Below are 115049 nucleotides of genomic sequence, written 5' to 3'. Positions count from 1 at the left end.
ACGACGCCGAGGGCTGGATCTACCGTGCGCCGGTCTCGAGCGGCGTCAAGGGACGCGAGACGCCGGCCGGCGTCTTTGCGCTGATCGAGAAGGACAAGGACCACCACTCGACCCTGTATGACGATGCCTGGATGCCCAACATGCAGCGCATCACCTGGAACGGCATCGCGCTGCATGGCGGGCCGCTGCCGGGATATGCGGCCTCGCACGGCTGCGTCCGGATGCCCTACGATTTTGCCGAGAAGCTGTTCGACAAGACCCGGATCGGGATGCGGGTGATCATCGCGCCGAACGACCCGGCCCCGGTCGATTTCACCCATCCGGCACTGTTCGTGCCGAACGCGCAAGCCATTGCGGCAGCTCCGGCGCGCGCCGAGAAGCTCAGCCGCGAGGCCGCGGATGCCGCCAAGGCAGCCGACGAGGCGAAGAAGGCTTCGATAGCCGCGACCAAGGAGGCCGCACTGTTCACACCGGCGTCGCTGCGCAAATTGCAACAGATCAAGACCCGTGCCGATGCTGCGGTTGCGTTGGCCGACAAGACGCTCGCCGCGGCCAAGACCGACCAGGCCAAGGCGCGCGCCGAGGATCTGAAGCAGAAGGCGGTGGCCAAGGCCGCGGAAGCGACCACGCAGTTCGAGGCCGCCCAGGGCGACGCCAAGCCGAAGCTCGACGCCGCAGCCGCCGCCAAGGACGCCACCAAGGCGGCCGAGACCAGGAAAGCCGATACCCAGAAGGCGGCGACCGAGGCGAAGCTCGCGCTGGAGCCGGTGTCCGTCTACATCAGCCGCGCGACGCAGAAGCTTTACGTTCGGCGCAACACCCACAAGCCGTGGGCTGATGGCGGCGAAGTGTTCGACTCGAGCATCGAGGTTCCAGTCACGATTCGCGATCCGGACAAACCGATCGGCACGCACATCTACACGGCGATGGCACGCAACGACGCGGGCGGTCTGCGCTGGACCGAGGTGTCGATCGACGACGGCGACAGCGCCAGGAACGCGCTCGACCGCATCACCATCCCGCAGGATGTGCTGGATCGCATCGCGCCGACCGCCGTTGCGCGCTCTTCGATCATCATCTCGGACGAGCCATTGAGCGCCGAGACCAACTATCGCACCGAATTCGTCGCCGTTCTGAGCAACCAGCCTCAGGGCGGTTTCATCACGCGCAAGCCGACCCGGCCCATGATGACCGACGACATGGTTGCGAGCAGAGACGACGACGGTTTCGGCTTCTTCTATCAGCGCAGCTGGAATCCCCAATCGGGCACCCAATACGGTACTCCGTATGGCAGTCCCCAATACAGCAATCCTCAGTACGGCAATCCCCAGATTTACGGTAATCCGCAAGCGGCCAATCCGCGCCGGCGCGGCGGCCAGTACTTCTGGCAATCGCAACAGGACTGGTAGCGGGGCGTCGAGGACGCAGGCCACAACGAGCGGCCGGGGCGTGAGATCAGCATTGCAGCGTTGGGCGGCGGCGTGATGTCGCCGCCCAATCGCATTGTGCGGTTGCCCGTCTTACGGGCGAGCTTCCAGGATCAGGTTGAACGGCGTTTCCGCGGCGCGGCGGAACCGCGAGAAGCCGCCCTGGCGCGCCACCTCGCGCAGTCTTGCCTCTCCGGCCTGCGCGCCGAGCGCGAGCCCGACCTCCTGGTCCAGCGACGCCGGCGTGCAGATCATCGTCGAGGCGGCGTAGTAGACGCGCCCGATCGGATTGAGGTTGTCCTCCAGCCGGTCGTTGGCGAACGGCTCGATCAGCATGCAGGTGCCGTCGTCGGCGAGGGTGGAGCGGGTATGCTTGAGGGCGCCGACCGGATCGCCCATGTCGTGCAGGCAGTCGAAGAAGCACACCAGGTCATAGCCCTTGGCCGGGAATGTCTTGGCGGAATGCGTTTCGAAATGAACGCGGTCCGACAATCCCGCCTCCCGCGCGGACTTCCGCGCCGCCTCGATCGAGCCCTCGTGATAATCGAAGCCGTAGAAGGTTGATTTTGGAAACGCCTCCGCCATCAATCGCGTCGAGACGCCGTGCCCGCAGCCGACGTCGGCGACGACGGCGCCTTTCTTCAGCTTGTCGACGACGCCCTCGAGCGCCGGCAGCCATTCCTGCACCAGATAGTGCTTGTAGCTGGTGCGGAAGAAGCGGGCGGTGCCGCAGAACAGGCACTCGCTGCGCCTGTTCCAGCCGACGCCTTTGCCGGTCTTGAAGGCGTCGGTAATTTTTGGCTCATCGAGAAAGGTCGCGCCGACCAGGCTTCCGACGGCGCCGAGGAAGACCGGGCTGTCCTCGTCGGCCAGCGCGAGCGCCTGCTCGGGCAGCATCGAGAATTTTCCGGATGCCTTGTCGTACTCGATGTAGCCGGAGGCCGCCTGCGCCGACAGCCACTCCTGGATGTAGCGCTCGGCCGTTCCCGTTGCCTTGGCCAAGGCCGCGGCATTCATCGGCCCGCCCTGCGCGAGGGCCCTGTACAGCCCGAGCTTGTCGCCCAGCAGCATCAACGAGGCATTCATCGCCGCGCCGACATCGCCGATCATCTTTCCCATGAATGAATTGAGGCGCTCTTCGTTGACGTCCATGATGTTCCTCCATCGCAATCGCGTTTGGCCAAAAGTCATCATTCGCAATTTCACGCATGCGTCGTCGTCCAGCCGTGTGGCGACGTGATTGCCTGAAAGGTTCGGTGCAATGACCCGATTGTTACCGGGCCGGTGGGATCCCACAGCCGCCCGGCTTCACAAGCCCGCGAGGCGAGCCGCCTACGCCATCACGCGCGGCATGATCAGCCTTTTGTACAGCGCTCCGTAGCAGGCGGCCGACAGGTCCCAGCTGTAGGACTTGGCCATCGCGCTGGAGCGCATGGCGTTGAGCCGGTCCTTGGCGCGGTAGGCGTCGAAGGCGCGCCTGACGCCGCCGAGGAAGGATTCCGCCGACGGCTGCGCGAACAGGAAGCCGGTCTCGCCGTCGGCGATGGTTTCCGCAAGCCCGCCGGTCTGGTGGCCGATCGGCAGCGAGCCGAAGCGCTGCGCATACATCTGGCTGAGGCCGCAGGGCTCGAAGCGCGACGGCATCAGGGTGAAATCGCTGCCGGCGAAGATTCGGCGCGCCTGCCCATCGTTGAAGCCGATGATCACGCCGATCGCATCGGGCCGGCGGCGATGCGCGGCCACCAGCGCATCCTCGATGGCCGGCTCGCCGCTGCCGGTGACGACGATCTGTCCGCCGTCCCTGACGATCTCGTCGGCGGCCGACAGCACGAGGTCGACGCCTTTCTGATGCACGAGGCGGGCGACGAGGCCAAAGATCGGCCCGCGCGAGACCGCAAGGCCGAACTGGCGGCGGACATAGTCGGCGTTGGCCTGCTTGCCCTTCCAGTCGCCGGAGCCGAACGGCTGTGCGAGCTGCGCGCAATGGCGCGGATCCCAACTCTCGTCGATGCCGTTCAGGATGCCGGTCAGCTGGTCGGCGTCGGAGCGCACGCGGAGCAGGCCTTCCAGACCGCAGCCGAGCTCCGCGGTTGTGATCTCCCTGGCGTAGGTCGCGCTGACCGTAGTCAGATGCGAGGCGTAGACGAGGCCGCCCTTGAGGAAGGAGAGCTTGTCGTAGAACTCCAGCCCGTCGATGTGGAATGAGCTTTCCGGTGCGCCGATCCGCCGCAGCGAGTCCTTCGGAAACAGGCCCTGATAGGCGAGATTGTGGATGGTGAGGATCGACGGAATCCGCGCGTTGCGCCAGGCGAGGTAGGCCGGTGTGAGCGCCGCCTGCCAATCGTTGGCGTGTACGAGGTCCGCTGCCCAATTCTTGTCCAGCATCCCGGCTGCAAGTTCGGCAGCGGCGGAGGCAAAGCGGCCGAAGCGTATGTCGTTGTCGGGCCAGTCGCGGCCGGACTCATCGCCATAGGGATTGCCCGGCCTCTCGTAGAGTTGCGGGCACAGCAGCACATAGACCGGAAGTCCGTCCCTGGTCGACGCAAGCCCGAGCGTGCAGGCCGGCATCTCGGCGAGCGCTCGGCATTGCCCAACGATTTCAATATGCGTGAACTGTTCGACCACATCCCGGTAGCCGGGAAGCATGATCCTGACGTCGCTCCACGGGCGGAGCGCCCGTGGAAGGGCGGCGGAAACGGCGGCGAGCCCGCCCACGCGGACGAAATCGTCCATCTCCGTCGTGACGAATAAGACCTTCAACAAGCGCCCTCGTTCCAGCCCGTGACATGGCTATGCAAGATCGGGTCCAATCTGCCTTTGAGTAAAATGCAAGACGGCCCGCGCTCCCGGTCTGGACGAGACGCTTTCCTGCCAGGGCGGCTCACTTTAGGGTCACGCGACGCCGAACAACCAATGACGAAGGTGGAGGAAGCCTTGCCGACGACCATAGCCGCTGACGATGAGGGGAATTTGACACGGAGCTTCGACGGCCTTCGCGTGCTCGATTTTTCGACCACGATCGCCGGACCTCATTGCACGCGGATGCTCGCCGACATGGGCGCGGAGGTGATCAAGATCGAGCCCGCCGAGGGCGAGACGATGCGGACGCGGCCGCCGGTGCGCAACAATTGCTCGACGGCGTTCGGCCAGCTCAATATAGGCAAGAACAGCCTGGTGCTCGACCTGAAGTCGCCGGCCGGCGTCGAAGCCGTGCGCCGGCTGATCGCCACCGCCGACGTGCTGGTGGAGAATTTCCGTCCCGGCGTGATGCGGCGGCTGAAGCTCGACTATGCCTCTATCCGCGACATCAATCCGAAGCTGATCTTTTGCTCGATCTCCGGCTACGGCCAGACCGGCCCGTCGGCGGAATTGCCGGCCTATGCGCCGGTGATCCATGCCGCCTCGGGCTACGAGATGGCGCATCTCGCCTACCAACCGGGCCGCAGCCGGCCGGACTATTGCGGCATCTACCACGCCGATGTGCTGACCGGCGTCTACGCCTTCGGTGCGATCTCGGCGGCGCTCTACCAGCGCGCCGCCAGCGGCAAGGGCCAGCACATCGACGTCTCGATGCTGGAATCGATGCTGAGCCTGACCCTGAACGAGTTGCAATGGTCGCAATTCGAGGTGAAGCAAACCCAGCGCCCGATGTTCGGCCCGATCGAGACCACCGACGGCTACGTGATGGTGGCGATCGCCAGCGAGAAGACGTTCCAGAACCTGATGCAGGTGATCGGTCGTCCCGATTGGGTTTCCGATCCGCGCTTCGCCAAATATGCCGATCGGCGGGAGAACTGGGCGGGCCTGATGGAGGGCGTGGAGGCGTGGTCGCGCTCGGTCAGCACGCAGGCCTGCCTTGCCGCGCTCAACGAGTATGGCGTGCCGTCATCGGCCTATCGCACCGTGCGCGAGGCACTCGCCGATCCGCAAATCGCCCATCGCGGCGCGCTGGCCGAGGTTGCGGACGGCGGCGGCAGCTTCAAGGTGCTCAATCTGCCGTTCCGCATGTCTGGCGCTGCGGTCGGTGCGCGCAAGCGGATGTCGACGCTGGGCGAGCACACGCTGTCCTATCTGAAGGAGATCGGGCTCTCCGAGGATCAGATCGCAGGCTTCGCCGCGCAACCGGCAAAGACGGCGCGTCATTAAGCCTGCGGCTTTTCATCCGCATTACGGTCTTGTCGCGCGCGGCGATTCCGGACAATCTGCCGCCCAACAGACGACGATCCGGAACACCGGACGTCGCCCACCTGGGAGGGAGCATTGATGAAGCTGGTCGGGCGCGCGCACGCCGTTGCGCGCATATTTCTTGTGGCGGGATTCAGTGCCGCGGCATTCGCTGCATCGGCCAATGCGCAGAAGCTGGGCGGCACGCTCAACGTTGGCCAGGAACTCGACATTCCCGGCTTCGACCCGCTCAAGGTCGGCGTCTACGACACCTCAGCCAATACCGCGGCGGCCGCAATCTTCGACACGCTGACCACACTCGACGACAAGGGCGAGGTGAAGCCGAAGCTCGCGCTGTCATGGGAGCATTCGGAAGACTTCAAGACCTGGACCATCAAGCTGCGGCCAGGTGTCAAATTCCATGACGGCATGCCATTCAACGCGCAGGCGGTGAAGGAGAATTTCGACCGCCAGAAGGATCCCGCCAACAAATGCCGTTGCGCCTTCTACATCACGAACATCATCAGCGTGAACCCGGTCGACGACCTGACGGTGGTCTATAATTTCAGCGACCCGGCCGTGAACTTCCCGGCGACGCAGACCATTCAAAGCTCCAACAACGTCATGCAGTCGCCGACCGCATGGAAGACCAAGGGCGACGACTACAACCGCAACCCGGTCGGCACCGGTCCCTACATCCTGAAGTCCTGGACCGCCGGCGACCGCATGGTGCTCGAGAAGAACCCGGACTACTGGAACAAGGGCAAGCCGTATCTCGACCGCATCGTCCTGAAGCCCTTGCCGGATGCACAGTCGCGCTTTGCCTCGCTGCAATCGGGCGAGGCCGACATCATCTGGGACGACGAAGCCGATGCCGACAACATCATCAGGGCGCGCAAGGACACGAGCCTGACCGTGCATACCTATGAAGGCTCGGGGGCTGCAGTCGCTGCCTTCAACACCAAGGTCCCGCCGTTCGACGACGTGCGCGTGCGTCAGGCGCTGGTGATGGCGCTCGACCGCACGAAGATGTCGCAGGCGATTACCAATGGTCTGGCGCGACCGGCCAGCAATCCCTACGGCGACGGGTCCTGGGTGAAGTGCAAGGATGACGGCGCGCTGCCCTACGATGTCGAAAAGGCCAAGGCGTTGATCAAGGATTACGGCAAGCCGGTCGAATTCAAGATGCTGGTCACGGCGACGCCGCGCGGCCGCACCGGCGGCCAGGTGCTGCAGCAATTCTGGAAGCGCATCGGCGCCAACATGGAGATCGAGCAGGTCGATCAGGCAACCATTCCGCCGCGCGCCTTCATGCGCCAGTTCCAGCTCACGCCGTGGCGCATCGTCGATCTCGCCGATCCCGATCCGCAGATGTACGCCAATTTCCACACCGGCAGCCCGGTGGCGCTCGCGAACTACTCCAATCCAGAGCTGGACCGGTTGCTGGAGCATGCGCGGACCACGGCCGACGTCGCCCAGCGCACCGAGGACTATTGCGCGATCAGCCGCTTGATCAACAAGGAAGCAATCTGGTTCTGGACTTTCCAGAACACCTACTACGCAATCTCGAGCGCGAAGGTGAAGGGCGTGCCGAAGATGTTCAACGGGGTGCTCGACGTCTCCGACGCCTGGAAGGAATAGCCTTTCATGCTGTTCTTCGTCGCGCGCAGGCTCCTGTACCTGGTACCGGTGCTGATCGCGGTCTCGGTCCTGACTTTCGTGATCGCCTCGCTGTTGCCCGGCGATCTGGCCTATGTGATCCTCGGCGACCAGGCGACGCCGGAGAACGTCGCGGCCCTGCGTCACGATATGGGGCTCGATCAGCCGATCTGGCTGCGCTACCTCGGCTGGCTGTGGCACATCCTGCAGGGTGATTTCGGACGATCCTTCCGCACCGGGCAGACGGTGCTGCAGGCTGTCAGCGACCGCGTCCCGGTCTCGTTCGAGCTGATGATCCTGGCCGAGCTGATCGGGCTCGCGATCGGCGTGCCGCTGGCGATCGCCTGCGCGGCCAAGGCGGGCAGCGCGTTCGACCGCTTCATGACCGGCTCGGCCTTCGGCATGCTGTCGGTGCCGACCTTCCTGTCCGCGATCCTGCTGATCTATCTGTTTGCGGTCGAGCTGCGCCTGCTGCCGGCGACTGGCTACGTGCCGTTCACCGAGAACCCGGTCGCCAATCTGCGCTTCATGGTGCTGCCGGCGTTGACGCTCGGGCTTGCGGAATGGCCGGGCATCATGCGCGTGCTGCGCTCCGACATGATCGCGGCGCTGCAGGAGGACTACATCGCGCTCGCCAAGGCGAAGGGCCTCAAGCCGTCGCGCATCCTGTTCGTGCACGCACTGAAGCCGTCGTCGCTGACGCTCGTCACCATCACCGGCATCAATATCGGCCGCCTGATCGGTGGCGCCGTCATCGTCGAGTCGATCTTCGCCTTGCCGGGGATCGGCCGCCTCCTGGTCGGCGCGATCTATACCCGCGATCTGATCATCCTGCAGGGCGTGGTGCTGCTGGTTGCCGCGGGCTTCGTGATCATGAATTTCATCGTCGACATGCTCTACGCCCTTCTCGATCCGAGGATCCGCCATGGCCACGCTTGAGCTCAGCCTCGAGGAAGAGGCCGATGCGACGCCCGCCCGGCGCCGCCGCGGGCTCGGCATGCTGTTCTGGATCGCGATCGGCTGGATGACGCTGGTGTTCGCGGTCGCGATCTTTGCCGACCTGCTGCCGCTGCCGAGCCCGACCGACATGGACATGCTGGAGCGGCGGGCGCCGATCTCCGCCGAGCATTGGCTCGGCACCGACGGTCTCGGCCGTGACGAGTTGTCGCGGTTGATCTATGGCGCGCGCATCTCGCTGATCGTCGGCCTCTGCGCACCGATGATCGGTGTCACCATCGGCGGCGCGCTCGGCATGCTCGCGGGCTATTTCCGCGGCCGTTTCGAATCCTTCGTGGTCGGCAGCATGGACGTGCTGCTGGCGTTCCCGCCGCTGATCCTGGCGCTTGCGGTCACCGCCTATCTCGGCCAGTCGATCTTCAATCTGACCTGCATCCTCGGCGTGCTCGGCATTCCAGCCTTCATGCGGGTGGCGCGGGCGGCGACCTTGTCGCTGGCGCGGCGCGAATTCGTCATCGCGGCGCAGGCACTCGGCGCCACGCATGCGCGCATCCTGCTGCGCGAGCTGCTGCCCAATGTGATGCTGCCGCTGCTCGCCTTCTTCCTGCTCGGCGTCGCCGTCACCATCGTGGTCGAGGGCTCGCTGTCGTTCCTCGGCCTCGGCGTGCCGCCGCCGATCTCGAGCTGGGGCAGCATGATCGGGGAGGGGCGTGAGAGCCTCGAGGTGGCGCCGCGGCTCGCCTTCATTCCGGCGATCGCGATGTTCCTGACCGTGCTCTCGTTCAACCTGATCGGCGATACGATGCGTGCGCTGACCGATCCCAGGCAGGGGGCGCTATGAGCCGGACGCTACTTTCGGTCGAGAATGCGGTGGTCGACCTGCCGACGCCGCGCGGCAATCTGCGGGCGGTGGATCATGTCGATCTCGCCGTCGGCGCCGGCAGGACGCTCGGCATCGTCGGCGAGTCCGGGTGCGGCAAGACCATGCTGTCGCGCGCGATCCTGCAGCTGCTGCCCAAGAAGGCGAAACTGTCCGGCCGCGTGATGTTCGACGGGCAGGATCTGACGAAACTGCCGGCCGAGAAATTGCGCAAGCTGCGCGGCCGCTCGCTCGCGGTCGTGTTCCAGGACCCGATGACCTCGCTCAATCCGGTGCTGACCATCGGCACCCAGCTGATCGAGACCATTGTGGAACATCTCGAGCTCGATCTCGCCGAGGCCCGGCAGCGCAGCATCGAACTGTTGGCGGCGGTCGGCATTCCCGCGCCCGAGCAGCGCCTCGCGCAATATCCGCACCAGCTCTCCGGTGGCATGCGCCAGCGCGTCGCGATTGCGGTGGCACTGTCCTGCGAGCCACAGCTCCTGATCGCGGACGAGCCGACCACCGCGCTCGACGTCACGATCCAGGCGCAGATCCTCGATCTCCTGGCGCGCGAGCAGCAGCGCCGTCACATGGCGATGATCATCATCACGCATGACCTCGGCGTGGTCGCCGGCCGCACCGACGAGGTCGCGGTGATGTATGCCGGACGCGTCGTCGAACGCGCGCCGACGCCTGCCTTGTTCAAGCAGATGCGGATGCCCTACACCGAGGCGCTGCTCGCCGCGCTGCCGAAGCTCGACGTCGCGCCGCATACGCCGCTGCCGGCGATTTCGGGGCGGCCGCCCGATCCGACCCGGCCGCTCAAGGGCTGCTCGTTCTCGCCGCGCTGCCGCTATTCCGCGGAGCGCTGCGGCGCGGAGAAGCCGCAGCTCAGCCGGGCCGAAACGCCGGAGCATCTCTACGCCTGCTTCCATCCGATCACCGCGGGGGTCCGCGCATGATGCTGCAGGCAGCACCCGATCCGCTGATGAAGGTGGAAAACCTCGTCGTCGAATATTCGGTGGGAGGCAAGACCATCCATGCCGTCTCCGATGTCAGTCTCGAGATCGCGCGCGGCGAGACGCTGGGGCTGGTCGGCGAATCCGGCTGCGGCAAGTCCACCCTTGGCCGCGCGGTGCTGCAATTGCGCCAGGCCGTCTCCGGCAAGGTGCTGTTCGATGGGCACGATCTCACCACACTGAAGGGCGAGCCACTGCGCAAGATGCGCCGGCGCGTGCAGCTGATCTTCCAGGACCCGATTGCCTCGCTCAATCCGCGGCGGCGGATCGGCGACATCGTCGCCGAGCCGCTGGTGATCGCGGGCGTCAAGGATCCCGAGGAACGCCGGCGGCGCGTCAGTGACGTGCTGTCGGCGGTCGGCCTCGATCCGGCGCTGGTGAGCGGACGCCTGCCGCATGAATTCTCCGGCGGACAATGCCAGCGCATCTGCATCGCCCGCTCGCTGGTGCTCAATCCGGAATTCGTGATCTGCGACGAGCCGGTGTCCGCGCTCGATGTCTCGATCCGCGCCCAGATCCTCAATCTGCTGGAGGAGATGAAGGCGCGCTACGGCCTGACCCTGCTGTTCATCGCCCACGACCTCGCCGTGGTGAAGGCAGTCTCAGATCGCGTCGCGGTGATGTATCTCGGCCGGCTCTGCGAGGTCGGCCCGTCGGAGCAGTTGTTTGCACGGCCGGCGCATCCCTATACCGCGCTGCTGATCGAGGCGATCCCGGTGCCGGATCCGGATGTCCGCCCGACCCAGAGCGTGCCGGTCGGCGAGCCGCCGTCGCCGATCGCGCCGCCCTCCGGCTGCCGCTTCCGCACCCGTTGCCCGCGGGCCGACGCGCGCTGCGCCAGCGAAGTGCCGGAACTGCGCGTGGTTGCGCCCGGCCAGTTCGCGGCTTGCCATCATCCCCTGATCTAAATATCCGGAGGCCGACACCGCGTTTGTCCCGGACGGGCAGGCGTGGCAAGGTCCGCCGCAAGAACAAGCTACGGGAGAACAGCGATGAAGAGTTTCCAGGTCGTCGATTTCAACGCCCCCTTGAAGGAGGTCGATCAGCCGACGCCACAGCCGTCGGGCACGCAGGTGCTGATCAAGGTCAAGGCCGCCGGCGTCTGCCACAGCGACCTGCATATCTGGGAGGGCGGCTATGATCTCGGCCACGGCCGCAAGCCGCTGTCCCTGAAGGATCGCGGCGTCTCGCTGCCGCGCACGATGGGCCATGAGACGGTCGGCGAGATCGTGGCCTTCGGGCCCGACGTCAGGGACGCCGACAAGGGCGGCCTCAAGGTCGGCGATATCGCTCTGGCCTATCCCTGGCTCGGCTGCGGCAAATGCCCGACCTGCCTCGGCGGCGACGAGAACATGTGCGCGATCAAGCCGAATGCGCTCGGTGTCTATTGCGACGGCGGCTACGCCGACCACATGACGGTGCCGCATCCGAAGTATCTGCTCAACCTCAAGGGGCTCGATCCCGTCACGGCCGCGCCCTATGCCTGCTCCGGTGTCACGACCTACAGCGCGCTGAAGAAGGTCGAGAAGGATCTCGACACACCGATCGTGATCTTCGGCGCCGGCGGTCTCGGGCTGATGGCGCTCTCACTGTTGAAGGCGATGGGCGGCAAGGGTGCGATCGTGGTCGATATCGACGCCAGGAAGCGTGAGGCGGCCGAAGCCGCCGGCGCGCTCGCGACCGTCGACGGCAAGGCGCCCGACGCGCTGGAACAGCTTGTCAAGAAGGCCGGCCAGCCGATCCGTGCCGCGATCGATCTGGTCGGCAACGCCCAGACCTCGCAGCTCGGCTTCGACTGCCTGACCAAGGGCGGCAAGCTCGTGATCGTCGGCCTGTTCGGCGGCGGCGCGCCCTGGGCGCTGCCGCTGATCCCGATCAAGGCGGTCACCATCCAGGGCAGCTATGTCGGCAATCTGCGCGAGACCCAGGAGCTGCTCGACCTCGTGCGGACCAAGAAGATTCCGGCGATCCCGGTCACGCCGATGCCGCTGGCAAAGGCGAACGAGGCGCTGACCAACCTGCAGAAGGGCCAGCTGGTCGGCCGCGCGGTGCTGACGCCGTAGTCTCCCTTCCGTCATTCCGGGGCACGCGAAGCGTGAACCCGGAATCTCGAGATTCCGGGTTCGATGCTCCGCATCGCCCCGGAATGACGATCATCTTTCGGGAGTCCTCATGTCGGCCAACAACGCACTCCACATCGCCGTCCTCGGTGGCGATGGCATCGGCCCCGAGGTGATGGCGCCGGCGCTCGACGTGCTGCGCAAGATCGAGGCGTCGGCCGGTCTCAAATTTCGCTTCACCGAGGCGCCGGCCGGCGCGGGCCATTACAAGGAAACCGGCAAGTCGATGCCGGAGAGCACGATCCGGCTGTGCGAGGAGGCCGACGCGATCCTGCTCGGAGCCTGCGGCCTGCCGTCGGTGCGCTACCCCGACAACACCGAGATCGCGCCGCAGATCGAGTTGCGCATGATCTTCGATCTCTACGCCGGCGTGCGGCCCGCGCGGTTGATCCCCGGCGTATCGAGCACGATCGTCGGCGCCGACCAGCGGGGTATCGACCTCGTCGTGATCAGGGAATCGACCGAGGGCCTGTTCGCCTCGATGGGCAAGGGCGTCGTCACCGACAGCGAGGCGCGCGAGACGATGGTGATCACGCGCCACACCTCCGAGCGGCTGTTCGAGTTCTCGTTCCGGCTCGCCGAACGCCGCAAGGCGCGCGGCAAGGTCAATGGCGGGCTGACCTGCGTCGACAAGGCGAACGTGTTCAAGGCGTTCGCATTCTTCCGGAACATCTTCGACGAGACTGCGAGGCGTCATCCCGACGTCAGGGCTGACCACCTCTACATCGATGCGGCCGCGGCTGCGCTGGTGAAGCGTCCGTGGGACTTCGACGTCATGGTGACCGAGAACATGTTCGGCGACATCCTGTCCGATCTCACCGCCGGTCTGATCGGCGGCATGGGCATGGCGCCGTCAGCCGACATCGGCGACCGCTACGCGGTGTTTCAGCCGTGTCATGGCACGGCGCCCGACATCATGGGGCAGGGCATGGCCAATCCGACCGCGATGATCCTGTCGGCCGCGATGATGCTGGACTGGCTCGCCGACAAGCATGGACTCGAAAGCGCCGCCGAGGCCGGCGAGCGGATCGAGCGCGCGGTCGACAAGGTCTACGCCGACGGCATCAAGCCGTTTGAGTTCGGTGGCAGCAACGGCACGACCGATGTCGCGAAGGCGGTGCTGGCAGCGCTCTAGCGCGGAAGGGTGAGGGGGCCGAAGCCCCCTCGCTGATGATTAGCGATGGTGTCCGCCGTGATGTCCGCCGCCGTGATGGCCACCATGATGTCCGCCGTGATGAGGGCGGTGCCCGTAATGATGCGGGCGATGGTGGAATTGCGGACGATGATGCCATCCGTGATGGCGCGGTCCGTAGTAGCCGTATGCGCCCGGTCGCCAATAGCAGCGGCCCCAGCGATCGCAGACCTGGCGCACCTTGTCGACATTGGACGTTTCGCCCGCGATGTGACCGGCTTGCGGAAGCCCGTTGGGCATCGCGGATGCCGCGCCGGACATCAACGCTGCGCTTCCAAGCGCGGCGAGTCCAATAACGGCAAGCTTGATATTCATCGAGATCTCCTTGGTTGAAGCCTGAGAACGTCCATGCGGGCCACTTCGTTGCTGCGACAAAAAAGACAAGCTCGTGCACTTGGTTCTGGCGGCGCCGGTTCAACTGAGGAAATGCGGGAGTTATGAGGTCGCCTGATGTGCGGGCGACAATTGGCCGCGCGACAGAATAGCGACGCATTGCGCGCGCATGCGCTGCGCGAGATCGGCAGTCGAAGCGCGAGCTGAAAAGAGCGGCGCGCATGCGCGGCTACCTGCGCGAAGATCATGCTCACGTGGAGCGGCGGGATCATGACGCGATGCTCGTCGCCGCTTCATGACCGCGCATCCGGCGGGTACTGAAGCTATCCGCCTGGATCACAAAATCTTGAAAGACAGCCGCGCCTCAAGAAAAAGCGCTACCATCGGCGATGGCAGCGCTTCGACGTCTTCCTGGCCCGACCGGCGTGTGCAGCCGCAGCGGCCGGTGACCGGCCGTTGCGGTGTGGTGGGATCGCGTTCGCGGCGACGCGACCCGATCCGCGCTCAGTCTTCGTTGGCGGCGATCGATTCCATCAGCGACACCAGCTGACGTTGCACCGTCTGATCCTTGATCTTGCTGTAGGCGCGCAGCAACCGGAGGCTGAACGCGCTGTCGAGGAACAGCAGGCTCTCGACTTCGCGGGCCTTATTGTCGCCGTCGTAGAAGAAGGTGACCGGCACATCCAGCGCGGTCGCGATCTGTTGAAGGCGGGCAGCGCCGACACGGTTGACGCCCTTCTCGTACTTTTGAACCTGCTGGAAGCTGACGCCAAGCTTGTCGCCGAGTTCGGCCTGCGAGATCTTTTGCTCGACACGGCGCAGGCGAATCCGCTTGCCCAACTCAATGTCCGGCTTGCCGGCACTGCGCTGCTTCATCTTCTTTGCTGCTGATCTGTTCATTCTTGTGACCCGTCCTTCAAATCGAGAATCCCTGGCCCGGCTGGGTCAGGGACACGTTCATGATGTACCGCGTTAAGCTCGAGTGGATCGCCAGTTCGTCTGAACCACGAAATCCAGGAAGATCGCGGGATGGTATCCAAACGCAAACGCGCAAGGAAACACCCTAGTACCGACTCGGTCGACTACCTGAAGTCGACCGCGCCAAGGTGTCTGTCGACACCCCGCCCTCTACATTTGGCAAAATATTGACCAAACCACAACTAGCGCGAGTTTGATCGACACAGATTTTGCGCACATGCATAATAGGCGTCAATGCACAGCGCCCGTAGTTCTACGGGCCGCTATATTGTACGAGCGTCGTTGCACGGATGCAACCCCAGCTAGTGCAGCCTGAGGTCGAGAGGTGGCCGGCGAGTGCTTGACTGAATCATCCGATTTGCAAGAGTTTGACGTAAGTCCAAGTCAGGCTTTCGGAATGTTGCTGGACAATTGCCCAAAAGTTCTCAATCATCTGGAACAAATGTGTGCCTACGACAAGCCGGCGAACTCTGGCGGGAGGGGCCAATGAAGCGAAAGAGGGGAACGCCTCGACTCTACCTCGCGGCTTCGGGAGTTGAAGATATGGCGGTCGCAAACACGGAAGAACGGTTGCTGGCGCTGCTTGCAACGCTGGAGGAATGTCAGGCGTTCCTGACCGACCGGGCGAACACGGAGACGGCACGGCTGTTGTCTCTCGCCATCCTCGAGCTTCGGATGGAGCTCCACAAGGTGACGGATTCCGAGCTGAAGGCCCTCTGTGACATGATCGCTTCGGATGAGCCCGTGCTGGAACAATCGACGGCCCGGCAACTGCCGCCGTATTTGAGGCTGATCAAGTAAGTCAGCGCCCCGCGCCACGCGCGGGACGCCGCTCGGCTTGGGACGCGCGGCTCAGCCCGCGGTCACGTCAACCGCCTCGGCGCCTTCGAGCACGCGACGGGCCTTGTCGCGGTCGAGGTCGCCTTCCCATGCCGCGACCACGACGGTGGCGACGCAGTTGCCGATCAAATTGCCGACTGCGCGCGCCATGCCGATGAACCAGTCGACCGAGAGCACCAGCACGAGGCCAATCGCCGGGATGCTCGGCACGGCGTTGAGCGTCGCCGCCAGGATGACGATCGCCGAGCCGGGCACGCCGTGCGCACCTTTCGAGGTGATCAGCGACACGCCGAGCACCAGCATCAGGTCGCCGAACGACAGCGGCGTGTTGGTCGCCTGCGCGATGAACACGACCGCGAGCGTCAGGTAGATCGAGAAGGCATCGAGGTTGAAGGAATAGCCGGTCGGGATCACGAGGCCGACCACCGAATCCTTGACGCCGAAACGCTCCAGCTTGCGCATCACCTGCGGCAGCACCGCGTCGGACGATGCCGTGGCGACCACGATCATCAGCTCCTCGCGCAGGTAGCCGAGGAATTTGAGGATGTTGATGCCGGCGAGTGCCATCACGGCGCCGAGCACGCCGAGCACGAAGATCGCGACCGACACGTAGAACAGCGCGACCAGCGAGAGCAGCTGCTTCAGCGAGCCGACGCCGTATTTGCCGACCGTATAGGCGACGGCGCCGAGCACGCCGATCGGCGCGAAGCGCACGATCAGGCCCATGGCGCGGAACAGCACGGTCGAGACCGCGTCGATGAAGGAGGAGATTTTCTCGCCCTTCTCGCCGCCGACCAGCGCCAGGCTGACGCCGAAGATGATGGCGAAGAACAAAACCTGCAGCACGTCGTTGCGCGACAGCGCGTCGAACGAGGTGGTCGGAATGATGTTGAGCAGGAAGCTGCCGATGCCTTCGCCCTTCAGCTTCTGCGCGTTGTTGGCATAGTTGCCGAGCGCCTTGGCATCCAGCGTCGAGGTGTCGATGTTCATGCCGTGGCCGGGGCCGAACAGATAGGCGAGCAGCAGGCCGACCACGAGCGCAACCGTCGTCATCGCCTCGAAATAGACCAGCGCCTTGACGCCGACCCGGCCGACCTTCTTGAGGTCGCCGGCACCCGCAATGCCGTGCACGACGACGCAGAACACGATCGGCGCCACGATCATCGAGATCAGCTTCAGGAAGGCATCGCTGAAGATCTTCAACCCGATCGCGAAATCGGGCGCGGCCATGCCGATGACGATGCCGAGCAGCAGCGCGACGAGCACCTGCACGAACAGTGATGTGTAAAGCGGCTTGCGCGCAACTGTCGCTTCCGCTGCGATGGTCGACATGACTTCCCCCTGTTTCTGGCCGGCCGAACCCGCCAATCATAGCAACTTGCGTGCCAAGATGTCGCAGGATCGGCCACTCCTGTCGGGTCAGCCGTCGATTTCGAGAGTGCTGGTCACGGTGTAGACGACGCCGTGGGGCAGGAAATCCACGGTGGCCTCGCCACCTAGCTGGTCGCGGGCGCTGCGCTCGATCAGCCGGGAGCCGAAGCCACGCTGGACCGGCGCGGTGACCTGTGGGCCGCCGGTTTCGGTCCAGATCATGCGCAGCTTCGGTCCGGGGCTCTCGTTGAGGATTTCCCAGTCCAGCGTCACCGTGCCGGTGTCGTTGGACAGTGCGCCATATTTGGCGGCGTTGGTCGCCATCTCATGGAGGATCATTGACAGCACCAAGGCAAGCCGGGGCGACAGCGGCACGCGGGGGCCGAACATCCTGACCCGCTCGGACGTGTTCAAGAGGTAGGGCCGCAGCACGCGGCTGACGACGTCCTGGAAGTCGGAGCCCTGCCATTTGTCGGTGGAGAGCAGATTGTGCGCCTCCGCCAGCGCGCCGAGCCGCCCCTCGAACTTGTCGCGCTCGGTGCGGCTTGCGCTGCGGAAGGTCTGCGTGGCGATCGATTGCAGGATCGCCAGCGTGTTCTTGACGCGGTGGTTGAGCTCTTCGATCAGCAGGTCGTGCAGCATCTCGCCGCGCGCGATCGTGGTTGCCATCCGCACCGCAAAGCCGAGCCCGACCAGCAGCAGGATGCCGCCGATCACGCTGGTGATCGCCAGCGAGCGCCACAGCGGCGCCACCAGCGAGTTCTCGGCGATCCCCGCGGCGACGGTCCAGCCGGTGACGCGCGACCTGGTGAAACCGGTGATCAGCGCCACGCCCTCCAGCGACACGGTCGGCAGCGTCGCCTCGCCGCGGCGGAACATCTCGGCAAACAGCGATGGCGAGGCGCGCTGGCCGATGGTCGCCTGCGGATTTGGCACCCGCGCGAGGTTGACGCCGTCGCTGTCGAAGATCGAGATGGTCCAGTCCTGGTTGAGGCGCTGCTTCTCGATGATGGCCTGGAACACCTCGATCGGCGGGCTGAAGGAGATGTCGTAGAGCACCTCACCGTCGCGCATCACCGGTACCTCGACGGTGATGATCAGCCGCTGCTTCACCGCGCCGAAGAACAGGTTGGAGTATTGCGGCTGCCGCGTCGCGAACACCTTCTCGAGGATCTCGAGATTGTTGCGCGGCGGCAGGCTCGCGGTGTCCGGCGTCAGCGAGGAGAACACCTGGCGTCCGGCGCGGTCTGCCACCAGCACCACGCCTTCCTTGCCGTACTGGTCGATGAAACCGACCGCGACGCGGCGGAAGTTGTCGAAGTCGCTGTTGCGCAGCGAGTTGGTCAGGGCCAGCACCTGCAGCCCGCCGGTCATGCGCTGCATTTCCGCATCGAGCAGCAGACGGATGCTGCGCGCCGTCTCCAGCACGCGCTGCGTGGCCGCCTGACGATCCCGCTGATAATTGTGGAAGACGATCCCGACCGCGAAGATGATCAGCGGCAACATCGTTCCCGCGACCAGAAGCGCGAGACGGACTGGCAATGTCAGTTTCGGCACGAAGTCCCCGGGTCGGTGCCCATTCGCTGCGAGCTTAGGGGAGGCGGGAAAAATTCGCCAAAGGAAATAGTTTTATATCAGAAAGGTTCCGCGGCGCCCAAAGCAAGATCCGGAAAAGTGTGAAGCGGTTTTCCGAAAGGATCATGCTCGAACGAGGAGTGTGCGCCGCGCAATGACGTCGTGTCAGAGATTGCTCTCGGTGATCGCGGCGTAGACCATGGTGCGCAGCTCGCGCCGCAGCGGATAGGCGCTCGACGGCAGCACCTGGGTCATGAAGATCGTGATCAGCTCCTCGGCCGGGTCGATGAAGAACGACGTCGTCGCGGCGCCGCCCCAGTTGAATTCGCCTGGACTGCCGGCGATCAGCGTCTGCGACGGGTGCATGGTGACGGCGAAGCCGAGGCCGAAGCCGATGCCGTTATAGGCGGCTTCGGCGAACATCGAGCGCGACATCGCCGGCAGGTCGACGCCGCCGGGCAGATGGTTCGAGGTCATCAGCTTCAGCGTCTTCGGGCCGAGCAGCCTGACGCCGCCGAGCTCGCCGCCATTGAGCAGCGTCCGGCAGAAGGTCAGGTAGTCGGCCGCGGTCGAGCACAGTCCGCCGCCGCCCGAGATCAGCGAAGGCGGCGCCAGGAACGAGCTGGTGGTCGGATCGTCCTGCAGCGTCAGTGTGCCCTTGCGCTCGGCGGCGAGCGGGTTGAAGCCGCCCTGCGGATCGGCGGAATAGCAGGCGGCAAACCGATGCGCCTTGTCGGCCGGCACGAAGAAATCCGTGTCGTTCATGCCGAGCGGCTTGAAGATGCGCTCCTTCAGGAATTGCTCGAACGGCTGGCCGGAGATCTTGCCGACGAGATAACCGAGCACGTCGGTCGAGACCGAGTAGTTCCAGGCTTCGCCCGGCGAGAACTCCAGCGGGATCTTCGCCAGGTCCTCGATCATGCCGTCGAGCGTGCCGGCCTTGATGACCTCGCCGATCTTCTTCTCGCGATAGGCCGCGTCGACATTCGAGCGCTGCTGGAAGCCGTAAGTGAGGCCCGAGGTGTGGCGCAAGAGGTCGACGATCTGCATCGGCCGCGTCGGTGGGCGGGTCAGGAAGGCGGGCGCGGTGCCGGCGACGAATACGCCGAGGTTCTTCCATTCCGGAATATATTTCGCGACCGGCTCGTCGAGCGCGACCTTGCCTTCCTCGACCAGCATCATGAAGGCGACTGATGTGATCGGCTTGGTCATCGAATAGATGCGGAAGATGGTGTCGTCCTTGACCGGCGCCTTGCGCTCGAGATCGGCAAAGCCCTGGACCGTGGAATGCACGATCTTGCCGCGGCGATAGATCAGGACCTGCGTGCCGGGAAAACGGCCGGCATCGATGTAGCGGCTCTTCAGATGCGCTTCGAGGCGGTTGAGGGCAGTGGTCGACATTCCCGCGGATTCGGGCGAGGCAGGCGTGGGGGCTAGCATCAGGCGTTTCTCCGGCTTGCAAGGCAGCCTTGATAGCCGAAAAGTGTCTGCTGCACCAATCCGCTGCCGCTTACCGGCATTGAGCTGGTGGTGTACCGTCGCCCCTGCAATCGCGCCCCCGAAGGGGCCCAAAGTATCTGCCAAGGTATCCGTCAAGGGAAACGCCGAGATGACCCAGTTCAACGAAACCGAGCTCACCGCCGCCGTCATCCGCAGCTTCGACCAGACACCCGATCCACGGGCCAAGTTCCTGCTGCAGGAATTGGTGAAGTCGCTGCACGATTATGTGCGCAGGACCGATCTCACCTTCGAGGAATGGGACCAGGCGATCGGCTTCCTGACCCGCACCGGGCAGAAGTGCACCGACATTCGCCAGGAGTTCATCCTGTTGTCCGACGTGCTCGGCGTGTCGATGCTCGTCGATGCGGTCAACCATCGCGATCGCGATGGCGCGACCGAGACCACCGTGCTCGGCCCGTTCTATGTCGGCGAGCACAAGGTGACGCCGCACGGCACCGACATCTCGGCAAGCCTGCCGGGCGAGCGCATGTTCGTGCAGAGCCGCGTCACCGACCTCGGCGGCAAGCCGCTGGCCAATGTGCCGGTCGATATCTGGCACGCGGACGATGACGGATTCTATGATTCGCAGAAGCCGAGCTATGCCACCGAAGGTCCGTCGTCGCGGGCGCGCTTCATCACCGATGCCGACGGCCGCTTCTTCTTCCGCACTATCGTGCCGTGCAGCTATCCGATCCCGACCGACGGCCCGGTGGGGCAGATGATCACGCAGACCAACCGTCACCCGATGCGGCCGGCGCATGTGCACTTCCTGGTCAACGCCAAGGGCTACGAGCCGCTGATCACGCATGTCTTCGTCGAGGGCGACAAGTACATCGATTCCGACGTCGTGTTCGGCGTGAAGGATGAATTGATCGCCAAGGTCGAGCGCCGCACCGATCCTGTCATGCCCGATGGCCAGCGTTCGGATGGGCCGTGGAGCCTGATGACCTACGAATTCCATGTGAAGCCCGGCGGCGGAATGGCGCCCGCGCCGCTCGGCGCCAAGGTCACCGAAGACGCCTGATCGGTTTCCGAACGCTTCTGCCCAATTCTTGTGCGCCGCACAAGGATTGGGCGAATCGCAAGTTTTGGCAGCGCGCGGAAAATTCGCGCGGGCTGCGACATGTTGCGCAAGGCTTTGCATCAAAATCGATTTTTGCACTGCGGTAGATTGGCACAAGGCTTGAATCATCATTAGCCGACGCCATTGAAGCCGTCCCTCGAGGCTACCCCATCGGATTTCTGACGCCGCCAGACTGGGGCCTTCCCGGTGCACGCCCCTTTTGCGCCCTGCGCGCGTCGCCATCCGGAGGACGGCGCTCGACGCACTGACGCAACACCGCAACGCAACGACGCAAAGGACGACCGATGACCAAGCCCACCGACAAGCCGCCAAGCCGCGGCCTCAGCCGCCGTCAGCTCCTGAAGGCAACCAGCGGCGCCGCCGCGCTGCTCGCCGCGGCCAAGCTCAACTTTCCCGCAGGCGCGTTCGCGCAGGGCGCCGGTCCCGAGGTGAAGGGCGCCAAGCTCGGCTTCATTGCGCTGACCGATGCCTCGCCGCTGTTCGTCGCCAAGGAGAAGGGCATCTTCGCCAAATACGGCATGCCCGATGTCGAGGTGCAGAAGCAGGCCTCGTGGGGCACCACGCGCGACAACCTCGTGCTCGGCTCCGAGGGCAACGGTATCGACGGCGCGCATATCCTGACCCCGATGCCGTATCTGATCTCGGCCGGCAAGGTAACGCAGAACAATCAGCCGACGCCGATGTACATCATGGCGCGGCTCAATTTGAACGGCCAGTGCATCTCGGTCGCCAAGGAATATGCCGATCTCAAGGTCGGCATCGACACCGCGCCGTTCAAGGCGGCGCTGGAGAAGAAGAAGGCCTCCGGCAAGGCGGTGAAGGCCGCGATGACTTTCCCGGGCGGCACGCATGATCTGTGGATCCGCTACTGGCTCGCCGCTGGCGGCATCGATCCCGACAAGGACATCGAGACCATCGTGGTGCCGCCGCCGCAGATGGTGGCCAACATGAAGGTCGGCACGATGGACTGCTTCTGCGTCTGCGAGCCGTGGAATCTGCAACTGATACATCAGGAGATCGGCTATACCGCGATCACGACCGGCGAGCTCTGGGACAAGCATCCGGAGAAATCGTTCGGCCTGCGCGCCGCCTGGGTCGACAAGAACCCGAAGGCCGCGAAGGCGCTGCTGATGGCTGTCATGGAAGCCCAGCAGTGGTGCGAGAAGGCGGAGAACCGCGCGGAGACCGCGGCGATCTGCGCCAAGCGGCAGTGGATCAACTGCCCGGTCGAGGACATCACCGACCGCATGAAGGGCAAGTTCGACTACGGCACCGGCCGCGTGATCGAGAATTCGCCGCAGCAGATGCGGTTCTGGAGCGACAACGCCTCCTATCCCTATCAGAGCCACGACCTCTGGTTCCTCACGGAAGACATCCGTTGGGGCAAGTACGAGGCAGGCTTCGACACCAAGGCGCTGATCGCCAAGGTGAACCGCGAGGATCTCTGGAAAGAGGCCGCCAAGGAGCTTGGCGTGTCCGACATTCCGGCCTCGACCTCGCGCGGCAAGGAGACCTTCTTCGACGGCAAGGTGTTCGATCCCGCCGATCCCGCGGCCTATCTGAAGTCGTTGTCCATCAAGCGTGTTGACGTCTGATTTGAGCGAGCCGCGCGAGCAGTGCGGCTCTCCTTTTTTTGACCATGGAGATTTTCGTTCAATGTCGATGCCTGCCATGAAGACCGAAGTGTCGGCGGTCGCGATCCCGACGGCCGCTGCCGCCGCGCCGGTCGTGACCATGACGCCGAAGCGCGCGCCGCGCGCCGAGATCTACGCCAGGATGGCGAAGGAGACCGCGGCGCGCGTGGTCCCGCCGCTGATCGTGGTCGCGCTGCTGCTGGTGGTGTGGGAGCTGATCTGCCGGCGCGCCGGCTCCAGCCTGCCGCCGCCGTCGAAAGTGTTCAAAGATACCAAGGAGCTGATCCTCGATCCGTTCTTCGACAATGGCGGCATCGACAAGGGCCTGTTCTGGCATCTCTCCGCCAGCCTGCAGCGCGTCGCCTACGGCTATTCGCTGGCGGCGATTGCGGGCATCGCGCTCGGCACGCTGGTCGGACAGTCGGTCTGGGCGATGCGCGGGCTCGATCCGCTGTTCCAGGTGCTGCGTACCATCCCGCCGCTCGCTTGGCTGCCGCTGTCGCTGGCCGCATTCCGCGATGGCCAGCCCTCGGCGATCTTCGTGATCTTCATCACCTCGGTGTGGCCGATCATCATCAACACCGCGGTCGGCATCCGCAACATCCCGCAGGACTACCGCAACGTCGCGGCGGTCGTGCAGCTCAATCCGCTGGAGTTCTTCACCAAGATCATGATCCCGGCGGCCGCGCCCTACATGTTCACCGGCCTGCGCATCGGCATCGGCCTGTCCTGGCTCGCGATCGTCGCCGCGGAAATGCTGATCGGCGGCGTCGGCATCGGCTTCTTCATCTGGGATGCGTGGAATTCCTCGCATATCAGCGAAATCATCCTGGCGCTGTTCTATGTCGGCATCATCGGCTTCGTGCTCGACCGGCTCATTGCGGGCCTCGGCAAAGTGGTGACCCGCGGCACGGCGGCGAACTGAGGAGGAAGTCATGCAGGCCTATCTGAAGCTCGATCACATCGACAAGACCTTCACCCGCGGCAACGCCACCACGGAGGTGCTGAAGGACATCAACCTGACGATCGAGAAGGGCGAATACGTCTCGATCATCGGTCACTCCGGCTGCGGCAAGTCGACCCTGCTCAACATCGTCGCCGGCCTCACCGGCGCCACCAATGGCGGCGTGCTGCTGGAGAACCGCGAGGTCAATTCGCCGGGGCCGGATCGGGCCGTGGTGTTCCAGAACCACAGCCTGCTGCCGTGGCTCACCGTCTACGAGAACGTCAAGCTCGGCGTCGACAAGGTGTTTGCAAGGACCAAGAGCAAGGCCGAGCGCGACGCCTGGGTTATGCACAATCTCAGCCTGGTGCAAATGGCGCATGCCAAGGATAAGCGGCCGAGCGAGATCTCGGGCGGCATGAAGCAGCGCGTCGGCATCGCGCGTGCGCTCGCGATGGAGCCGAAGGTGCTGCTGCTGGACGAGCCGTTCGGCGCGCTCGACGCGCTGACCCGCGCGCATCTGCAGGATTCGGTGATGGCGCTGCACCAGAAGCTCGGCAACACCATCCTGATGATCACCCACGACGTCGACGAGGCGGTGCTGCTGTCGGACCGCATCGTGATGATGACCAACGGTCCGAGCGCGCGGATCGGCGAGGTGCTCGAGGTGCCGTTGGCGCGGCCGCGCAAGCGGCTCGAGCTCGCGACCAACCAGGGCTACTTGAAGTGCCGGCAGCGCGTGCTCGAATTCCTCTATGAGCGCCACAGCTTCGTCGAGGCGGCGTGATGATCACGTCGACGGCAAGCGTTTCCGCTTTGAACCGAAGCGCCGGCTTCGGTTACCAATGCTCGCGTTTTGAAAAATCGTTGCAGCACTCATTTCATGACCGAGGAGAATTGAGATGAATCCGGCTCAAATCAAGCTGGTTCAGGACAGCTTTGGCAAGGTCGCGCCGATCTCGGAGCAGGCCGCGGTCATTTTCTACGATCGCTTGTTCGAAGTCGCGCCCGCCGTGAAGGCGATGTTTCCGGTCGACATGAAGGAGCAGCGCAAGAAATTGATGACGACGCTTGCCGTCGTCGTGAATGGGCTGAGCAATCTCGACACGATCCTGCCGGCCGCGAGTGCGCTGGCCAAGCGGCATGTCAGCTACGGCGCCAAGCCCGAGCATTATCCGGTGGTCGGCGGCGCGTTGTTGTGGACGCTGGAGAAGGGGCTCGGCGAAGCCTGGACGCCTGACGTCGCCGCCGCGTGGACCGCGGCGTACGGCACGCTGTCCGGCTACATGATCTCGGAAGCCTATGGCCCGGCGCAGCCGGCCGAATAGGAAAACGTCGTAAGCACAGGACGGCTGTCCAACCGTCATTGCGAGGAACGAAGTGACGAAGCAATCCATCTTGCCACGCATGGAGGTATGGATTGCTTCGCTTCGCTCGCAATGACGTGGTGGGCTTTGGGGTATTCGACGGCGCCAGCAATCTTCTCTATGGTTAGCCCCGTTCCGCCAACGGGTGAACCAACAATGATGTTCCTGGAAACGCCGCCGAAACTGATCGCGACTGAAATCTTCTCCGTCGTGCCGGCGGAATTCCGCCGCAGGGTGGCGAGCGAATGGGCCGACGCCAACCGCCCGGGCGCGGTGACCGACTGCTTCATCGAGGGACCGTCGTTCGATGCCGACGGCAATCTCTACATCGTCGACATTCCGTTTGGCCGCATCTTCAGGATCGCGCCGGACAAGTCGTGGTCGCAGGTTGCCGAGTATGACGGCTGGCCGAACGGGCTGAAGATCGATGCGATGGGCCGCATCCTGATCGCCGATTATCGGCACGGCTTGATGGAGCTCGACGCCAGGTCCGGCGAGGTCACGCCGCTGCTGCGCTCGCGCAACTCGGAATCGTTCCGCGGCTGCAACGACCTGCACATCGCCTCGAACGGCGACATCTATTTCACCGATCAGGGCCAGACCGGGCTGCACGATCCGACCGGCCGCGTCTATCGGCTGCGGGTGAACGGAGCGCTCGACTGCCTGATCGACACCGGCATCAGCCCGAACGGCCTGGTGCTCGATCCGCACGAGGCGGTGCTGTTCGTCGCGATGACGCGCGACAATGCGGTCTGGCGCGCGCCGTTCATGAAGGACGGCAGCGTCTCCAAGGTCGGCCGCTTCTGCTCGCTATTCGGCCCGAGCGGACCCGACGGCATGACGATGGACGTCGCCGGTCGGCTGTTCGTCGCGCACGCCTCGCTCGGCCATGTCTTCGTGTTTGCGCCGAACGGCGAGTGCATCGCGCGGATCAAGTCCTGCGCCGGGCCGAGCTGCACCAATGTCGCCATCGGCGGCGCCGACCGCGACCGCCTCTACATCACGGAATCGGTGACTGGCTCGGTGCTGGTCGCCGACATCAGCGGGCTCGGCTAGCTATCTTCCTGACTGTCGACCATCGTTATCGCACTTGGCGCGAGTCCCGAAGGATCGATGGCCATCAGGTCGGCCGTTGCCGGGTCTGGCTGATCAGCGGTCGGAATGCAGCTTCTCGAGAAACTCCTTCACCCCGCTGACGGCGCCGGTGTTGGAGGCGACATAACCGGGAAGGGCCCCCACCGCCTTGTGGAACTCGCTGCTCTTCATGATGTCGAGCACGCGCTGCATCGGCTCGGTCTCGAGGAAGGCGCGCTTGCACACGAAGAAATAATCTTCCGTGAGCAGGCGGATGAAATCGAGCCCGAACTGCCGCGCCGCGGCCTCGACACCAAAACTCGCATCCGCCATGCCGCTCGCGACATAGGCGGCGACCGCCGCATGGGTGAATTCCATATGCTGGGCGCCGTTGATCCGCCCTTCCGGGATCTTATGCAGCCTCAGCAATTGATCGAATAGCAGCCGCGTGCCGGAATCGTGGTCGCGGTTGACGAAACGGGCCTTGCGCTCGACGAGGTCCTTCAGCGTCGTGATCTTCAGCGGGTTGCCGCGCTTGACCATCAGGCCCATCTCGCGGGTCACGAAATTGATGACGCGGTCCTCGCGCGGATCGAGCCATTCGCGGCAGGCCTTGATGCCCTGCGCGCGCAATTCGCCGCGCGGCAGGTGCACGCCGGAGAGATCGCAGGCGCCCTGCGCCAGCGAGACCAGCGAGTTCTGGTTGCTGACATAGCGCAGATCGACGCCGACGCCGCCCGCGCGATCAAGGAATTCGCGCAGCTTGGATACCGCAAAGCCGTGGCTGGCATGGACCCGGATCACCGACGGTCGCTGCTCGAGAAATGGCTTGATCTCGGTGACCAGTTCCTGCGCGAGGTTCTCGAGCTGCAGCCCGAGCCGCGCCTGCATGCGCTCGCCGGCCCACACCAGCTTCTCGCCGAATGGCGTCAGCTTCGAGCCCTTGCCGCGGTGGGTTTCAACCAGCGGCACGCCGAAGAACTCGGTCCATTGCTCGATCAGGTTCCAGACATGGCGATAGGACAGCTGCGCATCGCTGGCGGCGCTGGTGATCTTTCCGGTCTTCCGGATCTCGTTGAGGATGCCGAGCATCACGACCGCGGTCTGCGGGCTGTCCTCTTTCCGAAAGCGCCAGACGGTCTCGATCTCGATCTGCAGCATCGTGGTCACCACTTATGAAGTTGACTTCATATCCTTGGCATGCCAATCGGCACAAGATATCATATTTACTGCTGATCGAAGCCTCCTAGGTTGAGTGACAACACCAGGAGGAAATATGATGTCCGTTGCATATGACTATGAGCGTGACGCCCGCCGCGCCCCGACCATCAGGGACGAACTGCTGCTGATCGACGGCGCCCGCGTCCGTTCGTTGTCCGGAAATACCTTCAAGTCGCTCAATCCCGCCACCGAGCAGGTGATCGCTACGATTGCCGAAGGCAATGAGGCCGATGTCGATCGTGCCGTGGCGGCTGCCCGCCGCGCCTTCGAGGGGCCGTGGCGCACCATGCGCGCGGCTGAACGTGGCCACATTCTGCTCCGATGGGCTGAACTGCTGAAGCAGCATGCCGACGAGATTGTCGCGCTCGAAAGCCTCGATGCCGGCAAGCCGATTGCGGGTGTGCTGCGCCAGGATTTTCCGGCCGCCATCGACACGCTGACCTATTACGCCGGCTGGGCCGACAAGATCAGCGGCGATGTGGTCTCGGCGCGCGACGACGCGCTGACCTATACGGTGCGCGAGCCGGTCGGCGTGGTCGCCGCGATCGTGCCGTGGAATTTCCCGCTGATGATCGGCATGTGGAAGCTCGCGCCGGCGCTCGCCTGCGGCTGCACGGTGGTGATGAAGCCGGCCGAGCTGACCTCGTTGTCGGCGCTGCGCATCGGCGAGCTCGCGCTCGAGGCCGGTTTGCCGAAGGGCGTGCTCAACATCGTGACCGGGCCCGGTCGCGTCGTCGGCGACGCGCTGGTCAATCATCCCGATGTCGACAAGGTGACGTTCACCGGCTCGCCCGGCGTCGGCCGCGGCATCATGAAGGGCGCCGCCGGCAACTTCAAACGGGTCTCGCTCGAGCTCGGCGGCAAGTCCGCCAATGTGATCTTCGACGATGCCAATCTCGAAGCCGCTGCCAAGGCCGCGGCTGCCGGCATCTTCTTCAACGCCGGGCAGGTCTGCTCGGCCGGCTCGCGCGTGCTGGTGCAGGAGAATGCCTATGACGAGGTGGTCGAGCGTCTGGTCGCCCGCGCCGAGGCGTTGCGGATCGGCGATCCGGCCGATCGCGCCACCGCGCTCGGGCCCGTCATCTCCGAGAAGCAGATGCGCTCGATCCTCGATTATGTCGAGATCGGCAAACATGAGGGCGCGCTGCTGGCCACCGGCGGCGCGCGGGTCGGTGACCGCGGCTATTTCATCAGTCCCGCGGTGTTCGCCAACGTCGCGCACGAGATGCGTATCTCGCAGGAGGAGATCTTTGGCCCCGTCGTCAGCGTGATCAAGTTCAAGGACGAGGCCGATGCGCTGCGCATCGCCAACGGCACGGCGTACAGCCTCGCCGCCGGCGTCTGGAGTGCCGATATGGGCCGCGTGCAGCGCTTCGCCAAAAGGGCCCGCGCCGGCACGGTGTGGATCAATACCTATGGCTACACCGATGTGCGGTTGCCGTGGGGCGGCGAGCGTGACTCCGGCCTCGGCCGCGAGCACGGCACTGCCTCGCTGGACAATTTTACGGAACCGAAGGCGGTGTGGATGAACCTCAACGTTTGATGCGCGTCGAGAGACGCGAGGGCGCGCGTCACAATACAGCTGTCGTCCCGGCGAAGGCCGGGACCCATAACCACGAATATCTGTTGTGGCACACGGGTGGAAATGACGAGTCCCGCCAACAACGACTGCTGCGGAGTATGGGTCCCGGCCTTCGCCGGGACGACGATGTGGAGACATGGTCGTCCGTATGCTTTATCGTCCTGCGCGGAGCCACAAGGGAACACGCGAGACGAGGCGATCGTGCAGACAAAAAAATTCGGCAGAAACGGCCCGCAGGTCTCGGTGATCGGGCAGGGCACCTGGTATCTCGATCGCGGTGACCGCAAGGCGGCCGTCGCTGCGCTGAAGCGCGGCATCGATGCCGGTATGACGCATATCGACACCGCCGAGATGTATGGCGACGCCGAGTTTGTGATCGCGGATGCGACGTCAGGCCGGCGCGACGAGCTGTTCCTGGTCTCGAAAGTCTTGCCGAGCAATGCCTCGCGGCGCGGCACCATCACCGCCTGCGAGCGCTCGCTGAAGCGGCTGAAGACCGATCGCCTCGATTGCTATTTGTTGCACTGGCGCGGAACCACTCCGCTTGCCGAGACGGTCGCGGCGTTCGACGAATTGATCGCCGCGGGCAAGATCCGGTCTTGGGGCGTCAGCAATTTCGACACCGAGGATCTCGACGAACTGCTCGATGTCGCGGGCGAAGGCAAGATCGCGTGCAACCAGGTGCTCTACCATCTGCAGGAGCGCGCCATCGAGCACGCCGTGATTCCCTGGTGCGAGCAGCACGGCGTCGCCGTCGTCGCCTACTCGCCGTTCGGTCACAATGATTTTCCCTCGCCGTCGAGCAGGGCCGGCGCGGTGCTGCAATCGATCGCGCAGGCGCACAAGGCAACGCCGCGCCAGGTGGCGCTGAGCTTCCTCACGCGGCTGCCGTCGGTGCTCGCGATTCCGAAGGCGTCGAACGCGGAACACGCGGCGGAGAATGCGGCTGCGGGAACTCTGAAGCTGAGCGGCGATGAACTCGCCGCGCTCGATGCCGCGTTCTCGCGCGGGCCGAAGCCACGCTCGCTGCCGATGCTCTGAGCGCGTTCCGCTCCACACAGTTCTTAACAAACTGTTGCAGTTGCGGCGGCACACGGCCTGCGGCGGGCGGTCGCGCGCGCTGGCGCATATCGGAGTCCCGTTTTCGGGCATTGTTCTCGCGGCGGAATTGGCGTTTTGTACGAGGAGCAGATTCCCTTTATTTTGCCTTCGAGATTGCCGTGACACCGCCCCCCGCAGCCGTGGCCGCCAGGCTGGACAGCGTTCCCCTTTCATTGCCCGCAAAGACCGCGCCCGCAGCGACAAGCAAGGCGCCCGCCCGCACCGACCGGCCGTTCAAGGGCATCGCGCTGATCCTGCTGTCGACCGTGTTCCTGGGCACCTCCGACGTCACGGCAAAATATCTCTCCTCCACGCTGCCCTCGATCGAGATCGCCTGGATCCGCTTCCTGGTGTTTGCGATGATCATGACGCCGGCGATGCTGCCAGGCTCGCCGCTGTTCGCGCTGCGCAGCAGCCGTCCCGGCCTGCACGTGCTGCGCGGCGCCGCGCTGCTCGGCTCCTCGCTGATCTTCATCACGGGGCTCGGCTTCCTGCCGATCGCCGAAGCCTCCGCCACCAGCTTCGTCTCGCCGCTGTTCGTCACCGCGCTGTCGATCGCCTTCCTCGGTGAGAGGGTCGGCATGCGACGCTGGATCGCGACCGCGGTCGGCCTCGCCGGCGTGTTCATCATCCTGCGGCCGGGCACCAGTGCCTTCCATCCCGCCGCGATCTTTCCGATCGTCTCGGCGCTGGCGTGGGCGGCCACGTTGATCCTGACGCGCATGATGAGCGGCAGCGAGCGCCCGATCACCGTGATGACCTATTCGTCGATCGTCGGCGTCGCCATCGTCAGCGCGCTGGTGCCGTTCGTCTGGGTCACGCCGAGCTGGCACGACATCATGTTCGGCATCCTGATCGGCGTTGCGTCCACCGTCGGACAGTGGATCGTGGTGCTGGCGTTCCGCTATGGCGATGCCTCGGTGCTGGCGCCGTTCTCCTACACGCAGCTGCTGTGGGTCAGCATCCTCGGCTTCATGATCTTCGGCGAAGTGCCTGACCGTTGGACCATTCTCGGCGCCGGCTTCATCGTCGCCTCAGGCCTCTACACTGCGCACCGTGAGCGCGTCCGACGGTCGCAGCTGCTGACCGTGGCCAGCGAGCCGTCGCCGAACGCCTGAGCGTCCGGACGAAATCGTGCGTTGGTTGCGAAGCCGGCATCAAGTAGCGTTGCGCGGGTACAACAGTCGGGCCGGAATCTTTGATGTCGGGTCGCTGAATCACCGGATTTCGGAAACGATCGGCAACCTCACGGTTCGCCGCGTGCTAACCCTAGCCCCAAGAGCGCCGCAGAGCGTTTGGGGGTCGGGTACGTGCATTTTGGTTCGTTCTTTTTCCTGTCAGGCGATCGGTCGTCTCGCGCTGCGATGGCCTTGGCACTCTGCGCCCTGACCAGCGCAATCGCGTTGCCGACCGGTTCGGCACGAGCGCAGAGCTACACCTGGGGCGGCACGGGCAGCTCGACGAGCACCGATGTCTACGAACTCCCGACCAACTGGTCGACCACGTCGGCCGGCGCGCCGCCGATCCTCCCGAACCAGTCGGCCATTTTCGATTCATCGGGATCGGCGACGGTCACCATCGGGCCCGGCTTGATGCTGCCGGGGTCCTGGACCTTCACCGCCAATTCGCAATCCTACACGATCAATGGCAACCCGGTTGGCTTCAGCCTGTCCGGGCCGACCGGCGGGCTGATCAACCAGGCCAACAACGGCCAGACCATCACGATCAACGCCAACCTCACCGACGGCATTGGCGGTCCGGCGATGGTGCAGCAGCTCGGCAACAGCACGCTGGCGCTCGCGGGCACCAATGCCTATTCCGGCGGCACGCTGATCTCCGCCGGAACCGTGCAGGTGACGAATGCGGATTCGGTCGGCACCGGCACCATCACGCTCAATGGCGGCACGTTCCAGATGCAGTCGCCGACGGTCTCGAGCGTCGCCTTCGCCAACAACATCGCGGTCAATACGGCCGGCGGCACGGTCGATGCGAACGGCGCCCAGGTCAATCTCCAGGGCGTGATCGCCGACGGCGTCGGCGCCGGGGTTCTGCGCCTGATCGACGCGTCCGCGTCCGGATTCTCCAATGTGTAGCTCTCCGGCGCCAACACCTATTCCGGCGGCACGCTGGTGGTCGATACGACCGTTGTCGTCAGCAACAACAGTTCGGTCGGGTCAGGCACCGTCACGCTCGACAATGCCTCGTTTCAGGCCGACGGCCTCAGCAACCTGACCTTCGCCAACAACTTCAAGATCAATACGTCGGCCATCGGCAGCGCGATCGATGCCAATGGCGTCACGCTCACGATCGCCGGCAACATCGCCGACGGCAACGGCCCCGGCAAGCTGACCGTGCTGGATAATTCAGGCGGCCTCGGCCGCGTGGTGCTGCTCGGCACCAACACCTACACCGGCGGCACCACGATCTGCGATTGCGCGACATTGCAACTCGGCGACGCCAGCCACACCGCTTCGATCGTCGGCGAGGTCGCCGTCGACGGCAAGTTCGACGTCGTGAATGCCAACACCGCGGGCATCACCAAGATCGTCAACGACGGCTTCAACGGGATCGCCACCACGACGTTCTACAATTCCACCACGGCGTCGACGGCGACGATCGTCAACCAGAATTTCGGCATCACGGAGTTTCGCGACAGCAGCACCGCTGGCAATGCCACCGTGAGCAACACCAATGGTGCGCTCACAGTGTTCCGCGACACCAGTTCTGCCGGCAACGCCAGGTTCACCAACACCAACGGCGGCACTGTGGTGTTCGGCGACGCGTTTGGTCCTCCCGGCGGCTCCGACACCAGCACGGCCGCCAAGGCCGTGATCGACAACTCCAACGGCGGCGCCGCGGTGTTTCTGGGCCACACCAATGCAGGGCAGGCAACCATCACCAATGGCACCAATGGCGGCTCGACGCAGTTTTTCGAGTCCTCATCTGCGGCTTCGGCAACCATCGTTACGCTCGCGGGCGGTCAGGTCGCCTTTTTTCAGAACAGCACGGCGGCGAACGCCAGTTTCGACAACAGCGGCGTGCTCTATTTCGGATCTGTCGGTATCAACCCGGTAGAGGCGCCGACCGCGGCCAACGCGACGATCGTCAATCGGGCTGGCGGCGTTCTCCAGTTCGATGCCTATGCCACCGCGGGCAATGCGATTATCGACAACCAGGCCGGCAGCCAACACATCTTCACGGCGTTCGCTACCACGGGCGACGCCACCATTACCACTGAAGCCGGCAGTACCATTAAGTTCTTCAACAACGCGACCGGCGGCAACGCACAGTTCATCACCAACGGCACCGGACTGGTCGATTTCTCGCTCAGCACGGGGCTGAACGGCGACGGGCGCATCACCGCGGGTTCGATCGCAGGCTCCGGCTTCTATTATATCGGCTCAGGCAACACCCTCGCCGTTGGCAGCAATAATCTCTCGACGACGCTCAGCGGCGTGCTTGCCGACTTCGATCCGTTGAACCCATTCCATATCTGTGGCTGCTTCGGCGGCGGCCGCACCGGTCCCGCCAATTTCGAGAAGATCGGCAGCGGCACGCTGACCCTGTCGGGCACCAATACCTACACCGGCACCACCGTCGTCAACGGCGGCATTCTTCAGGTCGACGGCTCGATCGCCTCGTCGAGCCTCACCACGGTGAATGCCGGTGGCGCGCTGTCCGGCATCGGCACCGTCGGCAACACGACGATTGCAAGCGGCGGCATCCTGATGCCCGGCAACGCGACACTAGGCACATCCCTGAACGTGGCGGGCAACCTCGCCTTCCAGTCGGGGGCACTGTACCTCGTCGGGCTCAATTCGACGGCGTCCACCTTGGCCAAGGTGAGCGGCAGTGCGACGCTGGCCGGATCGGTCGGCGTCAGCGTCGCCGCCGGCAGTACGATCGCCAAGCAATACACCATCCTGTCGGCGGCCGGCGGCCGCAACGGCACGTTCGCCGGTATCGATTCAACCGGGCTGCCGTCGAACCTCGTCGCGACGCTCGGCTATGACGCGAGCAACGCCTATCTGAACTTCACGCTCGATTACGGCGCCAAGTCGAAGCTGAACGTCAATCAGCAGAACGTCGCCGCCACGGTGCAGAACTTCTTCAGCGCCAATGGCGGTATCAACGCGGTGTTCGCCGGGCTGTCGCCGAACGGCCTGACGCAGGTCTCGGGCGAGGGCGCGACCGGCTCGCAGCAGGCGACGTTCAACGCGATGGGCCTGTTCCTCGGTCTGCTGACCGATCCATTTGTTGTCGGGCGCGATGGTGGGTTTGGCGGCGGCGCGGGGGCGACGCCGTTCGCCGAGGAGAGCACCCCGCTCGCCTATGCGGCGCGCCAGACCGAACCGCGCGATGCGCTGGCCGCGATCTACACCAAGGCGCCGCCGCGGCTGGTCGATTTCGAGCAGCGCTGGAGCGTGTGGGCGACGGGCTATGGCGGCTCGCAGACCACCAGCGGCAATGCGGTGCTGGGCTCGAATAACACCAGCAGCAGCCTCTATGGCACCGCGGTTGGCGCCGACTACCGCTTCTCGCCGAACACCATCGCCGGCTTTGCGCTCGCCGGCGGCGCCACCAGCTTCAGCGTCAACGGTCTCGGCTGGGGTCGCTCCGATCTGTTCCAGGCCGGCGCATTCGTTCGCCACAGCGTCGGCGCCGCGTACTTGAGCGCGGCGCTCGCCTATGGCTGGCAGGATGTCACCACCGATCGCATCGTCACCGCGGCCGGCGCCGATCACCTGCGCGCCAGCTTCAATGCCAATGCCTGGTCGGGCCGGCTCGAGGGCGGCTATCGCACTGCCACGCCGTGGGTCGGGCTGACGCCTTACGCGGCGGCACAGTTCACGAGCTTCGAGCTGCCGGCCTATGCGGAGAGCGTCGTTTCCGGCGGCGGCACCTTCGCGCTGAATTATGCCGCGAAGAGCGTCACCGACGTCCGGAGCGAACTCGGTCTGCGCTCCGACAAATCGTTCGTTATTGACGGCGGCATCTTCACGCTGCGCGGCCGCGTTGCCTGGGCGCATGACTTCAATCCGGACCGCGCCGTTGGTGCGGTGTTCCAGACGCTGCCCGGCGCGGCCTTCGTGGTCAACGGCGCGGCGCAGGCCAGCGACTCGGCGCTGACCACGGCCTCCGCCGAGCTGAAGTGGCGCAACGGCTGGTCGGCCGCCGCGACCTTCGAGGGCGAATTCTCCAACGTGACACAGTCTTACGCCGGCAAGGGCGTTATGCGCTATACGTGGTGACCCTCCGTGCTATAGCCTCCTGCGGCGAAAGCTTGTCCCGGACTTGATCCGCGACAGCATTTCGCGAGACGAAATACGCATCAAAATGAGTGGGACAAAACCCACGCGGGAGGGAATATGCGCGCAGCGATCTTCAGGAACGGCGAGATTGTCGTCGACCGGGTGCCCGAGCCGAAGCCCGGCGCCGGCCAGGTGCTGGTCAAATCGCTCGCCTGCGGCATCTGCGGTTCCGATCTGCACGCACGCAAGCATGCCCACCGCATGGTGGAGCTGAGCAAGTTCCTGCCCGGTCGCACGCCGATGGATCTGTCGCGCGACGTCGTGTTCGGCCATGAGTTCTGCTGCGAGGTCCTCGACTACGGCCCGAACACGACGCGCAAGCTGAAGCCCGGGACGAAAGTGTGCTCGCTGCCGGCGCTGCTGACGCCGGAGGGCCCGAAGGGCATCGGCTATTCCAACGATTATCTCGGCGGCTATGCCGAGCAGATGCTGCTCAGCGAGCCGCTGCTGCTCGAAGTGCCGAACGGGCTTGCGGCCGAGCACGCCGCGCTCACCGAACCGCTTGCGGTCGGCGTGCATGCGGTGGCGATGGCCAACATCCAGGGCGGCGAGGTGCCGTTGGTGATCGGCTGCGGACCGGTCGGGCTGGCGGTGATCGCGGCGCTGAAGATCAGGGGGCTCGGACCGATCGTTGCTGCGGATTATTCGCCGGCGCGGCGCCTGCTCGCCGAGAAGATGGGCGCCGATGTGGTGGTCGATCCCGCCAGGACGCAGCCCTATGCGAGCTGGGCCGAGCACGCCCAGATGACCGATGCGGAGAAGGCGGCGCGTCCGCCGATGCAGGCGCTGCTGCCGCCGCTGAAGCCTGCGCTGATCTTCGAATGCGTCGGCGTGCCCGGCGTGCTGCAGCAGGTGTTCGAGGGCGCCCCGCGCAGCGCCCGTGTCGTCGTGGTCGGCGTCTGCATGGAGACCGACAAGTCCGAGCCGATGCTCGGCATCATCAAGGAGCTCAACGTCCAATATGTGCTCGGCTACACGCCCGAGGAATTCGCCTATTCGCTGCGCCTGATCGCGGAAGGCCAGGTCGATGCCGCATCGCTGGTCACTGGCCGCGTCGGCATCGACGGCGTCGCGCAGGCGTTTGCCGATCTCGCCAATCCCGAGGCGCACACCAAGATCCTGGTCGAGCCGTGGCGCTGATTTGGCGTTGAACCTGGCGCTAAACTGATGGCCAGGGGCGCGGTTTGCATTTCGTGACGCCGAATCTATAGTTCGCTGTCTCGTATCGCACTGACAGCACGTACCTCATGCGAATTTCGATCATCACGGGAGGCGGCTCCGGCATCGGCGCCGCAGTCGCGCGCCGGCTCGCCGGCCCCGCTCAATCCCTGATGCTGCACGGACAGGGCGTCGAGGCCGCTGGCCTCGCGCGGCTGAATTCGGTCGCGGAGGAATGCCGCAGCAAGGGCGCGAAGGTCGAGGTGAGCACCGGCGATCTCGCCAAGGCCGGCGCCGGCACCGCGCTGGTCGCGGCAACGCGGGCCGCGTTCGGGCCGATCGACAGCATCGTGCACGCCGCGGGCTTTGCCGACCGGCGCGAATTCTTAAGCCTGCCGCGCGAGGCGCTGGAGCGCGCCTTCGCGGTGATGGCTGCGGCCTTCCATGAAATCGCGGCGGCGGCGCTGTCCGACCTCACGCGCAGCGCGCAAGGCCGCGTCGTCGCGGTGTCGAGCTTCGGGCCGCATCGCTTCGTGCCCGGCGCCACCTATCCGGGATCGGCCGCCGCGAAGGCCGCGCTCGAGGTGCTGGTGAAGTCGCTCGCGATCGAGCTCGCCGCGTCAGGCGCCACCGCCAACGCCGTGATGCCGGGCTACACCCGCAAGGATCCCGGTCTGTTCGGCGCGCTTGATACCGCGACCTGGGAGAGCGTCGCAAAGGCCAATCCGATGCAGCGGCTGGCCGAGGCCGACGAGGTCGCGGCCGTCGTCGCCTTCCTGCTGTCGCCGGAAGCATGCCACGTCACTGGCGCGACGCTGCCGGTCGATGGCGGGCTGACCTTGATGTGACGCCATGAGCGAGGGCGAACCAACAGAGCAGGTCGATGTTGCGGTGCTCGGTGCCGGTATGGTCGGCGTCTCGGCGGCCCTCGCCGCGCAACAGCGCGGGCTCTCCGTCGTCGTCGTCGATCGCCGCGAGCCCGGCAGCGAAACCTCCTACGGCAATGCCGGCATCATCTCCTCGGGCTCGATCCTGCCGCTCAATACGCCGTCGCTGCTGAAGAACCTGCCGAAATATCTGACCAACGCGCATCCGGCGTTGCGCTGGAACATTGCGTGGGCGCTCGCCAATGCCGGCTGGGTGATGCGCTTCCTCGCGGCGGCAACGCCGTGGCAGACCAAACCGCGCGCCGCCGCGCTGCACGGCCTGATCGGGACCTCGCTGAAGCTGCATCGCGACTGGATCGTGCAGGCCGGCGCCAGCCATCGCATCCGCGAGACCGGCTGGCTCAAGGCCTGGCGCAGCGACGGGCTCGCCGCCGCCCAGGCCGAGCAGGCAGCGCTCGCCGAGTTCGGCATCAGGAGCGAGGTGCTTGATCGCCAGGCGATCTCCGCGCTCGAGCCCAACATCATTCCTGCCTATAGCGTCGGCCTGCTGCACACGCAGACGGCATCGGTCGATTCACCCGGCGCAGTGGTCAAGGCCTACGCGCAGATGTTCGCCGCTGGCGGGGGCACGATCAGGCAATCCGGAATCCGGCGGATCGAGCCGCACGGCGACGGCTGGCGCGTGCAGCTCGCCGACGGCGAGATCGCCGCGCGCCATGTCGTGGTCGCGCTCGGGCCGTGGTCGGCCGAGCTGCTGCAGCCGCTCGGCTATCGCGTGCCGCTGGCGTTCGAGCGCGGCTATCATCAGCATTTCGTGCCGAACCCGGCACGCAAATTGCTGCGGCCGATCCATGATGCGGAGGGCGGCTTTCTGATGACGCCGATGGAGCAGGGCGTTCGCGTCACCAGCGGCGTCGAGCTCACCGCGCGCGACGCGCCGTCGAATTTTTCGCAGCTCGAGGCGGTGGTGCCGATGGCGCGCAGCGTGGTTGAATTTGGCGATGCGCTCGGCGAGCGCTGGCGCGGCGCGCGGCCGACGCTGCCCGACAGCCTGCCGATGATCGGCGAGGCGCCGCGACATCGCGGGCTCTGGCTCGCCTTCGGCAACCAGCATATCGGCTTCACCACTGGCCCCGGAACGGGCGCCGCAATTGCGGCGATGATCGCGGGCGATGCGCCGCCGTTCGAGGTGCGGGCATTTTCGCCCGCCCGGTATATCGCGTGACTCGCGCGAGACCGCCTGCAATGCTTGGCGATCAAGCGCGCGGCAACCGAGGGGCAGGATGAACTACGTCTGGGATTTCGGCATCCTTGCCAAGTACAGCCATCTGTTCTGGCTCGGGCTCGGCTGGACCATCGCCTACACGATCGGCACCATCATCCTCGGGACCCTGATCGGCCTGATCGTCGGCATGCTGCGGCTGCGGCGCATTCCCGTGATCGACTGGCTCCTGATCGCCTATATCGAATTGTTCCGCTGCACGCCGCTGCTGGTGCAGATCATCTGGTTCTACTACGCGTTTCCGGTCGTGATCGGCGTCAACATCCCGGCGCATGTCGCCGCCGTCAGCGTGCTGTCGCTCTATGGCGGCGCATTCTACGCCGAGATCGTGCGCGGCTCGATCGAGAGCGTGCCGGTCGGGCAGTGGGACGCGGCGAAGGCGCTCGGCTTCCGCGGCTGGCGCCTGATGCGGCTCGTGATCCTGCCGCAGGCGCTGAAGCCGATGATGGCGCCCTATGTCAACCAGTCGGTCACGCAGCTCAAGAACACCTCGCTGGTCTCGATCATCGCGGTACCCGATCTCGTCTACAACGCGACCTTGATCAACGCCGACACCTACCGGCCGCTCGAGGTCTACACCATCGTGGCGCTGATCTATTTTGCGATCCTGTTGCCGTCGACGCTGGTGGCGAGGCGGTTGGAGCGCGGGCTGACCTACGACAAGGTGTGAGTTGCCTGACCTCTCCCGCTTGCGGGGGAGGTCGGATCGCATCGTTAGGTGCGATCCGGGTGGGGGCTCTCTCCATACATAGGGTGTCGCTTGTGGCGACACCCCCACCCCGGCCCTCCCCGCAAGCGGGAGAGGGGGATCACTGCCGTCTCGGCAATCGCCTCAGATACTCAACTCCACCGGTACATCCTCGGGCTTGACGCCGGCAAGGCCGAGGCCCTTGACGAACCATTCGCGCATCTGGCCGATGCCGCGGTTGTAGTCGATCCACACCGAGAGAAAATCGCGCCAGCGCTTGTCGGCTTCGCGCCGTACCGCCGTGCCGCTCGCGATCGTCACCGATGGCGAGGCCAGGATCTTGTAGGTGCCGAGGTTCGGGTTCTTGGCGATCGCGGTCAGCCCGAGCACCAGCGCGTTGACCACGCAATCGACGCGACCCGACGACATTTCCAGCATCACCTCGTCGCGCGACTTCAGCGACTTGATGGTGGCGTTCGGCGCAAAGCGGCGCGCCACCGCCTCGTTGGCCGAGCCGACGTCGACCGCGATCTTGACCTCGGGCTTGTTGATGTCGGCCCAGGTCTTGGCTTCCAGCCCCTTCCTCAGCATCGCGCCGAACGGATGCGGGAACACCAGATTGGTGAAATCGACCACCAGCGCGCGCTGCGGCGTCGGGTTGAGCGCGAAGCCGAGGTCGATCTTGTTGGCCTGCAGATCAAGGATTGAATTGCCGTAGGTCGACTCGACATATTCCAGCTTGACGTCGAGCAGTTTGACCAGGTCGTTGGCCATCTCGATCGAGAAGCCGGACCAGGTGCCCGAGGCGAGGTCCTTGTTGAAATAGGGCAGCTCGCCCGGCAGCACCGCGATCCGCAGCACCTTGTTGGCCCGGATGCGATCCAGCGTGTTGTCGGCTGGCGTCTGCGCCGAGGCCGGCGTTGCCATCGCGGCCGCGAGCGCCGCGCCGCTGCCGATCCCGAGCGCATAGCGCAGCGCGTCGCGGCGATCTTCGGAGATTTTGATGTCGTCGGATTGAGTCAAGCGGGCCTCCCTGCACCAGATCGGGGGAAGCCTAGCGTCGGTATCCGGTGCCAGCAAGTGCGCGCGCCTGCACCATTGGTAGGCAAGGCGAGGGCGCGGTCGCCTACGTGCCGGACTTCACCTCTCCCGCTTGTGGGGGAGGTCGAATAAGCCGCGAACCGCGCCCCTAGGGGTTAGCAACGATAGGTCATGTTCGCCCCTGTGACCGAAGAAAAGAAAACGGCGGGGAAGCTCAGTTCGGCTACCCAATCGAGCACTTGGTTGTCTGTCTGGGTTTCTGGACTTGAAAGGTGTGGAAACTGAAAAAGCACCGTCCCGTGAATGTCCAAAAGAACGAGACGATCGATAACCCAAACATCACCGTCGTCGGTCGAGAAAAATTTTGCCAGCAATTCTGCTGTTCCGTCAGAACGAAGCCTGAGAGTGGGGCCGTTGTTCAGGGTGCCGTTCAAGAAGCCGGACAGCTTGCAATCGCCGTAACGAATAGGCGCGCTCCAACTGAGGTCAAGGGTTTGGATGGCATGTGTCGCAACACCCTTATAGCTTTCTGGCTGGTCGGTCGCCGAGCTTTTGCTTTCAAGATGTTCTTTCAACATAGCGTACGCCTCCTTCTAGCCCGCGAATTGCGAGCAACCTCTGGTTTAAAGGGAGGGCGCAAAAGGACCAGTGAGCTGCCTCACAATCTACAATCGCGATTTAGTGATCCTCCCCCGTAAGCGGCTAGTGCATCTACACGTTTGTCGGGCCATTTGCGAGGATTTGGAAGCGGGCCATTCCGGTGTGGAAGGTGATTGGTCCAGGTGGACGGTGGGAGGCGTAGCCGGTCCATCCGCCGAGTTTTGCGATGATCCATGCCGCCCAAGCAAGAGTGTTGGGGCGATGGTGGTTTTTCTGAAGCTCGGTGCGACCTTTCATGGTTTTGTTGATGGCCCTGAGCGTCTCGATCTCTTCTGCGGTGAAGACAAATTCAGCCGGCAATTCTTCGCCACTGTTGCGGGCCTGAACGAGTTGAATGACGATACATGCCGCTCTGGTGGCGACCGCCACGAGCTTGATCAGGCCTTCGGCGCTCTCGATCTGACTATCCTCGATGCGCAAACCCTGGCTCTTCAGCGAGCGAAAGAGTTGCTCAATGATCCAGCGCTGGCGGTACCAGGAGACGATCTGCCAGGCGTCTTTAACGGTGGCGACCGGATGAGTGGTCAGGAGCAGCCAGCGAATGGGCTCCGCACCTCTCGGCGGATGCAACTCGACCACTTCTACGAAGCTGAGTTTGATGCCCTCCGCCAAGTCGGTGACGCCGGGCCTCTGCGGCCGCTTGAGCACGACGGTTCCGAAGCGCATCGAGAGATGGGCCTGCCGGCCGCGCCGATCCATTCGCTGCGGCAGATCGATCACCGCGTTGTCGCAGAAGCGGCTCCGCTCGACCGCCTGATAAAGTGTGTCGCCATCGACCAGCGCATGGTCGTGCATGGCACGCGACAGAAGATGGACATTCTCAGCTGGCGTCAGCGCCCAGTGAGCAAAGAAATCCCCCTCGCGGTCGTTGACGACGGTGATCATGCGGGCATCTGCCAGGACGTCGCGGCCTTGCTCGGCGGCCGTCACCCAGCGCGCCGACTCCTTGTCGGCCAAGGCGCGCCGCTCATGCGGGATTTTTACCTTGCCTTTGCGCGTCCAAACGTTGCCGCCAGTAAGGCCAAGACAGACCCCGCTGTCGGCATCCACCGCCATCATCGCATGCAACAGCACGCCGCGAGCATTGCCCTTGCCGACTTTGCCCAGCCCGCGCCGCCGTCCCGCCTGGGTCTGGAACTTGACCTCGCTCGTATCCTGGATCGCCAGCACATGACGCCCGCTGACCGCAGTCCGCGTCTGCGTGCTCCAGCCCTCAATCAATTTATCGATCGTGACTTGGGGGTTGTTCACAAACCGCCAGAACGCCATATTGGCAGCCCAATCGCCCCGGGCCATCTGGCGCAAGCAGACGCTGCGCGTGCAAAGCATAGCCCGGAGAAGCGTCGCCCCCTTTTGTCGAGACGAACGTCCCCGAACTCACCCAAAGACAAATCCGGCTGCATCGCTGGCGCTCCTTCGAATCAAAGCGCCAGTGAGAGAATCATACAACATGCTGCAGAGACGCCACTTCTTGCTGCACCGAGTCAATCTGTCGCGCCCCAAAACCGTGTAGACACGCTAGCCGTAAGCGGGGGAGGACAGAGCGTGCTCGTGCCCAGAATCAATATCGTCCCGGCACGTACATCTCCTGCGGGATCGGGCCGCGGTGATAGTCCGGGTTGCGCACCCGCGGCGGCAGCACCACCGGCTGGTGGGTGACCGCCTGATAGGGGATCAGGCTCAAGAGATGCGAGATGCAGTTGAGCCGGGCGCGCTTCTTGTCGACTGCATCGACGATCCACCACGGCGAGTCCTGCAGGTGCGTGCGTTCCAGCATCGTTTCCTTCGCCTTGGTGTAGAGCTCCCAGCGGGTCCGCGCCTCGACGTCCATCGGGCTCAGCTTCCACTGCTTCAGCGGATCCTGGATCCGCATCGAGAAGCGGAACGCCTGTTCCTCGTCGGTGATCGAGAACCAGTATTTCAGGAGGACGGTGCCGGAGCGGATCAGCATGCGCTCGAATTCCGGCACCGAGTTGAAGAATTCCTCATACTGCTCGTCGCTGCAGAACCCCATCACCTTCTCGACGCCGGCGCGGTTGTACCAGCTGCGGTCGAACAGCACGATCTCGCCGCCGGCCGGCAGATGCGAGACATAGCGCTGGAAGTACCATTGCGTGCGCTCGCGCTCGTTCGGCGCCGGCAGCGCCGCGATACGGCAGACCCGCGGGTTGAGCCGCTGGGTGATGCGCTTGATCACGCCGCCCTTGCCGGCGGAATCGCGGCCCTCGAACAGCACGACGACCTTCTTCTTCTCGTGCTGCACCCAGTCCTGCAGCTTGACCAACTCGCCCTGCAGCCGCAGCAATTCGCGGAAATAGAACTTGCGGTCGATCGACAGCCTGCCGGCGGCGCCGTCATGGTCGAGCTCGTCGAGCCTCACGTCGTCGAGCTCGAGCTCGAGTTCCTCGTCGAGGCTGTCGGCCATCTCCTGATGGATGCGGGCGCGCAAGGCTTCATCCCGGGAGGCTTCGTCGGTGAGGGCGGAGGTCGTCATGAAGGTCCGTCTTTCAGTGTGTTAGATGGATCGGACGGGCAGCATTGACGGGCGATGTTACCCCTCTATGACAATGCCGTGACCGCTGTTTCACGCCGCCGGGCGGACTGTGCTAACAAGCCGACAAAACCAAAAAGGGAGATGTGCCGATGATTTCGCTCACGCCAAAAGACGTCCTGCCGGAGGACGGCACCGCCGGCACGCTGGTCGGGCGGGTCTGGTTGCCGCAGGCCGGCGGGCCGGCCGTCGTCGCGGTGCGGGCAGACGGTGTGTTCGATGTCACGGCGCGGTTCCCGACGGTGAGCGCGCTCTGCGAGGAAAGCGATCCCGCGGCCGCGCTGCGCGCCACGGGCGGCGAGCGGATCGGCGATTTCGAGGCGATCCTCGCCAACACCCCGCCCGACAGCCGCGACAAGGCCAGGCCGCACCTGCTGGCGCCGGTCGATCTCCAGGTGCTGAAGGCCGCCGGCGTCACCTTCGCGATCTCGATGCTGGAGCGCGTGATCGAGGAGCGGGCGCGCGGCAATCCGTCCTCGGCGGACGCGATCCGCAAGGAAGTGGTGCGCCTGGTCGGCGACGATCTCTCCAAGCTGAAGCCCGGCTCCGAGCAGGCGATGAAACTGAAGCAGGTGCTGATCGATCAGAATGCCTGGAGCCAGTATCTCGAGGTCGGCATCGGTCCCGACGCCGAAGTGTTCACCAAGGCGCCGACGCTGTCCTCGGTCGGATCAGGCATGGATGCCGGGCTGCATCCGAAGTCGACCTGGAATAATCCGGAGCCGGAGGTCGTGCTTGTTGTCTCCGCCGCCGGCAAGATCGTCGGCGCCGCGCTGGGCAACGACGTCAATCTGCGCGACTTCGAGGGGCGCTCGGCGCTGTTGCTGTCGAAGGCCAAGGACAACAACGCTTCCTGCGCGATCGGCCCGCTGCTCCGGCTGTTCGACCAGACCTTCTCGCTCGACGATGTCAGGAAGATGGATGTCGGCCTGACCGTGACTGGCGCAGACGGCTTCGTGCTCGAGGGCCATTCCTCGATCAGCAAGATCAGCCGCGACCCGACCGATCTGGTCGCCCAGACCATCGGCCCCGTGCATCAATATCCTGATGGATTTGCGCTGTTCCTCGGCACGATGTTCGCGCCGGTCAAGGATCGCGATGCCAAGGGTGAGGGTTTTACCCACAAGCGCGACGACATCGTGACCATCGCCGCACCACAGCTCGGCAAGCTGGTCAACCGGATGCGCAATAGCGACGAATGCGAGCCCTGGACCTTCGGCGTCGGTGCGCTGATGAAGAACCTCGCACAGCGCAAGGTGCTGTGAGGATCGGGACGGGACGGCGACTCCACTACCTCGGCTGCTTCGTCGGCCGTGTGCGGCCTGTCGCGTGCGCGGCAGGTCGGCGCCGGGTTGCGCCGACAATCCGGTGACGTTCAGCCGCCTCTCGCAGCGCGTTGAACGACGACGATGGTGACTGTGCCGAAGCGGCGGCGTTGTCGAACATGTTCAGAAACCTGCGCGGCAGATCGACCGTGTGGCGCAACTTGAGCGCGTTAAAACACGCGGAATTTGCCGCTTTTTCCTAGCTTTATGTGAACCAGTTCATCCTCGTTCGCGCCGGTCCGCTCCAGCATATCGGCTCGACGCGAACAGAAGGAGTCGCGGACATGAGCGAGCAGCCATCAAACGGAATGCCCGATTGGCTCACCACCGATATGCTGGTCATTGCCGTATCACTGGCCATCATCGTGATTGGGATATGGATCGCGCCGTAGCCTGGTTGTCGCGGCGAGGCCGTCCAGCCGGGCAGGGCGCCAGCGCCAATCACTGAGTTGCCCGACGGCGCAAGCCTCTTTTGCAAAAAGGGAACGAGATGCAAAGCTCGGACGATTCACACACTCAGTGCCGTCCCTGCGAAAGCAGGGACCCATAACCCCAAATGCAAATTGTTAAGCGATGCTGCAACGGCGAGTCCCTCTCACAACAACTGCTGCGGCGTATGGGTCCCGGCCTTCGCCGGGACCACACTGTGGGGTTGGCGTCATTCGAGTGACCAACCAACGCCCTCACACCGGCAACGCCGTCGAATACTTCACCTGGCTCAGCGCAAAGCTCGACTCGATCGAGGCGATGCCGTCGAGCCGGGTCAGCTTGTTCTTCAGGAATGCCTCATAGGAGGAAAGGTCGGCGGCGACGACGCGCAGCAGATAGTCGCGGTTGCCGGTCATCAGATAGCATTCGAGCACCTCGTCCCATTTCGAGATCGCGCGCGCGAAGCGGTTGAGGTCTTCCTCCTTCTGCCGCGCCAGCTTGATCGAGATGAAGACGGAGACGTGCAGCCCGATCGACTTCTGGTCGACGGTTGCGATGTAGCGAGAGATCACGCCGCGCTCCTCGAGCAGCTTGACCCTGCGGTGGCAAGGCGACACCGACAGCCCGACCTTGTCGGCGAGTTCCTGCATGGTCATGCGGCTGTCGGTCTGGAGCAGACTCAGGATCTTGCGGTCGATGGCATCGAGGGCAGGCATTGGGATGAACTCGTCAGTTGAAGTGGGATCGTGGGAATTTATCCCAATTTTTCCTGTGCTGTCGCGTGGAATTGAGATTTTCGCCGCCGCCTGCGGCAGTAACATTCCGGCATATCGCCCGGAGCATTGCCATGGAAATCGCGCCTGAACGCCTCGACATGCTGTCCGCCCTGGCCCGCAAGGTGCTGTGGCTGTCGTCGTGGACCATCCATCACGCCAACCATGTGCGGCCCTCTACCGACGGGTTGAAGGTCGGCGGCCACCAGGCCTCGTCGGCCTCGCTCGCCAACATCATGTCGGCGCTTTATTTCTCGGTGTTGCGCCCGCAGGACCGCGTCGCGGTGAAGCCGCATGCGAGCCCGGTGTTCCACGCCATCCAGTATCTGTTCGGCCACCAGACCCGCGACAAGCTGGAGAATTTTCGCGGCTACAAGGGCGCGCAGTCCTACCCCTCGCGCACCAAGGACAGCGACGACGTCGACTTCTCGACCGGCTCGGTCGGCCTCGGCGTCGCGCAGACGCTGTTCGCCTCGCTGGTGCAGGATTACGTCAAGGCGCACGGCTGGCTGCAGGACCGGCCGGAGGGCCGCATGATCGCGCTGGTCGGCGACGCCGAGATGGACGAGGGCAACATCTTCGAGGCGCTGCTCGAAGGCTGGAAGCACGGCCTGCGCAACACATGGTGGGTGGTCGACTACAACAGGCAGTCGCTCGACGCCGTGGTGCGCGAGGGATTGTGGGCCAAGTTCGAGACCATGTTCCGCAACTTCGGCTGGGACGTGGTGATCGTGAAGTACGGCAAGCTGATGCTCGAGGCGTTCGCCGAGCCCGGCGGCGAAGCGCTGCGGCGCTGGATCGACAACTGCCCGAACCAGATGTACGCCGCGCTCTGCTTCCAGGGCGGCGCCGCGTTCCGCAAGCATCTGCGCGACGACATCGGCGACCAGGGCGAGGTGTCGGCGCTGATCGAGCGCCGCAGCGACGACGAGTTGCTGGCGCTGATGTCGAATCTCGGCGGCCACGACATGGCGAGCATGATCGAGGCCTTCGAGGCGATCGACCATGATCGGCCGGTCTGCTTCATCGCCTATACCATCAAGGGTGTCGGCCTGCCGATGCAGGGCCACAAGGACAACCACGCCGGCCTGATGACGGTCGCCCAGATGGAGAAATGGCGCGCCGCGCAGAATATCCGCCCCGGCCACGAGTGGGACAAGTTCGAGGGCCTTTCGCAGGAGCCTGCGAAGCTCGAGGCCTTCCTGGCCGAGGCGCCGTTCAACCGCGAGGGGCGCCGCCGCCTGTCGGCGCCAGAAATCGACGTGCCGGAACGGCTGGCCTTCAAGGCCTCGGCGCAGATGTCGACGCAACAGGGTTTTGGTCTCGTGCTGCACGAGCTGGCGCGCGGCGATAGCGAACTCGCCTCGCGCATCGTCACCGCATCGCCCGATGTCACCGTGTCGACCAACCTCGGCGCCTGGGTCAACCGCCGCGGCCTGTTCGCGAAGGCGGAGAACCACGACCTGTTCCGGCAGGAGAAGATCCCGTCGGCCTACACCTGGGAATATTCGCCGAAGGGACAGCATCTCGAGCTCGGCATCGCCGAGATGAATCTGTTCATCATGCTGTCGGCGCTCGGCCTGTCGCACCAGATCAACGGCGCGCGGCTCTTGCCGGTCGGCACGCTGTACGATCCCTTCATCGAACGCGGCCTCGATGCGCTGAACTATGCCTGTTACCAGGATGCCCGCTTCATGGTGGCGGCGACGCCGTCGGGCATCTCGCTGGCGCCGGAAGGCGGCGCGCATCAGTCGATCAAGACGCCCTTGATCGGGATCGGGCAGGACGGGCTCGCCTCGTTCGATCCGGCCTTCGTCGATGAACTTGCCGTGATCATGGGCTGGGGCTTTGGCCACATGCAGCGCGAGGGTGCCGAGGGTGGTTCGGTTTACTTGCGACTCTCGACCCGTACGCTGGAGCAGCCGCAACGGATCATGACCCCGGACCTGCAGCGCGACATCACCGACGGCGCCTATTGGATCCGCAAGCCGGGCCCGAACTGCGACATCGTCATTGCGTATACCGGCACCGTCGCGCCGGAGGCGATCGAGGCGGTCGGCCTGATCGGCGAGAGCCACCGCGACGTCGGTCTGCTGGCGGTCACCTCCGCCGACCGGCTCTATGCGGGTTGGTCCGCCGCGCGGAATTTGCGCCGTGACCGCCGCGGCGCGCAGCATTTGAGTCATATCGAGCGCATGCTGGCGCCGCTCGGCCGCGACTGCGGCATTGTGACCGTGATCGACGGCCATCCGGCAACGCTCGGCTGGCTCGGCAGCGTGCGCGGCCACCGCGTCGAGGCGCTCGGTGTCGAGCATTTCGGCCAGACCGGCACGATCGGCGACCTCTTCCGCCACTACGGCATCGACGCCAATGCCATCATCGACGCGGCGGAGAGCGTCTCGGTCGGCGCCCCGGTGCGGCATCGCAAGATGGCGGTGTGAGCCATTGCAGGCTCCACATCGTCGTCCCGGCGAAGGCCGGGACCCATTTCCACAACTGGCAGCAAGTAAACGCGACTCGTTCTAACAGCACCCTTTACCAATTGCCGGCGGTGGTTATGGGCCCCGGCCTTCGCCGGGGCGACGAGACCAACCTTGCCACCTGCGCGATAGCGACATTATATGCTGTTCGCGCGAACGAGCCGCGTCCCGCATATGGCGGGTTCAATTCGCCGGGCTTTCGTGCAAGGATGCCTGCCGAACGCTTTCGTTCCCCATTCCATACGCCCCGTACAAGAGGTTTCCGATGGTCAATCGCATGCAATTCTACATCGACGGCGCCTGGGTCGATCCCGTCGTCAAAGGCAAGTCCACCCCGGTCGTCAATCCCGCGACCGAAGAAGCGATGTATGAGATTGCGCTCGGCTCCAAGGCCGATGTCGACAAGGCAGTCGCCGCCGCCAAGCGCGCCTTCGAGACCTTTTCCCGGACCAGCCGCGAGGAGCGCGTTGCGCTGCTCACCAAGATCGTCGAGGTCTACAAGGGCCGCATGAAGGAGATCGGCGCGGCCGTCTCCGACGAGATGGGCGCGCCGCTGCCGATGGCCGAGAAGCTGCAGGCCGGCGCCGGCCTTGGCCACCTCATGAACACCCTCGAAGTGCTGAAGAAGTACGAGTTCGAGGAGACCATGGGCACCGCCGTGATCGTGCGCGAGCCGGTCGGCGTCGTCGGCATGATCACCCCCTGGAACTGGCCGCTGAACCAGATCGCCTGCAAGGTCGCGCCCGCGCTTGCCGCCGGTTGCACCATGATCCTGAAGCCGTCGGAGTTCACCCCGACCTCGGCGCTGATCTTCGCGGAAATCCTCCATGAAGCCGGCGTGCCGAAGGGCGTGTTCAACCTGCTCAACGGCCTCGGCCCGGAGGTAGGTGCGGCGATGAGCGAGCACCCGGACATCGACATGATCTCGTTCACCGGTTCGACCCGCGCCGGCGTCGACGTCGCCAAGCGTGCGGCCCCGACCGTGAAGCGCGTCAGCCAGGAGCTCGGCGGCAAGTCGCCGAACGTGATCCTCGACGGTGCCGACCTGACCAAGGCGGTGACCGGCGGCGTGATGCACATGTTCAACAACTCGGGCCAGTCCTGCAACGCGCCGTCGCGCATGATCGTGCCGCTCTCCAAGATGAAGGAAGTGGCCGCCATCGCGAAGGGCGTCGCCGACAAGACCAAGGCCGGCGATCCGCGTGCCGACGGCACGACGATCGGTCCGGTGGTCAACCGCGGCCAGTGGGACAAGATCCAGGCGCTGATCCAGAAGGGCATCGACGAGGGCGCAACGCTCGTCGCCGGCGGCCCGGGCCTGCCCGAGGGCGTCAACAAGGGCTTCTATGTCCGTCCGACCATCTTCGCCGACGTCACCAATGACATGACGATCGCCCGCGAAGAGATCTTCGGACCGGTGCTGACCATCCTCGGCGCCAAGGACGAAGCCGACGCGGTGAAGATCGCCAACGACACGCCGTATGGTCTCGCCGGTTACGTCTCCGCCGACACCGTGGAAACCGCGCGCCGCGTCGGCCGCCAGATCCGCGCCGGCAACGTCAACCTGCAGGGCGTGCCGAACGAGCGCACCGCGCCGTTCGGTGGCTACAAGCAGTCCGGCAATGGCCGCGAGTGGGGCCGTTACGGTCTGGAAGAATATCTCGAGGCCAAGGCGGTCGCCGGCTACAACGCCGCGTAAGCCGAGCCACGAGAGACGCGACTTTTGGCGCCGGGGCAGGCAACTGCTCCGGCGTCAGCCATTTTGGGGGCGCAAGGTCTTGAAGAGTGCGAATCTTGCGAAGATGAAGGTTGCAGTCTCGCCGTCATTGCGAGCGAAGCGAAGCAATCCATCTCTCCTCACGGGCGGACAGATGGATTGCTTCGTCGCTTCGCTCCTCGCAATGACGGCCGGGCTAGCCGCCGAGCGCGCCTTGGGTGTTGACGTAGAGCGCATAGATCGACTGGCTCGCCGCCATGAACAGGCGGTTGCGCTTGACGCCGCCGAAGCAGAGGTTGGCGCAGCGCTCCGGCAGCGCGATGCGGCCGATCATGACGCCGTCGGGCGCGAACACGACGACGCCGTCGAGTTCGGGATCACCCATGCCCCAGCCGCACCACAGATTGCCGTCGATGTCGCAGCGCATGCCGTCGGGCGTGCCCGGGCCGGCGTCGATGAAGACGCGCTTGTTGGAGATCGTCTTGCCGTCGGCTGCGACGTCATAGGCGAGGATCTTGCGGTTCGGCTCGCCGCGGGATTCCACGACGTAGAGGATCTTCTCGTCTGGCGAGAAGCACAGCCCGTTCGGTCCCAGCACGCCCTCGGCGACGATGGTGGCCTCGCGGGTTGCGGGATCGAGCCGGTAGACGTTGGGCTCGATCTCGGGATCGGCCTTGTAGCCTTCGTAGTTGCCGAGCAGGCCGAAGATCGGATCGGTGAACCAGATCGAGCCGTCGGATTTCACCACGACGTCGTTCGGCGAGTTCAGCCGCTTGCCGCCGAAGGAATCGATCAGCACCGTAATCGATCCGTCATATTCGGTGCGCACCACGCGGCGGCCGCCATGCTCGCAGGTGATCAGCCGGCCCTGGCGATCGCGGGTGTTGCCGTTGGCGAAGTTCGACGGCTTGCGGAAGATGCTGACCGCGCCGGTCTCTTCCTCCCATTTGAGGATGCGCTGGTTCGGGATGTCGCTGCACAACAGATAGCGGCCGTCGCCGAACCACACCGGACCTTCGGCCCAGCGCAGGCCGGTCGCGATGCGTTCGACGGCGGAGAGTTTCAGCCAGTATTTCTCGAAGCGCGGGTCGAGCGCGTGGATCGCGGGATCGGGATAGCAGGTCGCGGGACGCCAGCCGGCGGAATGAACATCGGACATTTGCTGTTCTCGTTGTTGTGTTTCGATGGTGTTTCCTTGAGCGCCTGGTTTGCTATCATTGTCGGCCTGCGACCGCAATTCGATCGCAGCAATCAGGAAAGAAGAGGGACGGCATGCCACGCATATTGATGACCGGCGCATCGGGGGGAATCGGAACGAGCCTGCGCAAGCTGTTGCCGCCGATCTATCCGGATCTCCTGCTGAGCGATATCAAGCAGCCCTCCGATCTCGGCAGCAACGAAAAGTTCAAGGCGGCCGATCTCGCCGACCTTGCGCAGGTCGAGGCGATCTGCGAGGGCGTCGACGGCATCCTGCATTTCGGCGGCTATTCGGTCGAAGGCCCCTGGGACGCGATCCTGCAGTCCAACATCGTCGGCTGCTACAATCTGTTCGAGGCGGCGCGCAAAAAGGGCGTCAAGCGCGTGATCTTCGCCTCATCCAACCACGCGGTCGGGTTTTATCCGCGTCATCACCGCATCGGCACCGACGTCACCGCGCGGCCGGACAGTCGCTACGGTGTGAGCAAGGTGTTCGGCGAAGGCGTCGGCGCGCTCTATGCCGACAAGCACGGGATCAAGGTCACGTGCCTCCGGATCGGCAATTTCGGCGAGGCGCCGTTCGACCACCGCAGGCTCTCGATCTGGCTCAAGCCGGAAGACCTCGTCCAGCTCTGCCGCATCGGGCTCGAGCATCCCGACATCCATTTCGAGGTGCTGTACGGCGCGTCCTACAATGAGCGCTCGTGGTGGGACAATCACCGCGCCTACGATCTCGGCTATCGTCCGACCGGAAGGGCTGAGGATTTCCGCGAGCACGCGATGGCCGAGCAGGCCAAGCTGCCGCCGGATCCGGTCGGCGACTATTACCAGGGCGGCGCGTTCTGCAGCATGGAGTTCGACGGCGACAAGGAGAGGGTGATCGACTGGAAGAAGTGATCAATCCTCGCATTGCGGCAGTTGCTTCACGGATTCGGTGTGCTGCTGCGCCTCCTTCGAACCTTGCCCGGATGTCTTGGGCGGGCTGCCGGGCCCGTCAAAGGTCTCGGCGAAGTGCGTGAGGGGAAAGGCGAGGCTTATGGTCTGCCCGGTGAGGTTCTTGGCTTCGACAGCGATCGTCTGCGCGTGCTTCAGCCGCTCGATCATTTCGCCGTCGGCCTCGAGCGTGCCGCCGCAGCCGAGCGTGTAGCAATGCGGCCTCGCGATCTGGATCGGCTCGTCCTGATCGATGCGGAGGCTGATCGTGCCTTCCAGCATGGTCCGCGTTCCGACATTGGCGCTCACGATCGCGCGCTTGCTACTCTGCGGCGAGACGCTGAGTGTGCCGCCCGATGGCGAGCACTGACCGCGCGCGGCGGCGCCGACGAAGCAGCTCGCCTCTGTCAGGCACGTCTTGGTCCAGGGCTCGTAGGTGAGCTGCGTCGCGCGCGGATCGGCCGCTTCGCCGACGCCGCCGAGCGCAAGCTGCACGGTGAACGATCCAAGGAATATAGCCACATAGCGCATCGCCGTCTCCTTCACGAGCAGGCCGCCGCGTATCGCGCTATTGCGGCTTTTTGTCGTTGGAGATGCGGACGAGATAATCCGCCTTGCTGTACTGCATGTGATCGACGCAAAGCTGCGCCAGCGCCCAGCTGTCGCGGCCCTTCAAGAGCTCGATCATCAATTCGTGCTGGCGGCGCGACAATGCAAGGCCCTCGCTGTCGGCGAGATTCTTGGCGCGCATCGGCAGCGTCAGGTTCATGTAGTCCTGCAGCGAGCGGACGAGGTAAGGATTGCCGCAGGCGGAGAACAGCGCGAGGTGGAACGCATCGTTGGTCTCGTGAATGCCGCGCATGTCCTGCGCCTCGGCCTTGATGCAGTAGTGCCGTTGCAGCTCGCTCAACTGGTCGATCAGGCTTTGCGGCGCGGGCAGGGCGATCATCAGCGCGGCCTGCCGCGTCAGCATCTCGCGCACCTCATAGATCTGCCGCACTTCCTCGGCCGAATAGAACCGCACCGTGGCGCCGACATTCTTCTCGCGCAGCACGATGCCCTGGCGCTCGAGCTGGAACAGGGCCTGGCGGACGAAATGCCGGCTCGCGCCGTAGCGCTGCATCAGGTTATCCTCGACCAGGCGCAAACCGGGCGCGAAGCGGCCGAAGATGATGTCCTCCTCCAGCCGGCGGATCACCTCCGCTTGTTCCTCCTCGCGCGAGGGGGCCTGGAGTTCGGGCAATGTGGGCTCGGCTGTCATGCGCTCTCGGCTTTGGATCGGTGCCTGAGGTCAGCATAGCGCCACGGTTATTGTCAATAATGGGGCGATTTTGCCGCAGACCAGCCACCCGCCGCGACCGGATTATCTCATATTGACAATAATTCCTGCCGCTCCTTAAGTGCGGCCGAACAACCACGGGACGAGAAGAAAATGGCCGACGGACTTCGCAAGGGACTGACAAGCTATGGTGACGCCGGCTTCTCGCTGTTCCTGCGCAAGGCGTTCATCAAGGCGATGGGCTATTCTGACGATGCGCTCAATCGCCCGATCGTCGGCATCACCAACACCTACAGCGACTACAATCCCTGCCACGGCAACGTGCCGCAGATCATCGAGGCCGTGAAGCGCGGCGTGATGCTGTCGGGCGCGATGCCGTTCGTGTTCCCGACCATCTCGATCGCGGAGAGCTTTGCGCACCCGACCTCGATGTATCTGCGCAACCTGATGGCGATGGATACCGAGGAAATGATCCGCGCCCAGCCGATGGATGCGGTGATCGTGATCGGCGGTTGCGACAAGACCTTGCCGGCGCAGATCATGGCCGCGATCAGCGCCGATCTGCCGACGGTGGTGATTCCGGTCGGGCCCATGGTCGTCGGCCATCACAAGGGCGAGGTGCTCGGCGCCTGCACGGACTGCCGCCGGCTGTGGGGCAAGTATCGCGCCGGCGAGATCGACGACAACGAGATCGAGGCGGTGAACGGCCGCCTCGCGCCCTCGGTCGGCACCTGCATGGTGATGGGCACTGCCTCCACCATGGCCTGCATCACCGAGGCGCTCGGCCTGTCGCTGCCGATGAGCGCGACGATCCCGGCGCCCCATGCTGAACGCTTCCGTTCCGCCGAGGCCAGCGGCCGCGTCGCCGCCGAGATGGCGAAGACCAAGGGACCGAAGCCGAGCGAGATCCTGACGCCGTCCTCGTTCCGCAACGCCCAGGTCGTCATGCAGGCGATCGGCGGCTCGACCAACGGCCTGATCCATCTCACGGCGATCGCCAACCGCTCGCCGCACAAGATCGACCTCGAGGCGTTCGACAAGCTCGGCCGCGAGGTCCCCGTGCTGGTCGACCTCAAGCCGTCGGGCGAACACTACATGGAGCATTTCCATCACGCCGGTGGCGTGCCGAAGCTGATGGCGCAGCTCGGCGACCTGATCGATCTCGATGCCAAAACCATCACCGGCCAGACCTTGCGCGAGGTCGTCGCCAATGCCGAGGATGTGCCGGGGCAGGACGCGATCCGCTCCAAGGCGAACCCGATCAAATCCGAAGGCGCGATGGCGATCCTGCACGGCAATCTCGCGCCGCGCGGCGCCGTGATCAAGCAGTCGGCGGCGAGCCCGAAACTATTGCAGCACACCGGCCGCGCCGTGGTGTTCGAATCGGTCGAGGACATGACGCTGCGGGTCGACGATCCCGCGCTCGATGTGACCGACGACGACGTGCTGGTGTTGCGCAATGCCGGCCCGAAGGGCGCGCCGGGCATGCCGGAGGCGGGTTACCTGCCGATCCCGAAGAAACTCGCGCGCGCCGGCGTGAAGGACATGGTCCGCATCTCCGATGCGCGGATGAGCGGCACCGCGTTCGGCACCATCGTGCTGCACATCACGCCGGAATCCGCGGTCGGCGGTCCGCTCGGGCTGGTGCGGAACGGCGACATGATCCGGCTCGATGTCGCCAAGCGCAGCATCGATCTGTTGGTCGACGAGGCCGAATTGCAGAAGCGCCGCGACGCGCTCGCGCCGGCCGGTTCGCCCGATTGGGCCAAGCGCGGCTACGCGCATCTCTTCAACGACACCATCCTGCAGGCCGATGAGGGCTGCGATTTCGACTTCATGCGCGCCAAGGGGAAGTAGCTTGCAAAGTTCGGCGCATCTGCTGAATTGTCGATAATTTCTGCGATGTGGTGCTCGTTGTCGCCTACGACGAGCTGATTGCCTCTGTTTTATTGACAATCCTGCGCGACTGGTGGGATGATCCCCCTCAATTAAAAACAGGGGGAACGTCGCGATGGGCTATTCAGCCAGGATCGTCGGGATTGCCATGGCCGCGGCAGCGCTGCTGCTTTCCGCGGGCGCCGGCGCGCAGGAAGTCAAGCACTACCGCTTCGCGCACGATCAGCAGCTCAACACCGGATACAGCGTGGCCTACGACATGTTCTCCGCCAAGCTCAAGGAGTTGAGCAAGGGGACCATGATCGTCGACCAGTATCCGGGAGCGCAGCTCGGACAGGAGCCGCAGCTGCTGCAGCTCGTGAAATCCGGAGACATTGAATTCGCCATCATCTCGTCGGCGAACACCGCGACTATCTCGCCGCAGGCCGGTGTGATGTCGCTGCATTTCCTGTTCCGCGACGCCAACCATGTGGTGAAGGCCCTTGCCGATCAGAAGGTGATTGACGCGATCAAGGCGATGATCGACGACACGTCGCAAGGCCTTCATGTCATCGCGACGGGCAGCCAAGGCGTTAGAAGCATCTACGCCAGGAAGGAAATCCACAACGTCAGCGACCTCAAGGGTGTAAAGATTCGCGTTCAGGCGACGGCTACGGAAGACACGATCTTCCCGGCTTACGCCGCGCAAACCGTCCATATGCCGTTCGGCAGCGTGTACACGTCGCTGCAGACCGGCGTCGTCGAGGCGGCGGAAAACAGCGTGAATGTTTACCTCGTCAATAAGCACTACGAAGTCGCGCCGGTGCTCTCGATGACCGAGCATGAGGCCAACAATGCGCTGTTGTTCATCAGCGACAGGCTGTGGCAGAGCCTTTCAGCCGAGCAGAAGGCCTGGGTGACGACAGCGGCCGCGGAGGTGAGCGCCAAGGAGCCGGCGAAGGCGTTCGAACTGGAGAAGAATGCGGCTGCAAAACTGAAGTCATTCGGCGTCAAGGTGGTCGGGGATGTGGACAAGAAGAGCTTTACCGCGATCGCCGATCCCTATCTCGACAAGCTCGCCAAGGATCTCGGGCCGCATGCGGAGAAGATTAAGAATTTGATCCGCGCGGTCAACTAGTAGCTCGTCACAGTGATTTTGACTCTTTGGGTATGCCTGGATAGGCGCGCCCCAGTTTGGTGCGAGCTTTGTCCGTTGTGAACATCCAGTTGATACGGGCGCGAGTTTTGTTTCGCTGCCGCTCCCATGCTGCGATCTCGTTTCTAAGGCGTTTTGGATCGTCGATCCGGCGGCCGAGATACTGCCCTTGGAGCACGCCGATCTCGATCTCGACCATATTGAGCCAACTGGCGTGTTTCGGGGTGTAGTGGAACTCGAGGCGGCGCAGGATGCGGCGGGCCTCGGCGGGGGCAAAGGCCTGGTAGAGGGCGCCGGGGGCATGGATCGACAGATTGTCCTGCACGACACGGATGCAGGCGGCCTTGGGGTAATGGACATCGACGAGTTCGCGCATGCAGTGAGCATAATCCACGGCGGTGCGCCGTTCGGTGACTTTGACGTTACGCCAGGCCCGATGCGGATCGAGGGCGACAAAGAGATTGACGGTGCCGTTGCGGCGGTACTCGTAATCGTAACGCTCGCGCTTTCCCGGCTCGGGTGGGATCGGCTGGCGCACTTCGCCGATGAGCTGGACGGGGGTTTCGTCGAAGCAGACCAGCGGCCGCTCGGGATCAGGCGCTTCAGCGTAGAGATCGAGCACATCTTCCATGCGGGCGACGTATTCGCCATCGACATGGGGAATGCACCACATGTCCCTGCGCCACGGCTTGAGGTCATTATCGGCCAGCCGGCGGCGCACGGTCTCGCCCGACAGGCTGTCATGATCGGTGAGCTTGACCATCACGTCGGCCAGCAGCGCCAGCGTCCAGCGCCTCCGGCCAGCGGGCGGCTTGGCGCATGCGGTCGCCACCAGCAGGGCTTCCTCCTTGCCGGTCAGCTTGCGCTCCGCACCGGGACGCGGCTCCTCACTCAAGGCCCGATCGAGATTGCCTTCCACCAAGCGGCGTTTGGTCCGATAGACGGTGGAGGCGCTTACTCTGACGGTCCGGACAATCTCCTCGTCGCGGCTGCCGATGTCGGCCGCCAGCAAAATCTGGGCCCGCTTGAGTTTGCGAGCGGCATGCTTGCCGCCGCTCAGCATCGCCGTCAGTTCCTCTCGCTCGGCTTGGCTCAATTCAACCCGGTACCGTACATTCATCGTTCGCCTCCCTGTCGGAGGCTCCGGACGAATCGATCCATGAGTCAAAAATCAGGCGCACGCTTTACCGAGAAGCAGGGCCATTATCTGGCTTTCATCTATACCTACTCGCACATGTTCGGACGGCCCCCCGCCGAAGCCGACATGCAGCGTCACTTCGGTGTTAGCCCGCCCTCAGTCCATCAGATGATCGTCACGCTCGAACGTAACGGCCTCATTCGCCGTCGAGCCGATATCCCCAGAAGCATCGAAATCCTCGTGCCGCCAGAGAACTTGCCGATCCTAAGCTGGCTCGGTATCAAACCGTCAAAATCACTGTGACGAGCCACTAGCCCACTTCCTGCGTCGTCCCGGCGAAGGCCGGGACCCATACGCCGCGGCTCGTCCATTGAAGCACCGGGCCGCCGTTCTTTCTCAAAGCATCAGGCGCCGGTGGTTATGGGTCCCGGCCTTCGCCGGGACGACATACGAGGACGGAGCATTCGATGGCCATCGCCGACACACTGGTGCTGCAACGGCAGCGGCATCTGAAATGGCGGGCGCTCGACCGGCTCGAGCTGATCCTGATGATGCTGTGCGGCCTGCTGTGCTTCGGCTTCTCGCTGTCGGTGACCGCCGATATCGTCACCCGCACCATCGGTCATCCCTGGCTGTGGCTGCAGGAGGTGACCTCGACGCTGTTCATCTACGCGATCTTCATCGGGGCCGCGGTCGCGACACGGCGCAACGACCATCTCTATCTCACCGCGATCTCCGAAGCGCTGCATGGCAGGTCGCGGCTGATCGTCGAGATCGTCATCCGTCTGGTGGTGCTGGGTGTCGCCTTCTGCCTGGTCTGGTACGGCTATCAAAATTACCTCCGAGGCTTCGGCAGCTTCCGCCTGCCGTCCGGTACGCCGATCGCCTCGCTCTATGCGGTGATCCCGCTGTCCGGCATCCTGATCGGCCTGTTCACGATCGAGCAGCTCGTCAATGGGATCCGCAATGGCTTCGACCATCCGGAGCCGCCGGATGACCACCTTCCGATTCCTGCGATCGATACCCGCGCGACGACGGGAGTGCAGCCGTGATCGCACCGGTCGTGCTTGCGCTGATGTCGTTCTGCTTCCTGTTCTTCGGCTATCTCGGCGTGCCCGTGCCGTTCTCGCTGATGGCTGGCGTGTTCGTCGGCGCAGTGCTATCAGACGTCTCGCTGGCGGCGATCATCCAGAAGGTCTTCGACGGCGTCGATTCCGAGGCGCTGCTTGCGATCCCGTTCTTCCTGCTGGTCGGCGAGCTCATGAGCTCCGCAAATGTCGTGGTCCGCATCGCCAATCTCTCGGTCTCGCTGGTCGGCCATATCAGGGGCGGGCTGTCGCAGGTCGTCGTCGTCTTCAGCATGTTCTTCTCGGAGATGTCCGGCTCGACCACCGCCGACGTCGCGGTCATGAGCCGGGCGCTCGGTGGGCCGATGCGGCGGGAAGGGTACGAGCCGGCCTTCATCGCCGCGATCATCGCCTCGGCGTCGACGATCGCAGCGCTGGTGCCGCCGAGCATCACGGCGGTCGTCTATGGCGCGGTCGGCAATGTCTCGATCGCCGGGCTGTTCATGGCCGGTGTGGTCCCCGGACTGATGATCGGCTTCGGGCTGATGATCTACTGCTACTTCTTCGGTCCCTCGGGCCTGCGCAAGCCGCGTGCGCCGCTGCGCCAGGTTGCGTTCGCCGCCGGTGACGCGGCGCTGCCGATGATGATCCCGGTGATCCTGCTGGGCGGCATCCTGACCGGCTGGTTCACGCCGACCGAGGCCGGCGTGGTCGCGGTCGCCTACATCATCGTCGTGGTGATCCCGGCGCTGAACCGCGGGCACCTGAAGAAGATCCCGTATGATTTCTGCCTCGCCGGCCTGATCTTCTCGCTGCCGCTGATCACGATCGGCGCGGCGAACGCGTTCGGCTGGATGCTGGCCTATCTGCGCGGCGCGATCTACATCGCCGACTGGATCACCTCGATCGCCGGTAACGACCCGCACCTCATCATGCTCTTGATGGTGTTGCTGTTCACCGTGGTCGGCGACTTCATCGAGCCGGTGCCGACCATCATCATCTTCATGCCGCTGGTCAACGCCTTGACCCAGGCCGGCGACATCAACGGCGTGCACATGGGCGTGGTGCTGATCGCAACGCTGGCGTTCGGCCTGATCACGCCGCCCTACGGGCTCGTGCTGCTGATGGCCTCGAAATTCGTCGGCATCAGTTTTGCAAAAGCGTTGCGGGCGGCGTTGCCGATCTATGTCGTGTTCCTGGTCACGATCTGCTTCACGATCTATTTTCCGAAGGTCGTGCTGTGGCTGCCCAAGCAGGTGATCCCGGAATCGGTCGGCTGCTTCAAGGCACCCGGCGGCACGGGGTACATTTGCCCGAACTAGCCAAACCTCTACTTCGACTTGCTGGTGAACTTCTTCACGGCGACGCGGAAATCATCGGTATGCATCGCCGTGATGATCTTGTGTTCCTCGGCGTCGAGCTGCTGCTTGGTCGGCGTGGTGGCGGCCTGATAGACCAGTGATTTGGTCCCCGCGATCGCGGCGGGCGGATTTTGCGCCAGACGCTCGGCGAGCTGCCGCGTCGCCGCCTTCAGCTCGGCCGCGGGGACGGTCTTGACGACGAGACCCCATTCATAGGCTTGCTGCGCGGTGAACCCATCCTCGGCCAGGAAAATCTGCAGCGCGCGGCGGGTACCGACCGTGCCGACGATGCCGACCGTGCTGCCGCCATCCGGCGATACGCCGATCTTGGCATAGGCGGGCGTGAAGCGGGCATCCTCTGCGGCGATACACAGGTCGGTCACGAACGCGAGGCCCATGCCGGCTCCGGCCGCCGAACCATGCACGCTGGATAGCACGATCTTCGGCATCCGCCGGACCGTCTCGATGAAGGCATGGTAGTGGTGAAGCATCTCGCCGACCACGGGGGCGACATTGTTGGCTTCGGTCGCTGCGCCGATGGTCTGCAGATCGCCGCCGGCGCAGAAGGCGCGGCCTTCGCCCTCGATGACCAGTACGCGAACGTCCTTGTTGGCTTCGACCTCGGCGCTGAGCTGCTCGAGCTTCTTGGCAATCGTCATGTCGATCGCGTTGAACGCGGCCGGCCGGTTCAGTGTGATGGTCGCGATGGCGCCGTCGATGCGGAGCAAAGCGGGGTCGGTGGCGGAGGGGGCGGGTGCTGGCATATTGAAGACCTTGGGCTTGTTGGTTCCGGACATTTAAGGCCTTGGCGGGAGCCGTGGCAATCCGGCCCGGCGCCCGGGGGCCGCGGGCGCGCCCAGAATCGCCTGGGACCCCCTTGCATCGGTGCGAGCCATGAGGCCAAATGGCACGCGCCTTCGGTACGCAGACACGAGCGCTGTGGGGACGGGGCAAGCAAGCTAACATCGACAAGAGGAAACGGCATGGGTCGCTCCTGCTCGCGCGTATTTGGGTTGTTCCGATGACAGGCTCGGTCATCATCGTCGGCGCCGGACACGCCGGCTTCCAGCTCGCGGCGTCGCTGCGCCAGGCCGGCTTCGCCGAGCGCATCGCCCTGATCAATGACGAAGGCCATTTGCCGTATCAGCGGCCGCCGCTGTCGAAGGCCTATCTGAAAGGGACCGGCGGGCCCGAGAGCCTGATGTTCCGGCCCGACAAGTTCTACCAGGACAACAAGATCGAGCTGATCACCGATCGCGCCCATGCGATCGACCGCAATGCGCGGAAGGTGGCGCTCGCCTCCGGCGCGTCGCTCGATTACGGACACCTGGTGTTCGCAACCGGCGCGCGGAACCGGCTGCTGGATATCCCCAACGCCAAGCTCGACGCAGTCCGCTACCTGCGCATTCTGGATGAGAGCCAGGCGCTGCGCGACTTGATCGCGCCCGGCATGCGCGTCGTCGTGATTGGTGCGGGCTTCATCGGGCTCGAATTCGCCGCCACTGCCCGGGCCAAGGGCCTCGAGGTCGACGTGGTCGAGCTTGCCTCCCGCGTGATGGCGCGGGCGGTGACCGCGGAGATTTCCGAGTTCTCGCAATCCCGCCACAGCGCGGCCGGCATCCGGATTCACCTCGGGGTGCAGGTCACGGCGATCGAGGCCGATGGCGGCAAGGTTACCGGTGTCAGCCTGAGCAACGGCACGCATATCCCGGCCGATCTCGTCGTGGTCGGTGTCGGCGTGCTGCCGAATGTCGAGCTTGCGGCGGAGGCCGGGCTGCCGGTGGCATCCGGCATCATCGTCGACGAGCATCTGTTGACCGCCGATCCGAATGTCTCCGCGATCGGCGATTGCGCGCTCTACACCAGCAAACGCTTCGGCGGGTCGCTGCGGCTGGAGTCGGTGCAGAATGCGACCGACCATGCGCGCTGCGTGGCGTCGCGGCTGACCGGCAAGACCGAGGTCTATGACGGTCTGCCGTGGTTCTGGAGCGACCAGGGCCCCGACAAGCTGCAGATGGCGGGTCTCACCACCGGCTACGACCGCGTCGTAGTGCGCGGCGACCGCGCGCAGGGCGCGTTCTCGGCGTTCTGCTATCGCGGCGACAAGCTGCTCGGCATCGAATCGATCAATCGCGCCGGCGATCACATGTTCGGCCGCCGGCTGCTCGGCGCCGGCGGCTCGATTACGCCGGAGCAGGCGGCGGATGCGAGCTTTGATCTGAAGAGTGCGCTGGCGCAAATGTAAGCAAGCGTCGTCCCGGCGAAAGCCGGGACCCATACTCCGCGGCAGTCGTTGGCGGAGACGAACGCAGTTGCCACGCGTGTGCCCCCAAACTGTGGCCGGTGGTTATGGGTCCCGGCCTTCGCCGGGACGACTTGGGGAGAGAGCGTCCTCCACCTCATCCGCCGTCGGCATCGACGGCGCGGCTCCCATCCGTTGCACGCAAATCGAGGCGGCGGCGTTGGCGTAGGCCAGCGCGTCGCCGAGCGGCTTGCCGATGGCGAGCTGTGAGGCGAGGGCGCCGACGAAGCAATCGCCGGCGCCTGTGGTGTCGACGGCCTTGACCTCGCGTCCCGGCACGAGCAGCGGCTGGTTGTCGACCAGCGCCAGCACGCCGCGCTTTCCGAGCGTGACGCAGACGATCCTGCCTTGCCCCAACGCCCGGGCCGCCTCGGAGAAGCGCTCCGGCGTGTCGCTGTCGCGCAGCCCCGTGCCAGTCAGGTAGCCGAGTTCGGTCTCGTTCAGAACGAGGATGTCGACGAGATCGAGCAGAGCCTTGTCGGCCTGTTTTGCCGGTGCCGGATTGAGGATCGTGGTGGCGCCGACGGCGCGGGCGCGCCGGAAGAAGGCAGCGATCGCCGGCAGCGGGATCTCGAACTGGCTGACCGCGACGTCACCCTTCATAAGTGAGGGGACCTTGACATCATGAGCGTCAACGAGCCCGTTGGCGCCTGGCACGACGACAATCGTGTTGTCGGCATTGGCAAGCGTGATGATCGCCGTGCCGGAATGCGTGCCGTGCGTGGTCTTGACCGAGGTGAGATCGACGCCTTGCGCGGCAAGGAACGCTCGCAGCTCCTTGCCGAACGCATCGGTGCCGAGCCGGCCGATCAGCGTGGTCGCTACGCCGAGCTTGGCCGAAGCCACCGCCTGGTTGGCGCCCTTGCCTCCGGGAAAATAGAGCACGGCCTCGCCGGCGACGGTTTCGCCGATCCGCGGATGGCGCTCGGCGGTCGCCACCACGTCCATATTGATGCTGCCGGCGACGAAGACGTGCCTCATGACTAGCCCCGTTCACCGATATCAAGCCTCGGCGCGAAACTCCTGCTTGACCGCCGCGATATCCGCCAGCGTCGGCAGGCCGGCCTCGTTGCCGAGCTTCTGGATCTTGAAGGTCGAGGCTGCGCGCGCGAACTTGAAGTGCTCATGCCAGCCTTTGCTCGGGTTTGAAAGGTAGGAGTAGATGTAGGCGCCGTGGAAGACGTCGCCGGCGCCGTTGGTATCGATCACACGCGCGCGCGGGATCGGGAAGGCCGGCAGCGTGCGCACTGTGCCGGCCTCGTCATACCAGAGCAGGCCGCGCTCGCCCATGGTGACGCCGCCGACCTTGCAGCCGCGGCTCTTGAGATAGTCGAGCATCTGCTCCGGCGTCTTGTCCATCTGCTCGCACAGGCGTTCGGCGACGATCGCAATGTCGATGAATGCGAGCAGCTCGTGGGTGTTGGTGCGCAGGCCGCCGCCGTCGAGCGAGGTCAGGATGCCGTCCTCGCGGCACAGCTTCGCATAATGGATCGCGGCGTCCGGCTGGTGTCCGTCGATGTGCAGCGCGCGGCAGCCCTTGATGTTCAGCAGCGGAAAGGGGTGGATGTGCTGGTCGTCGCGGCAGCGGACGATGGCGCGCTTGCCGTCGTTCGGCATGATGAAGGACAGCGAGGAGGAGTTGACCTTGCGGGGGTGGAACGAGATGCCGTACCTGTCGGCCATGTCCCAGAACATCCGTCCGAGCCAGTCATTGGCCATGGTGGCGATCAGGTCCGGCGGGACGCCGAGCTTGGCGCAGCAGAATGCTGCGGTCACGGCGTTGCCGCCGAACGACACCGCATAGGCGTCGGCGACGTGCTTTTCGTCGCCGACGGGCATGTGATCTGTGATGAAGGTGACGTCGATATAGGTCTGTCCGATGAAGAGGGCCTGCATTCGCTTTCCGTCGTGGCTTGGTGTGGTCCCGGCCGGCGGTTCCAGACTAGCATTGCTGATCGGCCGATATCGCTGAAAATATTCGCAACCCTGCCTGGTTTACAGGTAGAGATGATGGCTGCGCCGGGCCGTTCTGGCATGCGGCATAACGGCCGGCGGCATTCCGTGGTTCCGGGTTGGGTTAAGGGAGAAACACAATGACGGCAGATTCGGGGAGGTTGCAGCCATGATTACCGGTCTCGATCACATCGTCGTCCTGACCAGTGACATCGCTGCTGCCGGCGCCGCCTACGAGACGCTGTTCGCGCGGACGCCGTCCTGGCGCTACCGCGGCGGCGGCGCGGACCGCACGCTGTTCACGCTCGACAACACCACGCTGGAATTGGTGGCGCCGCTCGGCGACGATGACGCAGCCCAGCGCATCCGCAGCGCGCTCGTTACGCAAGGTGAGGGGCTTGCGAGCCTCTGCTTCCGCACCAGCGACATCGCCAGGACACACCGCCGGCTCGACCGGCTGACGCTGAAGCCCGAACCCGTCACTGAAGTCGAAAGCCGCGACGAGACCAGCGGCGCCGTGCTGTCGTGGAAGCGTACGCGGGCCGCGACCGATGCGACGCGCGGCGTGCGCATGTTCTTCCTGGAACGCGAGCAGGAGCGGCCGTTGTCGGTGCGTACCACGACCGCATCGATCACCGCGATGGATCATGTGGTGGTTTCGACCGCCGACCCGGAACGCGCCGCCGCGCTCTATGGCGCGCGGCTCGGGCTCGACATGGCGCTCGACCGGTCGCATCCGGAGTGGGGCCGGCTGATGTTCTTCCGCTGCGGCGACCTCGTGGTCGAGGTCACGCACCGGCCGGGCAAATCGGAGACGGACGCGCCGGACCGGCTGCGCGGCATCTGCTGGCGCGTCGCCGATATCGATGCCTCACGTGCGCGGCTGATCGCCGCTGGCGTCGACGTCTCCGAGGTTCGTACCGGCCGCAAGCCCGGCACGCGCGTGATGACCGTGCGCAACGGCACCTGCGGCGTGCCGACGCTGCTGGTGCAGCCTTCGCAAGGAAAACCGGACTAGGCCGCGTTTCATGCGCGCGTCGTCATGACAGCGTGCATCCGGGAATGGCAGGGAGAACGCTGCATGCCGCGTCTGCGAGAAATATTCCCGCATGGCCGTCACGACAACATTCGTTCTCAAACGTCGCGCGTCATGCTACATTCATCAATTCAGCATCACGGGCGATCGATTTGGCCAAGGCAAAGCGAATTCAGAGATGGCAGCGCGACCCCCAGGGGATGCGGCTGCGGATTCTCGAGGCGGCCAAGCAGGAATTCGCCGCCCATGGCCTCGCCGGGGCGCGGGTCGATCGCATCGCGGCCAATGCCGACGCCAACAAGCGCATGCTGTACTACCACGTCGGCAACAAGGAGGATCTCTATCTCGAGGTGCTGGAAGGCGCCTATGAGAAGATCCGTGCCGAGGAACGCACCCTCGATCTCGAGCATCTCGATCCGCCCGAGGCAATCGGGCGCCTGATCGACTTCACGTGGAACTATTTTCTGCGCAACCCCGAGTTCCTGGCGCTGCTGAACACCGAAAACCTCGCCAAGGCAAAACACCTGAAGCGTTCGACCAAGGTCAAGTCGATGCACTCGCCCTTTGTCGAGATGATCCGCACCGTGGTGACGCGCGGGGTCGAGAGCGGCGATTTCCGCGTCGCGGTCGATCCGGTGCAGCTCTACATCTCGATCGCCGGGCTCGCATTCTTCTATCTCTCCAACAGCGCCACGCTGAGCGTGATCTTCGGCCGCGACCTCTTGAAGAAGGACGCCCGCGACGAGCGCCTCGAGCATATGACCGCGCTGGTGTTGGCGGCGCTGACCGGCAAATCCACGGCAGCGTTCGGTGGCGCGATGCCGGTGCTGCGCGCGGCGGAACATCGCGTGGTGTGAGGTCTTGCGATCATTGCGGTGATCCGTGGCCCGGATTGAGCCAACGGGTCGCGCGAACGCGCGCCCGATGACAGGCTCCGCGCAATCCGGGGAGTTGCATCCGCGGATAGCGGTCCCGGATTTCGCTGCGCTTCATCCGGGCTACGAAGTCTCATCCGACAAAAATTCTCGCCTGACGAAAGTTGCGTATTTCGGCGCGATTTTGCCGCGCGCTTGGGGCTGGACAGTATTTATCCAACGGGTTAATTTCTGAACGAACAGAGAGAGTGCAAAGGGAGCGTGACGTGGCGGAGGCAAAGAGCCCTTCGGGCCTGTCGAAGGTGCTGAATGCGGCGTGGGTACGTCCGTTCCTGTTTTTGGTCGTCATCGTGGCGGCCTGGGACCTCGCGATCCGCTTGTTCCATATTCCCGCCTACCAAATTCCCTCGCCCGGCGACGTCGTCGCGGTGCTGTGGAGCGACTGGCCGGAACTGCTGCGGCAGTCCTGGCCGACCACCTATGCAACGATCTGCGGCTTCCTGCTCTCGGCGCTGTTCGGCATTCCCGTTGCGATGCTGATCGCGGGCTCGAAGACGATCGAGAGCTACGTCTATCCGCTGCTGGTGTTCTCCCAATCCGTGCCGAAGATCGCGATCGCGCCGCTGTTCGTGGTGTGGTTCGGCTTCGGCATCATCCCCAAGGTGATCTCCGCGTTCCTGCTCGGCTTCTTCCCCGTGGTGGTGTCGGCGGTGCAGGGCTTCAAGTCGGTCGACCCTGATATGGTCGATCTGGCGCGCGCGATGCAGGGCAACCGCTTCCAGGTGTTCCGTGCGGTCAACCTGCCGCACGCGATGCCCGCGATCTTCTCCGGCCTGAAAGTCTCGGTGACGCTCGCCGTGGTCGGCGCCGTCGTCGGCGAGTTCGTCGGCTCCAATTCCGGCATCGGCTATGTGATGCAGCGCTCGATCGGCACCTTCGACCTGCCGACGATGTTCGCCGCGCTGGTGATCCTCGCGCTGCTCGGCGTCATCCTGTTCTGGATCGTCGACCGCATCGAGCGGCTGGTGATCCCCTGGCACGTCAGCCAGCGCGACGACATCATTTTTGCTTCATAGGGATATCGCAGAGCCACCTAGCGAAAAGGGAAGCCGTCATTGCGAGCGAAGCGAAGCAATCCATCGCGCCACAAGCTGAGAAATGGATTGCTTCGTCGCTCTCGCTCCTCGCAATGACGAAAAACAGGGAGAGAACGTGATGCGATTGATCACTGCTGTCATTGCCGCACTGGCCTGGACCGCGCTTGCGGTGGCCCCTGCATCTGCGGCCGACAAGGTCGTGCTGATGCTGAACTGGTACGTCTACGGCGAGCACGCGCCGTTCTATTACGGCAAGGCCAAGGGCATCTATGCCACTGAGGGCATCGACCTCGAGATCCAGGAAGGCCGCGGCTCGGCCGCGACCACGCAGGCGGTGGCCGCCAAGACCGCCGATTTCGGCTATGTCGACGTGCCGACGATGATGCGCGCGGCCGTGAAGGGTGCGCCGGTGATTGCCACCGGCGTGCTGCTGCAGACCAGCCCGATGTCGGCGATGAGCCTTGCCGACAAGAACATCAGGAAGCCGGAGGACATCAAGGGCAAGACGGTCGCGATCACGCCGGCGGATTCGATGACGCAGATCTGGCCGCTGTTCCTGAAGAAGACCGGTCTGAAGGAAAGCGATTTCAACACCGTCGCCGGCGACGGCCAGACCAAGCTCAACGCCGTGATCAACGGCCAGGCCGACCTGCTGCTCGGCTACGTCATGGACCAGTCGATGAAGATCAAGGACGCCACCGGCAAGGACGTCTATCCGATCAAGTTCGCCGACTACGGCATCAACATGGTGTCGTCGGGCATCATCGCGAACTCCGACTATGTGAAGGCCAATGCCGACCTGGTCCGCCGCTTCATGTCGGCGACGACAAAGGCGGTGGAAGCCGCGGAGAAGGACCCCAAGGCCGCTGCGCAGTCGATCCTCGACGCCAACCCGAAGGGCGGCAAGATCGACACGTTGACGCAAGGCTTCGAGCTGACGATCCCGCTCTATCGTACGCCGGAGACCAGGACCAAGCGGCCGTTCCAGGTCACCGACCAGAACATGACCGAGTCGGTCAATTTGATGGTCGAGTATGGCGGCCTCGACGCCAAGGCCAAGGCCAATCCGAAGGCGTTCTACACCAACGACTATCTGCCGAAGGGTGACTCGTGAGCGCAACAAACACCGTCATTCCGGGGCGATGCGAAGCATCGAACCCGGAATCTCGGGATTCCGGGTCTGGTCCTTCGGACCATCCCGGAATGACAGCATTCTACATCCCAGTGGATTCGACAGAATGAATCCTGCAACCAAACCAGCCGATGTTCAGCCCGCCGCGCATCTGCGCCTGGTGTCGGACCGCGCCGCGGATGCCACGCCGGGTATCAAACTCTCCGGCGTCTCGAAGACCTACCGGTCACGCGACGGCGATGTGCCGTCGCTGCGGCCGCTCGACTTCACCATCAACGACGGCGAGTTCTTTGTCGTGGTCGGGCCCTCCGGCTGCGGCAAGTCCACGCTGCTCAAGATGATCTCGGGCCTGCTGCCGCCGACGACCGGCGAGGTGCTGGTCGACGGCGAGCCGGTGACCAGGCCGCACGGCAATGTCGGCATCGTGTTCCAGAACGCGCTGCTGCTGCCGTGGCGCAACATCCTCTCCAACGTGATGTTGCCGATCGACATGAAGCAGCTGCCGCGGGACAAGTATCTCGCGCGCGCCAAGGATCTGCTGAAGCTGGTCGGCCTCGAAGGTTTCGAGAAGAAGCTGCCCTGGCAGCTGTCCGGCGGCATGCAGCAGCGCGCCTCGATCTGTCGCGCCCTGGTGCACGACCCCAAGATCATGCTGATGGACGAGCCGTTCGGCGCGCTCGACGCCATGACGCGCGAGCGGATGAATGTCGAATTGATGCGGATCCAGCGCGAGACCGGCAAGACGGTCCTGTTGATCACGCACTCGATCCCGGAAGCCGTGTTCCTCGCCGACCGCGTGCTCGTGATGACCGAGCGGCCCGGCGCGATCGCCGCGATCTACGACGTGCCGATGCCACGGCCGCGCTCGCTCGAGACGATGTCCGATCCTGTCTTCAACGAACTGGTGCAGCGGATCCGGAAGCATTTCTTCTCACAGGGGTCGCTGGACTAACACCCGAGCCGTCAATGCCGCTTCGCCTCAAAGTCAACGATATCGCCTTCTTCGAACGGCCGCTGGTGTTCGCCCGGCCGTTCCGCTTCGGCGCGGTGACGATCACCGCATCGACGCAGATGTTCGTGCGGGTCGAGATCGAGGTGGAAGGCAAGGGCCGCGCCACCGGCGCCAGCGCCGAGATGCTGGCGCCGAGATGGTTCGACAAGCGGCCGCATCTCACCGAAGCGCAGTCGCTCGACGGGCTTCGCCGCTCGCTTGCGATCGCGCGCGGGCTCTATCTGGCGAACAAGGGTCTTGAGACCGCGTTTGGCCTCCACGCCGAACGTATCGGCCCGCAGGTTGCGGCCTGCGCAGCTGAAGACATTCCGCCGCTTGCCGCCGGCTTTGGCCCGGCCGAGATCGACAAGGCGATCCTGGATGCGCTGCTGCGCGCCGCCGGCGCGAACTTCTTCGACGGCATGGCCGGCAATATCGCCGGCATCGACGCGCGGCTGACGCCGGATCTCGACGACGGCGCGATCGCGCGGTTCCTTTCAACACGCAAACGGCTCGAGCGTGTCGCCGTCAGGCACACGGTCGGAATGGACGACAAGGTTGAAGGCGAGGGCGGCGTCGCTGACCGCAACGAGAATGCCGGTGCGCGCTATTTCAAGCTCAAGCTGAACGGCGATCCTGCACATGACGCGGCGCGGCTGGCGCGGATCGGCGGCGAGCTCGCAAAGCTGCCTTACGCAACCAGGATCACGCTCGACGCCAACGAGCAATATGCCGACCTTGCCGCGCTGAACGCGCTGGTCGACCGGCTCGACCATGACGCGGCGCTGCAGCCGATCAGGGCAAACCTGCTCTATATCGAGCAGCCGATGCCGCGCGATATCACAAGAGCCTCGCCGCTCGGGAAGCTGGCGGCGCACGGCTTCATCATCGACGAGGCCGACGATTGCTATGATGCATTCCCGCAGGCCCGCGCGCTCGGCTATCGCGGCATCTCCTCAAAATCCTGCAAGGGCATCTACAAGTCCATCATCAACGCCACCCGCGCGGCGGCGTGGAACGCTGAGAGCGGCGGGTATTTCATCAGCGGCGAGGACCTGACCTGCCAGGCCGGGCTCGGCGTGCAGCAGGACCTCGCGCTCGGGGCGCTGATCGGCGTCACCCATGCTGAGCGCAACGGACATCATTATGTCGATGGCTTTGCCGACACCCCGGTTGACGAGGCCGACGCCTTCCTCACCGCGCATCCCGATCTCTACACGCGCGAGCGCGGCAAGGTCCGCCTCGCGATCCATGACGGCGATCTGCTGACCGGATCGATCGCCGTCGCACCGGGCTTTGCCAGTTCGATCCATCCGGACTGGTCCACCATGCAGCCGCTCAAGCGGCCAACACCACGCGTTTCGCAGGAGCAAGCAGTATGACGACCAAACGCCTCGGCCTGATCATGAACGGCGTCACCGGCCGAATGGGGCTCAACCAGCATCTGATCCGCTCGATCGTCGCGATCCGCGAGCAGGGCGGTGTGCAGCTCGCGAACGGCGACCGCGTCATGCCCGATCCGATCCTGGTCGGCCGCGACGCCGAGAAGGTCGGCGCGTTGGCAAAACGCTACAACATCGAACGCCACACCACCGATCTCGATCGTGCGCTCGCGGACAACGGCGACACCGTGTTCTTCGACGCCGCGACCACGCAGGCGCGGCCCTCGCTGCTGACCAAGGCGATCAACGCCGGCAAGCATGTCTATTGCGAGAAGCCGATCGCGACCAACCTCGAGGAGGCCGTTGCGGTGGTGAAGCTCGCCAATGCCAGGGGCCTCAAGCACGGCACCGTGCAGGACAAGCTGTTCCTGCCGGGCCTGAAGAAGCTCGCTTTCCTGCGCGACTCCGGCTTCTTCGGCCGCATGCTCTCGGTGCGCGGCGAGTTCGGCTATTGGGTGTTCGAGGGCGGCTGGCAGGAAGCGCAGCGGCCGTCGTGGAACTACCGCGCCGAGGACGGCGGCGGCATCATCCTCGACATGGTCTGCCACTGGCGCTACGTGCTCGACAATCTGTTCGGCGAAGTCGAGAGCGTGACCTGCCTCGGCACGACTGACATCCCCGAGCGCTATGACGAGAAGGGCAAGAAATACCAGGCGACCGCCGATGATTCCGCCTACGCTACCTTCCGCCTGAAGGATGGCGTCATTGCGCACATCAACATGAGCTGGGTGACGCGTGTCTACCGCGACGACCTCGTCACCTTCCAGGTCGACGGCACCCATGGCTCGGCGGTGGCGGGCCTGACCGACTGCGTGATCCAGGCACGCCAGGCGACGCCGCGGCCGGTGTGGAATCCGGACGAGAAGCGGATGCATGATTTCTATGCCGACTGGCAGAAGCTGCCTGAGAACGTCGTCTACGACAACGGCTTCAAGGAACAGTGGGAGATGTTCATCCGCCATGTCTGCGAGGACGCGCCCTACAAATACACCCTGCTCGAAGGCGCCAAGGGCGTGCAGCTCGCCGAATGCGCGCTGAGGAGCTGGAAGGAGCGGCGCTGGATCGACGTCGCCCCGATATCAGTCTGAGAAGGGACCTTGCCATGAACAAGCCAGTCCGGCCGATATCATCTCAGTCGCTGAAGCTGCCGACCGCCGATGGCGCCCTCGAGACCTATCGCCTGGCGGCGTCGCGGCCCTTTCCGGCGAAGCTCGAGGGTACGCTGAACCGCGTGGCATTCTCGGCCGCGCATGTGGTGGCCGATCCGCGCGCCGACGTTGATCCCTGGCTGGCCGCGGCGATCGACTGGGACAGGACGATCGCGTTTCGTGAGCACGTCTGGGACCTCGGCCTCGGCGTCGCCGAAGCCATGGACACCGCGCAGCGCGGCATGGGGCTGGATTGGCCGACCTCGCTCGAACTGATCCAGCGCTCGGTGAAGGCGGCCAAGGCCAGGGGCAATGCGCTGGTGTTCTCCGGCGCCGGCACCGACCATCTCGCGGTTGAGCACGCCAGGTCGATCGACAATGTGATCCACGCCTATGAGGAGCAGATCGCGGCGGTGGAGAAAGCCGGCGGCCGCATCATCCTGATGGCCTCGCGCGCATTGGCAAAGCTCGGCAAGAGCGCTGACGACTACGCCAGGGTCTACGACCGCGTGCTGTCGCAGGTTCGTGAGCCCGTGATCATCCATTGGCTCGGCGACATGTTCGATCCGGCGCTATCAGGTTACTGGGGCACGGCCGATCTCGACAAGGCGATGGATACGGCGGTTGCGATCATCAACGCCAATGCGGCCAAGGTCGATGGCGTCAAGGTCTCGCTGCTCGACAAGCAGCGTGAGATCGACATGCGGCGCCGGCTCGATCCGCGGGTCAAGATGTACACCGGCGACGACTTCAACTATGCCGAACTGATCGCCGGCGACGACAAGGGATTTTCCCACGCGCTGCTCGGCATTTTCGATGCGATCGCACCGGCGGCGTCCTACGCGCTGTCGCGGCTCGCGGCCGGCGATGAGGCCAGCTTCCACGATGTGCTTGGACCGACGGTGCCGCTGTCGCGCCACATCTTCAAGGCGCCGACGCGCTTCTACAAGACCGGCATCGTGTTCATGGCCTATCTCAACGGGCACCAGGATCATTTTACGATGGTCGGCGGGCAGGAGAGCGCGCGCTCGACCTTGCATCTTGCAGAGCTGTTCCGGCTCGCCGACAAGGCTGGTCTGCTCGCCAATCCGGAGCTCGCAACGCGCCGGATGGCGACGATCCTGGCCACGCGCGGCATCGACGCCTGATGCGCGACTTTTCCAACGACCACCGCTGGCTGTCGCTGAACACGGCGACCGTCCGCAAGCAGGGCGATCTTCTCGCCATCGTCGAGGCCTGCGCGCGCCATGGCATCCGCGCCATCGATCCCTGGCGCGACCAGGTTGCAGCCGTCGGCCTCGATCGCGCCGTCCGTGCGGTCAAGGATGCCGGGCTCGATCTGTCGGGCTATTGCCGCGGCGGCATGTTCACGGCAGATGGCGCGCATCGCAGCGAAGCGCGCGACGACAATCGTCGTGCGGTCGACGAGGCGGCCGCGCTCGGCGCCTCCTGCATCGTGCTGGTGGTCGGCGGCCTGCCGCAATATTCGCGGCCGGGCAGCGCAGCGTCGAAGGATATTGCGTTGGCACGATCGCAGGTGCATGACGGCATCGCCGAGATGCTGGACTATGCGAAACAAGCAAAGCTGCCGCTCGCGATCGAGCCGCTGCATCCGGCCTATGCCGCCGACCGCGCCTGCGTGAACACCACAAGGCATGCGCTCGATATCTGCGACGCACTCGATCCCGGCAGAACCGGCGCGATCGGCGTCGCGCTCGACGTCTATCACATCTGGTGGGATCCGGAGCTGATGCGCCAGATCGCGCGCGCCGGCCAGGATCGCCTGCTCGCGTTCCATGTCTGCGACTGGCTGGTGCCGACCAAGGACATCCTCAACGACCGCGGCATGATGGGTGACGGCGTCATCGACATCAGATCGGTGCGCGCCGCCGTCGAGGCGCAGGGCTTTGACGGCTATTCGGAGATTGAGATCTTTTCGAATGACTGGTGGGGCCGTCCGCTGGACGAAGTGCTGCGAACCTGCATCGAGCGGCACCGGACGGTGGTCTAGTACGCCGTCAGGTGGGCACGGCGCTGCATGCTTCCCGCCCCATCAGGACTCCTCGTTGCGGTGCTCGATCTCAAGCGTGACGAGCCGCGCCAGCAGCGTTGCCGGATAGAGCTGGCCGAAGATCGCCTCGAGATTGCACAGGCTCCGCGCGATCGGATGCAACGGAGCGACGTCGCCATAACCTGTCGTCGTGAGCGTGGCGAAGCTGAAATAGAGGACGCGGCTCGCCAATGTCGGGCTGTCTTCCACCTTCATGCCGGGAAATGCGTCGGGCCTCAGCGTGCCGACAAAGGTGTAGAGCGCCGCGAAGATCACGGCGACCGTGAGATAGAGCAGGACCGCGCCGATCACACGGTGATAGGTGACGCGGCCTGGCGCGAACGTCGCGCGCGCCACCGTCACGGCCATGGTGAGGCCGACGAGCAGCCAGGATGCGGCGAACAGGTTGAGATCGAAAATTGAAGGTGAGCGTAGTCTCAGGATCCCGCCCGTGACGATCATGACGAGCGCGACCAGCATCGTGACGACCGCCAGCGTGCTGCCTGACATCAGGAAGACGCCGCCGACCAGGACCAGCGCGAGCAGGAGCTCAAAAATCTGGAACTCGAACAGCCCCAACGCCTGCAACGGCGCCACCACGAAAATCATGACCAGGAGCAGGACAGTGAGCACCGTCAACAAGGAATCGCCCCAGCGCTCGCGTAGCTCGCCAGTGCTCATCCAGCCGCGCTTCATTCCCGCCCCGTCATTCGGCATTGCATCGGGATGCCGATACCAGACATTGCTGCGCGCCGGCCGCAAAGGCAAGATGGGGGACTGGCATTCTGTGGCGCGCCCGGCGATCCAGAGCGCCGTCCGGCCGTCTCAGGGGCTCGCGACTCGCTGCAGCGTGTTGAAGCGGGCTTTCTGCTCGCTGCTCAGCATCGTATAGAACTCGTCCAGTGCAGGCTCGATCAGCTTCGCGGCCTTCTGCATGGCTTCGAGCCGGTGCTGCATCGCCTCCAGCCGGCCGACCGGCGTCAGCGGCACGTCGTTCGGGCAGGCCGCCTGCAGGTCCGCGATGGCTCTTGTGGTCGCGTCGCTCAGGCGGTCGAGCGCCTCCTTCTGCTTGCCCGCCGGATGAAGCGAGGCCGCGATGCGGTTGATCGGCAGGTGCGCCAGGTCGGATTTCGAATCGCCGCAATTGCCGGCTTGCGCGGTCGCCTCCTGCTGCGGCGAACGCTCGCCAACGTGTGGACCGAGCGCATTGAAGCGGGCCTGTTGCTCGTCGCTGAGCGAGCTGTAGAAATTCTCCAGCGCAGGCCGCACGATCTTGATCGCCTCGAGCGTCGCGCTGATGCGGTTTTGCATCGACCGCAAGCGGCCGGTGGGCGTCATGGCATAGCTGTCCGAACAGGAGTCCTTGAAGATATCGGCGGCCTTTGCCGCTGATGTCTTCAACTCGTCGAGCAGGGCGCGCTGCTGCTGGTCCGGCCGTACCGCCCGCGCGATGTCGGCAAGCGGCCAGGCCGTGACGCCCTTGTCCGGTTCGCCGCAGAGCTGCTTGACTGCCTGCGGGCTCGTGTCGGTGCGCTGACGGGACCGATCGCGGCCCGCGGTCGCCGGATAGTCGCCAGGATTGATGCTGGCATAGGCGGAGTAGGGACTGTTGGTGTCCCAGAACACGGTGTCGACGAAGTCGTCATAGGCGTAGGCCCAATAGCCGGGCTCGTAGGCATAGGACCAGAACGTGTAGTCAAAGATGTCCGAATAGGCGTAGGGCCAGAACAGCGGCCCAAGCCACGCCACGAAGGCCGCGTGGCTGCCGCGTCGCCAGGCATGTCGGGGCGCCCAGCCGCCTTGGCGCGCCGCAAGCCCTGCCTGGCCTTGCGCGCCTGCCTGCTCGCGGAAGTGCGCGGCAAACCGCTCGCGCTGCGCCGCCTGCGTCGCGGCTGTGGTCGCGACCGCGGCTCCAACCGTTGCTGCCGGCGCCAATCTCTGCTGGCGGGCAACGTCGGCCTGCTGCGCACGCTGCTCGCGTTGCAACAGACGGCTCTGCGCCTGCAGGGCACGGTCATGGACGCGTTGCGCGCGTGCACCTTGGACCTTTTGCGACTGCAATTGCTGCACGCGTTGCTGCAGGCGATCGATCCGGGTCTGCCGCTCGGTGGTCTGGCGCGAGAGCGCGTCACGCTGCCGCTGCTGCGCCGCCTGCTGGCGTTGCTGGATCATCTGTTGATGCTGCTGCGCGCGCTGTTGAACGCGCTCCGTCGGCGACGGCCGCTCGCTCAAGCGCGAAGGTGGACTCGGGCGTGATGGCGCCGCGATATGCGGAGCCTGGCGCTGCGGTGCTCCTCGACGGAATTCGGGGCGTGGCGTTGCGACACGCGGCGCGGCGATATGGGGGGCCTGGCGCACCGACGGGGCGGCGAAATGCGGGGCCGGGCGCGGCGCCATCGCCGGTCGCTGCGGGGCGTGGAACGCGGGTGCTGCCGGCCGTGCCATTGCGGGCGGCCTGGCCATTGCGGGAGGGGCGGCGTGTACCATCGGCGCGGCGGGACGCGCCATTGCGGCCGGTGCAGCCGGCCTTGCCGCCGGTGGACCCTTTCCGTGTGGCTGGGCGGACGCGCCGCCGTGCGGCACGAGCATCGAGCTGCCAATCGAAATGACAACAAACAAAGCGCTGCGGGAAAGCATGAGCTTAGCTCTCCGTTCAACAGTCGCCCGCAGTACTTTAACGCACCGACATCGGATTCGTTCGTTGTGGCTACGGCCGGCGTTACGGTCTTCCGGCGAGGGGAACCGTCAGGAAACGTCCTGCGTGAGGGTCGCCGCGATCCGCTCCGTCGCCCAGTCGACCTGATCGGCCGTGATCACCAGCGGCGGAGCGATCCGGATGGTGTGCTCATGGGTGTCCTTGGCGAGGATGCCGCGCGCCTGCAGCGCCAGGCAATAGCGACGGGCGCCGCCGGCTTCGGGATGCAGCTCGATCGCCAACATCAGCCCGCGCCCGCGCACCTCGCGGATCACGTTGGCGCGGATGTCCTGCAATCCGGCGAGAAAGCGGGCGCCCTGTTGCGCGGCGTTCTCGATCATTCCCTCGTCGATCAGCACGCGCAGCGCCGCCCGCGCCACCGCGCAGGCAAGCGGATTGCCGCCGAAGGTCGAGCCGTGCTGGCCGGGCCGCAGCGTGCCGAGCACGGCGTTGTTGGAAAGCACCGCCGACACCGGATAGAAGCCGCCCGACAGCGCCTTGCCGAGCAGCGTCACGTCGGCCTCGATCCCTTCGTGCTGCTCGGCGAGCAGCTTGCCGGTGCGGCCGAGCCCGGTCTGAATCTCGTCGAGCACAAGCATCACATTATGCGTGGTGCACAGCTCGCGCACGCGGGCGAAATAGCCTGGCGGAGGAATCACGACGCCGGCTTCGCCCTGGATCGGCTCGACCAGGAAGGCCGCGGTGTTCGGCGTGATCGCCTGCTCGAGCGCGGCGGCATCGCCGAACGGGATGATCTTGAAGCCCGGCGCGAACGGGCCGAAATGATCGCGCGAGCCGGGGTCGGTCGAGAAGCCGACGATGCCGAGCGTGCGTCCGTGGAAATTATTGGCGCAGACGATGATCTCGGCCTGCCCGTCCGGCACGCCCTTGACCTCATAGGCCCATTTGCGCACCGACTTGATCGCGCTCTCCACCGCTTCAGCGCCGCTGTTCATCGGCAGCACCTTGTGCGAGCCGGTCAGCTCTGCGAGCTCGCGGTAGAAGGGAGCAAGCTGGTCGTTGTGGAAGGCGCGCGAGGTCAGCGTCAGCCGCTGCGCCTGCTCGATCATGGCTGCGAGGATCTTAGGATGGCAGTGGCCCTGGCTCACCGCCGAATAGGCGGAGAGACAGTCGAGGTACCGGTTGCCATCGGTATCCCAGACCCAGACGCCTTCGCCGCGGGACAGCACGACCCCGATCGGCTCGTAATTGTAAGTGCCGAACTGCGCCTCGGTTGCGAGGAAATCAGTGACCGATGCATTCATCATGCGTCACTCCCGCTGCAGCGCACGAGAGATTACATCAAATCGTGCCTGCAGTTGATTTGGGCATCAGTTCCTCCACAGGGAAGTGTGTCGCCGGCCGAATTCGCAGGGGACAATTTATGCGCTGATGCTGCAGGGCACGCTGAGGAAGCCGCGGAAGCGCACCCGCCCGCCGCGCACCGGCTCGCCGTCGAGCGCGTAGTTCGGGAAGCGTTTGAGGAACCGCGAGATCGCGATGGCGCCTTCGAGGCGCGCCAGCGCCATGCCGGCGCATTGATGCGCGCCGGTGCCGAAGGCGAGGTGGCGGTTCGGCGTGCGCGCGACGTCGAAAGCTTCGGGGTTGGGGAATTGCGCGGGGTCGCGGTTGGCCGCGCCGATGCACAGCGTGACCAGCGTGCCCGCCGGCAGCTTGATGCCGCCGAGCTCGGTCTCTTCCACGATCATGCGGTTGCCGAGCTGGTTCGAGCTTTCGTAGCGCAGCATCTCCTCGACCGCGGTCTTGATCAGCTCGGGTTGCGCGATCAGCCGTTGCTTCTGATCCGGATTTTGGCTGAGCGTCACCAGCCCGTTGCCGATCAGATTGGTCGTGGTTTCGTGGCCGGCGTTGAGCAGGAAGATGCAGTTGTGCAGCAATTCCTTCGCGGTCAGCCGCTCGCCATTGTCCTCACCCTGGATCAGCCTTGTCAGCACGTCGCGTTCGGGGTTGCCCGGCTTCTTGCGGCGGCGTTCAACCAGCGTTTCGAGATGGGCGAGGAAATCCTTCACCGCATTGTTGCCGCGGTCGAACGCCTCCCTGCCGATCACCGGCTCCAGCGCGCCCAGGATCGCCAGCGACCAGTCACGCAGCGGCTCGCGTTCGTCGTGCGGCACATCGAGCAGATTGCCGATCACCTCGACCGGAATGGCCGAGGCGAAGTCGCCGATCAGCTCGAAGCGGTCGCGGGTCTCGATCCGGTCGAGCAGGCTGTCGACCAGCGCGATCAGGTCAGGCTCCATGCCGGCGATCGCCCGCGGCGACAATGCGCCCATGATCAGCCGCCGCACGCGGGTATGCGCCGGCGGATCGTTGAAGACGAGGCTGGTCGTGTGATGCTCGTAGAGCAGCGAGTTGCCGTATTTCGGCAAGAACTCCTTCTTCTTGTCGGAGGAGAATGCCTTGGTGTTCTTGTAGGCGGCGATGAGGTCGTCGTAGCGGGTGAGAAAATAGCAGCCGTTCGGCAGCCGCTTGACCGGCGCGCTCTCGCGCAACGCGCGATAGGTCGGGTAGGGGTCGGCATAGAACTCCGGCGTCAGCTTCTCGAGGTCGAAGCCGTCAGCCAGCTCGCGCGCGTGTCCGTTCATGGCGCATCCAACCCAATTAGTTTCATTTGCAACTATCGTAAGCCGCGGGCGGCGGCCGCGCAACACAATTTGCTGGGGCCGGGAACAGCGCGCCGGGGCGTCGCGTGGTGCGAGCAAATCGCAGAGCCATATGCGGTTTTGCGCTTTGATGAAGCGCGCGCGCCCCTCTACAGTCGCGACCAAACAACAAGACCGGAAACGCCAATGCATGCCCGTGCCGACACTGCGGCCTCCTGGCCCGAGGAGATCTTCTCGATATTGCAGCGCTTCGAGGTGCGTCAGGTGCCCTACGTGCCCGACGCCGGCCATTCAGAGTTGATCGAGCGGGTGCTGGGGTCGTCCTCGATGCGCGGCATCGCGCTGACCACCGAGGAAGAGGGCGTGGCGCTGCTCGCGGGCGCCTGGGCCGGCGGTCAGCGCGGCGTGCTGCTGATGCAGTCGAGCGGGGTCGGCAATTGCATCAACATGCTGTCGCTGGTGCAGATCTTCCGCTTGCCGTTCCTGACGCTGGTGACGATGCGCGGCGAATGGGGCGAGTTCAATCCCTGGCAGGTGCCGATGGGCTCGAACACGCAAGGGATACTCGAACTGTCCGGGATCAAGGTGCTGCGCGCCTCGCACCCTGAAGAAGTCCGCGAAGTCGTCGAGGCCGGCGCAGCGCAGGCCTTTAACGCCTGCACGCCCACCGCCGTCCTGCTGTCGCAGCGCCTGATCGGGGCAAAGGTCTTCACCAAATGAGCAAAGCCAATCTCCTCGACCGCCGTGCCGTCGTTTCCGAACTGCTGAAAGATCGCAAGGGCGCGTTCGCCGTCGGCGGCCTCGGCGCCTCGACCTATGACATCGCCGCTGCCGGCGACCACGACCGCAACTTTTATCTCTGGGGTGGCATGGGCGGCGCCGTGATGATCGGGCTCGGCCTCGCGCTGGCCCAGCCGACGCTGCCGGTCGTCGTGATCACCGGCGACGGCGAGATGCTGATGGGGATGGGAAGCCTCGCCACTGTCGGCCTGCAGCAGCCCAAAAATCTCTCGATCATTGTGCTGGACAATGAGGCTTACGGCGAAACCGGCGGCCAGGCCAGCCACACCGGCGGAACCGCCGACCTCGTGGGTGTTGCCAAAGCCTGCGGAATCGGGGATAGCCGGGCGATCAGCACGATGGCTGAGGTCGAGGCTTTTGCCTCGTCTTTGCAAGACGTTACGGCGGGGCCGCGGTTCGCCAGCGCGAAGATCGACGGGGCCAATCTGGAGCGCGTGCTGTCCAGCCGCGACGGCACCTACCTCGTGAACCGCATCAGAGGGTCGATCGGCCACACTCCTATTTAAAGTGGCTTTCGCGGTGCAATAGAACCTTGACTTTTGGTAAAGTGAGTGATTACTCACGACCCAAATGTCTACCTTACGCATGACGAGTGACTTGCGGCGTCAGTTGATCCTGAGCGCCGCCAAGCGGTGTTTCGCCCGCAGCGGCTTTGCCGGCACCACGACAAAGAGCGTGGCGGCCGCGGCTGCCATTTCGGAAGGGCTGCTGTTCAAGCACTTCCCGTCCAAGGCGGCGCTCTATGCCGAGATCCTTGCCGAGGAGTGCGAGGCGGATCCCGATCTCGCGCATCTGCTCGGCCAGGAGCCCTCGACCGCGACCCTGGTCGAGCTGGTGCAAGGCATGGTCGATCACTTCATGCAGTTGCGTGATGCGCCGGACCAGGAAGAGACGCAGCGGATGCGGCTGATGGTGACGAGCCATCTCGACGACGGCGAGTTCGCGCGCCTGCTCTATGACAAGGTCGGCAAGCTGATCGGCCCGACCTTCGCCGCCTCGCTCGAGCGGGCGATCGCCGCCGGCGAGGCCACGAAGATCGGCGACGAGCCGCTCAACCTGTTCTGGTTTGCGCACCATACCGTGCTGATGGGTGCGCTGACCCAGCTGCCTGCGACACCATGTCTCCCCTACGGCGATGCCGCTGCGGCCGAGCGGCAGCTTTGCCAATTCATCCTTCGCGGCATCGGACTTACCGAAGCCGCAATTTCAACTCATTTGGGCCGCCAGCCGTCGCCGATCGCAGGACCGTCGGTAACTGCAGAAAGTGCATGACATGAATATTCAGACCGAAAGCCACATCTCGGGGCAACCGATCAAGGAGAAGCAAGCCAAGCGTCCCGTCCGCATGGTGCGCTGGTTGATCATCGTAGGCCTGTTGCTGGCCCTGCTCGTCGGTGCGCTGGTCGGCTTCAACGCCTTCCGCAGCCACATGATCGCGCAGTTCTTTGCCAACAATAAGCCGCCGCCGGCGAACGTGTCGGCCGTCGAGGCGAAGACTGAGGTGATTCCGAACCTGCTGACCGCTGTCGGCGATCTCGTCGCCGTGCACCAGGTCAACGTCACGACCGACGTGCCGGGCCGCATCACCGAGATCCAGTTCACCGCCGGCAGCCACGTAAAGGCCGGTACGCCGCTGGTGCAGTTGTTCGACGCACCGGAGCAGGGCGACCTCGCCAACTACAAGGCGCAGGCGACCGTGGGCGAGCTGCAGCTCGACCGCGCCAAGCAACTCGCGTCGCGCCAGTTCGGTCCGCAGTCGACCGTCGATACGGCGCAGGCGGCTTACGACCAGGCCAAGGCGGGCATTGCCAAGACCGAAGCGCTGATCTCGCAGAAGCTGGTGCGCGCACCGTTCGAAGGCGATCTCGGCGTGCGCCAGGTCGAAGTCGGCCAGTATCTGACGGCCGGCACGCAGATCGTGTCGCTGACCGATCTGTCGGTGCTGTACGCCAACCTGACCGTCACCGAGAAGCAGAGCTCTCAGATCAAGGTCGGCCAGGCCGTACGGGTCTCGGTCGACGCCTATCCGGGCCGCACCTTCGAGGGCAAGATCACGACCATCGAGCCGCAGATCGCGACCGACACCCGCAACATCCGGGTGCAGGCCACGATCCAGAATCCGGACAGCATCCTCAAGCCCGGCATGTTCGCGACCACCACGATCGTGCTGCCCGGGAAGCCGCCAGTCGTGACCATTCCCGAAACCGCGGTCGACTACACGCTGTACGGCGACTCGGTGTTCCTGATCACCGAGAAGAAGGGCGACGACGGCAAGACCATCCTGACCGCGGACCGCACCTTCGTGAAGACCGGCAACCGCGTCGAGGGCCGTGTCGAGATCCTCAAGGGTCTGAAGGCGGGGGACAAGGTCGTCGCAGTCGGCCAGATCAAGCTGCAGTCGGGCATGCCGGTTGCGATCTCGACCGATCCGCCGCCGCCGGTTCCGGCCGAACCGCCGCGCTACTGATCTTCATTCATCGAACTCGGAGGGCCATCGGCCCTCCGCCACATCTTGCCGCAAGCCGGCAGAACACGAATCGAGTTGGCGATGGCCTTCACTGATATTTTCATCAAGCGCCCGGTGCTGTCGGTCGTCGTCAGTCTGCTGATCCTGCTGATCGGCCTGCGCGCGGCGATGGTTTTGCCGATCCGGCAATATCCGAATCTTTCGAACACCGTCGTGACGATCACCACGTCATATCCCGGTGCGTCGCCCGAGCTGATCAACGGCTTCATCACCACGCCGATCGAGCAGGCCGTCGCGTCGGCCGAAGGCGTCGATTACATGACGTCGAACTCGGTGCTCGGCACCTCGACGATTCAGGTCTACGTCAAGCTCAATCACGATCCGAACCAGGCGCTCACCGAGGTGCTCGCCAAGGTCAACTCGGTCAAATACCTGATCCCGAAGGAAGCCTTCGATCCCGTCGTGACCAAGGCGACCGGTGACACCATCGCCGTGATGTATCTCGGCTTCTCCAGCGAGGAGCTGACCGGATCGTCGATCTCCGACTATCTGACCCGCGTCGTGCAGCCGGTGCTCTCGACGGTCGATGGCGTCGCCTCGGCCGACATCCTCGGCGGCCAGACCTTCGCGATGCGCGTCTGGCTCGATCCGACCCGCATGGCCGGACGCGGCGTATCGCCCAACGACGTCGCCGCCGCGATCGCCGCCAACAACTTCCAGGCGGCCGCCGGCCAGACCAAGGGCTTCTTCATCGTCTCCAACGTCTCGGCCAATACCGACCTTCAGAACATCGACCAGTTCAAGCGGATGATCGTGAAGGCGAAGGACGGCGGCTTCGTGCGCATCGAGGACATCGCGACGGTGGAGCTCGCGGCGCAGAGCACGGACGCCAGCGTCGCCTTCAACGGCGAGCATGCGATCTTCATCGGCATCAAAGCGACGCCGCAGGGCAACCCGCTGACCCTGGTGAAGGGCGTGCGCGCGCTGTTCCCCGACCTCGAGCGCAACCTGCCGCCGTCGATGAAGATGAAGGTGGCCTACGATTCCACGAAGTTCATTCAATCGTCGATCGATGAGGTCGAGAAGACGCTCACTGAAGCGGTCCTGATCGTCGTCGTCGTCATCTTCCTGTTCCTGGCCTCGCTGCGGTCGGTGATCATTCCCGTCGTCACCATCCCGCTGTCGCTGATTGGCGTCTGCATCCTGATGCTGGCCGCCGGCTTCAGCTTCAACCTGCTGACGCTGCTGGCGATGGTGCTGGCGATCGGCCTCGTGGTCGACGACGCGATCGTGGTCGTGGAGAACATCCATCGACATCTCGAGGAGGGCCTGCCACCGGTGCAGGCATCGCTAAAGGGTGCCCGGGAGATCGTCGGTCCCGTCGTCTCCATGACGATCACGCTGGCGGCGGTGTACGCGCCGATCGGCTTCCTCGGCGGCGTGACCGGCACGCTGTTCCGCGAATTCGCCTTCACGCTGGCGGGCTCGGTGATCGTGTCGGGCGTGATCGCGCTGACGCTGTCGCCTATGATGTGCTCGGTGTTCCTCAAGAGCGCGGAGGAGGGGCGTTTCGCCAAGGTGGTCAATCGCGTGTTCGGCGCGTTGACGCGGGCCTATGGCCGTCAGCTCGACCGTTCGCTCGACTACCGCCCGATCACGGCGCTGTTCGCCGTGACCATCCTCGGTCTGGTCGGCTTCCTCTATATGCACATCCAGAAGGAGCTGGCGCCGCAGGAGGACCAGGGCATCGTGTTCGCGGTGACCAAGGCGCCGAAATACGCCAACATCGACTACATCGATTTCTACGGCGACAAGATGGACAAGGAGTTCCAGAAGTTTCCCGAGACCGACCTGCGGTTCATCCTGAACGGCATCACCGGTCCGCAGGGCGGCTTCGCGGGCATGCTGCTCAAGCCGTGGGATGAGCGCAAGCGCAGCGCGCAGGCGCTGCAGCCGCTGGTTCAGGCCGAGCTGTCCAAGATCGAGGGCATCAGCGCGTTCGCGTTCAGTCTGCCGCCGCTGCCCGGCGGCCCCGGCGGTCTGCCGGTACAGATGGTGATCTCTTCGACGGCCGGATTCCAGCAGGTGTTCGACCAGATGAGCAAGCTGAAGGATGCGGCGCGTAAGAGCGGCCTGTTCATCGTCACCGACAGCGACCTTGACTTCAACCAGCCGGTGGTCCGGGTGAAGGTCGACCGCTCGAAGGCGAGCGACCTCGGCATCACCATGCAGTCGATCGGCGGCGCCCTGGCGACGCTGCTGGGCGGCAACTATGTCAACCGCTTCAATCTGGAAGGACGCTCCTACCAGGTGATCCCGCAGGTGCCGCGCGCCAGCCGGCTCGCGCCTGAGGCATTCAACGATTACTACGTCCCGACCGCGACCGGGCAGCTGGTGCGGCTGTCCACCGTGGTTTCGGTCGAGACCGGCGTCGATCCGAACGCGCTGACACACTACAACCAGCTCAACTCGTCGACCTTCCAGGCGGTGCCGATGCCCGGCGTCTCGATGGGCCAGGCGGTGGAGTTCCTGCAGGGTGAAGCCAAGAAGCTGCCGTCCGGCTTCAGCTACGACTTCCTGGCCGACTCCCGGCAATACGTCCACGAAGGCAACCAGCTGCTGGTCACCTTCGCGTTCGCCATCATCATCATCTTCCTGGTGCTGGCGGCGCAGTTCGAGAGCCTGCGGGATCCGTTCGTGATCATGATCTCGGTGCCGATGGCGATCGTCGGCGCCCTGATCCCGCTGTTCTTCGGCGTCGCCACCATGAACATCTACACCCAGGTGGGCCTGCTGACGTTGGTCGGATTGATCACCAAGCACGGCATCCTGATGGTGGAGTTCGCCAACGAGTTGCAGCTCAACGAGGGACTGGACCGCCGCGCGGCCATCGAGATGGCCGCCCGGATCCGCCTGCGTCCGATCCTGATGACGACGGCGGCCATGGTCACCGGCCTGCTGCCGCTGCTCACGGCCTCGGGCGCCGGCGCTGCCAGCCGCTTCTCGATCGGGCTCGTGGTCGTAGCCGGTATGACGATCGGCACGCTGTTCACGCTGTTCGTGCTGCCGATGGTCTACACGGTGATCGCGACCGACCACCAGGCCGCGGCCCATTCCGATCGCGCCAAGCAGATCGCCGACTACGAGCTCGACCGTCGCGGCGGCGCGCTGAAACCGACCTGAGCCCTCCAAGCTCATGCTCGCGGGGAAGGCGGCACTGGCGAAAGCCACTGCCGCCTTTTCTTTGTCTCGTGATAGCCTTTGCCGAGGGCGGGCAGAAAGCACTCACCTCAAGGAAATCCGGAGGAAACAGGCATGGCGAGCGAGTTTGCGGCGGGCAACTACCGGTTCATTCCGGCCGTGTTCCAATATTCAAGCGGCGCGCAGGCGAACGCGGGCTATGAGATCGAGCGGGTGCGCTTCGATCGCCTGCTGCCGCTCGCGGAAGGTTTTGCGCGGATCGCGACCTACATCCGCGACGCCGGCCGGCCGCTGACCGCGTTCTGCGCCTGCGAATTGCGTTCGCCGGCCGCCTTCACCGAGGACGGCTTCCGTGCCTTCAACCAGCACTACGTCAAGACGCTCGCCGAATGGGGCCTGTTCGACGGCACCATCAATCCGGTGGCGCGCAGCAACGTCTGTCCCGAGATCGATCCGCCGGCCGAGCCGTCGTTCCATGCGTTCTCGTTCACGCGGCCGAGCACGACGACGTCGCCGTCTTTCGTGATCGCCGGCGGCGCGGAGGCCCGCGGCGGCACCGCCAGCTATCCCGACCGCATCGTCTGCTATCGCGATCTCAGTCCCGGCGCGTGGCGGGAGAAGGTCCGCTTCACCGCCGGCGAGATGGAACGCCGTCTTGCGGAGTTCAGCTTCGGCTGGCAGGAGACGACGGCGGTGCAGGCCTACACCGTGCACGACATCCATCCCGTGCTCGTCGACGAGCTGGTCCGCCGCGGCGCCACCCGCTCCGGCCTGACCTGGCACTTCTGTCGCCCGCCGGTCGTCGATCTCGAATACGAGATGGATTGCCGCAGGGTGCTCAGGGAAGTGGTGATTTAGCTTCCGCCGTCATTGCGAGGAGCGAAGCGACGAAGCAATCCATAGTTCCGCATGCTCGGTGATGGTGGATTGCTTCGCTTCGCTCGCAATGACGAGAACTTGGTGTCCCGTCATCCTGAGAGTCTGACTCATAAATCACCCAACCTTAGCTGCAGCCGCGAGTCTGCGGGTCAGGAGCCTGATGTGTGCAATCAGCAGCCAGGCAGCTTCGGTTGCCACCGTCGCCTCGAAGTCCTTGGCGAGGCGGCGGCATCTGCCGAACCAAGCGAATGTGCGTTCAACCACCCACCGCCTCGGCAGAAGCTGGAAGCCTTTGACGCCTTGGGGCCGCTCGACGATCTCGACAGTCCATGGACCGCAGTCTGAGAGCGCGTCGAGGAGTTGATTTCCGCGGTAGATCCGGTCGGCAAAGACGTGGCGCAGCCGGGGGAAGTTCATCCGCACGTTCTTCAGCAGCGGTACGGCGCCATGGCAGTCCTGAACGTTGGCCGGATGAACATGAACCCCGAGGAGGAGGCCATTGGTATCCGTCACGATGTGCCGCTTGCGGCCGTAGATGCGCTTGCCTGCATCGTAGCCGCGCGGTCCGCCAGCTTGCGTGGTTGGCGCACTTTGACTGTCGATCACGGCTGCCGTCGGCTTCGGTGTCCGTCCAAGCTTTTTTCGCGCCCGGCGGACAAGCACGCTGACAATCCTCTGCCACCGGCCTGTATCCCGCCATCTATAAAAATAGCCCTGCACCGTCGAATAGGGCGGGAACTCCTGCGGCAACGCCCGCCACTGGCAGCCGGTCGAAACGATATAGAGGATCGCTTCGATCACACGACGCAGCTCCGTCTTACGCGGCCGGCCGCGCCGGTTCGCTCGCGGCAACAGGCGTCTGATCACCGCCCACTCCGCATCGGTCATATCGCTTGCATAACGCAGATCGTCCCGCCGATATTGCTCCCGAGTGATCTTGGTCCAGGGCATCGTGCTCTCCCTCGAATCTTTGCAAATCCGATGGAATCACACCCCACTGAGATCACTCACCCATTTTTCAGTCAGGCTCTGAGGAGCGCGTAGCGCGTCTCGAAGGATGAACGGCCCGGTCGGTGGCCGTCGACCCTTCGAGACGCGCGCAAGATGCGCGCTCCTCCAGCGACAAAGGCGAGCCTTTGCGCGGGGGTGACGGAGAGAGCACAGGCGCTCGCTGTGGCACGAATCCACTACCGCGCCTTCGGATCGAGCGCGTCGCGCAGGCCGTCGCCGACCAGATTGAACGACAACACGACCAGGAAGATCGCAAGCCCAGGCCAGACTGCCATCCATGGCGCGCTGGTCAGGAAGCGTTGCGCGGCGTTGAGCATGCTGCCCCAGGACGGCGCCGGCGGCTGCTGGCCGAGGCCGAGGAACGACAGCGCGGCCTCGGCGATGATCGCGGCCGCGATCGACAGCGTCGCCTGCACAAGCAGCGCCGGCAGGATGTTGGGCAGGATGTGGACCAGCGCGATGCGCCAGCGCGGATTGCCCATGGCGCGCGCCGCCTCGACGTAGTCCTCGACCTTGACGCTCATCACCTGGCCGCGGGTCAGGCGGATGAAGATCGGGGTCGCCGAGACGCCGATCGCGATCATGGCATTGCTAAGACTCGGGCCGAGGAACGCTGCGAGTGCGATCGCCAGGATCAGGAACGGGCAGGCCAGCATTGCATCGGTGATGCGGCTGATCAGCGCGTCGATGAAACCGCCGCGATAGCCGGCGACGAGGCCGAGCGGCACGCCGACCGCAAGCGCGATGCCGACCGAGATGACGCCGGCAAGCAGCGAGGCGCGAGCGCCGAACACGACGCGGGCGAACACGTCGCGGCCGAGCTCGTCGGTGCCGAGCCAGTGCTGCGCCGACGGCGCCTTGCGTACCAGCGACCAGCTCGTCGCGACCGGATCATAGGGCACGATCAACGGCGCGAACACGGCGAGCAGGATGAAGAGCGCGATCACGGTGAGCCCGAGCACGGCACCCTTGCGCCGGATCAGCCGCCGCCAGGCGCGCCGCGCCGGGCTCTCGAGCGTTTCGGCGGCGGCAAGCGGAGCGAGGGGGCTGAGTGCAGCGTCGGTCATCCGATCAACCCCTCAGCCGCGGGTTGACGAGGATGTAGGCGATGTCGGCGATCAGGTTGAGCGTGATGTAGATCGTCGCCGTGGTCAGCACCACGCCCTGCACGACCGCATAGTCGCGGTTGAACACGGCATCGACGATCAGCTTGCCGAAGCCCGGGATCGAGAAGATCTGCTCAGTGAGCACCGCGCCCGACAGCAGCGTGCCGAGCTCGAGCGCGCCGAGCGTGATGATCGGCGTCAGCGCGTTGCGCATCGCATGCTTGAGGATCACGGTGCGCTCGGACAGGCCCTTGGCGCGCGCGGTGCGGACATAGTCGCTCTCCAGCACCTGCAGCATCGCGCTTCGCGTATGCCGCATCAGGATCGCCGCGATCGCATTGCCGAGCACGAAGGCCGGCATGACCGATGCGGCGAGGCTCGCGCGCCAGTTTTCGCTGAGCGGCACGTAGCCGGAGGCCGGCAGCCAGCCAAGTTCGACGGAGAACAGGAAGATCAGCATGATGCCGAGCCAGAAATTCGGCGTCGAGATACCCCACAGCGCGAACAAATTGGCGCCATAGTCCCACGCGGTGCCGATTTTCACCGCCGAGATGATGCCGGCGGGAATGCCGATCAGGAAGGCGACCACGATCGCCATGCCGGCGATTTGCATCGTAACCGGCAGCTTCTGCGCGATCAGGCTCGACACCGGCATCTTGTTGCGCAGTGACTCGCCGAGGTCGCCCGTGAGCACGCCCTTGACCCAATAGGCGTATTGCACCGGGATCGGTTGATCCAAATGGTATTGCTGGCGGATCTGTTCGATGACGGCCGGATCGCGCTCCTCGCCGGCCATGACGAGTGCCGGATCGCCGGGCAGCAAATGTTGCAGCGAGAAGATCAGGAGCGAGACGAAGAACAGCGTCGGGACCAGCTGAACCAGCCGCTTGGCGAGGAAGTTCAGCATTGTCGGCCCCGCGTGTCCTGCGCTGTGGCGATCATTTCAATTTCAGCCCGACCACGCGCACCAATCCGTCCGGCATCTGCCGGTAACCCGCGACTTTTGTGGAATGCGCGATCAGGAGTGTGCGGTGATAGAGATAGATGATCGGCTCGTCATTGAGCACGATCCTGGTCATCTTCTCGTAGATTGCCTTGCGCTGGGCGGGATCGTTGATCAGCCGTGCATCTTCCATCAGCTTGTCGGCTTCCGCGTTAGAATAGCCGCCATCGTTCTGCGGCGCCTTGGTGTGCAGGAAGACATAGGAATTGCCGTCGGGATCGATCCGGCCGCTCCAGTTGATCTGAAACACCTGAAATTCGCCGGCCTGGGCCTGCTTGAAAGTCGTCGCGAATTCGACCACGCGGATCTTGATGTCAAAGCCGGCTTCGGCCGCCATCGACTGCACGACCTGGGCTACGGCTTCGTTCTCGGCGCCTTTGGGGACCATGTAGTCGATGGCGACGGGCAGCGTGACACCGGCCTCCTTCAGCAGCGCCTTGGCCTTGGCAATGTCGCGTCCCCGAACCGGAAACGCCTTCTGATAGTAAGGGTGTGTCGGGCTGACCCACTGATTGCCCGGCGTGAACTCGCCGTTGAAGACGACCTGGTTGAGCGCCTCGCGGTCAATCGACAGATCGAGCGCCTGGCGCACCTTTTCCGACTGGCTGAGCGGCCCCTTGCTCTTGTCGTTGCCGATGTTGATGGTGAGGCCGAGATAGCCGAGTTCAGGTGCGGTCGACAGCACGAGCCGCTTGTCACTTCGGACGTCCTTGATATCGGTGGCGAGCACGCGCTCGATCAGGTCGAGCCCGCCGGATTTCAGATTGGCGAGCCGCACCGTGGCATCGACGATAGGAAGGAACACGATGCGATCGATGAAGACGTTGTCCTTGTTCCAGTAATCCCCGAATTTCTCGAACACCATGCGGTCCTGCTGCACGCGTTCGACGAACTTGTAGGGTCCGGCGCAGACTGGATGCAGGCCGAATTTGTCGCCCGCTTCCTTCACCGCCTTCGGCGAAACCATCATGCCGGCGCGGTCGGTCAACTGGGCGATCAGCGGCGAGTAGGGCGTCTTGAGCACCAGCTTGATGGTCAGGGGATCAACGACGTCGACGTGGTCGAGCGCAGCCAATTCCGGTTTGCGAAACGAGGTCGGCAGCGTCAGATGGCGCTCCAGCGAGAATTTGGCGGCTTCGGCGTCGAACGGCTCACCGTCGTGGAACTTGACGCCCGGCCGGAGCTTGATCGTCATCTCCTTGCCGTCGGCCGAGTTCTCGTAGGACAGCGCGAGTTGCGGAACGATGTTCAGCTTCTCGTCGATGTCGAACAGCTTGTCGCAGAAGGCTGAAAAGACGATGCGGCCGACATAGGTGCGTCCGATTGAAGGATCGAGGATGTCCGGGTCCTCGGCGAGCCCGATGCGGAGTGTCGTCTCGGCACGCGCGCTCGTTCCGCACCAGGTCACGAGGGCCGCCATCAGGACCGCCAAGCGCCAAAATCTCATCGCCAACCCCTTGTTCCCTACGCCTCTGTTCCCTGTGAAATAACCCCGGGCTGTCCCGAGGCTTCCGCCGCATTGAACGCCGCCACCAGCTTTTCCAGTGTCGGCGAGAACCCGCCATCGGAGGGCACGATCGCCTCCGCGTCGGGCAGCTCGCCCGTCCGGTGACAGGCCGATGCATAACCGGTGCCATCTTCGCGCAATTGCGGAACCTCGCTGCGGCAGCGCGCGATCACATAGGGACAGCGGGTATGGAAGCGGCAGCCGGAGGGCGGATTGAGCGCGCTCGGCAGTTCGCCCTCCAGCACGATGCGGCTGCGCTTCGCACGCGGCTTCGGCACCGGGATCGCCGACAGCAGCGCGCGGCTATAGGGATGGCGCGGCGCGGCGAACAGCGCTTGGGCATCCGCGGTCTCGACGATGGTGCCGAGATTCATCACGGCGACGCGATCGGCGATGTGCTTCACTACGGCGAGATCGTGCGAGACGAAGATGTAGGCGAGCTTCAGGCGATCCTGCAGGTCGCGCAGCAAATTCAGGATCTGGGAACGGATCGAGACGTCGAGCGCCGACACCGGCTCGTCGCAGATGATCAGCTTCGGCTCGACCGCGAGCGCGCGGGCAATCGCGATGCGCTGGCGCTGGCCGCCGGAGAATTCATGTGGATAGCGCCGCGCGAACCGCGGCTCGAGCCCGACCAGGCGCAACAGCTGCTCGACCCGCTCGCGGCGGTCCGCGGCCGGGACGAGATTGTGCAGTGCCAGCGGCTCGGTCAGGATCTGGCTCACCGTCATGCGCGGGTTGAGCGAGGCGTAGGGGTCCTGAAAGATCAGCTGCGCGTCGCGGCGGAATGCGCGCAACTGCTCGGCATTGAGCGTGCCGAGGTCGCGGCCCCCGAAGCGGATACGGCCGGCATCCGGCTCGATCAGCCGCAGCACCAGCCGACTGACGGTGGATTTGCCGCAGCCGGATTCGCCAACCAGCGCCAGCGTCTTGCCGGCCTCGACCGTGAAGCTGACGCCATCGACCGCCTTCACATGGGCGGTCGGCCGGCCGAACAGCGAGCGTTCGGCGACGAAATGCTTGACCAGCCCTTCGACCTCGAGCAGCGCGGTCATGACACCAGCCGCTCCAGCGGCGCGCGGAGGCAGCGCGAGGCGTGGGTTGGGCTCAGCAGCGCGAGCGGCGGCGGCGATTTGGTGCAGGCATCCTCGACGAACGGACAGCGCGCGGCGAAGCGGCAGCCGGCGGGCGGGTTCGCCATGTTCGGCACCATGCCCTCGATGGAGGCGAGATGGCTGGTGCGGCGATCGAGCCGCGGGATCGAGCCGAGCAGTCCGACCGTGTAGGGATGCTGCGGATTGGCGAACAGCTCGTCGACCGGCGCGCGCTCGACGATTTCGCCGGCATACATCACCGCGACCTCGTCGCAGACTTCGGCGACGACGCCGAGATCGTGGGTGATCAGGATGATCGCGGCGCCGCTCGCAGCCTTCAGCTCCCGCATCAGATCGAGGATCTGGGCCTGCAAGGTGACGTCGAGCGCGGTGGTCGGCTCGTCGGCGATCAGAAGCTGCGGATCGCAGGCCAGCGCCATCGCGATCATCACGCGCTGGCGCATGCCGCCGGACAGCTTGTGCGGAAACTCGTCGATGCGTTTCTCGGGCGAGGGAATATGCACGCGGCGCAGCAGCTCGATGGTGCGTTCGCGCGCCGCGCGCCGGGAGCCGCCGCGGTGGCGCAGAATCGTCTCCGTGATCTGGTCGCCGATGGTAAAGCTCGGATTGAGCGAGGTCATCGGCTCCTGGAAGATCATCGCGAGGCGATCGCCGCGCAGGTCGCGCAACGTCTCGTCCGGCACCTCGAGCAGGTCGAAGCCGTCGAAGCGGATCGCGCCGGACACCGCGGCGGATTGCTTCGGCAACAGCCCCATGATCGCGAGCGAGGTCACGCTCTTGCCGCAGCCGGACTCGCCGACCAGGCCGAGCGTGGCGCCCTTGGCGACGGAGAGATCGACGCTGTCGACGGCATGCGTGGTGCGGCCGTCATCGCCCTGGAAGGTGACGCGCAGGCCTTCGATCTCGATCAGCGGGCCTGCTGTCATTTACGGCTCGTGGTTGCCGCCGCGATGCCGGCGTCTATGGTGGCGCGATCGCTGGTTCCGGCCGGGTTGTCGCGGGTCGGCATGAAGCTCCGGAATGGCGCCCAGTGCTCGCGGCTGACGGCCTCCAGCCGCTCCAGCTCGCGCAGGGGATCGGCGTGGTCGTCGACGCGCAGGGCGAGCAATGGCCATTCCTCCGCGCCGTGGATCAGAAGCGCCGCCGATTGCTTGCCGCGCTTGTCGCCGCCGGCCGCTTCGCCGGCGAACATCGCCTTGATCAGCCGCTCCGCGAACGGCAGCCTCTCGTTCTCGGCATAAACGCGCGCGGTCTCGTCGAGCACCGCGGGGCCGGCCAGCATGTTGCCGGCGATCGAGAACCCGTCGCCGGCGATATGGCCGAACCAGTCGATGCAGTCCTTGCCGGAATGCGCCGCGATGCGGCCCCTGGCGTCCATGACATGGACCTGCCGGCTTTCGCGGCCGCTGTCGGGCGCAATCAGCGCCGCGATCACCTCATGCGGGCTGTTGCCGCCGCGCAGCAGCGCGAGGCCGTCGATGCCGTAATAAGGATTGACCAGCGCCTGCGTCGCCACCGCGCCGATCCCGGGTGCGATGTGCGGCACCAGCGCGCCGACCGCGAAGAACCGCGTCGCGACGGCGATGCCGAGCTGGCCGGTGGCGCTGTCGCGGGCGATGATCGACCAGGTCATCTCAAACCTTCGTGTCTAGCGGCCTGCGGCGTATCCCTGCATGCCGCGCGGATTGGCGGCGGCGCGGCGGCGGGCACCGACCTTCGAGGCCGCGGTGAGGCGGCCTTCCGACCAATCGGGACCAATCTCAACCACATGGCCGCGGCGTTTCAATTCGTCGATGGTCGATTTCGGCACGCGGTTTTCCAGCACCAGGACGCCGGGCCGCGAGGTGCGCGGCCAGAACGAGATCGGAAAATGCTCGGAGTGCCAGGCCGGCGCGTCGATGGCCTCCTGCAGATTGAGCCTGGCGTGCACATGACGCAGGAAGAACTGCGTGATCCACTGGTCCTGCTGATCGCCGCCCGGCGAGCCCCAGGAGAGATACGGTTCGCCGTCGCGCAGCGCCATGGTCGGCGAGAGTGTGGTGCGCGGCCGCTTGCCCGGCGCGAGCGAGGCAGGGTGGTTCTCCTCGAGCCAGAACATCTGGGCGCGGCTGCCGAGGCAGAAGCCGATCTCGGGAATCACCGGCGAGGACTGCAGCCAGCCGCCGGACGGCGTCGCCGAGATCATGTTGCCGGCCGTGTCGATGATGTCGAAATGCACGGTATCGCCGCGCACTTCGCCGAACCGGCCGACGGTCGGCTCGCCCGCGCCCATGGCGCCGACCGCTTCGCGATGTCCTTCGGCGTGTCGCAACTTCACGACGCCGCCGAAGCCCTCGACCGAGCCGGGGCGGAAGTCGAGCGACGCCTTGTCTTTTGTGATCAGCTTGCGCCGTTCGTTGTTATAGGCATCGGACAGCAGCGTCTCGATCGGGATCTCGGTGAATTTCGGATCGCCATAGAACGTCTCGCGATCGGCATAGGCGAGCTTGGCGGCTTCGATCTGCAGATGGATGAAGTCGGGGCCTGCGGGATCGAGCCCGTCGAGCTCGAAACCCTTCAGCAGCGCGAGCTGCTGCAGCATCACCGGACCCTGGCTCCAGACCCCGGCCTTCTGCACGGTGTAGCGGCCGTAGTCGTAGGTGAGGGGCGCCTCGATGGTTGGCTGCCAGCGCGCCATGTCGTCGGCCGACAGCACGCCGCGATGCGGCGAGCCGGAGACGTCCATCACCTCCTGGGTGCGGCAGAACTTGTCGATCGCCTCGGCGACGAAGCCCTTCGACCAGGCCTGCCGCGCGCGCTCGATCTGCGCCACGCGGTCGTGGCCTGCGCTCTCCGCCTCGGTCAGGATGCGTGTGTAAGTTTCCGCGAGCTTCCTGTTGGTGAAGATGGTGCCGGGCTTCGGCACCTCGCCACCAGGCAAATAGACGTCGGCCGATGTGGTCCAGTATTTCCGGAACAGTTGTTCGACGGTCTTGATGGTGGCCGATGCACGCTCGACCAGCGGGTAGCCGTCGCGCGCGTAGGCGATAGCGGGCTCCAGCACGTCGCGCAGCTTCATGGTGCCGTAGTCGCGCAGCAGCAGCATCCAGGATTCGAATGTGCCGGGCACGCAGGCCGCAAGCAGGCCGGTGCCGGGCACCATCTCGAGACCCTCGCTGCGATAATGCGCGATGGTTGCCTTCGCCGGCGCCGGGCCCTGTCCGCAGATCACCTCGCTCTTGCCGCGCTTGACGTCGTGCACGATGATCGGCACGTCGCCGCCGGGGCCGTTCAGGTGCGGCTCGACCACCTGTAGCGTGAAGGCGGTGGCTACTCCGGCGTCAAAGGCGTTGCCGCCTTTCTCCAGCGTTGCCATGCCGACCGCGGTGGCGATCCAGTGCGTCGAAGTGACGACGCCGAAGGTGCCTTCGATCTCGGGCCGGGTTGTGAACGGATCGGGGTTGATGTTGCTCATGGCGATTGACCGTTCGTCGGTTTGTTGTTGGGCCTCTTTGGCGGCCGCACTTGATCACAGGCCGGCTGGTATGCCAACCGCTTGGTGCACATGGCCGCTCCCATCCTCGTGATCATGCCGGAACGACGGCGGGACTGTTGACGGCATGGCAGGCGACGCCGTCGATCAGTTCCGGTGTCTTCTGGCGGCAGAGATCGAAGGCGATGGGACAGCGCGGATTGAACGAGCAGCCCGGCGGCGGATCGATCGGATTCGGAATCTCGCCCTTCACCGGGATGCGCTGGCGGCCGGACATCGCAAGGTCCGGAACCGCGCCGAGCAGCATCTTCGTGTAGGGCATCCGCGGGTTCTCGAACAATTCTCGACCCTCGGCGATCTCGACGATGCGGCCGAGATACATCACGCCGATCCGGCTCGCCATGTGGCGGACCACTGCGAGATTGTGGCTGATGAAGAGATAGGTGAGGCCGAATTTGTCTTGCAGGTCGCGCATCAGGTTGAGGATCTGCGCCTGCACGGAGACGTCGAGCGCCGAAGTCGGCTCGTCGCAGACGATGAACTCGGCCTCGGATGCCAGCGCGCGGGCGATCGCGATGCGCTGGCGCTGGCCGCCGGAAAATTCGTGCGGGAATTTTTGGCCGTCGTCGGGGTGCAGGCCGACCAGCGAGAGCAATTCGCCGACCCGGGCCTTGATGTCGCGCTCGCCCTGGATCAGGTCGAAGGCGCGGATCGGCTCGGCGACGATGGCGGCGACCCGGTAGCGCGGATTGAGGCTCGCATAGGGATCCTGGAAAACCATCTGGATGCGCCGGCGCAGCCGGCGGCGCGCCTGGCCCTGCCGCGGATCGGTCATCGAGACCCCGTCGATGACGACCTCGCCCGAACTCGGCGGCAGCAGGCCGACGACCATGCGCGCGACCGTGGTCTTGCCGGAACCGGATTCGCCGACCAGCGCGAAGGTCTCGCCGCGCTTGATGTCGAAGGAGACGCCGTCGACGGCTTTCAGGAATTCGAGATGGCCGCCCTCGATCACGCGGTTGAGCCACGGCTTGGAGACGTCGAAGACGCGGCGCAGGTTCCTGACCTCGATCAATGTTCCGCTCATGCCGCCGTCTCCTTCGCCGGCTCGAACAGATGACAGGCAACGAACTGCGTGCCCTGTCGGATCGGCTCGGGGCGTTCGACGTGGCAGCGATCGAAGGCAAACGCGCAGCGCGGATTGAACGGGCAGCCCGGCGGAATCGCCGACAGCCGCGGCATGGAGCCGGGGATTTGCACCAGGCGCTTGTCCTCGCCGGCAAGCGTCGGGATCGCACCCATCAGGCCCCTGGCGTAGGGATGCAGCGGATTGCGCACCACCTCCTGCACCGGGCCGATCTCGGCGATGCGGCCGGAATACATCACCGCAACGCGGTCACAGGTCTCGGCGATCACGCCCATGTCGTGGGTCACCAGCATCACCGCGGTGCCGTGGTCGCGGCCGAGGCGCTTGATCAGCGCGATGATCTGCGCCTGCACGGAGACGTCGAGCGCGGTGGTCGGCTCGTCGGCGATGATCAGTTCGGGCTCGGCGCAGATCGCAAGCGCGATGACGACGCGCTGGCGCATGCCGCCGGAGAATTCGTGCGGGTAGCCGTCGATGCGCTTCTCCGGCGCTGGAATGCCCACTTCGGCCAACAGATCGATGGCGCGCCTGCGCGCGGCGCTCTCGCTCAGATTGCTGTGGGTGCGAATGGTCTCGATGATCTGGTCGCCGATCCGGTAGAGCGGATTGAGGCTGGTCAGCGGATCCTGGAAGATCATGCCGATCCGCCTGCCCCTGATGCGGCGGATCTCCTCCGGCGGCAGATGGTCGATCCGCGTGCCCGAGAGCTCGATCTCGCCGCCAGAAATCCGCCCGGGCGGATCGATCAGCCCGATCACGGCAAGGCCGGTGACCGATTTGCCGGCGCCGGACTCGCCGACCACGCCGAGCACCTCGCCCTTGGCGATGTCGAATGACACGCCGTTGATGGCGCGCAAGGTCGCACGGCGGGTGACGAATTCCACCTCGAGATTGCGCACGGAAAGAACAGGCTTGGTCATCGGAGCTTCGGATTGAGGGCGTCGCGCAGCCAGTCGCCGAGCAGGTTGATGGAGAGGATCAGGCCGGCCAGCGCAATGCCGGGGAAGGCGACGATCCACCATTCGCCGGCGAACAGATAGTTGTTGCCGATCCGGATCAGGGTGCCGAGCGAGGGCATGGTGTCGGGCATGCCGGCGCCAAGGAACGACAGCGTCGCCTCGGTGATGATCGCGAGCGCGAGGTTGATGGTGGCGATGACGAGGATCGGGCCCATCGTGTTGGGCAGCACGTGCCGCAGCATGATCTTCGGCGCCGGCAGGCCGATCAGCTGCGCCGCGGCCACGTAATCCTTGTTCTTCTCGACCATCACCGAACCGCGCACGGTGCGGGCATATTGCACCCAGAAACTGAGGCCGATCGCGATGATCAGGACGCCGAGCGTGCTCATCTCGTCGAGCCGGCTGCCGAGCACCGATTTGGCGACGCCGTTGACCAGCAGCGCGATCAGGATCGCGGGGAAGGTGAGCTGTACGTCGGCGATCCGCATGATCACGGTGTCCACCACGCCGCCGAAATAACCTGCGATCAGCCCGAGGGCGATGCCGAGCGCGCCGGCGAAGACCACGCCGGCCAGGCCGACCGCAAGCGAGATGCGCAGGCCGTAGAGGATCGCCGAGAGCACGTCACGGCCCTGCTCGTCGGTGCCGAGCAGGAACGGGCTTTGGCCGTCGGTGGTCCACAGCGGCGCGATCCGCGAGTTGATCAGCTGCAGTTGCGCCGGATCGAACGGGTTCTGCACCGCGAGCCACGACGCGAAGATTGCGAGCAGAAAGAACAGCAGCGTGATCACGGCGGCGACCATCGTCAGCCTGGAGCGACGGAACGAATAGAAGATGTCGCTGTCGAGCGCGCGCCTGAACCAGCCGGCAGGGGCCTGGTGGCCTTGGGAACGATGGGGGACGACGGCATCGGACATCGGTCAGCCCTCACGCCGCGCGGCCGACGGTCGAGCGCAAGCGCGGATCGACCACGGTGTAGAGGATGTCGACCACGAGATTGATGGTGACGAAGATCAGCGAGACCATCAACAGATATGCGGCCATGATCGGGATATCGACATTCTGCACGGCCTGCACGAAGAGAAGTCCCATGCCCGGCCATTGGAACACGGTTTCGGTGATGATCGAGAAAGCAATAACCGAGCCAAACTGCAGGCCGGCCACCGTAATCACGGGAACCAGGGTGTTCTTCAGCGCATGGCCGAAATGGATTGCGCGCGTGGTCAGCCCGCGGGCGCGGGCGAAGCGGATATAGTCGGTCCGCAACACTTCCAGCATTTCGGCGCGCACCAGCCGCATGATCAGGGTCATCTGGAACAACCCGAGCGTGATCGCCGGCATGATCAGCGCCTTCAGGCCCGAGACGGTCAGCAGTCCGGTGGTCCACCAGCCGAGCTTCACCACCTCGCCGCGGCCGAAGGAGGGCAGCCAGCCCAGCGTCACCGCGAACAGATAGATCAGGAGGATGCCGATCAGGAAGGTCGGCAGCGAAATGCCGATCAGCGATACCGCCTGGAATAATTTGGCGAGCACGGTGTCGCGGCGCAGCGCCGAATAGACCCCCATCAGGATGCCGGCCACCATCGCGAACAGCGTGGCGCAGATCGAAAGCTCCAGCGTCGCCGGCAGCCGCTCCGCCAGCAGCGAGGAGACCGGCAGGCGGAACTGGTAGGACACGCCGAACTTGAACTGCAGCGCATTGATGAAGTAGCGGCCGAACTGCACCAGCACCGGATCGTCAAGGCCGAGCGAGTGCCGGATTTCAGCGCGCTGCGCGGCCGAGGTGTCGATCGAGACGATCTGGTTTACCGGGTCGCCGGCGAAGCGGAACATCGCGAACGCGATCACGCCCACGGCGAGCATCACGCCGATCGCCTGCAGGAAGCGGCGAAGAGTGAAGGCCAGCATCTCTACCTTTCACTGCTTTTGACATTCGGCTCGCGGCCTTGCGCGGCCGGAAAACGAGCGGTCCCGGAAGCCTGCGCTTCCGGGACCCAATTCGCCAAAGCCACTATTCACCCTGCTTGGTCGCCCAGTAGAGCAGCACCTGGTTGTCCGCGCGCTGGGTCAATTTGACCTTTTTCGACACGCCCCACACCAGCGGTTGCTGATGCAGCGGAATGTAGCCGTAATCCTTGATGACAATGTCGTAGGCCTGCTTGATCAACTGGTCGCGCTTGGCAGTGTCGCCCTCGACCAGCACCTTGTCGGTGAGCGCGTCGACTTCCTTGTTGCAATAGCCGCCGAGATTGGCCTCACCCCGGGTGGCATCCTTCGGATCGTCGCGGCAGCCGAGGATGTCGTGCAGCACGTTGTGCGAGTCGGACGTCGCGGGTGTCCAGCCCAGCATGAAGAACGAGGTCTGGTAGCCGCCGGGCTTCAGCACCTTGGCAAAATACTGCGCCTTCGGCTGCGCCAGCAGGTTCACCTTGACGCCGATGCGGGCCAGCATGCCGACCACCGCCTGGCAGATCGCGGCGTCGTTGACATAGCGGTCGTTCGGGCAGTCCATCGTGACTTCGAAGCCGTTCGGATAGCCGGCGTCGGCCAGCAGCTTCTTGGCACCATCAGGATCGAGCTTCGGCCGGGTGAATTCCTTCGACAGCGGATAGAGCTCGGGTGCGATCATCAACGTCGAGGGGGTCGACATGCCGCGCATCACGCGGGTCTTGATCAGATCGACGTCGATGGTCTTGTAGAAAGCTTCGCGGACGCGGATGTCCTTGAACGGATTCTTGCCCTTGACGTTGGAAAACAGCAGCTCGTCGCGCGCCGTATCCATGCCGATGAAGATGGTGCGAATCTCCGGCGCGGTCATGACGGTGGCGACGCCGCTGGAATTGACGCGCTGGATGTCCTGGAGCGGAACCGGTTCGATCACGTCGACTTCGCCCGAGAGCAGCGCGGCAACGCGGGTGGCGTCGGAGCCGATCGGGGTGAAGATGATCTCCTTGAGATTATGCTCGGGCTTGCGCCAATAGCCGGCAAACGCCTTGAACACGGTCTTCACGCCGGGCTGGTGGCTCTCGATCGTGAAGGGGCCGGTGCCGTTCTCGTGCAGCGCCGCGTAGCTCGGCGTGGTCGCGGAGGCCGGCGTCGGTGCAACCGAGTTGTTCTCCTCGCTCCACTTCTTGTCCATGATGTACCAGCTATCCCACTGCGAGATCAGGATGGGATTGGGCGAGTCGAGCGTTACGTCGACGGTGTAGTCGTCGACCTTGCTGAACTTGGCGTCGGCCGGGACGTTGCTGAGGAAGTTGGAGCCCTTGGCGCGGACGCGCTCGGCCGAGAACAGCACGTCGTCGGCGGTGAAGGGATCGCCATTGTGGAATTTCACGCCCTTGCGCAGATGGAAGCGCCATTTGGTCGGGCTCAGCGTCTCCCAGCTTTCCGCCAGGGCCGGAATGATCTTGAGGTCCTTGTCGCGCGCGGTGAGGCCTTCGTAGACGTGGGCGTGGTGCGCGATCGTCGTGGTTTCCTTCAGCGTGTAGGGATCCAGCGACTTCAACTCGCCCTGGTTCGCATACTTCAACGTTTGGGCCGATGCCGGCAAAGCAAAGGCGACGAGTGCGGCGACAGTGGCCGCAAACAAAATCCAACGTCCCGACATGTAATCCCGCGTCCCCGTTTTTGTCCGCCAGCTGCTTTGTCCGGCTGGTATTATTGATCCATGTTGCCAGAGTTTACCGGCCGCGCAAGCGCGATTTGCCAAAGGGTTAACCCATCCGCGCGGGTGCAGCGCAATGAACCGGCTTGGAGAGTAGGCTGTTGGCGCGAACGCGTGACATTCGACTTTCGGAGTGCCGCTTGTCGGTCACGGGAATGATCACCGGCGCGCCTCGAGCAACCGCTCCAAACGGTTTGGTTGACCATAACGGATGATTGAGGCCGACTGCCCCCCGGGGCAGGTACGGCTCGCTTGCGCAACTCGCCCCGTCCCGGCGATACTGTGGCGGGCCAAGGCGCATTTGAGGAGGCGGATATGAAAGTCAACGTCGAGATAGATTGTACGCCCCTCGAAGCGCGGCAATTCTTCGGCCTGCCGGATGTGGGACCGATGCAGACCGCGGTGATGGACAAGCTGCAGCAGCAGATGACGTCGAACATCGACAAGATCTCACCGGAATCGCTGATGCAGAGCTGGTTCACCTTCGATCCCAAGCTCGCCGAACGCTTCCAGGACATGTTCGTGGCGATGGCCGGCTTCGGCGGCACGAGCAAGAAGAAATAGTGACCGACATGGACAGGAGCGTTGATGGGACCGAACGCCGGTTGCGCCCGCCGAGCCTGTTCCTGATGCTGGCGGAGGCGCGCGGCGTGCTCGAACTCAATTCGAGCCTGCTGCTGTCGCCCCTCCTGATGCAGGCGCCGAAGGGCGATGGTCATCCGGTGCTGGCGCTGCCGGGCTTCCTTGCCAGCGACCTTTCGATGGCGCCGATGCGGCGCTATCTGAAGGAGCTCGGCTACGACGCCTATGCCTGGAACATGGGCCGCAATTTCGGCGGGATTTCCAGCAGGCGGGCTGCGCTGCGCGACCTGCTGAAGCGGGTCCATGAGGCGACCGGGCGCAAGGTCTCGATCATCGGCTGGAGCCTCGGCGGCGTCTATGCGCGCGACCTGGCGTCGCAGATGCCGGAGCTGGTGCGCTCCATCATGACGCTGGGCAGCCCGTTCGCCGACGACATCCGCGCCACCAATGCGACGCGGCTCTATGAGCTCTTGTCCGGCGAAGCTGTGGACGACATCCCTGAGATCCGCGCCGCGATCGCCGGCGACATGCCGGTGCCGACGACCTCGATCTATTCCCGCACCGATGGCATCGTGAACTGGCGGACCTCGCGCGTGCGGCCGTCGGCCACCGCCGAGAACATCGAGGTGCATTTCGCCAGCCATATCGGCCTCGGCGTCAATCCCGCGGCGCTGTGGGCGATTGCGGACCGGCTGGCCCAGCCGGAAGGGGAATTCCGGCATTTTGACCGCTCGGGCCCCTTTGCCATTGCCTACGGGCCGGCAGAACAGGCACTATCCTGACCAAACGACGAGAAGCGCCGCCCAAGGCGCCCGCGTAAGTAGGCTCTCGGGAGGAGACCATGAGCGACGCCAAGAAGCTGTCCTCGCTGGACGCATCGTTTCTCTATCTGGAAACGCCGGAAATGCCGATGCATGTCGGCAGCATGGCGATCTTCCGCCTGCCCGACGGCTACAAGGGCGACTTCTTCGAGGAGTTCAAGGCGATGATCGCCTCGCGGCTGCACATCGCGCCGATCCTCAAGGCACGGCTGCAGAAGGCGCCCCTCGACATCGATCATCCGTCCTGGGTCGAGGACGACCAGTTCGACATCGACCGTCACATCTTCCGCGCCAGCCTGCCGGCGCCGCGCGATCGCGCGACGCTGGAGCGCATCGTCGGCTGGATGCATGCCAAGCTGTTGAACCGCGCCCGCCCGCTCTGGGAGTTCTACGTCTTCGAGGGCATGAAGGACAACGAGATCGGGCTCTATTCCAAGATGCACCATGCCTGCATCGACGGCGGCGCCGGCGCGGCGCTGACCAGCATGATCTACGATCTGACGCCGGTGCCGCGCGAGATCGAGCCGCCGAGCGCGAAGAAAGTCGCGCAGGAGCCGCGCGACATCGCGGCCAATCTGATCGACGCCTATCAGCAACTCTGGACCCAGCCGTTCGAGGCGGCCGCCGCCGCGCAGAAGAGCCTGGAGCTGCCGCGCTCCGGCAAGAGCGATCTCGGCTCGATCCTGTTCGACAACGCCATGTTCCAGATCGAGAGCGCGGTGAAGTTCGCCGGCTCCATGCCGACGGTCATGAAGAGCCTGTCCGACGTCGTCGCCAAGGTCGCCGATCCGAGGTCGCGCGAGAGCCTGCAGGCGATGTCCTCGCCGCCGACCATCCTCAACAAGGCGATCTCGTCCGAGCGCAGCTTTGCCGGCACCTCGATCTCGCTGTCGCGTGCCAGGGCACTGGCGAAGGCGTCCGGCGGCAAGCTCAACGACGTCGTGCTGGCGCTCGCCTCCGGCGTGGTGCGGCGCTATCTGATCAGCCAGGGCGCGCTGCCGAACAAGTCGCTGACGGCAGGCGTTCCGATCTCGCTGCGCGAGGAGGGCAACGCCGAATCCAATAACCAGGTGTTCGGCATGATCTGCTCGATCGCGACCGACATCGAGGATCCCCGGAAGCGGCTGGAAACCATCATCGCGCAGTCGACCAAGTCCAAGGAGATGTCGCATCCGCTGCGCGCTTTGGTGCCGCAGGTCACCAACATCTCGTTGCTGGGCGCGCCGATCCTGGTGCAGATCATGGCGCTGCTCTACAGCCGCTCCGACCTCTCCAACGTGCTGCCGCCGGCCACCAACATCACGGTCTCGAATGTGCCGGGGCCGCGGCAGACGCTGTATGCGGCGGGTGCCGAGCTGCTGCACATCTTCCCGGTTTCGATCTCGACCCACGGCGTGGCGCTCAACATCACCGTGCAGAGCTACCGCGATCAGCTCGATTTCGGCTTCATCGTGGGCGCCAACATCATTCCCCACGTGCAGGTGATGTGCGACATGCTGCCGCTCGAGTTCGATGTACTCGAGGCGGCGTTCGCTCGCCCGCCTGCGGACATCAAGGGCGCAGCCGAATAAGGATCCCGGTCGATGATTGAAATGCCACCGCTGCAGTTCGCCGAGACGAACGGCATCCGCATGGGGTTTTATGAAGCTGGCCCCAAGACCGACACGCCGCCGGTGGTGCTGTGCCACGGCTGGCCTGAACTGGCGTTTTCCTGGCGCCACCAGATCAAGGCGCTGGGCGAGGCCGGCATCCGGGTGATTGCGCCGGATCAGCGCGGCTATGGCGCGACCGACCGGCCGGAGCCGGTCGAGGCCTACGACATGGAGCACCTGACCGGCGATCTCGTCGGCCTGCTCGACCATCTCAAGATCGACAAGGCCATCTTCGTCGGTCACGACTGGGGCGGCTTTGTCGTCTGGCAGATGCCGCTCAGGCATCCTGCGCGGGTCGCCGGCGTCGTCGGCGTCAACACGCCGCATTGGGATCGTGCGCCGATGGACCCGATCGCGCTGTTCCGCCAGCGCTTCGGCGACCACATGTACATCGTCCAGTTCCAGGATCCGGCGCGCGAGCCCGACCGCATCTTCGGCAGCCGCGTCGAGCAGACCTTCGACGCCTTCATGCGCAAGCCGGTGCCGCGTCCGGCGGACGCGCCGCCCGAACAGCCGATCGCCGGCGTCGGCGCCTCGGCGCGGCTCAACCTGGCGTTTCCGCAGATGATCGCGAACTACGACGCCAAGCATGACCCGCGCACGCCGATCCTGTCCGCGGACGAGAAAAAGGTGTTCGTCGACACCTTCACCAAGACCGGCTTCACCGGCGGCATCAACTGGTATCGCAATTTCACCCGCAACTGGGAGCGCTCGGCCGGCCTGGACCATCACGTCCGGGTGCCGTCGCTGATGATCATGGCCGAGAACGACGCGGTGCTGCCGCCCTCGGCCGCCGACGGCATGGAGCGGCTGGTGCCGGACCTCGAGAAGTACCTGGTCAAGGACAGCGGCCATTGGACGCAGCAGGAAAAGCCTGACGAAGTCAGCGCGAAGCTGATCGAATGGCGCAGAAAGCGGTTTGGCTGACGACGGCGTCGTCATTCCGGGGCGATGCGCAGCATCGAACCCGGAATCTCGAGATTCCGGGTCTGGTCCTTCGGACCATCCCGGAATGACTGAGGTTAGAGGGGGCACTTCGAAAATGGCGTCCGGCAACAGACTGAGTCCGATTCCGCATCCGCCGACGAAGCCGGTGGTCGGCAACATGCTGTCGCTGGACTCGACCGCGCCGGTGCAGCATCTCGTCAAGCTCTCCAAGGAGCTCGGACCGATCTTCTGGCTCGACATGATGGGCGCGCCGCTCGTGATCGTGTCCGGCCACGATCTCGTCGACGAGCTCTCCGACGAGAAGCGCTTCGACAAGGCGGTGCGCGGCTCGCTGCGCCGGGTGCGTGCGGTCGGCGGCGACGGCCTGTTCACCGCCGACACTAAGGAGCCGAACTGGAGCAAGGCGCACAACATCCTGATGCAGCCGTTCGGCAACCGCGCCATGCAGTCGTACCACCCGAGCATGGTCGACATCGCCGAGCAGCTGGTCAAGAAATGGGAGCGCCTCAACGCCGACGAGGAGATCGAGGTCGTCCACGACATGACGGCGCTCACCCTCGACACCATCGGCCTCTGCGGCTTCGACTACCGCTTCAATTCATTCTACCGCCGCGACTACCACCCGTTCGTGGAATCGCTGGTGCGCTCGCTCGAAACCATCATGATGACCCGCGGCCTGCCGCTCGAGGGTCTGTGGATGCAGAAGCGGCGCAGGACGCTCGCCGACGACGTCGCCTTCATGAACAAGATGGTCGACGAGATCATCGCCGAGCGGCGCGGCAGCACCGCCGCGACCGACGACAAGAAGGACATGCTGGCGGCGATGATGACCGGCGTCGACCGCGCCACCGGCGAGCAGCTCGACGACGTCAACATCCGCTACCAGATCAACACCTTCCTGATCGCCGGCCACGAGACCACCAGCGGCCTGTTGTCGTGCACGATCTACGCGCTGCTGAAGCACCCGGAGGTGCTGAAGAAGGCCTATGAGGAGGTCGATCGCGTCCTCGGTCCCGACGTCAATGCGCGGCCGACCTATCAGCAGGTGACCCAACTCACCTACATCACGCAATGCCTGAAGGAGGCGCTGCGGCTGTGGCCGCCGGCGCCGGCCTACGGCATCGCGCCGCTCAACGATGAGATGATCGGCGGCAAGTACAAGCTGAAGAAGAACACCTTCATCACCATCCTAGTGATGGCGCTGCATCGCGATCCCAGCGTCTGGGGCCCCAACCCCGACGTGTTCGATCCCGAGAATTTCAGCCGCGAGGCGGAGGCCAAGCGCCCGATCAATGCCTGGAAGCCGTTCGGCAACGGCCAGCGCGCCTGCATCGGCCGCGGCTTTGCCATGCACGAGGCGGCGCTGGCGATCGGGATGATCCTGCAACGCTTCAAGCTGATCGACGTTCATCGCTATCAGATGCATCTGAAGGAGACGCTGACGGTCAAGCCCGACGGCTTCAGGATCAAGGTGCGGCCGCGCGACGACAAGGACCGCGGCGCGTTCGCCGGCAGCACGGGCGCGGTTGCGGCCGCGCCGAAGGCGCCGCGCGCGCCGACCACGCGCCCCGGCCACAACACGCCGATGCTGGTGCTCTACGGCTCCAATCTCGGCTCCGCCGAGGAACTGGCGACCCGCATGGCCGATCTGTCCGAGATCAACGGCTTCGCGACGCGGCTGGGTCCGCTGGACGATTATGTGGGCAAGCTGCCGGAGGAGGGCGGCGTGCTGATCATCTGCGCCTCCTATAATGGCGCGGCGCCCGACAACGCGACGCAGTTCGTCAAATGGCTCGAGAGCGACCTGCCGAAGGATGCCTTCGCCAAGGTCCGCTACGCGGTGTTCGGCTGCGGCAACAGCGATTGGGCGGCGACCTACCAGTCGGTGCCGCGTTTCATCGACGAGCAGCTCACCAAGCATGGCGCACGCGCCGTCTATCCGCGCGGCGAGGGCGATGCGCGCAGCGATCTCGACGGCCAGTTCCAGAAATGGTTCCCGGAGGCGGCCAAGGTCGCGACCAAGGAATTCGGTATCGACTGGAATTTCACCCGCACCGCCGAGGACGAGCCGCTCTACGCGATCGAACCGGTGGCGCAGGGCGCGGTCAACACCATCGTGACGCAAGGCGGCGCGGTGCCGATGAAGGTGCTCGCCAACAGCGAGCTGCAGACCAAGGCAGGCGCTCATCCGTCGGAGCGTTCGACCCGGCATATCGAGGTCGAGCTGCCGGCCAGCCTGAAATACCGCGTCGGCGATCATCTCAGCGTGGTGCCGCGCAACGATCCGACCCTGGTCGATTCCGTTGCGCGCCGCTTCGGCTTCCTGCCGGCCGACCAGATCCGTCTGCAGGTCTCGGAAGGCCGCCGCGCGCAATTGCCGGTCGGCAACGCCGTGTCGGTCGGACGGCTGCTCACCGAGTTCGTCGAGCTGCAACAGGTCGCGACCCGCAAACAGATCCAGATCATGGCCGAGCACACCCGCTGCCCGGTGACCAAACCGAAGCTGATGGCCTATGTCGGCGACGACGATGCCTCGGCCGCGCGCTATCGCGCCGAGGTGCTGGCCAAGCGCAAATCGGTGTTTGACCTGCTCGAGGAATATCCGGCCTGCGAGCTGCCGTTCCACCTCTATCTCGAAATGCTGTCGCTGCTGGCGCCGCGGTATTATTCGATCTCGTCGTCTCCGGCCGGCGAGGCGCAGCGCTGCAGTGTCACCGTGGGCGTGGTGGAGGCGCCGGCAAGTTCCGGCCGCGGCATCTACAAGGGCGTGTGCTCGAACTATCTGGCGCGCCGCCGCGCCGGCGACACCGTCCACGCCACCATCAAGGAGACCAAGGCCGGCTTCCGCCTGCCCGATGACAATGCCGTGCCGATCATCATGATCGGGCCGGGCACCGGGCTCGCACCGTTCCGCGGCTTCCTGCAGGAGCGCGCCGCGCGCAGGGCGCAGGGCGCGACGCTGGGGCCGGCGATGCTGTTCTTCGGCTGCCGGCACCCTGAGCAGGATTTCATCTATGCGGATGAGCTGAAGGCGTTCGCAGCCGACGGCGTCAGTGAACTCCACACCGCCTTCTCGCGTGCCGATGGCCCGAAGACCTATGTGCAGCACCTCGTCGCCGCGCAGAAGGACCGGGTCTGGGAGCTGATCCAGAAGGGCGCGGTCGTCTATGTCTGCGGCGACGGCGGCAGGATGGAGCCCGACGTCAAGGCGACCTTGATCTCGATCTATCGCGAGCGCACCGGTGTCGACACCGACGCCGCCGCGCGCTGGATCGAGGAAATGGGCACCAGGAACCGCTACGTGCTCGACGTCTGGACAGGCGGCTAGGCTCACGCCTTCGTAGCCCGGATGAAGCGAAGCGTAATCCGGGACAGCGTCTTATGCGGACGGGGCAGACCCCGGATTTCGCTTCGCTTCATTCGGGCTACGGCAGAGGTGCCGGCCATGTTACAAGCCGCCGCATGATTCCATGGGAAAAGATCGATACCACGCGCATTCCCGGCACCGAGGGTGAATTGCGTCTGATGCGGCGAGGCCGCGAATTTTCGATCATGCTCGGCACCAACGAGCTGATGAACAGCCGCCTGTCGGGCTCGGAAGAGGCGTTGGCGACGCTTGCCGCGAAGAAGATCGAGACGGTCGAACGGCCGCATTTTCTGATCGGCGGCCTCGGCATGGGCTTTACGCTGCGGGCCGCACTCGCCGTGCTCGGGCCCGAGGCGAGAATCGTGGTGGCCGAACTGGTGCCGGCGGTCGTTGCCTGGGCGCGAGGCCCGATGGCGGAGATCTTCGGCGACAGCCTGAACGATCCGCGTGTGAATATCCGGGAGGAGGATGTTGCCAGCGTGATCGAACGCCAACCGCTCAGCTTCGATGCCATCCTGCTCGACGTCGATAACGGGCCTGAAGGTCTCACCCGCAAGGCCAATGACGCGCTGTATGATGTCTCCGGGCTCAAGATCGCACACGCCGCGTTGCGGCGCGGCGGCGTGCTCGCCGTCTGGTCGTCCGGTCCGAATGCCAAGTTCCCGAAATCGCTCACCCGGGCCGGGTTCGCGGTCAACGAAATTGCCGTCCGCGCCACCGGCCGAGGCCGCGGTGTCCGCCACGTGATCTGGATCGCGGTCAAGCAATAGCGGGCGTCCCGGCGCGCTCGCCAGCCTGATCATGCCAGTGGCTGAACACAAGCCATCACGATGCCTCAGAACATCGTGTTGCTGTTGGCGGGATTCTCCGGAATGGGCTGCGCCACGTCCCAATGCTCGACGATCTTGCCGTCCTCGAGCTTGAAGATGTCGACGATCGCGTTGCCGCGGGTGCCGGGCTCGCGCACGGCGTGGACGTGCAAAATCACGTAGTCGCCGTCGACGAATGAGCGCTTGATCTCGCTGTGCGAGTTCGGAAACTTCTCGCGCAGGAAGCGGATGAACTTGCGGAAGCCTTCCGGGCCGTCGGCCGCGCCGGGATTGTGCTGCACATAGCGGTTGCCGACATAGGCGAGCGCCGCGTCGGCGTCCTTCTGGTTCAGCCCCTTCTCGTAGAACGCCAGCACCGCCTTGCGGTTGGCTTCCTGCTGCGCTTCGCTGGCAGCCGCCATTGCCGATGAAGACGCGAGCGCGAGGAGGAGAGCGGCGACGGCTGTCTGTGGCCGGAGGATGGTCTTCATCTGGTTGCTCCCGGTGGCTGAGCGGTGGATAGCGCTCTCTACAGCGTCCATACCGCGCCCGGAAGAACGCACTCCTGGCTCACATGGTTACCGGAAGATACCGGAGCCCCGTTCCGATTGAATCGGGACGGGGCTCTCGATTTTGGCTTTGGGGCGTTTTCTTCACGCGAACCGGGATCCACTTCGCTCGAAAACGCTCTGGCCTCACGCCGCCTTCGCCGCCGCGCCATGCGCGTGCTTGTCGATGGCGTCGATGATCTGCGGCCACATCGGAATCGGCAGGGCGTGGCCCATGCCCTCGATCATCACGAGCTTCGCGCCCGGGATCGAGACCGCGGTGTCCTTGCCGCCTTCGGGATGCACCAGCGGATCGATGGTACCGTGGATCACCAGCGTCGGCGCCTTGACGCCGCGCAGGCGCTCCTTGCGGCTGCCGGAGGCGAGGATGGCGCGGAGCTGACGGCTGACGCCCTCCGGATTGAGGCCGCGCTCGAAGGTGCGCCGCGCGCGTTCGGGATCGAGCGCCTCATCTTCAGGGAACGAGCCGTTACGCAGGACTTTCCAGGTCTGCCCGAAGCGGACGAAATACTCTTCCTTGCTCTTCGGTGGCGGCGCCATCAGCACTGCGGTCGCCTCGCGGGTCGGGCCCGGGATCTTTGGATTGCCCGTGGTCGACATGATCGAGGTCAGCGAACGCACACGCTCGGGGAAGGTGATGGCAACCTCCTGCGCGATCATGCCGCCCATCGATGCACCGACCAGATGCGCGGTGCGGATGCCGAGCGCATCCATCAGCCCGATCGTATCCCTCGCCATGTCGGCCAGCTTGTAGGGCGCTGCGACCGGGATCTTCAGGAAGCGGAGCTTGAGCAATTCGAGCGCGGTCAGCCGCTTGCCGCCGCTCAGGCGGGAGGATTTGCCGATATCCCTGTTGTCGAATCGGATGACGCGAAAACCGCGGGCGGCGAGCTGGCGGCAGAACTCGTCGTCCCAATGGATCATCTGGGCGCCGAGGCCCATGATCAGGAGCAGCGGCTCGGCATTCGCATCGCCAAACATCTCGTAGCAGATGTCGATGCCATTGGCGCGGATGATCTGCGGCGGCTGATGGGCGAGCGTGGTCACGGGCGTCCCCTGCTGGTGTCGCGGTCAGGAACCTCTATGCCACGGATTGACGCAGCGCAGAAGAGCCTCGGCGTCGCTGGTCGCGCCGCGCAGTTGACCGATCAGCAGCAACAGTGTCGTATGGCAGAAACAAATGGAAGCGCGGCAAGCGCCCGAAATTGGTGTGGAGGAGCGCCGCATGGCCGACAAGGGCAACGACCCTGCCGTGATCTGGCAGACGATGATTGGCGAGATGGAGAAGGGGTTCAACTCCTTCGGCAACCAGCTCATGAGCTCGCCGGAATTTTCCAAGGCGATGAACCAGGCCGGCGGCGTTGCGGCCGGCGCGCAGAAGCAGCTCGGCGAGCTGATGGAGAAATATCTGCTCGCGATGAACCTGCCGAGCCGCGCCCAGCTCGTCGGCATGGCCGAGCGCCTGCAATCGATGGAGAACCAGCTCAACGAGATCAAGACGCTGCTGCAGCAGGTGCACCACAATTCGCTGGCGCCGGACGACGGCCATGGCGCAACGCCGCGGCCACCGCGCACCAAGCAGCCGCCAGCGGAGGGAGGCAGCAAATGAATGCTCCCACCCCCTTTGATTTCGCCTCGATCTCCGAGCGGGTCCAGTCCGAGGTGCAGCGCGCGATCCAGCGCAGCATCAAGGGCGTCGAGTATTTCTCGAGCTCCGGCCCGTCGCTCGGCTCGACGCCGAAAGACGTGCTGTATTCGCGCGGCACCATGAACCTCTATCACTACCGGCCGCTGGCCAGCGAAGTCTATCGCGTGCCGGTGCTGATCGTGATGGCGACCACCAACCGCGGCTATATCCTCGACCTGGTGCCGGGGCAGAGCTTCATCGAGTTCCTGCTCAAGCGCGGCTTCGACGTCTACATGCTGGACTGGAGTGCGCCGAAGCCGGAGGAAAGATCGCTGCGCATGGAGGACTACGTCCTCGACTTCATTCCGGAATCGGTCCGCCGCGTGCAGCAGGATTCCGGCGAAAAGGACGTCTCGGTGATCGGCTATTGCTTCGGCGGCGTGCTGTCGCTGCTCTACGGCTCGATCTTCAACGACGGGCCGATGAAGAACCTGATCTGCTTCACCACGCCGATCGATTTCCGCGAGATGAAGCTGTTCTCGAATTTCGCCGACCGCCGCTATTTCGACGTCGACCGCCTGATCGACAGCACCGGCAACATGCCGCCCGAACTGATCCTGCAATCGTTCGACATGTTGCGGCCGGCCGCGCGTGTCGTCGGCCAGATCCAGCTCTGGGACAACATCTGGAACGACGAGTTCGTCAAGTCGTACCGGATGTTCGATCGCTGGGCGACCGACACGCTGCCGCTCGCGGGCGAATATTTCCGCTCCATCACCAAGGACCTGATGTGGGACAACAAGCTCTACAACGACACCATGACGGTCGGCGGCCGCGCGGCCAAGCTTGCCGACATCAAGGTGCCGATCCTGCACGCGGTCGCCGAGCACGACCACATCGTGCCGTATGATGCGGCAAAACATCTGATCACCAAGATCGGCTCCGAGGACAAGGAGGAGGTGATGCTGAAGGGCGGTCACGTCTCGCTGGTCGCCGGCGCCAATGCAATCAAGCGGCTGTGGCCGAAACTGGACTCCTGGCTGAGCAAAAGATCGACCTAAGAAGGGTCGACTTGAGAGAGATCGACATGACCGAACAACGTTCCTATCCGCGCCGCGTCAAGACCGAGGCGGGCGACATCGAGTTTCGCCTGATGATTCGGGACCACGAGGCCGCGGTGCTGGCCTTCGCGCAAAAGCTGCCGACGCATGATCTCTTGTTCCTGCCGCGCAACATCAGCCAGCCGAAGGTGCTGTCGGCCTGGATCAACGAGATCGAGCGCGGCGACATCACGAGCCTGCTCGCGATCAAGGACGGCAAGGTGGTCGGCTGCGGCACCCTGGTGCGCGATCCGCATTCCTGGTCGCCGCATGTCGGCGAGATCCGGATGGTGGTGTCGCTCGACGTGCGCGGGCAGGGCGTCGGCCGGGCATTGTCGCAGGAGACCTTCGCCATCGCGCTCGGTGCCGGGCTGGAAAAGTTCTCGGTGCAGATGACCGTCGACCAGCAGGCGGCGATCGCGCTGTTCGAGAGCCTCGGCTTCAAGGCGGAGGCCCTGCTGCGCGACCATGTCCGCGACGTCGAGGGCAAGACCCACGACATCGTCGTGCTGGGGCATAACGTGGCGCAGGTCCGGGCCCAAATGGAGGCGTACGGGGTATCCGACGCGGTCAACGGTAATTAGAACCCGTTTTCTGCTGGTCCTCTAGGCAATCTGCCGGATCTTCGTGCTGTTCACAGGTTCGTGATATCGCGCTGCAACATAGATGTTGCGGTGCATCATGAGGCGTGTCATAACACCGTTGCCCCGGGCCAAACCGGACGGGGTGAGCCCATAGCTCAAACCTGAGGATGGAGAGACCCCAATGACCACCGAAACCAATTCCGTGCTGAACAGCGTCAAGGAAGCCTTTGCGCCCGTCACCGAGGCGTTCACCAAGCTTCAGAACCTGGAAGTTCCGGAAGCCGCCCGTGAGTTCGTGAAGAAGCAGGCCGAGGCGGCCAAGACCCGCGCTGCCGATGCCTATGCCGGCTCGGAGAAGGTGACCAACGTGATCGAGTCCGCTGTTGCCGGTTCGGTGACCGAAGCCGCCAAGATCAGCCGCAACATCCAGCAGGCGATCTACCAGGACGCCGAGGCGTTCTTCGCCGGCATCGACAAGCTCGCGTCGGCCAAGTCGCTGAGCGAAGCCGCCCAGATCCAGTCGGAGCTGGCCCGTGCGCGTGGCGAACTGTTCGTCTCGCGGGCGAAGGCCACCACCGAGTATCTCGGCAAGCTCGTCACCGATGGTGCGAAGACCGCGCAGGACAACTTCGCCAAGGTCTACGGCAAGACCGCCTGATCGCGGCCGCGCTGACCAACTGCCCTTTTCGAAGGCCCGCCATTTTGCGGGCCTTCTTTTTTGGCGGTGTCCTTCATAGCTCATGTGTCCACCGTCATTCCGGACGACGCGAAGCGGCGATCCGGAATCTCAAGATTCCCCGGTGCGCAATTGCGCACCTGAGGTTCGTGCTTCGCACGCCCCGGAATGACGGCGGTGAGCCATGCTATGCTTCGTTCGTCACCCCCGCGAAACCCCATGACCCTTCCCGCCGCCCTCATCGCAACGCCAGTCGACGTCGAACGCGCGGCCGAGCTGCGGCGCGTCAAGTGGCTGGCGACTGGCGTGCTGGCGGCAACCT

101 protein-coding genes (2 of these 101 running past the window's edge) are annotated in these 115049 nt (G+C 64.7%); 62 read left to right on the top strand and 39 right to left on the bottom strand.

Translation table 11 applies throughout. From position 1 onward, the window contains the following. Positions 1-1409 carry the 3' portion of a L,D-transpeptidase gene (locus tag J2R80_RS37970; protein WP_057017530.1) on the top strand. The gene continues 223 nt to the left of window position 1, outside the view, so 1409 of the gene's 1632 nt are visible here — the last part of the coding sequence; the start codon falls outside the window, past its left edge; it ends in the stop codon at positions 1407-1409. A gap of 111 nt (positions 1410-1520) precedes the next feature. Here J2R80_RS37970 and J2R80_RS37965 read toward each other — a convergent pair whose 3' ends face one another. Both J2R80_RS37965 and glgA read right to left on the bottom strand, forming a co-directional pair. Next, entirely contained in the window at positions 1521-2579 is a 1059-nt protein-coding gene (locus tag J2R80_RS37965; RefSeq protein WP_057017529.1) for a class I SAM-dependent methyltransferase, read from the bottom strand. A gap of 180 nt (positions 2580-2759) precedes the next feature. Then, entirely contained in the window at positions 2760-4187 is a 1428-nt protein-coding gene (gene glgA / locus J2R80_RS37960; RefSeq protein ID WP_057017576.1) for a glycogen synthase GlgA, read from the bottom strand. 153 nt (positions 4188-4340) lie between these two features. On the opposite strand from glgA, the gene J2R80_RS37955 reads away from it, so the two are divergent. The 8 genes from J2R80_RS37955 to J2R80_RS37920 all read left to right on the top strand — a co-directional run bounded on the left by J2R80_RS37955 (position 4341) and on the right by J2R80_RS37920 (position 13343). Then, entirely contained in the window at positions 4341-5573 is a 1233-nt protein-coding gene (locus J2R80_RS37955) for a CaiB/BaiF CoA-transferase family protein (RefSeq protein WP_168857905.1), read from the top strand. A gap of 117 nt (positions 5574-5690) precedes the next feature. Then, complete coding sequence (locus J2R80_RS37950; protein WP_253640378.1) at positions 5691-7232, top strand: ABC transporter substrate-binding protein; 1542 nt, start codon at positions 5691-5693, stop codon at positions 7230-7232. A 6-nt stretch (positions 7233-7238) separates the two neighbouring features. Further along, complete coding sequence (locus J2R80_RS37945; protein WP_253640377.1) at positions 7239-8189, top strand: ABC transporter permease; 951 nt, start codon at positions 7239-7241, stop codon at positions 8187-8189. Continuing rightward, entirely contained in the window at positions 8176-9048 is an 873-nt protein-coding gene (locus tag J2R80_RS37940; RefSeq protein WP_253640376.1) for an ABC transporter permease, read from the top strand. The genes J2R80_RS37945 and J2R80_RS37940 overlap by 14 nt, the downstream gene beginning before the upstream one ends. Then, positions 9045-10031 carry an ABC transporter ATP-binding protein gene (locus J2R80_RS37935; RefSeq protein WP_057017524.1) on the top strand — a complete coding sequence of 329 codons (987 nt, stop codon included), beginning with the start codon at positions 9045-9047 and terminating at the stop codon, positions 10029-10031. The genes J2R80_RS37940 and J2R80_RS37935 overlap by 4 nt, the downstream gene beginning before the upstream one ends. Continuing rightward, complete coding sequence (locus J2R80_RS37930) at positions 10028-10996, top strand: ABC transporter ATP-binding protein (protein WP_057017523.1); 969 nt, start codon at positions 10028-10030, stop codon at positions 10994-10996. The genes J2R80_RS37935 and J2R80_RS37930 overlap by 4 nt, the downstream gene beginning before the upstream one ends. An 84-nt stretch (positions 10997-11080) precedes the next feature. Then, positions 11081-12151 carry an alcohol dehydrogenase gene (locus J2R80_RS37925; RefSeq protein ID WP_057017522.1) on the top strand — a complete coding sequence of 357 codons (1071 nt, stop codon included), beginning with the start codon at positions 11081-11083 and terminating at the stop codon, positions 12149-12151. Positions 12152-12260: 109 nt separating this feature from the next. After that, positions 12261-13343 (top strand): isocitrate/isopropylmalate dehydrogenase family protein, encoded by a 1083-nt coding sequence (locus J2R80_RS37920; RefSeq protein WP_253640375.1) that lies wholly within the window; start codon positions 12261-12263, stop codon positions 13341-13343. 39 nt (positions 13344-13382) lie between these two features. Here the strand turns inward: J2R80_RS37920 and J2R80_RS37915 are convergent, their stop codons facing one another. Both J2R80_RS37915 and J2R80_RS37910 read right to left on the bottom strand, forming a co-directional pair. Beyond that, positions 13383-13715: a hypothetical protein gene (locus tag J2R80_RS37915; RefSeq protein ID WP_225643312.1), complete on the bottom strand. Its 333-nt coding sequence runs from the start codon at positions 13713-13715 to the stop codon at positions 13383-13385. A 522-nt stretch (positions 13716-14237) separates the two neighbouring features. Continuing rightward, positions 14238-14633 (bottom strand): helix-turn-helix domain-containing protein, encoded by a 396-nt coding sequence (locus tag J2R80_RS37910; protein ID WP_016844123.1) that lies wholly within the window; start codon positions 14631-14633, stop codon positions 14238-14240. Between the two features lie 621 nt (positions 14634-15254). Here J2R80_RS37910 and J2R80_RS37905 point away from each other — a divergent pair. After that, positions 15255-15512 (top strand): hypothetical protein, encoded by a 258-nt coding sequence (locus J2R80_RS37905; protein WP_083714987.1) that lies wholly within the window; start codon positions 15255-15257, stop codon positions 15510-15512. A gap of 51 nt (positions 15513-15563) precedes the next feature. On the opposite strand, the gene J2R80_RS37900 is transcribed toward J2R80_RS37905, so the two are convergent. The 3 genes from J2R80_RS37900 to J2R80_RS37890 form a co-directional block, all read right to left on the bottom strand. Next, the gene (locus J2R80_RS37900; protein WP_057017518.1) at positions 15564-16883 is read right to left on the bottom strand and encodes a dicarboxylate/amino acid:cation symporter; all 1320 of its coding nucleotides are present in this window, start codon (positions 16881-16883) and stop codon (positions 15564-15566) included. A gap of 87 nt (positions 16884-16970) precedes the next feature. Further along, positions 16971-18479: a sensor histidine kinase gene (locus J2R80_RS37895; protein ID WP_200844599.1), complete on the bottom strand. Its 1509-nt coding sequence runs from the start codon at positions 18477-18479 to the stop codon at positions 16971-16973. Between the two features lie 183 nt (positions 18480-18662). Beyond that, positions 18663-19937, bottom strand: a complete 1275-nt coding sequence (locus J2R80_RS37890; RefSeq protein ID WP_057017516.1) for a serine hydrolase — start codon at positions 19935-19937, stop codon at positions 18663-18665. Between the two features lie 169 nt (positions 19938-20106). Between J2R80_RS37890 and J2R80_RS37885 the strand changes: the two genes are divergently transcribed. The 6 genes from J2R80_RS37885 (at position 20107) to J2R80_RS37860 (ending at position 26081) form a co-directional block, all read left to right on the top strand. Further along, entirely contained in the window at positions 20107-21021 is a 915-nt protein-coding gene (locus J2R80_RS37885) for an intradiol ring-cleavage dioxygenase (protein WP_076827021.1), read from the top strand. A gap of 344 nt (positions 21022-21365) precedes the next feature. Then, positions 21366-22676, top strand: a complete 1311-nt coding sequence (locus J2R80_RS37880) for a CmpA/NrtA family ABC transporter substrate-binding protein (protein WP_141340334.1) — start codon at positions 21366-21368, stop codon at positions 22674-22676. A 61-nt stretch (positions 22677-22737) separates the two neighbouring features. Beyond that, the gene (gene ntrB / locus J2R80_RS37875) at positions 22738-23640 is read left to right on the top strand and encodes a nitrate ABC transporter permease (RefSeq protein ID WP_253640374.1); all 903 of its coding nucleotides are present in this window, start codon (positions 22738-22740) and stop codon (positions 23638-23640) included. Positions 23641-23650: 10 nt separating this feature from the next. Next, positions 23651-24445, top strand: a complete 795-nt coding sequence (locus J2R80_RS37870; protein ID WP_057017512.1) for an ABC transporter ATP-binding protein — start codon at positions 23651-23653, stop codon at positions 24443-24445. Positions 24446-24560: 115 nt separating this feature from the next. Next, on the top strand, positions 24561-24986 hold the full coding sequence (locus J2R80_RS37865; protein WP_076827212.1) for a globin family protein: 426 nt from the start codon (positions 24561-24563) through the stop codon (positions 24984-24986). Between the two features lie 195 nt (positions 24987-25181). Beyond that, positions 25182-26081 carry an SMP-30/gluconolactonase/LRE family protein gene (locus tag J2R80_RS37860; protein WP_253640373.1) on the top strand — a complete coding sequence of 300 codons (900 nt, stop codon included), beginning with the start codon at positions 25182-25184 and terminating at the stop codon, positions 26079-26081. Positions 26082-26174: 93 nt separating this feature from the next. On the opposite strand, the gene J2R80_RS37855 is transcribed toward J2R80_RS37860, so the two are convergent. Beyond that, complete coding sequence (locus tag J2R80_RS37855) at positions 26175-27260, bottom strand: substrate-binding domain-containing protein (protein WP_057017575.1); 1086 nt, start codon at positions 27258-27260, stop codon at positions 26175-26177. Between the two features lie 118 nt (positions 27261-27378). Between J2R80_RS37855 and J2R80_RS37850 the strand changes: the two genes are divergently transcribed. From J2R80_RS37850 to J2R80_RS37810, 9 genes are all read left to right on the top strand, one after another. Continuing rightward, entirely contained in the window at positions 27379-28863 is a 1485-nt protein-coding gene (locus J2R80_RS37850; RefSeq protein WP_253640372.1) for an aldehyde dehydrogenase family protein, read from the top strand. A gap of 240 nt (positions 28864-29103) precedes the next feature. Beyond that, positions 29104-29943, top strand: a complete 840-nt coding sequence (locus J2R80_RS37845; protein WP_253587469.1) for an aldo/keto reductase — start codon at positions 29104-29106, stop codon at positions 29941-29943. A 233-nt stretch (positions 29944-30176) separates the two neighbouring features. Further along, entirely contained in the window at positions 30177-31121 is a 945-nt protein-coding gene (locus J2R80_RS37840) for a DMT family transporter (protein ID WP_253590479.1), read from the top strand. A 246-nt stretch (positions 31122-31367) separates the two neighbouring features. After that, a complete protein-coding gene (locus tag J2R80_RS37835; RefSeq protein ID WP_253640371.1) occupies positions 31368-32096 on the top strand; it encodes an autotransporter-associated beta strand repeat-containing protein in 729 nt (242 codons plus the stop codon). A gap of 36 nt (positions 32097-32132) precedes the next feature. Then, on the top strand, positions 32133-35255 hold the full coding sequence (locus J2R80_RS43560; RefSeq protein WP_253640370.1) for an autotransporter domain-containing protein: 3123 nt from the start codon (positions 32133-32135) through the stop codon (positions 35253-35255). 117 nt (positions 35256-35372) lie between these two features. Further along, entirely contained in the window at positions 35373-36455 is a 1083-nt protein-coding gene (locus J2R80_RS37825) for a zinc-binding dehydrogenase (protein WP_057017508.1), read from the top strand. A 107-nt stretch (positions 36456-36562) separates the two neighbouring features. Next, entirely contained in the window at positions 36563-37321 is a 759-nt protein-coding gene (locus tag J2R80_RS37820) for an SDR family NAD(P)-dependent oxidoreductase (RefSeq protein WP_253587467.1), read from the top strand. A gap of 4 nt (positions 37322-37325) precedes the next feature. Continuing rightward, complete coding sequence (locus J2R80_RS37815) at positions 37326-38585, top strand: FAD-binding oxidoreductase (RefSeq protein WP_253587466.1); 1260 nt, start codon at positions 37326-37328, stop codon at positions 38583-38585. Positions 38586-38643: 58 nt separating this feature from the next. Next, on the top strand, positions 38644-39312 hold the full coding sequence (locus J2R80_RS37810) for an amino acid ABC transporter permease (protein WP_253640369.1): 669 nt from the start codon (positions 38644-38646) through the stop codon (positions 39310-39312). A gap of 162 nt (positions 39313-39474) precedes the next feature. On the opposite strand, the gene J2R80_RS37805 is transcribed toward J2R80_RS37810, so the two are convergent. The 4 genes from J2R80_RS37805 to ppk2 form a co-directional block, all read right to left on the bottom strand. Then, entirely contained in the window at positions 39475-40353 is an 879-nt protein-coding gene (locus J2R80_RS37805; protein ID WP_076827009.1) for a transporter substrate-binding domain-containing protein, read from the bottom strand. A 173-nt stretch (positions 40354-40526) separates the two neighbouring features. Further along, complete coding sequence (locus J2R80_RS37800; protein WP_028331873.1) at positions 40527-40949, bottom strand: DUF6294 family protein; 423 nt, start codon at positions 40947-40949, stop codon at positions 40527-40529. A gap of 133 nt (positions 40950-41082) precedes the next feature. Beyond that, positions 41083-42327 carry an IS4 family transposase gene (locus tag J2R80_RS37795; RefSeq protein WP_244558664.1) on the bottom strand — a complete coding sequence of 415 codons (1245 nt, stop codon included), beginning with the start codon at positions 42325-42327 and terminating at the stop codon, positions 41083-41085. A 265-nt stretch (positions 42328-42592) separates the two neighbouring features. After that, positions 42593-43525 carry a polyphosphate kinase 2 gene (gene ppk2, locus J2R80_RS37790; RefSeq protein WP_253640368.1) on the bottom strand — a complete coding sequence of 311 codons (933 nt, stop codon included), beginning with the start codon at positions 43523-43525 and terminating at the stop codon, positions 42593-42595. A gap of 149 nt (positions 43526-43674) precedes the next feature. Here ppk2 and J2R80_RS37785 point away from each other — a divergent pair, with 149 nt between their 5' ends. Next, positions 43675-44847 (top strand): fumarylacetoacetate hydrolase family protein, encoded by a 1173-nt coding sequence (locus J2R80_RS37785; RefSeq protein WP_057017502.1) that lies wholly within the window; start codon positions 43675-43677, stop codon positions 44845-44847. A 743-nt stretch (positions 44848-45590) separates the two neighbouring features. Here the strand turns inward: J2R80_RS37785 and J2R80_RS37780 are convergent. Then, positions 45591-46052, bottom strand: coding sequence for an Lrp/AsnC family transcriptional regulator (locus tag J2R80_RS37780; RefSeq protein WP_016841346.1), 462 nt, complete (start codon positions 46050-46052; stop codon positions 45591-45593). 131 nt (positions 46053-46183) lie between these two features. Here J2R80_RS37780 and J2R80_RS37775 point away from each other — a divergent pair, with 131 nt between their 5' ends. Together J2R80_RS37775 and J2R80_RS37770 are read left to right on the top strand one after the other, a co-directional pair. Next, positions 46184-48550, top strand: a complete 2367-nt coding sequence (locus J2R80_RS37775) for a transketolase (protein WP_253640367.1) — start codon at positions 46184-46186, stop codon at positions 48548-48550. Positions 48551-48854: 304 nt separating this feature from the next. After that, a complete protein-coding gene (locus J2R80_RS37770) occupies positions 48855-50288 on the top strand; it encodes an aldehyde dehydrogenase family protein (RefSeq protein ID WP_076827004.1) in 1434 nt (477 codons plus the stop codon). A gap of 214 nt (positions 50289-50502) precedes the next feature. On the opposite strand, the gene J2R80_RS37765 is transcribed toward J2R80_RS37770, so the two are convergent. Continuing rightward, complete coding sequence (locus J2R80_RS37765; protein ID WP_253587461.1) at positions 50503-51465, bottom strand: SMP-30/gluconolactonase/LRE family protein; 963 nt, start codon at positions 51463-51465, stop codon at positions 50503-50505. Between the two features lie 113 nt (positions 51466-51578). Between J2R80_RS37765 and J2R80_RS37760 the strand changes: the two genes are divergently transcribed. Continuing rightward, complete coding sequence (locus J2R80_RS37760) at positions 51579-52400, top strand: NAD(P)-dependent oxidoreductase (protein ID WP_253587460.1); 822 nt, start codon at positions 51579-51581, stop codon at positions 52398-52400. On the opposite strand, the gene J2R80_RS37755 is transcribed toward J2R80_RS37760, so the two are convergent. Continuing rightward, on the bottom strand, positions 52401-52967 hold the full coding sequence (locus J2R80_RS37755; RefSeq protein ID WP_141340326.1) for an invasion associated locus B family protein: 567 nt from the start codon (positions 52965-52967) through the stop codon (positions 52401-52403). It lies immediately after the preceding gene. A 37-nt stretch (positions 52968-53004) separates the two neighbouring features. Then, a complete protein-coding gene (locus J2R80_RS37750; RefSeq protein ID WP_057017495.1) occupies positions 53005-53697 on the bottom strand; it encodes a GntR family transcriptional regulator in 693 nt (230 codons plus the stop codon). A gap of 171 nt (positions 53698-53868) precedes the next feature. On the opposite strand from J2R80_RS37750, the gene J2R80_RS37745 reads away from it, so the two are divergent. Both J2R80_RS37745 and J2R80_RS37740 read left to right on the top strand, forming a co-directional pair. After that, positions 53869-55572: an IlvD/Edd family dehydratase gene (locus J2R80_RS37745; protein WP_253587459.1), complete on the top strand. Its 1704-nt coding sequence runs from the start codon at positions 53869-53871 to the stop codon at positions 55570-55572. Between the two features lie 154 nt (positions 55573-55726). Continuing rightward, positions 55727-56728: a TRAP transporter substrate-binding protein gene (locus J2R80_RS37740; protein WP_168857805.1), complete on the top strand. Its 1002-nt coding sequence runs from the start codon at positions 55727-55729 to the stop codon at positions 56726-56728. Positions 56729-56735: 7 nt separating this feature from the next. Here the strand turns inward: J2R80_RS37740 and J2R80_RS37735 are convergent, their stop codons facing one another. After that, positions 56736-57866 (bottom strand): IS630 family transposase, encoded by a 1131-nt coding sequence (locus tag J2R80_RS37735; protein ID WP_253640366.1) that lies wholly within the window; start codon positions 57864-57866, stop codon positions 56736-56738. Between the two features lie 39 nt (positions 57867-57905). Here J2R80_RS37735 and J2R80_RS37730 point away from each other — a divergent pair, with 39 nt between their 5' ends. From J2R80_RS37730 to J2R80_RS37720, 3 genes are all read left to right on the top strand, one after another. After that, complete coding sequence (locus tag J2R80_RS37730) at positions 57906-58187, top strand: LexA family transcriptional regulator (RefSeq protein WP_076829365.1); 282 nt, start codon at positions 57906-57908, stop codon at positions 58185-58187. 164 nt (positions 58188-58351) lie between these two features. Further along, complete coding sequence (locus J2R80_RS37725) at positions 58352-58936, top strand: TRAP transporter small permease (RefSeq protein WP_076826996.1); 585 nt, start codon at positions 58352-58354, stop codon at positions 58934-58936. Continuing rightward, positions 58933-60273, top strand: a complete 1341-nt coding sequence (locus tag J2R80_RS37720; protein ID WP_253640365.1) for a TRAP transporter large permease — start codon at positions 58933-58935, stop codon at positions 60271-60273. The genes J2R80_RS37725 and J2R80_RS37720 overlap by 4 nt, the downstream gene beginning before the upstream one ends. A gap of 8 nt (positions 60274-60281) precedes the next feature. On the opposite strand, the gene J2R80_RS37715 is transcribed toward J2R80_RS37720, so the two are convergent. Further along, positions 60282-61076 (bottom strand): enoyl-CoA hydratase/isomerase family protein, encoded by a 795-nt coding sequence (locus tag J2R80_RS37715; protein ID WP_253587458.1) that lies wholly within the window; start codon positions 61074-61076, stop codon positions 60282-60284. Between the two features lie 257 nt (positions 61077-61333). On the opposite strand from J2R80_RS37715, the gene J2R80_RS37710 reads away from it, so the two are divergent. Next, positions 61334-62557, top strand: a complete 1224-nt coding sequence (locus tag J2R80_RS37710) for an NAD(P)/FAD-dependent oxidoreductase (protein ID WP_057017492.1) — start codon at positions 61334-61336, stop codon at positions 62555-62557. Positions 62558-62659: 102 nt separating this feature from the next. On the opposite strand, the gene rbsK is transcribed toward J2R80_RS37710, so the two are convergent. After that, positions 62660-63595 (bottom strand): ribokinase, encoded by a 936-nt coding sequence (gene rbsK / locus J2R80_RS37705; RefSeq protein ID WP_168857803.1) that lies wholly within the window; start codon positions 63593-63595, stop codon positions 62660-62662. A 21-nt stretch (positions 63596-63616) separates the two neighbouring features. Then, positions 63617-64510 (bottom strand): sugar kinase, encoded by an 894-nt coding sequence (locus J2R80_RS37700; RefSeq protein ID WP_018270479.1) that lies wholly within the window; start codon positions 64508-64510, stop codon positions 63617-63619. A 226-nt stretch (positions 64511-64736) separates the two neighbouring features. Between J2R80_RS37700 and J2R80_RS37695 the strand changes: the two genes are divergently transcribed. From J2R80_RS37695 to J2R80_RS37655, 9 genes are all read left to right on the top strand, one after another. Beyond that, the gene (locus J2R80_RS37695) at positions 64737-65585 is read left to right on the top strand and encodes a VOC family protein (protein ID WP_253640364.1); all 849 of its coding nucleotides are present in this window, start codon (positions 64737-64739) and stop codon (positions 65583-65585) included. Between the two features lie 218 nt (positions 65586-65803). Further along, on the top strand, positions 65804-66460 hold the full coding sequence (locus J2R80_RS37690; RefSeq protein WP_057017592.1) for a TetR/AcrR family transcriptional regulator: 657 nt from the start codon (positions 65804-65806) through the stop codon (positions 66458-66460). A 284-nt stretch (positions 66461-66744) separates the two neighbouring features. Continuing rightward, entirely contained in the window at positions 66745-67554 is an 810-nt protein-coding gene (locus J2R80_RS37685; RefSeq protein WP_253640363.1) for an ABC transporter permease, read from the top strand. 136 nt (positions 67555-67690) lie between these two features. Beyond that, positions 67691-68689, top strand: coding sequence for an ABC transporter substrate-binding protein (locus J2R80_RS37680; protein WP_057017654.1), 999 nt, complete (start codon positions 67691-67693; stop codon positions 68687-68689). 124 nt (positions 68690-68813) lie between these two features. Further along, complete coding sequence (locus tag J2R80_RS37675) at positions 68814-69659, top strand: ABC transporter ATP-binding protein (protein WP_253587456.1); 846 nt, start codon at positions 68814-68816, stop codon at positions 69657-69659. 14 nt (positions 69660-69673) lie between these two features. Next, positions 69674-71080 carry a hypothetical protein gene (locus tag J2R80_RS37670; RefSeq protein WP_253640362.1) on the top strand — a complete coding sequence of 469 codons (1407 nt, stop codon included), beginning with the start codon at positions 69674-69676 and terminating at the stop codon, positions 71078-71080. After that, positions 71077-72228 carry a Gfo/Idh/MocA family protein gene (locus J2R80_RS37665; RefSeq protein ID WP_253640361.1) on the top strand — a complete coding sequence of 384 codons (1152 nt, stop codon included), beginning with the start codon at positions 71077-71079 and terminating at the stop codon, positions 72226-72228. The genes J2R80_RS37670 and J2R80_RS37665 overlap by 4 nt, the downstream gene beginning before the upstream one ends. A 14-nt stretch (positions 72229-72242) precedes the next feature. Beyond that, the gene (locus tag J2R80_RS37660) at positions 72243-73436 is read left to right on the top strand and encodes a dihydrodipicolinate synthase family protein (RefSeq protein WP_253640360.1); all 1194 of its coding nucleotides are present in this window, start codon (positions 72243-72245) and stop codon (positions 73434-73436) included. Next, positions 73436-74299, top strand: coding sequence for a sugar phosphate isomerase/epimerase (locus J2R80_RS37655; RefSeq protein ID WP_253640359.1), 864 nt, complete (start codon positions 73436-73438; stop codon positions 74297-74299). The genes J2R80_RS37660 and J2R80_RS37655 overlap by 1 nt, the downstream gene beginning before the upstream one ends. 42 nt (positions 74300-74341) lie before the next feature. Here the strand turns inward: J2R80_RS37655 and J2R80_RS37650 are convergent, their stop codons facing one another. Together J2R80_RS37650 and J2R80_RS37645 are read right to left on the bottom strand one after the other, a co-directional pair. Next, positions 74342-75034, bottom strand: coding sequence for a potassium channel family protein (locus J2R80_RS37650; RefSeq protein ID WP_028331847.1), 693 nt, complete (start codon positions 75032-75034; stop codon positions 74342-74344). A gap of 129 nt (positions 75035-75163) precedes the next feature. Then, entirely contained in the window at positions 75164-76087 is a 924-nt protein-coding gene (locus J2R80_RS37645) for a Spy/CpxP family protein refolding chaperone (RefSeq protein WP_253640358.1), read from the bottom strand. Positions 76088-76138: 51 nt separating this feature from the next. On the opposite strand from J2R80_RS37645, the gene J2R80_RS37640 reads away from it, so the two are divergent. Beyond that, positions 76139-76594 (top strand): hypothetical protein, encoded by a 456-nt coding sequence (locus J2R80_RS37640; protein ID WP_233475670.1) that lies wholly within the window; start codon positions 76139-76141, stop codon positions 76592-76594. Between the two features lie 489 nt (positions 76595-77083). On the opposite strand, the gene rocD is transcribed toward J2R80_RS37640, so the two are convergent. Both rocD and J2R80_RS37630 read right to left on the bottom strand, forming a co-directional pair. Further along, entirely contained in the window at positions 77084-78298 is a 1215-nt protein-coding gene (gene rocD, locus J2R80_RS37635) for an ornithine--oxo-acid transaminase (protein WP_253641063.1), read from the bottom strand. A gap of 117 nt (positions 78299-78415) precedes the next feature. Next, positions 78416-79639 (bottom strand): cytochrome P450, encoded by a 1224-nt coding sequence (locus tag J2R80_RS37630; RefSeq protein WP_253640357.1) that lies wholly within the window; start codon positions 79637-79639, stop codon positions 78416-78418. A 204-nt stretch (positions 79640-79843) separates the two neighbouring features. Between J2R80_RS37630 and J2R80_RS37625 the strand changes: the two genes are divergently transcribed. From J2R80_RS37625 to J2R80_RS37600, 6 genes are all read left to right on the top strand, one after another. Beyond that, positions 79844-80377, top strand: a complete 534-nt coding sequence (locus J2R80_RS37625) for a thiamine pyrophosphate-binding protein (protein ID WP_057017601.1) — start codon at positions 79844-79846, stop codon at positions 80375-80377. Beyond that, on the top strand, positions 80374-80964 hold the full coding sequence (locus J2R80_RS37620; RefSeq protein WP_028338816.1) for a thiamine pyrophosphate-dependent enzyme: 591 nt from the start codon (positions 80374-80376) through the stop codon (positions 80962-80964). Before J2R80_RS37625 ends, J2R80_RS37620 begins: the two co-directional genes overlap by 4 nt. A gap of 64 nt (positions 80965-81028) precedes the next feature. Continuing rightward, the gene (locus tag J2R80_RS37615) at positions 81029-81730 is read left to right on the top strand and encodes a TetR/AcrR family transcriptional regulator (protein WP_076827113.1); all 702 of its coding nucleotides are present in this window, start codon (positions 81029-81031) and stop codon (positions 81728-81730) included. 1 nt (position 81731) lies between these two features. Further along, a complete protein-coding gene (locus J2R80_RS37610; protein ID WP_253640356.1) occupies positions 81732-82925 on the top strand; it encodes an efflux RND transporter periplasmic adaptor subunit in 1194 nt (397 codons plus the stop codon). Between the two features lie 81 nt (positions 82926-83006). Continuing rightward, positions 83007-86108 carry a multidrug efflux RND transporter permease subunit gene (locus J2R80_RS37605; protein WP_057017603.1) on the top strand — a complete coding sequence of 1034 codons (3102 nt, stop codon included), beginning with the start codon at positions 83007-83009 and terminating at the stop codon, positions 86106-86108. 132 nt (positions 86109-86240) lie between these two features. After that, positions 86241-86984, top strand: a complete 744-nt coding sequence (locus tag J2R80_RS37600) for a hypothetical protein (RefSeq protein ID WP_253640355.1) — start codon at positions 86241-86243, stop codon at positions 86982-86984. Positions 86985-87119: 135 nt separating this feature from the next. Here the strand turns inward: J2R80_RS37600 and J2R80_RS37595 are convergent, their stop codons facing one another. From J2R80_RS37595 to J2R80_RS37535, 13 genes are all read right to left on the bottom strand, one after another. Further along, positions 87120-87956, bottom strand: a complete 837-nt coding sequence (locus J2R80_RS37595; RefSeq protein WP_076824982.1) for an IS5 family transposase — start codon at positions 87954-87956, stop codon at positions 87120-87122. A 236-nt stretch (positions 87957-88192) separates the two neighbouring features. Further along, positions 88193-89083, bottom strand: a complete 891-nt coding sequence (locus J2R80_RS37590; RefSeq protein ID WP_057017605.1) for an ABC transporter permease — start codon at positions 89081-89083, stop codon at positions 88193-88195. 4 nt (positions 89084-89087) lie between these two features. Then, positions 89088-90029, bottom strand: coding sequence for an ABC transporter permease (locus J2R80_RS37585; RefSeq protein ID WP_016842919.1), 942 nt, complete (start codon positions 90027-90029; stop codon positions 89088-89090). Between the two features lie 31 nt (positions 90030-90060). After that, positions 90061-91572, bottom strand: a complete 1512-nt coding sequence (locus J2R80_RS37580) for an ABC transporter substrate-binding protein (RefSeq protein WP_253640354.1) — start codon at positions 91570-91572, stop codon at positions 90061-90063. 17 nt (positions 91573-91589) lie between these two features. Further along, a complete protein-coding gene (locus tag J2R80_RS37575) occupies positions 91590-92687 on the bottom strand; it encodes an ABC transporter ATP-binding protein (RefSeq protein ID WP_253640353.1) in 1098 nt (365 codons plus the stop codon). After that, positions 92684-93673 carry an ABC transporter ATP-binding protein gene (locus J2R80_RS37570; RefSeq protein WP_057017607.1) on the bottom strand — a complete coding sequence of 330 codons (990 nt, stop codon included), beginning with the start codon at positions 93671-93673 and terminating at the stop codon, positions 92684-92686. Before J2R80_RS37570 ends, J2R80_RS37575 begins: the two co-directional genes overlap by 4 nt. After that, entirely contained in the window at positions 93670-94380 is a 711-nt protein-coding gene (locus J2R80_RS37565) for a DUF1028 domain-containing protein (RefSeq protein ID WP_253640352.1), read from the bottom strand. Before J2R80_RS37565 ends, J2R80_RS37570 begins: the two co-directional genes overlap by 4 nt. A gap of 15 nt (positions 94381-94395) precedes the next feature. Further along, the gene (locus J2R80_RS37560) at positions 94396-96201 is read right to left on the bottom strand and encodes a gamma-glutamyltransferase family protein (RefSeq protein WP_253640351.1); all 1806 of its coding nucleotides are present in this window, start codon (positions 96199-96201) and stop codon (positions 94396-94398) included. 112 nt (positions 96202-96313) lie between these two features. After that, on the bottom strand, positions 96314-97306 hold the full coding sequence (locus tag J2R80_RS37555) for an ABC transporter ATP-binding protein (protein ID WP_253640350.1): 993 nt from the start codon (positions 97304-97306) through the stop codon (positions 96314-96316). Then, positions 97303-98286, bottom strand: a complete 984-nt coding sequence (locus J2R80_RS37550) for an ABC transporter ATP-binding protein (RefSeq protein WP_141340834.1) — start codon at positions 98284-98286, stop codon at positions 97303-97305. Before J2R80_RS37550 ends, J2R80_RS37555 begins: the two co-directional genes overlap by 4 nt. Next, positions 98283-99242 (bottom strand): ABC transporter permease, encoded by a 960-nt coding sequence (locus tag J2R80_RS37545; RefSeq protein ID WP_141340835.1) that lies wholly within the window; start codon positions 99240-99242, stop codon positions 98283-98285. The genes J2R80_RS37550 and J2R80_RS37545 overlap by 4 nt, the downstream gene beginning before the upstream one ends. Positions 99243-99252: 10 nt before the next feature. Further along, the gene (locus J2R80_RS37540; RefSeq protein WP_028331828.1) at positions 99253-100233 is read right to left on the bottom strand and encodes an ABC transporter permease; all 981 of its coding nucleotides are present in this window, start codon (positions 100231-100233) and stop codon (positions 99253-99255) included. 103 nt (positions 100234-100336) lie between these two features. Next, positions 100337-101935, bottom strand: coding sequence for an ABC transporter substrate-binding protein (locus J2R80_RS37535; RefSeq protein ID WP_253640349.1), 1599 nt, complete (start codon positions 101933-101935; stop codon positions 100337-100339). Positions 101936-102307: 372 nt separating this feature from the next. On the opposite strand from J2R80_RS37535, the gene J2R80_RS37530 reads away from it, so the two are divergent. The 6 genes from J2R80_RS37530 to J2R80_RS37505 all read left to right on the top strand — a co-directional run bounded on the left by J2R80_RS37530 (position 102308) and on the right by J2R80_RS37505 (position 110132). After that, positions 102308-102556: a DUF6489 family protein gene (locus tag J2R80_RS37530; RefSeq protein WP_057017614.1), complete on the top strand. Its 249-nt coding sequence runs from the start codon at positions 102308-102310 to the stop codon at positions 102554-102556. A gap of 8 nt (positions 102557-102564) precedes the next feature. Next, a complete protein-coding gene (locus tag J2R80_RS37525) occupies positions 102565-103356 on the top strand; it encodes an alpha/beta fold hydrolase (RefSeq protein ID WP_076827229.1) in 792 nt (263 codons plus the stop codon). A 59-nt stretch (positions 103357-103415) separates the two neighbouring features. Further along, positions 103416-104966 carry a wax ester/triacylglycerol synthase family O-acyltransferase gene (locus J2R80_RS37520; RefSeq protein ID WP_253640348.1) on the top strand — a complete coding sequence of 517 codons (1551 nt, stop codon included), beginning with the start codon at positions 103416-103418 and terminating at the stop codon, positions 104964-104966. Between the two features lie 12 nt (positions 104967-104978). Next, positions 104979-105974 (top strand): alpha/beta fold hydrolase, encoded by a 996-nt coding sequence (locus J2R80_RS37515; protein ID WP_141340839.1) that lies wholly within the window; start codon positions 104979-104981, stop codon positions 105972-105974. A gap of 115 nt (positions 105975-106089) precedes the next feature. Beyond that, a complete protein-coding gene (locus J2R80_RS37510) occupies positions 106090-109323 on the top strand; it encodes a bifunctional cytochrome P450/NADPH--P450 reductase (protein WP_253641062.1) in 3234 nt (1077 codons plus the stop codon). Between the two features lie 134 nt (positions 109324-109457). Next, complete coding sequence (locus J2R80_RS37505; RefSeq protein ID WP_141340840.1) at positions 109458-110132, top strand: spermidine synthase; 675 nt, start codon at positions 109458-109460, stop codon at positions 110130-110132. Positions 110133-110197: 65 nt separating this feature from the next. Here the strand turns inward: J2R80_RS37505 and J2R80_RS37500 are convergent, their stop codons facing one another. Next, complete coding sequence (locus tag J2R80_RS37500) at positions 110198-110662, bottom strand: nuclear transport factor 2 family protein (RefSeq protein WP_229190400.1); 465 nt, start codon at positions 110660-110662, stop codon at positions 110198-110200. A gap of 204 nt (positions 110663-110866) precedes the next feature. Beyond that, the gene (locus tag J2R80_RS37495) at positions 110867-111787 is read right to left on the bottom strand and encodes an alpha/beta fold hydrolase (protein ID WP_253640347.1); all 921 of its coding nucleotides are present in this window, start codon (positions 111785-111787) and stop codon (positions 110867-110869) included. Positions 111788-111965: 178 nt separating this feature from the next. On the opposite strand from J2R80_RS37495, the gene J2R80_RS37490 reads away from it, so the two are divergent. The 5 genes from J2R80_RS37490 to J2R80_RS37470 form a co-directional block, all read left to right on the top strand. After that, positions 111966-112349 carry a hypothetical protein gene (locus tag J2R80_RS37490; protein ID WP_057017659.1) on the top strand — a complete coding sequence of 128 codons (384 nt, stop codon included), beginning with the start codon at positions 111966-111968 and terminating at the stop codon, positions 112347-112349. Next, positions 112346-113428 carry an alpha/beta hydrolase gene (locus J2R80_RS37485; RefSeq protein WP_141340843.1) on the top strand — a complete coding sequence of 361 codons (1083 nt, stop codon included), beginning with the start codon at positions 112346-112348 and terminating at the stop codon, positions 113426-113428. Before J2R80_RS37490 ends, J2R80_RS37485 begins: the two co-directional genes overlap by 4 nt. Positions 113429-113454: 26 nt before the next feature. Further along, positions 113455-114051 (top strand): GNAT family N-acetyltransferase, encoded by a 597-nt coding sequence (locus J2R80_RS37480; protein ID WP_141340844.1) that lies wholly within the window; start codon positions 113455-113457, stop codon positions 114049-114051. A gap of 181 nt (positions 114052-114232) precedes the next feature. Next, positions 114233-114709 (top strand): phasin, encoded by a 477-nt coding sequence (locus J2R80_RS37475; protein WP_028331816.1) that lies wholly within the window; start codon positions 114233-114235, stop codon positions 114707-114709. A gap of 237 nt (positions 114710-114946) precedes the next feature. Further along, a protein-coding gene (locus J2R80_RS37470; RefSeq protein ID WP_253640346.1) for a DUF445 domain-containing protein crosses the window boundary here: on the top strand, positions 114947-115049 show its beginning. 1181 nt of this gene lie beyond the right edge of the window; 103 of the gene's 1284 nt are visible here — the first part of the coding sequence; it begins with the start codon at positions 114947-114949; its stop codon lies off the right edge, out of view.

It is taken from the genome of Bradyrhizobium sp. USDA 4541 (assembly GCF_024171085.1).
GTDB lineage: Bacteria > Pseudomonadota > Alphaproteobacteria > Rhizobiales > Xanthobacteraceae > Bradyrhizobium > Bradyrhizobium australafricanum.
The sequence above is the reverse complement of the archived record's forward strand: the minus strand, read 5'-3'. Positions and strand labels throughout refer to the sequence as shown.

Coding starts and splice junctions, on each gene's coding strand:
- J2R80_RS37665 (WP_253640361.1), top strand. CDS start 71,077: ATGACGACCAAACGCCTCGGCCTGATCATGAACGGCGTCACCGGCCGA.
- J2R80_RS37480 (WP_141340844.1), top strand. CDS start 113,455: ATGACCGAACAACGTTCCTATCCGCGCCGCGTCAAGACCGAGGCGGGC.
- J2R80_RS37530 (WP_057017614.1), top strand. CDS start 102,308: ATGAAAGTCAACGTCGAGATAGATTGTACGCCCCTCGAAGCGCGGCAA.
- rbsK (WP_168857803.1), bottom strand. CDS start 63,595: ATGAGGCACGTCTTCGTCGCCGGCAGCATCAATATGGACGTGGTGGCG.
- J2R80_RS37920 (WP_253640375.1), top strand. CDS start 12,261: ATGTCGGCCAACAACGCACTCCACATCGCCGTCCTCGGTGGCGATGGC.
- J2R80_RS37855 (WP_057017575.1), bottom strand. CDS start 27,260: ATGCTGCAGATCGAGATCGAGACCGTCTGGCGCTTTCGGAAAGAGGAC.
- J2R80_RS37565 (WP_253640352.1), bottom strand. CDS start 94,380: ATGACCTGGTCGATCATCGCCCGCGACAGCGCCACCGGCCAGCTCGGC.
- J2R80_RS37865 (WP_076827212.1), top strand. CDS start 24,561: ATGAATCCGGCTCAAATCAAGCTGGTTCAGGACAGCTTTGGCAAGGTC.
- J2R80_RS37610 (WP_253640356.1), top strand. CDS start 81,732: ATGAATATTCAGACCGAAAGCCACATCTCGGGGCAACCGATCAAGGAG.
- J2R80_RS37500 (WP_229190400.1), bottom strand. CDS start 110,662: ATGAAGACCATCCTCCGGCCACAGACAGCCGTCGCCGCTCTCCTCCTC.
- J2R80_RS37675 (WP_253587456.1), top strand. CDS start 68,814: ATGAATCCTGCAACCAAACCAGCCGATGTTCAGCCCGCCGCGCATCTG.
- J2R80_RS37600 (WP_253640355.1), top strand. CDS start 86,241: ATGGCGAGCGAGTTTGCGGCGGGCAACTACCGGTTCATTCCGGCCGTG.
- J2R80_RS37615 (WP_076827113.1), top strand. CDS start 81,029: ATGTCTACCTTACGCATGACGAGTGACTTGCGGCGTCAGTTGATCCTG.
- J2R80_RS37800 (WP_028331873.1), bottom strand. CDS start 40,949: ATGTTGAAAGAACATCTTGAAAGCAAAAGCTCGGCGACCGACCAGCCA.
- J2R80_RS37945 (WP_253640377.1), top strand. CDS start 7,239: ATGCTGTTCTTCGTCGCGCGCAGGCTCCTGTACCTGGTACCGGTGCTG.
- J2R80_RS37740 (WP_168857805.1), top strand. CDS start 55,727: ATGGGCTATTCAGCCAGGATCGTCGGGATTGCCATGGCCGCGGCAGCG.
- J2R80_RS37655 (WP_253640359.1), top strand. CDS start 73,436: ATGCGCGACTTTTCCAACGACCACCGCTGGCTGTCGCTGAACACGGCG.
- J2R80_RS37850 (WP_253640372.1), top strand. CDS start 27,379: ATGTCCGTTGCATATGACTATGAGCGTGACGCCCGCCGCGCCCCGACC.
- J2R80_RS37810 (WP_253640369.1), top strand. CDS start 38,644: ATGAACTACGTCTGGGATTTCGGCATCCTTGCCAAGTACAGCCATCTG.
- J2R80_RS37710 (WP_057017492.1), top strand. CDS start 61,334: ATGACAGGCTCGGTCATCATCGTCGGCGCCGGACACGCCGGCTTCCAG.
- J2R80_RS37540 (WP_028331828.1), bottom strand. CDS start 100,233: ATGCTGGCCTTCACTCTTCGCCGCTTCCTGCAGGCGATCGGCGTGATG.
- J2R80_RS37925 (WP_057017522.1), top strand. CDS start 11,081: ATGAAGAGTTTCCAGGTCGTCGATTTCAACGCCCCCTTGAAGGAGGTC.
- J2R80_RS37775 (WP_253640367.1), top strand. CDS start 46,184: ATGGAAATCGCGCCTGAACGCCTCGACATGCTGTCCGCCCTGGCCCGC.
- J2R80_RS37670 (WP_253640362.1), top strand. CDS start 69,674: ATGCCGCTTCGCCTCAAAGTCAACGATATCGCCTTCTTCGAACGGCCG.
- J2R80_RS37535 (WP_253640349.1), bottom strand. CDS start 101,935: ATGTCGGGACGTTGGATTTTGTTTGCGGCCACTGTCGCCGCACTCGTC.
- J2R80_RS37735 (WP_253640366.1), bottom strand. CDS start 57,866: ATGAATGTACGGTACCGGGTTGAATTGAGCCAAGCCGAGCGAGAGGAA.
- J2R80_RS37955 (WP_168857905.1), top strand. CDS start 4,341: ATGACGAAGGTGGAGGAAGCCTTGCCGACGACCATAGCCGCTGACGAT.
- J2R80_RS37505 (WP_141340840.1), top strand. CDS start 109,458: ATGATTCCATGGGAAAAGATCGATACCACGCGCATTCCCGGCACCGAG.
- J2R80_RS37520 (WP_253640348.1), top strand. CDS start 103,416: ATGAGCGACGCCAAGAAGCTGTCCTCGCTGGACGCATCGTTTCTCTAT.
- J2R80_RS37870 (WP_057017512.1), top strand. CDS start 23,651: ATGCAGGCCTATCTGAAGCTCGATCACATCGACAAGACCTTCACCCGC.
- J2R80_RS37550 (WP_141340834.1), bottom strand. CDS start 98,286: ATGACCAAGCCTGTTCTTTCCGTGCGCAATCTCGAGGTGGAATTCGTC.
- J2R80_RS37825 (WP_057017508.1), top strand. CDS start 35,373: ATGCGCGCAGCGATCTTCAGGAACGGCGAGATTGTCGTCGACCGGGTG.
- J2R80_RS37815 (WP_253587466.1), top strand. CDS start 37,326: ATGAGCGAGGGCGAACCAACAGAGCAGGTCGATGTTGCGGTGCTCGGT.
- J2R80_RS37935 (WP_057017524.1), top strand. CDS start 9,045: ATGAGCCGGACGCTACTTTCGGTCGAGAATGCGGTGGTCGACCTGCCG.
- J2R80_RS37770 (WP_076827004.1), top strand. CDS start 48,855: ATGGTCAATCGCATGCAATTCTACATCGACGGCGCCTGGGTCGATCCC.
- J2R80_RS37835 (WP_253640371.1), top strand. CDS start 31,368: ATGGCCTTGGCACTCTGCGCCCTGACCAGCGCAATCGCGTTGCCGACC.
- J2R80_RS37890 (WP_057017516.1), bottom strand. CDS start 19,937: ATGCTAGCCCCCACGCCTGCCTCGCCCGAATCCGCGGGAATGTCGACC.
- J2R80_RS37765 (WP_253587461.1), bottom strand. CDS start 51,465: ATGTCCGATGTTCATTCCGCCGGCTGGCGTCCCGCGACCTGCTATCCC.
- J2R80_RS37940 (WP_253640376.1), top strand. CDS start 8,176: ATGGCCACGCTTGAGCTCAGCCTCGAGGAAGAGGCCGATGCGACGCCC.
- J2R80_RS37605 (WP_057017603.1), top strand. CDS start 83,007: ATGGCCTTCACTGATATTTTCATCAAGCGCCCGGTGCTGTCGGTCGTC.
- J2R80_RS37915 (WP_225643312.1), bottom strand. CDS start 13,715: ATGAATATCAAGCTTGCCGTTATTGGACTCGCCGCGCTTGGAAGCGCA.
- J2R80_RS37745 (WP_253587459.1), top strand. CDS start 53,869: ATGGCCGACGGACTTCGCAAGGGACTGACAAGCTATGGTGACGCCGGC.
- J2R80_RS37650 (WP_028331847.1), bottom strand. CDS start 75,034: ATGAAGCGCGGCTGGATGAGCACTGGCGAGCTACGCGAGCGCTGGGGC.
- ppk2 (WP_253640368.1), bottom strand. CDS start 43,525: ATGACGACCTCCGCCCTCACCGACGAAGCCTCCCGGGATGAAGCCTTG.
- J2R80_RS37560 (WP_253640351.1), bottom strand. CDS start 96,201: ATGAGCAACATCAACCCCGATCCGTTCACAACCCGGCCCGAGATCGAA.
- J2R80_RS37785 (WP_057017502.1), top strand. CDS start 43,675: ATGATTTCGCTCACGCCAAAAGACGTCCTGCCGGAGGACGGCACCGCC.
- J2R80_RS37750 (WP_057017495.1), bottom strand. CDS start 53,697: ATGACAGCCGAGCCCACATTGCCCGAACTCCAGGCCCCCTCGCGCGAG.
- J2R80_RS37730 (WP_076829365.1), top strand. CDS start 57,906: ATGAGTCAAAAATCAGGCGCACGCTTTACCGAGAAGCAGGGCCATTAT.
- J2R80_RS37930 (WP_057017523.1), top strand. CDS start 10,028: ATGATGCTGCAGGCAGCACCCGATCCGCTGATGAAGGTGGAAAACCTC.
- J2R80_RS37820 (WP_253587467.1), top strand. CDS start 36,563: ATGCGAATTTCGATCATCACGGGAGGCGGCTCCGGCATCGGCGCCGCA.
- J2R80_RS37860 (WP_253640373.1), top strand. CDS start 25,182: ATGATGTTCCTGGAAACGCCGCCGAAACTGATCGCGACTGAAATCTTC.
- J2R80_RS37595 (WP_076824982.1), bottom strand. CDS start 87,956: ATGCCCTGGACCAAGATCACTCGGGAGCAATATCGGCGGGACGATCTG.
- J2R80_RS37475 (WP_028331816.1), top strand. CDS start 114,233: ATGACCACCGAAACCAATTCCGTGCTGAACAGCGTCAAGGAAGCCTTT.
- J2R80_RS37950 (WP_253640378.1), top strand. CDS start 5,691: ATGAAGCTGGTCGGGCGCGCGCACGCCGTTGCGCGCATATTTCTTGTG.
- J2R80_RS37690 (WP_057017592.1), top strand. CDS start 65,804: ATGCGGCTGCGGATTCTCGAGGCGGCCAAGCAGGAATTCGCCGCCCAT.
- J2R80_RS37695 (WP_253640364.1), top strand. CDS start 64,737: ATGATTACCGGTCTCGATCACATCGTCGTCCTGACCAGTGACATCGCT.
- J2R80_RS37900 (WP_057017518.1), bottom strand. CDS start 16,883: ATGTCGACCATCGCAGCGGAAGCGACAGTTGCGCGCAAGCCGCTTTAC.
- J2R80_RS37580 (WP_253640354.1), bottom strand. CDS start 91,572: ATGAGATTTTGGCGCTTGGCGGTCCTGATGGCGGCCCTCGTGACCTGG.
- J2R80_RS37620 (WP_028338816.1), top strand. CDS start 80,374: ATGAGCAAAGCCAATCTCCTCGACCGCCGTGCCGTCGTTTCCGAACTG.
- J2R80_RS37510 (WP_253641062.1), top strand. CDS start 106,090: ATGGCGTCCGGCAACAGACTGAGTCCGATTCCGCATCCGCCGACGAAG.
- J2R80_RS37575 (WP_253640353.1), bottom strand. CDS start 92,687: ATGACCGCGCTGCTCGAGGTCGAAGGGCTGGTCAAGCATTTCGTCGCC.
- J2R80_RS37625 (WP_057017601.1), top strand. CDS start 79,844: ATGCATGCCCGTGCCGACACTGCGGCCTCCTGGCCCGAGGAGATCTTC.
- J2R80_RS37905 (WP_083714987.1), top strand. CDS start 15,255: ATGGCGGTCGCAAACACGGAAGAACGGTTGCTGGCGCTGCTTGCAACG.
- J2R80_RS37490 (WP_057017659.1), top strand. CDS start 111,966: ATGGCCGACAAGGGCAACGACCCTGCCGTGATCTGGCAGACGATGATT.
- J2R80_RS37885 (WP_076827021.1), top strand. CDS start 20,107: ATGACCCAGTTCAACGAAACCGAGCTCACCGCCGCCGTCATCCGCAGC.
- J2R80_RS37545 (WP_141340835.1), bottom strand. CDS start 99,242: ATGTCCGATGCCGTCGTCCCCCATCGTTCCCAAGGCCACCAGGCCCCT.
- J2R80_RS37910 (WP_016844123.1), bottom strand. CDS start 14,633: ATGAACAGATCAGCAGCAAAGAAGATGAAGCAGCGCAGTGCCGGCAAG.
- rocD (WP_253641063.1), bottom strand. CDS start 78,298: ATGAATGCATCGGTCACTGATTTCCTCGCAACCGAGGCGCAGTTCGGC.
- J2R80_RS37525 (WP_076827229.1), top strand. CDS start 102,565: ATGGACAGGAGCGTTGATGGGACCGAACGCCGGTTGCGCCCGCCGAGC.
- J2R80_RS37630 (WP_253640357.1), bottom strand. CDS start 79,639: ATGAACGGACACGCGCGCGAGCTGGCTGACGGCTTCGACCTCGAGAAG.
- J2R80_RS37555 (WP_253640350.1), bottom strand. CDS start 97,306: ATGAGCGGAACATTGATCGAGGTCAGGAACCTGCGCCGCGTCTTCGAC.
- J2R80_RS37660 (WP_253640360.1), top strand. CDS start 72,243: ATGAACAAGCCAGTCCGGCCGATATCATCTCAGTCGCTGAAGCTGCCG.
- J2R80_RS37585 (WP_016842919.1), bottom strand. CDS start 90,029: ATGCTGAACTTCCTCGCCAAGCGGCTGGTTCAGCTGGTCCCGACGCTG.
- J2R80_RS37515 (WP_141340839.1), top strand. CDS start 104,979: ATGATTGAAATGCCACCGCTGCAGTTCGCCGAGACGAACGGCATCCGC.
- J2R80_RS37590 (WP_057017605.1), bottom strand. CDS start 89,083: ATGACCGACGCTGCACTCAGCCCCCTCGCTCCGCTTGCCGCCGCCGAA.
- J2R80_RS37715 (WP_253587458.1), bottom strand. CDS start 61,076: ATGCCAGCACCCGCCCCCTCCGCCACCGACCCCGCTTTGCTCCGCATC.
- J2R80_RS37760 (WP_253587460.1), top strand. CDS start 51,579: ATGCCACGCATATTGATGACCGGCGCATCGGGGGGAATCGGAACGAGC.
- J2R80_RS37780 (WP_016841346.1), bottom strand. CDS start 46,052: ATGCCTGCCCTCGATGCCATCGACCGCAAGATCCTGAGTCTGCTCCAG.
- J2R80_RS37795 (WP_244558664.1), bottom strand. CDS start 42,327: ATGGCCCGGGGCGATTGGGCTGCCAATATGGCGTTCTGGCGGTTTGTG.
- J2R80_RS37880 (WP_141340334.1), top strand. CDS start 21,366: ATGACCAAGCCCACCGACAAGCCGCCAAGCCGCGGCCTCAGCCGCCGT.
- J2R80_RS37965 (WP_057017529.1), bottom strand. CDS start 2,579: ATGGACGTCAACGAAGAGCGCCTCAATTCATTCATGGGAAAGATGATC.
- J2R80_RS37755 (WP_141340326.1), bottom strand. CDS start 52,967: ATGCGCTATGTGGCTATATTCCTTGGATCGTTCACCGTGCAGCTTGCG.
- J2R80_RS37725 (WP_076826996.1), top strand. CDS start 58,352: ATGGCCATCGCCGACACACTGGTGCTGCAACGGCAGCGGCATCTGAAA.
- J2R80_RS37700 (WP_018270479.1), bottom strand. CDS start 64,510: ATGCAGGCCCTCTTCATCGGACAGACCTATATCGACGTCACCTTCATC.
- ntrB (WP_253640374.1), top strand. CDS start 22,738: ATGTCGATGCCTGCCATGAAGACCGAAGTGTCGGCGGTCGCGATCCCG.
- J2R80_RS37485 (WP_141340843.1), top strand. CDS start 112,346: ATGAATGCTCCCACCCCCTTTGATTTCGCCTCGATCTCCGAGCGGGTC.
- J2R80_RS37570 (WP_057017607.1), bottom strand. CDS start 93,673: ATGACAGCAGGCCCGCTGATCGAGATCGAAGGCCTGCGCGTCACCTTC.